Annotated in this window: 117 protein-coding genes and 1 pseudogene (2 of these 118 running past the window's edge); 48 read left to right on the forward strand and 70 right to left on the reverse strand. The window is 60.3% G+C overall.

What is annotated here, in order from left to right; all coding sequences use genetic code 11:
* From pyrC to TRM7615_RS03585, 9 genes and pseudogenes are all read left to right on the forward strand, one after another.
* Positions 1–339, forward strand: partial view of a dihydroorotase gene (gene pyrC, locus TRM7615_RS03545; protein ID WP_108785543.1) — the final stretch only. 699 nt of this gene lie to the left of the window's left edge; 339 of the gene's 1,038 nt are visible here — the last part of the coding sequence; its start codon lies off the left edge, out of view; it ends in the stop codon at positions 337–339.
* 73 nt (positions 340–412) lie between these two features.
* Positions 413–1,090: an orotate phosphoribosyltransferase gene (locus TRM7615_RS03550; RefSeq protein WP_108785544.1), complete on the forward strand. Its 678-nt coding sequence runs from the start codon at positions 413–415 to the stop codon at positions 1,088–1,090.
* Positions 1,091–1,289: 199 nt separating this feature from the next.
* Positions 1,290–2,780: a replicative DNA helicase gene (locus tag TRM7615_RS03555; protein ID WP_108785545.1), complete on the forward strand. Its 1,491-nt coding sequence runs from the start codon at positions 1,290–1,292 to the stop codon at positions 2,778–2,780.
* A 74-nt stretch (positions 2,781–2,854) separates the two neighbouring features.
* Entirely contained in the window at positions 2,855–3,853 is a 999-nt protein-coding gene (locus TRM7615_RS03560; protein ID WP_108785546.1) for an agmatine deiminase family protein, read from the forward strand.
* A 160-nt stretch (positions 3,854–4,013) separates the two neighbouring features.
* A complete protein-coding gene (locus TRM7615_RS03565; RefSeq protein WP_108785979.1) occupies positions 4,014–4,952 on the forward strand; it encodes an isopenicillin N synthase family dioxygenase in 939 nt (312 codons plus the stop codon).
* Between the two features lie 46 nt (positions 4,953–4,998).
* A pseudogene (gene alr, locus TRM7615_RS03570) lies at positions 4,999–6,027 on the forward strand (alanine racemase); the annotation flags it as partial.
* A gap of 104 nt (positions 6,028–6,131) precedes the next feature.
* Complete coding sequence (locus tag TRM7615_RS03575; RefSeq protein ID WP_108785548.1) at positions 6,132–6,914, forward strand: MlaE family ABC transporter permease; 783 nt, start codon at positions 6,132–6,134, stop codon at positions 6,912–6,914.
* Complete coding sequence (locus TRM7615_RS03580; RefSeq protein ID WP_108785549.1) at positions 6,911–7,351, forward strand: hypothetical protein; 441 nt, start codon at positions 6,911–6,913, stop codon at positions 7,349–7,351. Before TRM7615_RS03575 ends, TRM7615_RS03580 begins: the two co-directional genes overlap by 4 nt.
* Positions 7,344–8,090 carry an ABC transporter ATP-binding protein gene (locus tag TRM7615_RS03585; protein WP_108785550.1) on the forward strand — a complete coding sequence of 249 codons (747 nt, stop codon included), beginning with the start codon at positions 7,344–7,346 and terminating at the stop codon, positions 8,088–8,090. The genes TRM7615_RS03580 and TRM7615_RS03585 overlap by 8 nt, the downstream gene beginning before the upstream one ends.
* Before the next feature lie 2 nt (positions 8,091–8,092).
* On the opposite strand, the gene TRM7615_RS03590 is transcribed toward TRM7615_RS03585, so the two are convergent.
* Positions 8,093–8,515: an acyl-CoA thioesterase gene (locus tag TRM7615_RS03590; RefSeq protein WP_108785551.1), complete on the reverse strand. Its 423-nt coding sequence runs from the start codon at positions 8,513–8,515 to the stop codon at positions 8,093–8,095.
* A gap of 106 nt (positions 8,516–8,621) precedes the next feature.
* Here TRM7615_RS03590 and TRM7615_RS03595 point away from each other — a divergent pair, with 106 nt between their 5' ends.
* Together TRM7615_RS03595 and TRM7615_RS03600 are read left to right on the forward strand one after the other, a co-directional pair.
* Positions 8,622–9,074 carry a paraquat-inducible protein A gene (locus tag TRM7615_RS03595; protein WP_108785552.1) on the forward strand — a complete coding sequence of 151 codons (453 nt, stop codon included), beginning with the start codon at positions 8,622–8,624 and terminating at the stop codon, positions 9,072–9,074.
* A gap of 151 nt (positions 9,075–9,225) precedes the next feature.
* On the forward strand, positions 9,226–10,008 hold the full coding sequence (locus TRM7615_RS03600; protein ID WP_108785553.1) for a DNA repair protein: 783 nt from the start codon (positions 9,226–9,228) through the stop codon (positions 10,006–10,008).
* 2 nt (positions 10,009–10,010) lie between these two features.
* On the opposite strand, the gene TRM7615_RS03605 is transcribed toward TRM7615_RS03600, so the two are convergent.
* Positions 10,011–10,481, reverse strand: a complete 471-nt coding sequence (locus tag TRM7615_RS03605; protein ID WP_108785554.1) for a DUF2867 domain-containing protein — start codon at positions 10,479–10,481, stop codon at positions 10,011–10,013.
* Positions 10,482–10,696: 215 nt separating this feature from the next.
* On the opposite strand from TRM7615_RS03605, the gene radA reads away from it, so the two are divergent.
* The 6 genes from radA (at position 10,697) to purF (ending at position 17,409) form a co-directional block, all read left to right on the forward strand.
* Positions 10,697–12,058, forward strand: coding sequence for a DNA repair protein RadA (radA, locus tag TRM7615_RS03610; RefSeq protein ID WP_108785555.1), 1,362 nt, complete (start codon positions 10,697–10,699; stop codon positions 12,056–12,058).
* Between the two features lie 43 nt (positions 12,059–12,101).
* Entirely contained in the window at positions 12,102–12,656 is a 555-nt protein-coding gene (locus TRM7615_RS03615; protein ID WP_108785556.1) for a CvpA family protein, read from the forward strand.
* 149 nt (positions 12,657–12,805) lie between these two features.
* Positions 12,806–13,171, forward strand: a complete 366-nt coding sequence (locus TRM7615_RS03620) for an adenylate/guanylate cyclase domain-containing protein (protein ID WP_125133636.1) — start codon at positions 12,806–12,808, stop codon at positions 13,169–13,171.
* A 24-nt stretch (positions 13,172–13,195) separates the two neighbouring features.
* Positions 13,196–14,596: a tetratricopeptide repeat protein gene (locus TRM7615_RS03625; protein WP_125133637.1), complete on the forward strand. Its 1,401-nt coding sequence runs from the start codon at positions 13,196–13,198 to the stop codon at positions 14,594–14,596.
* 344 nt (positions 14,597–14,940) lie between these two features.
* Positions 14,941–15,498 carry a Hint domain-containing protein gene (locus TRM7615_RS03630; RefSeq protein WP_108785559.1) on the forward strand — a complete coding sequence of 186 codons (558 nt, stop codon included), beginning with the start codon at positions 14,941–14,943 and terminating at the stop codon, positions 15,496–15,498.
* Positions 15,499–15,888: 390 nt separating this feature from the next.
* Positions 15,889–17,409: an amidophosphoribosyltransferase gene (purF, locus tag TRM7615_RS03635; protein WP_108785560.1), complete on the forward strand. Its 1,521-nt coding sequence runs from the start codon at positions 15,889–15,891 to the stop codon at positions 17,407–17,409.
* Between the two features lie 202 nt (positions 17,410–17,611).
* Here purF and TRM7615_RS03640 read toward each other — a convergent pair whose 3' ends face one another.
* Positions 17,612–17,818: a cold-shock protein gene (locus TRM7615_RS03640; protein ID WP_085795173.1), complete on the reverse strand. Its 207-nt coding sequence runs from the start codon at positions 17,816–17,818 to the stop codon at positions 17,612–17,614.
* 390 nt (positions 17,819–18,208) lie between these two features.
* Here TRM7615_RS03640 and TRM7615_RS03645 point away from each other — a divergent pair, with 390 nt between their 5' ends.
* Together TRM7615_RS03645 and TRM7615_RS03650 are read left to right on the forward strand one after the other, a co-directional pair.
* Positions 18,209–18,457 carry a hypothetical protein gene (locus TRM7615_RS03645; protein WP_108785561.1) on the forward strand — a complete coding sequence of 83 codons (249 nt, stop codon included), beginning with the start codon at positions 18,209–18,211 and terminating at the stop codon, positions 18,455–18,457.
* A 42-nt stretch (positions 18,458–18,499) separates the two neighbouring features.
* Positions 18,500–19,144 carry an SDR family NAD(P)-dependent oxidoreductase gene (locus TRM7615_RS03650; protein WP_108785562.1) on the forward strand — a complete coding sequence of 215 codons (645 nt, stop codon included), beginning with the start codon at positions 18,500–18,502 and terminating at the stop codon, positions 19,142–19,144.
* A gap of 3 nt (positions 19,145–19,147) precedes the next feature.
* On the opposite strand, the gene TRM7615_RS03655 is transcribed toward TRM7615_RS03650, so the two are convergent.
* The 6 genes from TRM7615_RS03655 to TRM7615_RS03685 form a co-directional block, all read right to left on the reverse strand.
* Positions 19,148–20,269 (reverse strand): aromatic ring-hydroxylating oxygenase subunit alpha, encoded by a 1,122-nt coding sequence (locus TRM7615_RS03655; protein ID WP_108785563.1) that lies wholly within the window; start codon positions 20,267–20,269, stop codon positions 19,148–19,150.
* Between the two features lie 93 nt (positions 20,270–20,362).
* Complete coding sequence (locus TRM7615_RS03660; protein ID WP_108785564.1) at positions 20,363–21,205, reverse strand: ATP-binding protein; 843 nt, start codon at positions 21,203–21,205, stop codon at positions 20,363–20,365.
* 719 nt (positions 21,206–21,924) lie between these two features.
* Positions 21,925–23,190: a peptidase T gene (gene pepT / locus TRM7615_RS03670; protein ID WP_108785566.1), complete on the reverse strand. Its 1,266-nt coding sequence runs from the start codon at positions 23,188–23,190 to the stop codon at positions 21,925–21,927.
* A 62-nt stretch (positions 23,191–23,252) separates the two neighbouring features.
* Positions 23,253–24,125, reverse strand: a complete 873-nt coding sequence (gene tatC / locus TRM7615_RS03675; RefSeq protein WP_108785567.1) for a twin-arginine translocase subunit TatC — start codon at positions 24,123–24,125, stop codon at positions 23,253–23,255.
* On the reverse strand, positions 24,122–24,586 hold the full coding sequence (tatB, locus tag TRM7615_RS03680; RefSeq protein WP_108785568.1) for a Sec-independent protein translocase protein TatB: 465 nt from the start codon (positions 24,584–24,586) through the stop codon (positions 24,122–24,124). Before tatB ends, tatC begins: the two co-directional genes overlap by 4 nt.
* 6 nt (positions 24,587–24,592) lie before the next feature.
* A complete protein-coding gene (locus tag TRM7615_RS03685) occupies positions 24,593–24,808 on the reverse strand; it encodes a twin-arginine translocase TatA/TatE family subunit (protein ID WP_108785569.1) in 216 nt (71 codons plus the stop codon).
* A gap of 225 nt (positions 24,809–25,033) precedes the next feature.
* On the opposite strand from TRM7615_RS03685, the gene TRM7615_RS03690 reads away from it, so the two are divergent.
* The 3 genes from TRM7615_RS03690 (at position 25,034) to TRM7615_RS03700 (ending at position 26,675) form a co-directional block, all read left to right on the forward strand.
* A complete protein-coding gene (locus tag TRM7615_RS03690) occupies positions 25,034–25,339 on the forward strand; it encodes a hypothetical protein (RefSeq protein ID WP_108785570.1) in 306 nt (101 codons plus the stop codon).
* A 310-nt stretch (positions 25,340–25,649) separates the two neighbouring features.
* Entirely contained in the window at positions 25,650–25,895 is a 246-nt protein-coding gene (locus TRM7615_RS03695; protein WP_108785571.1) for a hypothetical protein, read from the forward strand.
* Between the two features lie 114 nt (positions 25,896–26,009).
* Positions 26,010–26,675: a helix-turn-helix transcriptional regulator gene (locus TRM7615_RS03700; protein ID WP_108785572.1), complete on the forward strand. Its 666-nt coding sequence runs from the start codon at positions 26,010–26,012 to the stop codon at positions 26,673–26,675.
* A 251-nt stretch (positions 26,676–26,926) separates the two neighbouring features.
* Here the strand turns inward: TRM7615_RS03700 and TRM7615_RS03705 are convergent, their stop codons facing one another.
* The 7 genes from TRM7615_RS03705 to TRM7615_RS03735 all read right to left on the reverse strand — a co-directional run bounded on the left by TRM7615_RS03705 (position 26,927) and on the right by TRM7615_RS03735 (position 33,969).
* On the reverse strand, positions 26,927–28,105 hold the full coding sequence (locus TRM7615_RS03705; protein ID WP_108785980.1) for a peptidoglycan DD-metalloendopeptidase family protein: 1,179 nt from the start codon (positions 28,103–28,105) through the stop codon (positions 26,927–26,929).
* Positions 28,106–28,174: 69 nt separating this feature from the next.
* Positions 28,175–28,822: a protein-L-isoaspartate(D-aspartate) O-methyltransferase gene (locus TRM7615_RS03710; RefSeq protein WP_108785573.1), complete on the reverse strand. Its 648-nt coding sequence runs from the start codon at positions 28,820–28,822 to the stop codon at positions 28,175–28,177.
* A complete protein-coding gene (surE, locus tag TRM7615_RS03715) occupies positions 28,819–29,601 on the reverse strand; it encodes a 5'/3'-nucleotidase SurE (protein WP_108785574.1) in 783 nt (260 codons plus the stop codon). The genes TRM7615_RS03710 and surE overlap by 4 nt, the downstream gene beginning before the upstream one ends.
* A 147-nt stretch (positions 29,602–29,748) precedes the next feature.
* Positions 29,749–30,792: an ABC transporter ATP-binding protein gene (locus TRM7615_RS03720; protein WP_235824027.1), complete on the reverse strand. Its 1,044-nt coding sequence runs from the start codon at positions 30,790–30,792 to the stop codon at positions 29,749–29,751.
* A gap of 130 nt (positions 30,793–30,922) precedes the next feature.
* Positions 30,923–31,966 (reverse strand): methyltransferase domain-containing protein, encoded by a 1,044-nt coding sequence (locus TRM7615_RS03725; protein WP_108785576.1) that lies wholly within the window; start codon positions 31,964–31,966, stop codon positions 30,923–30,925.
* 113 nt (positions 31,967–32,079) lie between these two features.
* Positions 32,080–33,186 carry a YhaZ family DNA alkylation repair protein gene (locus TRM7615_RS03730; RefSeq protein WP_108785577.1) on the reverse strand — a complete coding sequence of 369 codons (1,107 nt, stop codon included), beginning with the start codon at positions 33,184–33,186 and terminating at the stop codon, positions 32,080–32,082.
* A 3-nt stretch (positions 33,187–33,189) separates the two neighbouring features.
* Positions 33,190–33,969 (reverse strand): SDR family oxidoreductase, encoded by a 780-nt coding sequence (locus tag TRM7615_RS03735; RefSeq protein ID WP_108785578.1) that lies wholly within the window; start codon positions 33,967–33,969, stop codon positions 33,190–33,192.
* 186 nt (positions 33,970–34,155) lie between these two features.
* Here TRM7615_RS03735 and TRM7615_RS03740 point away from each other — a divergent pair, with 186 nt between their 5' ends.
* The 4 genes from TRM7615_RS03740 (at position 34,156) to TRM7615_RS03755 (ending at position 37,910) form a co-directional block, all read left to right on the forward strand.
* Positions 34,156–35,163: a Hint domain-containing protein gene (locus TRM7615_RS03740; protein WP_235824012.1), complete on the forward strand. Its 1,008-nt coding sequence runs from the start codon at positions 34,156–34,158 to the stop codon at positions 35,161–35,163.
* Positions 35,164–35,540: 377 nt separating this feature from the next.
* On the forward strand, positions 35,541–35,987 hold the full coding sequence (locus tag TRM7615_RS25435; protein ID WP_165821357.1) for a c-type cytochrome: 447 nt from the start codon (positions 35,541–35,543) through the stop codon (positions 35,985–35,987).
* Positions 35,988–36,041: 54 nt separating this feature from the next.
* Positions 36,042–36,857 (forward strand): amidohydrolase family protein, encoded by an 816-nt coding sequence (locus TRM7615_RS03750; RefSeq protein ID WP_108785580.1) that lies wholly within the window; start codon positions 36,042–36,044, stop codon positions 36,855–36,857.
* 18 nt (positions 36,858–36,875) lie between these two features.
* The gene (locus TRM7615_RS03755; protein ID WP_108785581.1) at positions 36,876–37,910 is read left to right on the forward strand and encodes an amidohydrolase family protein; all 1,035 of its coding nucleotides are present in this window, start codon (positions 36,876–36,878) and stop codon (positions 37,908–37,910) included.
* 40 nt (positions 37,911–37,950) lie between these two features.
* Here TRM7615_RS03755 and TRM7615_RS03760 read toward each other — a convergent pair whose 3' ends face one another.
* A complete protein-coding gene (locus tag TRM7615_RS03760; RefSeq protein WP_235824013.1) occupies positions 37,951–38,304 on the reverse strand; it encodes a BrnA antitoxin family protein in 354 nt (117 codons plus the stop codon).
* A gap of 159 nt (positions 38,305–38,463) precedes the next feature.
* Here TRM7615_RS03760 and TRM7615_RS03765 point away from each other — a divergent pair, with 159 nt between their 5' ends.
* The 5 genes from TRM7615_RS03765 to TRM7615_RS25440 all read left to right on the forward strand — a co-directional run bounded on the left by TRM7615_RS03765 (position 38,464) and on the right by TRM7615_RS25440 (position 43,684).
* Positions 38,464–40,071 (forward strand): peptide chain release factor 3, encoded by a 1,608-nt coding sequence (locus TRM7615_RS03765; protein ID WP_108785582.1) that lies wholly within the window; start codon positions 38,464–38,466, stop codon positions 40,069–40,071.
* 27 nt (positions 40,072–40,098) lie between these two features.
* A complete protein-coding gene (locus TRM7615_RS03770) occupies positions 40,099–40,851 on the forward strand; it encodes a hypothetical protein (protein ID WP_108785583.1) in 753 nt (250 codons plus the stop codon).
* Positions 40,838–41,782 (forward strand): glycosyltransferase family 2 protein, encoded by a 945-nt coding sequence (locus TRM7615_RS03775; protein ID WP_108785584.1) that lies wholly within the window; start codon positions 40,838–40,840, stop codon positions 41,780–41,782. The genes TRM7615_RS03770 and TRM7615_RS03775 overlap by 14 nt, the downstream gene beginning before the upstream one ends.
* A 183-nt stretch (positions 41,783–41,965) precedes the next feature.
* Complete coding sequence (locus TRM7615_RS03780) at positions 41,966–43,333, forward strand: DEAD/DEAH box helicase (RefSeq protein WP_108785585.1); 1,368 nt, start codon at positions 41,966–41,968, stop codon at positions 43,331–43,333.
* A 177-nt stretch (positions 43,334–43,510) separates the two neighbouring features.
* Positions 43,511–43,684 carry a hypothetical protein gene (locus tag TRM7615_RS25440; RefSeq protein WP_165821358.1) on the forward strand — a complete coding sequence of 58 codons (174 nt, stop codon included), beginning with the start codon at positions 43,511–43,513 and terminating at the stop codon, positions 43,682–43,684.
* An 82-nt stretch (positions 43,685–43,766) separates the two neighbouring features.
* On the opposite strand, the gene TRM7615_RS03790 is transcribed toward TRM7615_RS25440, so the two are convergent.
* The 37 genes from TRM7615_RS03790 to TRM7615_RS03960 all read right to left on the reverse strand — a co-directional run bounded on the left by TRM7615_RS03790 (position 43,767) and on the right by TRM7615_RS03960 (position 74,728).
* The gene (locus tag TRM7615_RS03790) at positions 43,767–45,434 is read right to left on the reverse strand and encodes a ribonuclease J (RefSeq protein WP_108785587.1); all 1,668 of its coding nucleotides are present in this window, start codon (positions 45,432–45,434) and stop codon (positions 43,767–43,769) included.
* A gap of 2 nt (positions 45,435–45,436) precedes the next feature.
* Positions 45,437–46,210, reverse strand: coding sequence for a type III pantothenate kinase (locus TRM7615_RS03795; protein ID WP_085795147.1), 774 nt, complete (start codon positions 46,208–46,210; stop codon positions 45,437–45,439).
* Positions 46,211–46,224: 14 nt separating this feature from the next.
* Positions 46,225–46,974 (reverse strand): biotin--[acetyl-CoA-carboxylase] ligase, encoded by a 750-nt coding sequence (locus tag TRM7615_RS03800; RefSeq protein WP_108785588.1) that lies wholly within the window; start codon positions 46,972–46,974, stop codon positions 46,225–46,227.
* Between the two features lie 54 nt (positions 46,975–47,028).
* The gene (gene nuoN, locus TRM7615_RS03805; RefSeq protein WP_108785589.1) at positions 47,029–48,471 is read right to left on the reverse strand and encodes an NADH-quinone oxidoreductase subunit NuoN; all 1,443 of its coding nucleotides are present in this window, start codon (positions 48,469–48,471) and stop codon (positions 47,029–47,031) included.
* 14 nt (positions 48,472–48,485) lie between these two features.
* Complete coding sequence (locus TRM7615_RS03810; RefSeq protein WP_108785590.1) at positions 48,486–50,030, reverse strand: NADH-quinone oxidoreductase subunit M; 1,545 nt, start codon at positions 50,028–50,030, stop codon at positions 48,486–48,488.
* The gene (gene nuoL / locus TRM7615_RS03815) at positions 50,030–52,165 is read right to left on the reverse strand and encodes an NADH-quinone oxidoreductase subunit L (protein WP_108785591.1); all 2,136 of its coding nucleotides are present in this window, start codon (positions 52,163–52,165) and stop codon (positions 50,030–50,032) included. Before nuoL ends, TRM7615_RS03810 begins: the two co-directional genes overlap by 1 nt.
* Before the next feature lie 6 nt (positions 52,166–52,171).
* Positions 52,172–52,477: an NADH-quinone oxidoreductase subunit NuoK gene (gene nuoK / locus TRM7615_RS03820; protein WP_005624625.1), complete on the reverse strand. Its 306-nt coding sequence runs from the start codon at positions 52,475–52,477 to the stop codon at positions 52,172–52,174.
* Positions 52,478–52,479: 2 nt separating this feature from the next.
* Entirely contained in the window at positions 52,480–53,082 is a 603-nt protein-coding gene (locus tag TRM7615_RS03825; protein WP_108785592.1) for an NADH-quinone oxidoreductase subunit J, read from the reverse strand.
* Complete coding sequence (locus TRM7615_RS03830) at positions 53,079–53,498, reverse strand: carboxymuconolactone decarboxylase family protein (RefSeq protein WP_108785593.1); 420 nt, start codon at positions 53,496–53,498, stop codon at positions 53,079–53,081. Before TRM7615_RS03830 ends, TRM7615_RS03825 begins: the two co-directional genes overlap by 4 nt.
* Complete coding sequence (gene nuoI, locus TRM7615_RS03835; protein ID WP_108785594.1) at positions 53,495–53,989, reverse strand: NADH-quinone oxidoreductase subunit NuoI; 495 nt, start codon at positions 53,987–53,989, stop codon at positions 53,495–53,497. Before nuoI ends, TRM7615_RS03830 begins: the two co-directional genes overlap by 4 nt.
* Positions 53,990–53,991: 2 nt before the next feature.
* Positions 53,992–55,029, reverse strand: a complete 1,038-nt coding sequence (nuoH, locus tag TRM7615_RS03840) for an NADH-quinone oxidoreductase subunit NuoH (RefSeq protein ID WP_108785595.1) — start codon at positions 55,027–55,029, stop codon at positions 53,992–53,994.
* A 6-nt stretch (positions 55,030–55,035) separates the two neighbouring features.
* A complete protein-coding gene (locus tag TRM7615_RS03845; protein ID WP_108785596.1) occupies positions 55,036–55,422 on the reverse strand; it encodes a YNQ4 family lipoprotein in 387 nt (128 codons plus the stop codon).
* A complete protein-coding gene (gene nuoG, locus TRM7615_RS03850) occupies positions 55,419–57,440 on the reverse strand; it encodes an NADH-quinone oxidoreductase subunit NuoG (RefSeq protein WP_108785597.1) in 2,022 nt (673 codons plus the stop codon). The genes TRM7615_RS03845 and nuoG overlap by 4 nt, the downstream gene beginning before the upstream one ends.
* A 3-nt stretch (positions 57,441–57,443) precedes the next feature.
* The gene (locus tag TRM7615_RS03855; RefSeq protein ID WP_108785598.1) at positions 57,444–57,860 is read right to left on the reverse strand and encodes a DUF5333 domain-containing protein; all 417 of its coding nucleotides are present in this window, start codon (positions 57,858–57,860) and stop codon (positions 57,444–57,446) included.
* 98 nt (positions 57,861–57,958) lie between these two features.
* The gene (locus tag TRM7615_RS03860) at positions 57,959–58,315 is read right to left on the reverse strand and encodes a hypothetical protein (protein ID WP_108785599.1); all 357 of its coding nucleotides are present in this window, start codon (positions 58,313–58,315) and stop codon (positions 57,959–57,961) included.
* Between the two features lie 70 nt (positions 58,316–58,385).
* Entirely contained in the window at positions 58,386–58,886 is a 501-nt protein-coding gene (locus TRM7615_RS03865) for a DUF3291 domain-containing protein (protein ID WP_108785600.1), read from the reverse strand.
* A complete protein-coding gene (locus tag TRM7615_RS03870; protein ID WP_108785601.1) occupies positions 58,886–59,302 on the reverse strand; it encodes an MAPEG family protein in 417 nt (138 codons plus the stop codon). Before TRM7615_RS03870 ends, TRM7615_RS03865 begins: the two co-directional genes overlap by 1 nt.
* Positions 59,303–59,313: 11 nt before the next feature.
* Positions 59,314–60,609, reverse strand: a complete 1,296-nt coding sequence (nuoF, locus tag TRM7615_RS03875; protein WP_108785602.1) for an NADH-quinone oxidoreductase subunit NuoF — start codon at positions 60,607–60,609, stop codon at positions 59,314–59,316.
* Positions 60,610–60,616: 7 nt separating this feature from the next.
* Positions 60,617–60,856, reverse strand: coding sequence for a DUF5337 domain-containing protein (locus tag TRM7615_RS03880; RefSeq protein ID WP_108785603.1), 240 nt, complete (start codon positions 60,854–60,856; stop codon positions 60,617–60,619).
* A 27-nt stretch (positions 60,857–60,883) separates the two neighbouring features.
* Entirely contained in the window at positions 60,884–61,342 is a 459-nt protein-coding gene (locus tag TRM7615_RS25445; protein ID WP_108785604.1) for a hypothetical protein, read from the reverse strand.
* Positions 61,343–61,363: 21 nt separating this feature from the next.
* Entirely contained in the window at positions 61,364–62,458 is a 1,095-nt protein-coding gene (gene nuoE / locus TRM7615_RS03890) for an NADH-quinone oxidoreductase subunit NuoE (RefSeq protein ID WP_108785605.1), read from the reverse strand.
* A 27-nt stretch (positions 62,459–62,485) separates the two neighbouring features.
* Positions 62,486–62,782, reverse strand: a complete 297-nt coding sequence (locus TRM7615_RS03895; RefSeq protein WP_108785606.1) for a hypothetical protein — start codon at positions 62,780–62,782, stop codon at positions 62,486–62,488.
* Positions 62,779–63,993 carry an NADH-quinone oxidoreductase subunit D gene (locus TRM7615_RS03900; protein ID WP_108785983.1) on the reverse strand — a complete coding sequence of 405 codons (1,215 nt, stop codon included), beginning with the start codon at positions 63,991–63,993 and terminating at the stop codon, positions 62,779–62,781. The genes TRM7615_RS03895 and TRM7615_RS03900 overlap by 4 nt, the downstream gene beginning before the upstream one ends.
* Positions 63,994–64,034: 41 nt before the next feature.
* Positions 64,035–64,409 (reverse strand): nuclear transport factor 2 family protein, encoded by a 375-nt coding sequence (locus tag TRM7615_RS03905; protein ID WP_165821360.1) that lies wholly within the window; start codon positions 64,407–64,409, stop codon positions 64,035–64,037.
* Positions 64,410–64,423: 14 nt separating this feature from the next.
* Positions 64,424–64,570, reverse strand: coding sequence for a hypothetical protein (locus TRM7615_RS25450; RefSeq protein ID WP_165821361.1), 147 nt, complete (start codon positions 64,568–64,570; stop codon positions 64,424–64,426).
* Positions 64,567–64,740 carry a hypothetical protein gene (locus TRM7615_RS25455; protein WP_165821362.1) on the reverse strand — a complete coding sequence of 58 codons (174 nt, stop codon included), beginning with the start codon at positions 64,738–64,740 and terminating at the stop codon, positions 64,567–64,569. The genes TRM7615_RS25450 and TRM7615_RS25455 overlap by 4 nt, the downstream gene beginning before the upstream one ends.
* Positions 64,740–65,345, reverse strand: a complete 606-nt coding sequence (locus TRM7615_RS03910; protein ID WP_108785608.1) for an NADH-quinone oxidoreductase subunit C — start codon at positions 65,343–65,345, stop codon at positions 64,740–64,742. The genes TRM7615_RS25455 and TRM7615_RS03910 overlap by 1 nt, the downstream gene beginning before the upstream one ends.
* Positions 65,342–65,875, reverse strand: coding sequence for a NuoB/complex I 20 kDa subunit family protein (locus TRM7615_RS03915; RefSeq protein WP_037307875.1), 534 nt, complete (start codon positions 65,873–65,875; stop codon positions 65,342–65,344). The genes TRM7615_RS03910 and TRM7615_RS03915 overlap by 4 nt, the downstream gene beginning before the upstream one ends.
* Entirely contained in the window at positions 65,866–66,231 is a 366-nt protein-coding gene (locus TRM7615_RS03920) for an NADH-quinone oxidoreductase subunit A (RefSeq protein ID WP_085795125.1), read from the reverse strand. Before TRM7615_RS03920 ends, TRM7615_RS03915 begins: the two co-directional genes overlap by 10 nt.
* Before the next feature lie 373 nt (positions 66,232–66,604).
* Positions 66,605–67,384, reverse strand: a complete 780-nt coding sequence (locus TRM7615_RS03925) for a crotonase/enoyl-CoA hydratase family protein (protein WP_108785609.1) — start codon at positions 67,382–67,384, stop codon at positions 66,605–66,607.
* Between the two features lie 2 nt (positions 67,385–67,386).
* Positions 67,387–67,908, reverse strand: a complete 522-nt coding sequence (locus tag TRM7615_RS03930; RefSeq protein WP_108785610.1) for a P-loop nucleotide/nucleoside kinase family protein — start codon at positions 67,906–67,908, stop codon at positions 67,387–67,389.
* Positions 67,909–68,763: a hydroxymethylglutaryl-CoA lyase gene (locus TRM7615_RS03935; RefSeq protein WP_108785611.1), complete on the reverse strand. Its 855-nt coding sequence runs from the start codon at positions 68,761–68,763 to the stop codon at positions 67,909–67,911. It lies immediately after the preceding gene.
* Between the two features lie 72 nt (positions 68,764–68,835).
* On the reverse strand, positions 68,836–70,785 hold the full coding sequence (locus TRM7615_RS03940) for an acetyl/propionyl/methylcrotonyl-CoA carboxylase subunit alpha (protein ID WP_108785612.1): 1,950 nt from the start codon (positions 70,783–70,785) through the stop codon (positions 68,836–68,838).
* A 5-nt stretch (positions 70,786–70,790) separates the two neighbouring features.
* On the reverse strand, positions 70,791–71,216 hold the full coding sequence (locus tag TRM7615_RS03945) for an ASCH domain-containing protein (protein WP_108785613.1): 426 nt from the start codon (positions 71,214–71,216) through the stop codon (positions 70,791–70,793).
* 1 nt (position 71,217) lies between these two features.
* Entirely contained in the window at positions 71,218–72,822 is a 1,605-nt protein-coding gene (locus TRM7615_RS03950) for a carboxyl transferase domain-containing protein (RefSeq protein ID WP_108785614.1), read from the reverse strand.
* The gene (locus tag TRM7615_RS03955) at positions 72,819–73,205 is read right to left on the reverse strand and encodes a hypothetical protein (protein WP_108785615.1); all 387 of its coding nucleotides are present in this window, start codon (positions 73,203–73,205) and stop codon (positions 72,819–72,821) included. Before TRM7615_RS03955 ends, TRM7615_RS03950 begins: the two co-directional genes overlap by 4 nt.
* Complete coding sequence (locus TRM7615_RS03960; protein WP_108785616.1) at positions 73,202–74,728, reverse strand: AMP-binding protein; 1,527 nt, start codon at positions 74,726–74,728, stop codon at positions 73,202–73,204. The genes TRM7615_RS03955 and TRM7615_RS03960 overlap by 4 nt, the downstream gene beginning before the upstream one ends.
* 182 nt (positions 74,729–74,910) lie before the next feature.
* Between TRM7615_RS03960 and TRM7615_RS03965 the strand changes: the two genes are divergently transcribed.
* The gene (locus TRM7615_RS03965) at positions 74,911–75,516 is read left to right on the forward strand and encodes an OmpW/AlkL family protein (protein WP_108785617.1); all 606 of its coding nucleotides are present in this window, start codon (positions 74,911–74,913) and stop codon (positions 75,514–75,516) included.
* Between the two features lie 86 nt (positions 75,517–75,602).
* On the opposite strand, the gene TRM7615_RS03970 is transcribed toward TRM7615_RS03965, so the two are convergent.
* The 3 genes from TRM7615_RS03970 to TRM7615_RS03980 all read right to left on the reverse strand — a co-directional run bounded on the left by TRM7615_RS03970 (position 75,603) and on the right by TRM7615_RS03980 (position 78,907).
* Complete coding sequence (locus TRM7615_RS03970; RefSeq protein WP_108785618.1) at positions 75,603–76,766, reverse strand: isovaleryl-CoA dehydrogenase; 1,164 nt, start codon at positions 76,764–76,766, stop codon at positions 75,603–75,605.
* 199 nt (positions 76,767–76,965) lie between these two features.
* On the reverse strand, positions 76,966–78,162 hold the full coding sequence (locus TRM7615_RS03975; RefSeq protein ID WP_108785619.1) for a DegT/DnrJ/EryC1/StrS family aminotransferase: 1,197 nt from the start codon (positions 78,160–78,162) through the stop codon (positions 76,966–76,968).
* A 46-nt stretch (positions 78,163–78,208) separates the two neighbouring features.
* Positions 78,209–78,907: an HAD-IA family hydrolase gene (locus tag TRM7615_RS03980; RefSeq protein WP_108785620.1), complete on the reverse strand. Its 699-nt coding sequence runs from the start codon at positions 78,905–78,907 to the stop codon at positions 78,209–78,211.
* 207 nt (positions 78,908–79,114) lie between these two features.
* On the opposite strand from TRM7615_RS03980, the gene TRM7615_RS03985 reads away from it, so the two are divergent.
* Positions 79,115–79,657 (forward strand): pyridoxamine 5'-phosphate oxidase family protein, encoded by a 543-nt coding sequence (locus TRM7615_RS03985; RefSeq protein WP_108785621.1) that lies wholly within the window; start codon positions 79,115–79,117, stop codon positions 79,655–79,657.
* Here TRM7615_RS03985 and TRM7615_RS03990 read toward each other — a convergent pair whose 3' ends face one another.
* Positions 79,658–80,377 carry an FkbM family methyltransferase gene (locus tag TRM7615_RS03990; protein ID WP_108785622.1) on the reverse strand — a complete coding sequence of 240 codons (720 nt, stop codon included), beginning with the start codon at positions 80,375–80,377 and terminating at the stop codon, positions 79,658–79,660.
* Positions 80,378–80,474: 97 nt separating this feature from the next.
* Here TRM7615_RS03990 and TRM7615_RS03995 point away from each other — a divergent pair, with 97 nt between their 5' ends.
* The gene (locus TRM7615_RS03995) at positions 80,475–81,161 is read left to right on the forward strand and encodes a DNA alkylation repair protein (RefSeq protein WP_108785623.1); all 687 of its coding nucleotides are present in this window, start codon (positions 80,475–80,477) and stop codon (positions 81,159–81,161) included.
* Here TRM7615_RS03995 and TRM7615_RS04000 read toward each other — a convergent pair.
* The gene (locus TRM7615_RS04000) at positions 81,149–81,610 is read right to left on the reverse strand and encodes a hypothetical protein (protein WP_108785624.1); all 462 of its coding nucleotides are present in this window, start codon (positions 81,608–81,610) and stop codon (positions 81,149–81,151) included. The genes TRM7615_RS03995 and TRM7615_RS04000 overlap by 13 nt on opposite strands.
* Positions 81,611–81,701: 91 nt before the next feature.
* On the opposite strand from TRM7615_RS04000, the gene moaA reads away from it, so the two are divergent.
* From moaA to TRM7615_RS04015, 3 genes are read left to right on the forward strand one after another with little or no spacing between them, the layout of a single operon-like run.
* Entirely contained in the window at positions 81,702–82,709 is a 1,008-nt protein-coding gene (moaA, locus tag TRM7615_RS04005) for a GTP 3',8-cyclase MoaA (RefSeq protein ID WP_108785625.1), read from the forward strand.
* The gene (locus TRM7615_RS04010; protein WP_108785626.1) at positions 82,709–84,007 is read left to right on the forward strand and encodes a 3-deoxy-D-manno-octulosonic acid transferase; all 1,299 of its coding nucleotides are present in this window, start codon (positions 82,709–82,711) and stop codon (positions 84,005–84,007) included. Before moaA ends, TRM7615_RS04010 begins: the two co-directional genes overlap by 1 nt.
* Entirely contained in the window at positions 84,004–85,050 is a 1,047-nt protein-coding gene (locus tag TRM7615_RS04015; protein WP_108785627.1) for a glycosyltransferase family 4 protein, read from the forward strand. The genes TRM7615_RS04010 and TRM7615_RS04015 overlap by 4 nt, the downstream gene beginning before the upstream one ends.
* A gap of 78 nt (positions 85,051–85,128) precedes the next feature.
* On the opposite strand, the gene TRM7615_RS04020 is transcribed toward TRM7615_RS04015, so the two are convergent.
* Genes TRM7615_RS04020 through TRM7615_RS04045 form a run of 6 tightly spaced genes read right to left on the reverse strand, consistent with a single transcriptional unit; the run spans position 85,129 to position 92,091 of the window.
* Positions 85,129–86,292 (reverse strand): M20 aminoacylase family protein, encoded by a 1,164-nt coding sequence (locus TRM7615_RS04020; protein WP_108785628.1) that lies wholly within the window; start codon positions 86,290–86,292, stop codon positions 85,129–85,131.
* Between the two features lie 28 nt (positions 86,293–86,320).
* Positions 86,321–87,484: a M20 aminoacylase family protein gene (locus TRM7615_RS04025; RefSeq protein ID WP_108785629.1), complete on the reverse strand. Its 1,164-nt coding sequence runs from the start codon at positions 87,482–87,484 to the stop codon at positions 86,321–86,323.
* 39 nt (positions 87,485–87,523) lie between these two features.
* Positions 87,524–88,690 carry a M20 aminoacylase family protein gene (locus TRM7615_RS04030; RefSeq protein WP_108785630.1) on the reverse strand — a complete coding sequence of 389 codons (1,167 nt, stop codon included), beginning with the start codon at positions 88,688–88,690 and terminating at the stop codon, positions 87,524–87,526.
* Between the two features lie 26 nt (positions 88,691–88,716).
* Positions 88,717–89,088 carry a nuclear transport factor 2 family protein gene (locus TRM7615_RS04035; RefSeq protein ID WP_108785631.1) on the reverse strand — a complete coding sequence of 124 codons (372 nt, stop codon included), beginning with the start codon at positions 89,086–89,088 and terminating at the stop codon, positions 88,717–88,719.
* Positions 89,089–89,094: 6 nt separating this feature from the next.
* Entirely contained in the window at positions 89,095–90,261 is a 1,167-nt protein-coding gene (gene argE / locus TRM7615_RS04040) for an acetylornithine deacetylase (RefSeq protein WP_108785632.1), read from the reverse strand.
* A 9-nt stretch (positions 90,262–90,270) separates the two neighbouring features.
* Positions 90,271–92,091, reverse strand: a complete 1,821-nt coding sequence (locus TRM7615_RS04045) for an ABC transporter ATP-binding protein (protein WP_108785633.1) — start codon at positions 92,089–92,091, stop codon at positions 90,271–90,273.
* A gap of 283 nt (positions 92,092–92,374) precedes the next feature.
* On the opposite strand from TRM7615_RS04045, the gene TRM7615_RS04050 reads away from it, so the two are divergent.
* The 4 genes from TRM7615_RS04050 to TRM7615_RS04065 all read left to right on the forward strand — a co-directional run bounded on the left by TRM7615_RS04050 (position 92,375) and on the right by TRM7615_RS04065 (position 97,407).
* Positions 92,375–94,081 (forward strand): peptide ABC transporter substrate-binding protein, encoded by a 1,707-nt coding sequence (locus TRM7615_RS04050; RefSeq protein ID WP_108785634.1) that lies wholly within the window; start codon positions 92,375–92,377, stop codon positions 94,079–94,081.
* Between the two features lie 110 nt (positions 94,082–94,191).
* A complete protein-coding gene (locus tag TRM7615_RS04055; protein WP_108785635.1) occupies positions 94,192–95,199 on the forward strand; it encodes an ABC transporter permease in 1,008 nt (335 codons plus the stop codon).
* A complete protein-coding gene (locus TRM7615_RS04060; protein ID WP_108785636.1) occupies positions 95,192–96,124 on the forward strand; it encodes an ABC transporter permease in 933 nt (310 codons plus the stop codon). Before TRM7615_RS04055 ends, TRM7615_RS04060 begins: the two co-directional genes overlap by 8 nt.
* A 212-nt stretch (positions 96,125–96,336) precedes the next feature.
* Complete coding sequence (locus tag TRM7615_RS04065) at positions 96,337–97,407, forward strand: YeeE/YedE family protein (RefSeq protein ID WP_108785637.1); 1,071 nt, start codon at positions 96,337–96,339, stop codon at positions 97,405–97,407.
* Here TRM7615_RS04065 and TRM7615_RS04070 read toward each other — a convergent pair.
* The 4 genes from TRM7615_RS04070 to TRM7615_RS04085 form a co-directional block, all read right to left on the reverse strand.
* The gene (locus TRM7615_RS04070; RefSeq protein WP_108785638.1) at positions 97,343–98,620 is read right to left on the reverse strand and encodes a DUF3422 family protein; all 1,278 of its coding nucleotides are present in this window, start codon (positions 98,618–98,620) and stop codon (positions 97,343–97,345) included. The genes TRM7615_RS04065 and TRM7615_RS04070 overlap by 65 nt on opposite strands.
* Before the next feature lie 239 nt (positions 98,621–98,859).
* On the reverse strand, positions 98,860–100,293 hold the full coding sequence (locus TRM7615_RS04075) for an NAD(P)(+) transhydrogenase (Re/Si-specific) subunit beta (RefSeq protein ID WP_108785639.1): 1,434 nt from the start codon (positions 100,291–100,293) through the stop codon (positions 98,860–98,862).
* A 13-nt stretch (positions 100,294–100,306) separates the two neighbouring features.
* A complete protein-coding gene (locus TRM7615_RS04080; protein WP_108785640.1) occupies positions 100,307–101,878 on the reverse strand; it encodes a Re/Si-specific NAD(P)(+) transhydrogenase subunit alpha in 1,572 nt (523 codons plus the stop codon).
* Between the two features lie 130 nt (positions 101,879–102,008).
* The gene (locus TRM7615_RS04085) at positions 102,009–102,464 is read right to left on the reverse strand and encodes a methyltransferase family protein (RefSeq protein WP_108785641.1); all 456 of its coding nucleotides are present in this window, start codon (positions 102,462–102,464) and stop codon (positions 102,009–102,011) included.
* Between the two features lie 263 nt (positions 102,465–102,727).
* Here TRM7615_RS04085 and TRM7615_RS04090 point away from each other — a divergent pair, with 263 nt between their 5' ends.
* The 4 genes from TRM7615_RS04090 to kynU all read left to right on the forward strand — a co-directional run bounded on the left by TRM7615_RS04090 (position 102,728) and on the right by kynU (position 106,757).
* Positions 102,728–103,480, forward strand: coding sequence for an SDR family NAD(P)-dependent oxidoreductase (locus tag TRM7615_RS04090; protein ID WP_108785642.1), 753 nt, complete (start codon positions 102,728–102,730; stop codon positions 103,478–103,480).
* An 89-nt stretch (positions 103,481–103,569) separates the two neighbouring features.
* Complete coding sequence (locus TRM7615_RS04095; RefSeq protein WP_108785643.1) at positions 103,570–104,865, forward strand: SDR family oxidoreductase; 1,296 nt, start codon at positions 103,570–103,572, stop codon at positions 104,863–104,865.
* Positions 104,862–105,329 carry a DUF2269 family protein gene (locus TRM7615_RS04100; protein ID WP_108785644.1) on the forward strand — a complete coding sequence of 156 codons (468 nt, stop codon included), beginning with the start codon at positions 104,862–104,864 and terminating at the stop codon, positions 105,327–105,329. The genes TRM7615_RS04095 and TRM7615_RS04100 overlap by 4 nt, the downstream gene beginning before the upstream one ends.
* Positions 105,330–105,563: 234 nt before the next feature.
* Positions 105,564–106,757: a kynureninase gene (gene kynU / locus TRM7615_RS04105; RefSeq protein WP_108785645.1), complete on the forward strand. Its 1,194-nt coding sequence runs from the start codon at positions 105,564–105,566 to the stop codon at positions 106,755–106,757.
* On the opposite strand, the gene TRM7615_RS04110 is transcribed toward kynU, so the two are convergent.
* Positions 106,750–107,328, reverse strand: a complete 579-nt coding sequence (locus TRM7615_RS04110) for a TetR/AcrR family transcriptional regulator (protein WP_108785646.1) — start codon at positions 107,326–107,328, stop codon at positions 106,750–106,752. The two genes, kynU and TRM7615_RS04110, sit on opposite strands and share 8 nt — an antisense overlap.
* A gap of 101 nt (positions 107,329–107,429) precedes the next feature.
* On the opposite strand from TRM7615_RS04110, the gene TRM7615_RS04115 reads away from it, so the two are divergent.
* From TRM7615_RS04115 to TRM7615_RS04125, 3 genes are all read left to right on the forward strand, one after another.
* Complete coding sequence (locus TRM7615_RS04115; RefSeq protein WP_108785647.1) at positions 107,430–107,894, forward strand: (2Fe-2S)-binding protein; 465 nt, start codon at positions 107,430–107,432, stop codon at positions 107,892–107,894.
* A gap of 3 nt (positions 107,895–107,897) precedes the next feature.
* The gene (locus tag TRM7615_RS04120; RefSeq protein WP_108785648.1) at positions 107,898–110,135 is read left to right on the forward strand and encodes a xanthine dehydrogenase family protein molybdopterin-binding subunit; all 2,238 of its coding nucleotides are present in this window, start codon (positions 107,898–107,900) and stop codon (positions 110,133–110,135) included.
* Between the two features lie 449 nt (positions 110,136–110,584).
* Positions 110,585–111,543 carry the 5' end (the start) of a Hint domain-containing protein gene (locus TRM7615_RS04125; RefSeq protein WP_108785649.1) on the forward strand. It continues 1,129 nt past the right edge of the window, so the window shows 959 of its 2,088 coding nt (coding positions 1–959); the start codon lies at positions 110,585–110,587; its stop codon lies beyond the right edge, outside the window.

The raw sequence follows: 111,543 nt of genomic DNA on the forward strand, positions 1-111,543 counted from the left end.
AACGCCGCCACATCCGGCGACGCACGCTTCTTCCTCGGCACCGACTCGGCGCCCCACACAGACGCCAACAAGGAAATGGCCTGCGGCTGCGCGGGTTGCTTCACGGCGACCAACACCATGTCCCTGCTGGCCGAGGTGTTCGAAAAAGCCGAAGCGCTCGACAAGCTCGAAGCCTTCACCTCGCGCAACGGCCCCGGATTCTACCGCCTGCCGGTAAACGAGGATACGATCACGATCACCAAAGGCGATGTCGTAACGTACCCTGACAAGATCGAAAGCGGCGATGGTCCCGTCACCGTCTTTGATGCCGGTTTCCCACTGCATTGGCACGTCTCCTGACGTCACCCTTCGAACTCCACTTTCGCCAGAGGCCCCTGCTCGCGCCTCTGGCATCTGCCCCAAGGATGTCACGATGATCCCAACCTCTTACCCCCCCTCCGAAGAGATCGCCCGCCTGACCGCCCGCATGCTGCTGGAAATCAAGGCCGTGCACTTCAACTCGCGCGAGCCCTTCACGCTGGCCTCGGGCTTGCCCAGCCCGACCTATATCGACTGCCGCAAGCTGATCTCTTACCCGCGCATCCGCTCGACGCTGATGGACTTCCTGACCGTCACCGTCATGCGCAATGCCGGATTTGAGGCGTTTGACAACATCGCCGGCGGCGAAACTGCTGGCATCCCCTTTGCCGCCTTTGTGGCTGAGCGGATGGCCCTGCCGATGACCTATGTGCGTAAAAAGCCCAAAGGTTACGGTCGCAACGCCCGCATCGAAGGCGCGATGAGCGAAGGCGAACGTGTTCTGCTGGTCGAGGATCTGACCACTGACGGCGGCTCGAAACTGTCGTTTGTTGATGCCATCCGCGACACGGGTGCCACCTGCGGGCACACGGCGGTGATCTTCTACTACGGCATCTTCCCCGAGACCGAAAAGACCCTTGGCGATCACGGCGTGCAGTTGCATTCGCTGTGTACCTGGTGGGATGTCCTGGCCGAGGCCAAGTCGCAAAACGCCTTTGACGTGGAAACGCTGACAGAGGTCGAATCCTTCCTGAACGACCCCCGCGCCTGGCAGGAAGCCAACAAATCCTGACCTGAGGTCAGATTTGGCATTGGCGGGTTTCCGCAGCGCGGTTTCCTGCCCCTCACCACAAAATGTTGGATTTTTGCCCTGATCCCCGTCAATATGATGGGGGTCAGGATATTCACATCTTATCCACACAAACATACAATTTGCTAGGAATCCCGTGCCTCGGCTATGACCTTGTGCTCAAGGGGATGCACACACCAAAATGAACGAGATCAGCAACATCGAGCAGGTACCGGCGCAGGTCCAGAATGCCGATACGATGCCACATTCGGTCGAAGCAGAACAGCAACTGCTGGGCGCGATTCTGACCAACAATGACGTCTACGACCGGGTGGCATCGGTCATCGGACCGCAGCATTTCTACGACCCCGTGCACGCGCGCATCTATGAGATCGCCGCCGCACGGATCGCCAAGAACGCACTGGCCTCGCCGGTCACCCTCAAGGCCTTCATGGAAGACGACGAGGGGCTCAAGGAACTGGGCGGTCCCGCCTATCTGGTCAATCTGGCTGCCGCCTCGATCTCGGCCTTTGCCGTGCGCGATTATGCGCAGATGATCTATGATCTGGCGATCCGGCGCGAGCTGATTGGATTGGGTCGCGATATCTCGGACAAGGCCGCCAAGGTCGATGTCGCCTCGGAACCGCGTGAACAGATCGTCGAGGCCGAACAGAAGCTCTACAAGCTGTCCGAGCAGGGCCAGACCGAAAGCGGGTTCGTGTCGTTCCTCAAGGCCGTGACCGAAGCGGTCAACACCGCCAACGCCGCCTATCAGCGCGACGGCGGTTTGGCCGGTGTCTCGACCGGGCTGATCGACCTGGACAAGAAACTCGGTGGCCTGCACCCGTCTGACCTGTTGATTCTGGCCGGTCGTCCCTCGATGGGAAAAACTTCGCTTGCAACCAACATCGCCTTCAACGTCGCCAAAGCGTACAAGAAGGGCATTCGCCCCGACGGCACCGAGGGCACCGTTCAGGGCGGCGTTGTGGGCTTCTACTCGCTGGAAATGAGCTCGGAACAGCTTGCCGCGCGTATCCTATCCGAGGCGGCCGAAGTGCCATCCGAGCAGATCCGCCGTGGTGACATGACCGAGATCGAGTTCCGCCGCTTTGTCGACGCCGCCAAATCGCTTGAGGCCTGCCCGCTCTTCATCGACGACACGCCAGCCTTGCCGATCAGCCAGCTGGCCGCCCGCGCCCGGCGCCTGAAGCGGACCCACGGGCTGGATCTGTTGATCATCGACTATTTGCAGCTCTGCCGCGGTACGGCGGACAACAGGGTGCAGGAAATTGGCGAGATCTCGATGGGCATGAAGGCCATCGCGAAGGAGCTCAACATCCCTGTCATCGCCTTGTCCCAGCTTAGCCGGACAGTGGAAAGCCGCGACGACAAACGCCCGCAGCTGTCGGACCTTCGTGAATCCGGCTCGATCGAGCAGGATGCCGATGTGGTGATGTTCGTGTTCCGCGAAGAATACTATGTGGAACGGGAAAAGCCGTCGGATGACCGGCTCGAGGAAATGGCTGCCTGGCAGGAACGTATGGAACGCCTGCACGCCCGGGCCGAGGTGATCATCGGCAAGCAGCGGCACGGTCCCATCGGCTCGGTGGACCTGTCGTTTGAAGGTCAGTTCACCCGCTTTGGCAACCTCGCCAAACCTTGGCAACAGGACGGCGAAGAAGGCGGCTATTGAGCCCCCTCCCGATCACACGACGTCATGCCCTGGCGCAGATCGCCGGGGCGTCTCTGTATGTCGGAGGAGCCAGGATGGCGCTTGCAGATGGCTTTCGCGTTCCCACAGAAGAGCAACGCCATCAGCGCACCTTCATGCAATGGCCCGTCTTTGCGCCCGTCTACGGCAAGGGCCGTTTTCTGCGTCAAACGCAGGCCACCATCGCCGAGATTGCCAATACAATTGCCGCGTTCGAACCTGTCACCTTGCTGGCCCATCCCGATCAACACGTGAAGGCACGCAAGCTGCTTTCGGGTCAGGTCGAGCTTTGGGACATTCCCACGGATGACCTCTGGTGTCGCGATGCCGGGCCGCTTTTTGCCCAAAACAGCGCCGGTCAGCTGTCTGTGCGTGGGGTGAACTTCAACGGCTGGGGGCGACGTTTTCATCTGCGCCACGACGAGCAGATCGCACGTCGTGTTACCGAGAGATTGAGTTTGCCCTTTGTTGACAGCGGCTTGCACGGCGAAGCTGGCGGGGTCGAGGCCAGCGGGCATGGCCTGCTGATGGGCAATGAAAGCAGTTGGGTGAACCCGAACCGCAACCCCGGCCTGAACCGTGATCAGATCGAACAACGCTTGTTGGCCGCCTATGGTGCTGCGCAAATGATCTGGGGCAAAGGGGTCATGGGCCAGGACGTCACCGACGATCACATCGACGGTTTTGCGCGCTTCACCGGGTCAAAAACGGTGCTGATGATGCTCGACCCCGATCCCGATCCGGATGACGCCTATGCCCGTTCGGCCTATGTCCTGCGTGACCGATTGCAAAACGTGGGCCTCAAGGTCGACACCATCCCACCGGGTTATGACGGACGCGTGCGCAACCTCGATCACCTCAGCAGCTATGCCAACTACTACGTCTGCAACAGCGCCGTCATTGCGTCGAACACCGGGGACCGCACCGCCGATGCACAGGCCAAGGCGGCCCTTGCCCGGCATTACCCCGGACGCGAGGTGATCATGTTGAATACAGACATCCTGGGCGAGCTTGGGGGTGGCATACATTGCGCCACCCAGCAGATGCCCGCTTGACTTGGAATGTCTCTTTCCGCCAGATGCGCTCATGACCCGCAAGTTCGCACATCTCGTGGTGCTGGAACGCCACTACGGCCACCGCCGTAAACGTTTCGCCGGATAGACCGGGGGCGGATTGCCCCTGTTCCCATCCAACGAAACGTACAAAGGGTTCATCATGACCGAATTCACTGAAATCCCCGTCATTCGACTGGGGAACCGCCCCGATGCCGACATCGCAGCCGAGTTTCGTGCTGTTTATGGCACAACCGGCTTTGGCTATATCCAAGACCACGGCATCGACCCGCAACTGATCGAGGATCTCTTCGACGCCTCCGCCCGCTTCCACGCCCTGCCGCTGGACCAGAAAATGGCCGTGGCCGTCGACAACACCCATCGCGGCTATATCCCGATCAACAGCTCCACGGACGTCAACTCAACACTCGCAGACGTCACCAAACCGAACCAATCCGCCAGCTTCATGATGATGCGCGAGGATGCGCATGCCGACGCGGACATCTATTTAAGCGGCCCCAACCGCTGGCCCGAGGTGGCAGGCTTCCGCGAAGCGCTCGAAGCTTATGACACCGCCATGCGCCAGCTTGGCCATCTGTTGATGAGTATTGCCTTGCAAGCTGTTGAAATCACGGATCATTCGATCTTGTTGGCTTTCGAAACGCCGACCACCTGGCTGCGCCTACTACACTACCCGCCGCAACCTGAACGCAGCCCCGAAGACCTTTATGGCTCGGCGCCTCATACGGATTTCGGCTGTCTGACACTGCTGGTGCAAGACGATGTCGGCGGGTTGCAGGTCAAGACGCCTGCGGGCAACTGGGTCGATGTTCCCCGACGCGAAGGCACCTTTGTGGTGAATGTCGGCGACATGCTGCACCGGATGTCAAACGGAAAGCTGCTGTCCACCCCGCACCGCGTGATCAACCGATCTGGCCGCGAACGCTACAGTTGCCCGTTCTTCTACGATCCCCATGTGAACACGGTCATTGAACCGCTTCCGGGAACCGGCACGCCGAAATTCCCGCCGCTCAAATTCGCCGATTTCCTGCGATCCGAGCTTGAAGCAGCCTATGATGCGCATAAACCCGCCGCCAATTAGGGTATTTCCCCCTTGACCTATGGCCCGTGCCTGTCAAGAACGAGCCATGAGCACTGCAAGACTGACAATTGATCTGGGTGCGCTCGCCGACAACTGGCGGGCGCTGGATGCAAAAACCTCTGTCGAGACCGCCGCGGTGGTCAAGGCAGACGGCTATGGGCTGGACGCGGGACGCGTGTCGCGGGCCCTCGCCGATGCAGGCGCGCGTCATTTCTTTGTCGCCGCCGCCGAAGAAGGCATCGCCGTGCGCCGCGCCGTGGGTCCCGGCCCCCGGGTGTCGGTCTTTTCCGGCCACATGGCAGGCGACCGTGACATGCTGCGCGACAACAACCTGACACCGATGATCAACTCGGTCGATCAGATGCTGCGCCATGTCGAAGAGCTGCCAGACCACGCCTTTGGCATCCAGCTTGATACCGGCATGAATCGGCTGGGGATGGAGCCCGACGAATGGGCCGCCCTGCGTGAGATCGCGCTGCAACAGAACCCGGTTCTGATCATGTCCCACTTGGCCTGCGCCGATGAACCCGGCCATGAGATGAACCGAAAACAGCTGCGCATTTTCAGAGAGATGACAGACGAACTTGATGTTCCAAGATCGCTCGCAGCCACGGGTGGCCTGCTGATGGGGCCGGATTATCATTTCGACCTGTGCCGTCCGGGCGTAGGCCTTTACGGCGGAGAACCTTACGACGAGGCCAAGGCCGTTGTTACCGTCGACATCCCCGTGATCCAGGTCCGCGACGTCGCCGTAGGTGAAACCGTCGGCTATTCTAACAAATGGACCGCCAAGCGACCCTCGCGCATCGCCACGATTGCAGCGGGTTACGCCGACGGGTTGATCCGCGCCATCGGCAACGGCATCGACGTCTATGTGGGCGACACCGCCTGCCCGGTTGTGGGACGCGTCTCGATGGACATGATCACCATCGACATCACCGACATCGAGGGCACGCCAGACGCCGTGCAGATCCTGAACCGCCGCCAGACCGTCGATGACCTGGCCGAGGCTGCCGAAACCATCGGCTATGAAATCCTGACCTCGATGGGTCGCCGCTATGCCCGCCACTACACCGGCGCCGACAAGCTGGCTGCACAAGCCAGTTCGGATGCGTTGGAGAGCATTCAGCAAAAGCTGCAACGCAAACGCCCGCAACTACTGCGCGAAGGGCGCGCCGGATGAACCCCATTTCGATGTTGGGACAACTCGGTCGGGCCGTCCTGACCGTCATGGCGGCCTTTGGCCGGGTGGCGATCTTTGCGCTTGATGCATTGTCGCACATGCTGCGCCCGCCGTTCTACCCGCGTGAATTTGGCGTGGCGCTCCTGAACATCGGCTGGCTGTCCCTGCCCGTTGTGGGCCTGACCGCGATCTTTACCGGCGGCGCCCTGGCGCTGCAGATCTACGCCGGCGGCGCGCGCTTCAACGCCGAGGCCGTCGTGCCCCAGATCGTCGCCATCGGCATGGTGCGCGAACTCGGCCCCGTCCTTGTGGGCCTGATGATCGCCGCCCGCGTCACCTCCTCTATCGCTGCGGAAATCGCGACGATGAAAGTAACCGAGCAGATCGACGCGCTTGTGACCCTCTCGACCCACCCGATGAAATACCTCGTCGCGCCGCGTGTGCTGGCCGCCCTGCTCACCGTGCCTGCACTGGTGGCCGTGGGTGACATCATCGGCATCGCCGGGGGCTACACGGTCGCGGTGCAGAACCTGGGCTTCAACTCTGCCGCCTATCTGCGCAACACCGTCGATTTCCTCGAAATGCGCGACATCGTTTCCTCTCTTGTCAAAGGCGCCGCCTTTGGCACCATCGCCGCCATCATGGGCTGTTACTACGGCATGAACTCGGGCCGTGGTGCCCAAGGCGTGGGCCGCGCCACCAAAGGCTCGGTCGAGGCCGCCGCCGTGCTCATCCTGGCCGCCAACTTCGTCCTGACCGGAGTGTTTTTCTCGCTATGACCCGTCTGATCCTGTCCGCCGTCACCGCAATCGCCCTGTCGCTGCCCCTGACGGCCAGCGCGCAAAGCCAGCTGCTTGGAGAGTTCAACACCCAGCGGCTGGAACAGACCATGGGTTTCGATGCCGAATTGCGCCAAATCGCCTTTGGCTTCCTGCAAGGCAAGAGCCGGGCCGAGGCGCATGACTTTCTGGTCGCCGAACGGTTCCGCTGCCTCGAAGGGGTCTGTGAACGGGTGATCGTGGACAAGGAGAGCTCGAACGAGGCAGGCAGCGTCTTTAGCAAACGCCGCACCACCCGCGCCACCTTTGCCATCACGCTGCTGTCAGACGTCATTCGCTCGCCCCAGGATGTTCAGGCCAACTTCCGCTATGAAACCGGCGAAGTTCCCTGGCACAGGCGCCCCAAGGACAGCGATTTCACGGTGCTCTATGATTAAGCTCGGCAACGTCAAAAAGTCGTTTGGCGACAACCATGTACTGCAAGGTTTGAACCTTGAGATCCCAAAGGGGTCGTCCATGGTGATCATCGGCGGTTCGGGTACCGGCAAATCGGTCGCCTTGAAATGCATCCTTGGCCTGATCACACCCGACAGCGGCACCATCACGGTCGACGGTCAGGATGCCCGCAAGGGCGACCGCGACGCGTTCCTCGCCAAGTTCGGGATGCTGTTTCAGGGCGGCGCGCTGTTTGACTCGCTGCCGGTCTGGCAAAACGTGGCCTTCCGCCTGCTGCGCGGCTCTCTCAAACGCCCTGCGGACGAGGCGCGCGAGATCGCCATCGAAAAGCTGCGCCGCGTGGGCCTGAAACCAGATGTGGCCGACCGCCTGCCCGCCGAACTCTCAGGCGGCATGCAAAAACGCGTCGGCCTGGCCCGCGCCATCGCCGCCGAGCCAGAGATCATCTTTTTTGACGAGCCCACCACCGGCCTTGATCCGATCATGTCCGGCGTCATCAACGACCTGATCCGCGAGATCGTGGTCGAAATGGGCGCCACGGCGATGACCATCACCCACGACATGTCCTCGGTCCGCGCCATCGCCGACAACGTGGCCATGCTCCACAACGGCGTCATCCAATGGACCGGTCCTGTGGCGGACATGGACGCCAGCGGCGATCCCCATCTTGATCAATTCATCCACGGCCGAGCCGAGGGGCCGATCGAGGCGGTGCGCTGACTTCATTCCTTGGCAAGCCACGCCTTTGCGCTGTTCACGATGTCCTTGGGAATAACCGCTGCCCGCCGCGCCGTAAGGTCAAGCAGCACACACTTGAACACTGTGCAAAAAACAATCTTGTCATCAAACGACCGTTTAAGAGCATGACGAAAGGTCATTGATTTTTCACCGATCGCCGTGACTTCGCTCTCCATGTGGATTGCTTCGCCCGCAGAAACTTCGGCCAGAAAATCGCTTTCAGCATGAACCACTGCAAAAGACAGCCTGCGACCCGACCGCATGTCTTCAGCAGTCAATCCCATTGCTGCCTGAAGCGCAAAAACCGCATCTGAACAGGCAGAGAAGTATTTGGATACATTCATATGCCCCAGAAAATCACAGTCCGATGGGTCGACGACTGATTTGAAGGCCAAAAATCCTGTCATTGAAACATCTCCCTTTGATGAATTTTTCTAACACGCGTTGTTTTTGTTCAGTTATTGCATAGCTGCATGAGACCGCCTTAAGAAAAACTCAGGTAGCCGAGAAGTCATGATCCTACGCCTAGCCACACTCTCGCTCCTGATACTTTATCCAATTGCGTGGTTTGCCCCGTTGATGCGGGCGGGTCTGCTGCCGATTTTTGGCCTCAGCGAGATCAGCGTGCTGACTGGTCTTCAAGCCCTCTGGGCCAGCGACATCTTCCTGGCACTACTTGTTACCTTCTTTGCGATCTTCGCCCCCTACCTGAAAACCATCGGCCTGGCGCTAGTGCAATGGAACCTGCTTGATCAGCGCACTTTCCCCGTTCTGCACGTGCTTGGCAAACTTGCGATGGCCGACATATTCCTGGCCGCGATCTACATCACGGTTGTCAAGAGTATTGGTGTCGGAACCATCGAACCGGCCTGGGGTCTCTACCTCTTTACCGCCTGCATCCTGGCGTCGATGTTGCTGGGACACCTCAGTGAACGCGGCCTTAAACGCGGCAATGAAACCTCGTAATTGCTTGAAAAGCTGTATTTGTGTATCATCATAGAAGTTCGAGCAGCAAAGTGATTGATTGGCCGGGTCCGCCGGGGGGCGCTCCACATTCCATGTGAGCATGATTCCGCTGATTCCGGTGCCGCATTGGTTTCGGTCGGAAAGGTTGCCCATGTCCACCATTCGTCAGCTTGTGTTTCGTATCCAAGCTCTTTTTATTCGTCTCGCCTTCTTTCTCATCTGCATCGCTGCCTTTGCCGGGGTTCTGGCCACGCTTTTGTCCGCCACCGGCGTCTGGCCGTGGTTGTCACTGCAGGCGGGGATCGACGGGCAAATGCACCCGCAGGCGGGCATGATTGCCCAGATCAGTCTGACCTGTCTTGCGGTGATGCTGGCCTTCTACCTGCCCGCCAATGGCCGCATCCTCGCGCTGGAACGCTCGCACCGCGACTTTCACATCCAGATGGAGGACGTGGCCCGCGCCTATCACGCAGCCCATGCCGCCGACCGGGCAGACACGTTCCAACTCGCGTCCGAGTTCGACGCGGTCAAGGACCGGTTGGCGTTCCTGCGCGAACACCCCGAACTGGGCGATCTGGAGCCCGAGGTGTTAGAGCTTGCCGCCCAGATGAGCCAGGTCAGCCACGAACTGGCGGACATCTATTCCAACGCCAAGGTCGACCGCGCGCGCACTTTCCTGCGGCAACGGCAGGAAGAGATGGAGCAATTCAACACCCGGCTCGATGAGGCCAAGATCATCATGCACGAGCTGCGGCAATGGACGCGCGACGTCGAGATCGATGAATCCGTTGCCAAATCCCAGCTCTCTCGCCTGCGCGAGGAACTGTTCGAGCTGCTGCCCGAACTGTCGGCGCAACTGCAAAGCCCCCCCGATGGCACCGACCCGGACGAGGGCTCAGTGGTGCCGCTACAGTCGTCACGGTCCAAAGAGTAGGATCACGCGACCGAGGCTTGCAGGGCTTTCAAGTTCCTGGCCACAATCCGTTTGTGCACCGGACGCACCGGGATCATGTAAAGGCGCCCAAACCAGTTGTGCGTCTTGACCGATGAGGTGATCGAGATGTCCCGGCCGTCAACGGATATACAGGTCATCACGTCCAGATGCCGGTCCCGTTCGGTCAACACCAACGCCTGTGGGCTGACCTCTTCCACCAGAAAGAAATCCAGCTTCTGCCCAACTTCCACTTGCTCGGGAACGCGACCTGAAAACCCGCCAACCCGTTTGACACCAAACTTCGACGCCACCGCATCGCGGATCCGAAACGCCAATTGCATCAGCGGCATCGGCTGCGTCATGATCATGCCCCAGGCTTCCAACGCACTCAGCGACCGCGCCAGCGTGACCGACTGCCGATCCAGAAAATCCAGCTCATTCTCTGCTCCAACCAACCTGGGCCCAGACTGCATCGCACTACACATCCTGTATCCTGTTTCACCGCCTCTTACCTGTGCCCCAAACCTCCCCGGACCAACCTGTCATTTCGCCACAGCCCGCGCCTGCAATCTGCCCCCAAGGCCGCGCCGATGGCCCCACCGGGGCATGAGGCGCGGCCTCCGCCACCGGCAGTGACAAAAGCCCTTCAGGGCTTGAGGAGCTGCCACACCTCAGGCATCAAGGCGCCATGGCAAAGACATCCTTCTCCTGCTCCGCCTGTGGGGCCTCCTTCTCCAAATGGTCCGGCCGCTGCGAAAGCTGCGGCGAATGGAACACCATCTCTCAGGACAAGGGCCTCTCGACCGGCCCTGCCTCAAAATCTCTGGGCGCCAAACGCGGGCAATCCATCATCCTCACCGACCTCTCGACCGAAGAAACGCCCCCGCCCCGCACCCTGAGCGGGATGGGAGAGCTCGACCGGGTTCTGGGTGGCGGCCTTGTGCCTGCCTCGGCCATCCTGGTCGGCGGCGATCCAGGCATCGGTAAATCCACACTGCTGTTGCAAGCGGCGGCGCAGTTCGCCCGCTCCGGCCTGAAGACCCTCTATGTTTCGGGCGAAGAGGCGTCGGCCCAGGTCCGCATGCGCGCGAAACGCCTGGGCCTCAGCGACGCTCCGGTGCAATTGGCGGCCGAAACCAACCTGCGCGACATTCTCACCACGCTTGAGGCCGAAAAGCCCCAGCTTGCCATCATCGATTCGATTCAGACCATGTGGGCCGACAATGTCGACAGCGCACCCGGATCGGTCTCCCAGGTGCGCGCTGCCGCACACGAGCTGACGACATTCGCCAAACGCAACGGCGTTTCGATCATCATGGTTGGCCACGTTACCAAGGACGGGCAGATCGCCGGCCCCCGCGTGGTCGAACACATGGTCGACACCGTGCTGTATTTCGAAGGCGAACGGGGCCACCAATTCCGCATCCTGCGCGCGGTCAAGAACCGCTTTGGCCCCGCAGACGAGATCGGCGTCTTTGAAATGACCGGCGGCGGACTGGCCGAGGTGCTCAACCCCTCGGCTCTCTTTCTGTCCGAGCGCGGCGAACCCAGCCCCGGTTCGGTGGTCTTTGCGGGCATCGAAGGCACACGCCCCGTTCTGGTCGAGATGCAGGCGCTGGTCGCCCCCTCGCCCCACTCCCAACCCCGCCGCACCGTGGTGGGCTGGGACGGTGGGCGGCTGGCGATGATCCTCGCCGTGCTCGAGGCCCGCTGTGGCATTCCCTTTGCCGGGCTCGACGTTTATCTGAACGTCGCCGGCGGCATGAAGATTTCCGAACCCGCTGCCGACCTTGCGGTCGCCGCCGCCCTGCTCAGCGCGCGCGAAGACGCCGCGCTCCCTGCAGATACTGTGGTTTTCGGCGAGATTTCCCTCTCTGGCGCCCTCAGACCGGCGCCGCAGACGGAAAACAGGTTGAAAGAAGCGCAAAAACTTGGTTTCACGTCAGCCATTGCTCCGGCAGGTGGCAAAACGGGCACAGGCGGCGGGCTGACACTCAAACGTCCCGCAGATCTGACCGGTTTTGTTGGCGAAACTTTCGGAGCAGGCTAAGGTCGCCCACACGGGCGGGCAGACGAGAAAACAGGCGAGGGCCATGGAAGGTTTTACCATTATCGACGGGGTTGTGGCCCTGATCATCGTTGTGTCGGCGCTGCTGGCCTATTCGCGCGGCGTCGTGCGCGAGGCCATGGCGATCGCCGGTTGGGTCGCTGCCGCTGTGCTGGCCTTCATATTTGCGCCCAAGGCCATGCCATTGATCAAGGAATTGCCCGTGGTGGGTGAATTCCTCACGGGGAGCTGTGAGCTGTCGATCATCGCAGCCTTTGCCGCCGTCTTTGCGCTGGCACTGATCATCGTCAGTTTCTTTACCCCGCTCTTTTCCTCACTGGTGCAGCGTTCCGCGCTTGGCGGTCTGGATCAGGGGCTTGGGTTCTTCTTTGGCGTGGCGCGCGGCATCCTGCTGGTGGCTGTGGCCTTCTTTGTCTACGACACCGTCATGACCGGCCAGAACTTTACCATCGTGGACGAAAGCCGTTCGGCCCAGGTCTTCGCCCGCATGACCGGCCAGATCGAAGCTCAGAACCCCGAAGCCGCACTGGGTTGGGTCACACAACAATACGAAAACCTGGTTGGCGCCTGCTCGCAGTGATCTGCTGAGCCTTACACTTTCTTTACAGATCGCCCCCCGGCCACAGATGGTCGGGGGGTTTTTGTTTTGCATCGCGCCAAAGCCCCCTTACTTGACTCGCAGGGCCGAACCCTCTTTCCTGATGACAGCGTTGACCAAGGAACGAGGTCGTGACCAGGCGATTGGCGACCATACTGGCAGCGGATGCGGTCGGATTCTCCACGCGGATGGAGCAGGACGAAGAAGATACCTTTGATCTTCTCAAAGCCTCACGCCAAAAAATTGACGCCCATATCGAAGCCCATGGTGGACGCGTATTCGGCAGTGCAGGTGACAGCGTCATCGCCGAATTCGCCAGCCCGGTTGAAGCCGTCCGCTGCGCGTTGCGCATCCAAGCCACGCTGACCGTCGATGATTTGCCGTTCAGGATCGGGATTCACCTCGGCGATGTCCTTGCCGACGCCGACAACCTGTTGGGCGATGGGGTGAATGTTGCTGCGCGTCTTGAACAGATGGCTCCCCCAGGCGGCATTTGAATCTCAAGAGCCTTGGCGGACTTGGTGACAGGCAAAGTCGATGCGGAATTTGCCGATGCAGGCGAACACAGGCTGAAGAACATCAAGAAGAAAACCGGCGTCTTGGTTTGGCCAGATCAAGCGGCCAAAACCCTGGCCACTCAAACGCGCCCCAATCGGACAGGCGCGTGGATGCTGACAGCGGTATTGGTGTTGGCGGCAGTTGCCACCTATCTCTTTGCACCTTGGTCCCAGGAAACAGCCGGATCAGGTGACCCCACACTTGCGGTCATGGCGTTCGACGACCAAAGCCCTGGCCCCGACCGCGGTTATCTGAGTGACGCAATCAGCGACGGCATCCTCAACAGCCTTTCGCGCTACACCACCTTCAAGACACTCGCCCGGAATTCAACCTTCAAATTCAAAGGCCAGGACGCCAGTGTCGAAACGATACGCACGGCTCTGGGGACTGATCTGATCCTGAGCGGCAGCCAGCAGAAGGTCGGTGAAAACCTGATCATTTCGGTCCAATTGATCGACGCAAACACCGGCGATCACCTCTGGTCGGAACGGTTCGAGGGACAAGTTGAGCAGTTGTTCGAATTTCAGGACGAAATAATCCGCTCCGTCGCCGCAACCGTCGGCGGGCGCCTGTCTCATTACACCGCACCAAAGGGGACGCGCAAAACGGTCACTGCCATGCATCTGGCCGCCGAAGGGTTCAGCCACTTTCGCAAACCGGGGCGAGAGGCAAACGCGCGGGCCACCCCCTATTACAAAGCCGCCATCGCCGCAGATCCCGACGCCTCGATCGGGTATTTGTCGATGGGATTTGTTCATTGGAGCGACTCCCACTACGCTAGCACCAATGGAGAACGACAGGCAGAGCTGGACAAGGCTCAGGAATACGCCGACAAGGCTATCGCGCTGGACGCCGACAACTACCTGAACCTCTATTTGCTGGGCCGGTTGCAAGAATCCCAGGGCAACCTGCAAGCTGCACTACAGATCTATGGCAAGGTCAAACTGCTCAACCCCAGCTACTCGAACGTCTACCGTGCCAGCGGCTCCACCAAGATATTGGTGGGGGACATCGACGGCGCCATCGCTGACATCCGGCATGCGATCGCAATCGACCCGCTACACGATTGGTCCTACAAGACCGAGCTTGCCCTGGCGCTTTGGGCCAACGAGCAATGCGACACGGCCTTGGAAACCATCCAGCAGGTGGCGAACCTGCCATCACGAGCCCTGCCCAAACGCATCGTGATCCAGGTTTGCGCAGGCAAGGTCGAGGCCGCGCGGACCTCTATGGCAGAGCTTCTAAAGGCCATTCCAAACCGAACGCTGCAGTTCGAGATCGACCGCTATGCGGACGTATGGACCGCGCCCAGCGGGCTGGAGCGTTGGCTGAGTGACCTCAGAACCGCAGGAATGCCGGAATAGTCATCCTTGGCCCATATCCAACACATCGGTTCACCCAGCATGTATTTTGATCCACCCGCTCAGGTTGCCTCAATTTCTCCCGAATCCCGCCCCGGTTCGACCCTCCGCATGTCGCCGAATCGCCCTGCCGAGCATGTAGGTTCAAGTGAATAACCCTTTGCATTGGTTAACCATTCCTTACTCCGCGTTCCCGCAATCACCTGAATCCATACCCAGCAACCGGGTCTGTCGCGCAATCAGAAACAGTTCGCGAATTCGGCCTTAATCATGTCGAAAATTTGGCAAACTTCCCTCGCTTCTCTGGGTGCAGTCCAGAACAGACAGCAACCCCGGAGGAACCCGCCATGCATCTCAAGCACCAAACCGCCTTTGCCCAGTTCACCGCAGCCCCCAAACTCCAGCCCGGCCTGATCGCTGGCACGCTTGTGGAAACACCCAACGGCTGGACCCGTGTCGAAGACGTGAGCATCGGGACACAAGTGGCCACCTTCGACGGCGACTTTCGCCCGGTGACACAGGTGACCCGGCAACCGGATGCCGACGCACTCTGGTGCGTCCCGGGTGGCACCCTGGGCGCCTGCTCGGACCTGCTGGTGGAGGCAGATCAGCACCTGGCCCTGACCCACCCTGCCTGCCGTCGCCTTTTTGGCCTACCAGTTGTTCTCGCCACGGTCTCGGCGCTCACGGGTCACGGCGGCATTCACCGCGTTCCAGGCAAATCCGCCCCCGTCCACCGGCTGCACTTTGCCGAAGACGAAATCCTCTGGACCCAAACCGGTGCGCTGATCCACGCGGGCTTGGACGGGCATGACAGCCCCTATCGCAAGCTCGGCTATGGCGAGACCCGCGCGCTGCTGTTGATGATGCCGGATCACACCTACGCGCCCGATCTGGCGGCGTGAAACCCTGCGTTTCCACCTGCGGCAAAAAAGATATGTGATCCTTTCGTGACAGAACGGGCTTAAGGCATTATGTGGGGGCCGAACACTCGCAACGGAATCGGAGCTGCCTGCCTTGCCTAGCCCGCAGATGCCCCCCGCCGCCCGCACCGGCCCCTCACTCAGGGTCGTGCCAAAACAGACATTCGACGCACCAAAACTGTCCCCGGACAGGTAACCGCACAACAGGTCCGCCCCGGTGCTGTCGAGTTGATGCTGCAATCGACGCTCCTCTTGGGCCGATCTTGACCTATACTGCCGCCACACGCGCCTAAACAGGCCGTCACGGCATCAAGAACAAGCAACTGCAGCAAAACCTCACGCGGATTGATCCGCAGATTTTGGAGCCCTTACATGTGCGGGATTTTGGGGATCGCAAGCCGGACAGACGAAGTCTTTGCCGAGATCTATGACGGTCTGCTGATGTTGCAGCATCGCGGTCAGGACGCGTCGGGCATCGTGACTTATACCGGCGAGAACTTTCGCGAGCGCAAGGCCAACGGTCTGGTCAAGGATGTGTTCAAGGCCGAAGACGCCGAAACCCTGCGGGGCAAGATCGGCATGGGCCACGTGCGCTACCCCACCGCCGGATCGTTGTCGGCGGCCGAGGCGCAGCCGTTTTTTGTGAACGCGCCCTACGGCATCTACCTTGTCCACAACGGCAACATCACCAATACCGAAGAGCAGCGCGAAAAGGTCACCGCGAAATACAGCCGCCACCTGCGCACCACATCGGATTCCGAAATCCTGCTGAACGTGCTGGCCGACAAGGTCGCCGACGCGATCAAGGTCAACGGCAACGCCGACCCGATCCGCAACCTGTTCGCGGGCGTGAAAATGACCATGGAGCGTATCCAGGGTGCCTATTCCGTCATCTGCCTGATCGCAGGCGTTGGCATGCTGGCCTTCCGCGACCCCCACGGCATCCGCCCGCTGTCGGTGGCCAAGCGTGACGCGGACGGAGACGGTGATGATTACGCCTTTGCGTCCGAGGACGTGGCCTTTGGTATCAACGGCTTCACCAAACTGCGCGACCTGAAACCCGGCGAGGCGATGCTGGTCGATCTCGATGGCAACCTGCACGAGTTCCAAGCGGTCGAAGGCAACCTGACGCCGTGCATCTTTGAATACGTGTACCTCGCCCGTCCGGATTCGCTGCTGGACGGGATCTCGGTCTACAAGACCCAGATGCGCATGGGCCAGACGCTGGCCAAACAGATCGAGGACAGCGGCTTGGATATCGACCGCATCATCCCCGTCCCCGACAGCGCGCGTCCTGTGGCGCTCGAAGTCGCCAAGGCCACCGGCATCCCCTATCGCGAGGGTCTGGTGAAGAACCGCTATGTCGGCCGCACCTTCATCATGCCCGGTCAGGCCGAGCGCCAGAAATCGGTGCGCCGCAAGCTGAACGCCATCCCGCTGGAATTCGACGGCCACAACGTACTGCTGATCGACGATTCCATCGTGCGCGGCAACACCATCAAGAAGATCGTCCAGATGTGCCGCGAGGCCGGAGCCAAAAAGGTCTACATCGCCTCTGCCTCACCTCCTGTGATCTACCCCAATGTGTACGGCATCGACATGCCCACCAAACACGAGTTGGTCGCCAACGGCAAAGAGATCGAGGAGATCCGCGAAGAATTGGGCGCGGACGCCCTGTTCTACCAAAACCTCGACGACTTGATCTGGGCCGCGCAAGAGGGCAACCCTGAAATCAAACAGTTCGACTGCTCCTGCTTTGACGGCAACTACATCACCGGCCTCGGTGACAGCTATCTGGAGACCCTGGAATCCAGCAGTCGCGTGAGCCAGAAGATCGAAGACATGCCCGGCACCGGTTCCTCCTGGAACGCGGCCAAATTGGCTTCGGGCTGACATTCATTGCCACAGCGTTGAACCGGTTTGGGATTGACCAAGCTTCAGACAGGTCTCTCTGTCTGAAGCCTCGGCACGCACCAATCAAATCCGCTGGCGTTGACGAGGACTAGCACCAAAGCAGTCTACGCAAGGTGCCTTTAAACGCAAAACGCGGCCCACAAACGGGGCCGCGTTTCCAAAGCTCTACGATTGTAGAGACTTATGCCAGTGCGATGTTCGACGCGGACTCGCGGCCATCACGGCCCGGCTCGATGTCGAAAGTAACTTTCTGGTTGTCGGCGAGGCCGGTCAAGCCCGCCCGCTCGATAGCAGAGATGTGTACAAACACGTCTTTGCTGCCGCCGTCGGGCGCGATGAAGCCGAAGCCTTTAGTTGCGTTGAACCATTTTACGGTGCCAGTGGCCATATCCGTAGTCTCCTATTGGTGCTGCCCGCGTTGGTGCGTCAGCTTGGCGTTGTCGGTCTGGATCGAAAGACTGAACGCCGTGAACGGGAGACAGTTGGTCGAAAAAGAAAAACGTTAGCGATCCAGCATATGGGGCGCATCGACGCGGATCGCAAGGGGTGATTTGCATTATTTCAAAAAAATGGTCGCCTTGCTGTTTCCGCACGTTCAACGTCGGTGGCAATCTGTGACGACCTGCGTTCACCTCAAGGTTGGCGCACTCTGGCGGTTCACCGTGCAGTTGCAGCGAAACCTCGCGCACCGGATATCCCCCCCCTCTTTAACCTCCCACACAGGCCTGATAGGCCCCCTTTTCGGTAAACCAGTTCCGAGCTTTTTGGGGAAACGCTCATGTCCAATTCCACCGTCAACAAGGCGGCCACTCAGCCGGGTTCGCTCAAACGCAACAGCACCTCCGTTTTGGGTGTCTTTGGCGCCCAAGACGACATGCGCGCGCTGGTGCGCACCTCTTCGGGTCGTGTGAAACAGATCAAGCCCGGCGCGCGGATCAATTCCGCCAAGGTCGTCGGCATCGACAAAGACGGGGTGATCCTGCAAAAAAACGGCCGGACAGAGCGGCTGAACATCGCGGGCAGTTGATCTGCCCTTGACGGGTCACGCAACTGGGTTCAAACCGCGCCCATGACCGATGCACCTAAACTTGCCCTGATCACTGGCGCCTCGCGCGGCCTTGGCGCCGCTTTGGCCGAAGCGCTTGCGCCAACCCATCACATCATCGCCGTGGCCCGCACCACTGGTGCGCTCGAAGAGCTGGATGACCGCATTCAGGCAGCGGGCGGAACCGCAACGCTGGCGCCCATGGACATCACCGATCCCAACGCCATGGCAACGCTCTGCCGGGGCATTCATGACCGCTGGGGCAAGCTGGACCTGTGGCTGCACACCGCCATCCACGCCGCGCCGCTGACGCCTGCAAACTTTGTCGATCCCAAGGATTGGAACAAATCGCTGGCGATCAACACCACTGCAACCTCGGTCCTGATCCCCTATGTCGCGCCGTTGCTGGGCCACGAGGGGCATGCTGTCTTCTTTGACGATCCAAAGGCGGGCGAGAAGTTTTTCGGCACCTACGGCGCCACCAAAGGCGCGCAGATGGCACTTGCCCGCAGTTGGGCGGCCGAGACGGTCAACACTGGCCCGCGTGTCACAATTGTCGAACCTGCTCCTATGCCGACCGCTCTGCGCGCGCGCTTCCACCCGGGCGAGGACCGCGAAGCGTTGGCCTCGGTCTCGGATGAGGCCGCAAAGATCGTCGCCAGCCTCTAACCCTCAGATCGCGCTGCTGTACCAGCGCGCGAAACTGGCCACATTCGGCTCCAGATCCGGCTGAAACCGCCCCGGCACCGCGTCGGGGCATTCCATCCCGCGTTGCTGGTTGACCAGAGCGGGCACATCTTCGGCCAAGGCCGCATCCAGCCGCTCCAGATAGGCCGCCACGCGGGTGTCAAACCCCGGCAGCGCGCAGGTCTCAGGGTGGAAACAGGCCGTCTGCACCACCTTGCAGCGGTTTGGGCTCTGCGGGTAAGCCTCGTAACACCATAGCGCATCCTTGTTGGCCGCAAACGTCATGTTCGGAAACACCCAGGTATAGCGCGCGCCTTGCATCGCTTGCCCCATCAGCCCCGGCATATCGGGCAGCGCATTGTCCTGCGCACTCTCCAACAGCGCCCCGGTGCCCTCGGTCCGCCCAAACTGCGTGGCAAAGGCCCCAGCCACCTGATCCGCCGGATCGGGTGTAGCGTAGATGCTGTCGATGGAATCCGGGTGCACAAACGGCAGGTGGTAGTATTCGTTGAAGACTTCCAAAAACATCTTCCAATTGCAATCGACCTCCAACTCGCGCCGCCGCACGGTTTGCAGCTTGGCCAATGGCCAGGGCGCGTGGATGTCCAGAAAATCCCCAAGATGATCATCCAGCGGACCCGCCGTTTGATCCAGGCAGACAAAGACAAACCCAGCCCGCTCTTCGGCGCGATAGGCGATCAACCCGTTGTCAGCGCGATCAAACCCCTTGGCCGCCTCCATCTGAGGTGCCGAAACCAGCCGCCCGTCAAGCGCATAGAACCAGGAATGAAACGGGCAACGGATACCCTTGCAGGTCCCTTCACCGTCTACCAGCCGCGCGCCCCGATGACGGCAAGAGTTGGCAAAAGCGCGTAAGCCTCCATCCTTGTCGCGCAGCAACAAAACGGTCTGGCCCGCAAAATCCAACGTGATGTAATCCCCGGTACCCGCCACCATGTCCGAGCGCCCGACGCCAACCCAGCCACGGCGGAAAAACCTTTCTACCTCAGCGTGTTGCGCACCGTCTGTAACGTAGCACTGCGGCGGCAGGCTTGATGCCTCTTCCGCCGTTCTGCGGCAGTTCTCAAACGCCAACTCGTCCCGCATGGCTGATGTCCTCCCTGACTGGCTGCAACCATGTCGCGTCAGAGGTTTCAGCCTGTCTGTTCAGAAAACGTCATGGTCGACGGTTTCGGATGCCTATCCCAAGGCGACGCCGTTCCGTCCTGCCAGATCGCAGAAAAACTGCCAGGCGACCCGGCCCGAGCGCGCCCCGCGCGTGGCCTGCCATTCGATCGCTTCGGCCCGCAGGGTGACCGCGTCGATGCTGAGACCATAGGCCTCGCAATAGCCGTTGATCATCGCCAGGTATTCGTCCTGATCACAGGGGTGAAAGCCCAACCACAACCCAAACCGATCCGACAGCGAGACCTTCTCCTCGACCGCCTCGGAGGGGTTGATTGCGCTCTGACGCTCGTTTTCGATCATGTCACGCGGCATCAGATGGCGGCGGTTCGACGTGGCGTAGAACAGCACATTCTCGGGCCGCCCCTCGATCCCCCCATCCAGCACCGCCTTGAGGCTTTTGTAATGCTGGTCATCGTGGCTGAACGACAGGTCGTCACAGAACAGGATGAACCGATGTTGCGCCCCCCGCAGATGGTTCAGCAAGCGACCGACGGACGGCAGATCCTCGCGCTGCAACTCGACCAGTTTCAAATCCGGGAAATCTGCATGAACCGCGCCATGCACGGCCTTGACAAGGCTGGACTTTCCCATGCCTCGCGCACCCCACAAAAGCGCATTGTTGGCGCCATATCCGGCCGCAAAACGACGGGTGTTGTCAAGCAGCGTGTCACGCGACCGGTTGATCCCGACCAACAGTTCCAGCGCCACCCGGTTGACCTGAGGCACCGGCGTCAGACGGTCCGGCTCCACATGCCAGACAAAGGCGCTAGCGCTGTCGAAATCAGGGGCCGCCAAGGGGGCTGGCGACATCCGCTCCAAAGCTTCGGCGATGCGGGTAAATTCTGATTGATCCATTGGGCCGCCTCCTCCTTGCCTTTTAGGCAGACAAAGCACGAACATAGTACAGGGGCAAGCACCATATGGGGATCTTTTAGCCTCTGATCCTTATTTTAACTTTTGCATTGAGCTACCGGTGAAATGCCTTGTTACCCTCTTTGTTAAATGGCACGGTTGCCCGAACATAACGCCCAATAGTGGCTAGAAACTCGAACTTATCAAAATGACAACAAAAGAGCGCTTCATGATCTTTGCCAGATTGCGAATGACATCTCTATTGGTCGCGGCATGTGCTGCGATCGTAGTTATGGTACAACCTGCCAAAGGCGAGACCGCCAAAGACACGGCATGCCAAATTAGGGACGCGCTCCTAGTTAGCAGATCGAAGGGAATAGACGCCTTTAAATCCGCCATGAGAACAGCCGACACGACTCAACTCTCAGCTTTGGAAGGATCACTTGGTGCGCTCCCCCAAAGATTCGACCAGGGCAAAATCCTTGAGATTGCCCGAGTAGACGACCTCGTGGCCGAGTATATGATCGTTATGTATTCGAAAGACGTTTCTAATATTTTTTTCAGGGTCATCTTTCAAAAGATCCAGGGTGCGCACGCGCTGACTTTCGTACATTTCACCGGAAAATTTCGAACGTCACTGGCAGAATGGCCCATATTTGCTTCACCAAAACCAGTGACCTGTTAGGGGTGAAACTCGAAATCTCTGCAAATCCAACTTCGGGCTAAGTGGCCAATGCTTCCGCCTTGGCCGCCCGCTCGACCAAGCTCAAACAAACCTGGGTCGCCAGCGCCATGTCCTGAACCGAAATCCACTCCTTGGGCCCGTGGATGCACTGCATACCGGTAAAGATGTTGGGCGTCGGTATTCCCATCTCGGTCAGGCGTGATCCGTCCGTGCCCCCCCGGATCGGCACCGACAGAACCTCGACCCCGTTGTCGGTGCAGGCCGCACGGGCCAGTTCGACCGGGGTCATGTCATTTTCCAGCCAATAGCGCATGTTGCGATATTGCGGTGTGATCTCGCAGGTGATCTTTGCCCGCGGCTCGGACGCTTGCACCGCCGCGCAGATCTGCCGCAGCAGATCGCCCTTGGCCGCCAGCCCCTCCAACTCGAAATCGCGCAGGATGAATTTCAGCTCCATCTCGGACGAGCCACCATTCATGTCGGTGACATGGATAAATCCCTGATCCCCTTCGGTGGTCTCCGGCTGCATCGTGGCCTGCGGCAGGGTCTGGATGATCTTGGACGCCAGATGCGCCGCGTTGACCATCTTGTCCTTGGCATAGCCGGGATGGATCGACACGCCGGTGACGGTCACCACAGCACCATCCGCCGAAAAGCTTTCATAGACAATCTCACCCACAACACCGCCATCCAGCGTATAGGCGAAATCAACCTTCAGATCTTCGGCCAGCCGGTTGTCGAACCCACAGCCGATCTCTTCGTCAGGCGTGAACGCAATCCGCAGCGTCGGATGCTTTGAACCTTGGGCGTTCAGCAGATGCCGCGCCATGGTCATGATGATTGCAACCCCGGCCTTGTCATCACCTCCCAACAACGTCGTGCCAGACGCCGTAATGATGTCATGCCCCACTTTGGTGCCCAAATAGGGGTGATCCTTGGGCGAAAGCACCAGATCGACATCATCGGGATAGGTGATATCGCCACCATTGTAGCCGTCGATCACACGCGGTTTGACACCGGCAGCATTGAATTGTGGCGCCGTGTCCACATGTGCCAGAAACCCGATCGTCGGCCCCTCTGCCGTTCCCGGCACGGTGGCCAGCACCACGCCATAGTCCGTCAGTTCCACATCCGCAGCACCAATTTCGGTCAATTCCTGCTCAAGCAACCGCAGCATGTCCCACTGGCATTCCGTGCTGGGGGTGACGCCGGTTGTTGCATCGCTCTGGCTGTCGATGGCCGCATAGCGCATCAGGCGGTCCTGCAGTTCGGCGTCAAACTCGGTTCTGGGCGTATCGGTCATGCTTTCTCCACACAAAAAAAGGCGGGCCCAGCGAGGGGCCCGTCCTTGATACTGTTTGTCAGTTACTTCAGATCATCGCCGTGTTCGGCCAGATCCTCGTCCATTTCATCGTCATAGTAGCCATCAGCGCGCAACTGCTCCTCGCGCTTCTTCTCGACGCGAGCCACCAAAAAGATCGACACCTCATAGAGGCCATAGACCACAACAAACAGGATGACCTGAGTGATCACATCCGGCGGCGTCACCAACGCGGCCAGCACCAGAATGGCCACAACCGCGTATTTGCGCACATTTCCCAGACCCTCGGCGCTCACCAACCCGGCCTTGCCCATCAGCGTCAGCAGAACAGGCAGCTGAAAACACATGCCAAAGGCCACGATGAACTTGATGGTCAGGTTTAGGTATTCCTGGGCCGAGCCCTGGAACACCACGCTCAGCGGCGCGGCTGTTGCCGTATCGGTCACGGCCTCGCCCTCGGCGCCAAACTGCTGGAAGCCCAGGAAGAAGTCATAGGCCAGCGGCGTGACAACGTAGAAGGCAAAAGACGCGCCCAGAATGAACATGAAGGGCGACGCAACCAGGAACGGCAGAAACGCGCCCTTCTCGCTTTTGTACAGGCCCGGCGCCACAAAGCGCCACATCTGCATCCCGATATAGGGAAACGCCAGCATGAACCCGCCAAGCAGCGAGACCTTGATGGCGACAAAGAAGCCCTCTTGCGGCGAGATGAAGATCAGCCCGCAGTCTTGGCCGCGTTCATTCAGCACTTCGCACAAGGGCGCCGTCAGAAAGTTGAAGATCGGCGTTGCGACCGTGAAACACGCGATCATGCCCACCAGAAAGGCCACCACACAGTGGATCAGCCGCGTGCGCAGCTCGGCCAGGTGTTCGATCAGCGGGGCAGAGCTGTCGTCGATCTCGTCGGAATGGCTCATGTTTTGGTCTCGGTATCTTGGTTCAGCGCCGCCTCGGCAGCCTCGGCCTTGGCCATCGCCTCTTCTGCCTCGCGCGCCTTGCGTTCAGCTGCTGCACGCGCGGTCGAGGCCTGAATTTTCTTCGCCGCCTCGGCGCGTTCTGCTGCCAACTTGCCAGTCTCGCTTTCGGGGTCGAACTTGGTGGGATCAATGGCGCTGGTCATCTCGCGCGCGGCATCCTTGACGCCATCCATTGCCGCCCCCATCGGGTTCGACGCTGTTTTCAACCCCTTGGTGATGTCATTGACACCAGCCTGATCGGCCGCCTCGTTCATGGCGCTGGAAAACTCGCGCGCCATACCACGGGCCTTGCCGACCCAGCGGCCGACATTGCGAAACAACACCGGCAGATCCTTGGGGCCAACAACGATCAGCGCCACGATGCCGATCACCAAGAGCTCGGTCCAGCCCAGATCGAACATGCGCGATTAGGCCTTGTCTTTGTCGGCTTCGGGGGTGACGTCCTTGGCCTCTTCTGCCGCTTCCTGCTCCAGCTCGGCAGTGCCTTCGTTGATGCCTTTCTTGAACGAGGTGATGCCTTTGCCCACTTCGCCCATCAGCGAGCTGATCTTGCCCCGTCCAAACAGGACCAGAACCACAACCGCGATCAGAAGGATGCCGGGAAGGCCGATATTGTTCAACATGTGATGTCTCCTCAACTTGGGTCCGCGCAATTTGGCGCGGGGAATATCTTGGGCTCAGGTCTAGCGCGGCGTCTTGATCCGGGGAAAGACGCATGGGTCCAGAATTCTTGGCTCCCGCTGGTAAAAGTGAAGATTTCCGCCACCGCCTGAACTCAACTGACAGGTTTATGTCAGTTGCCCAGCGATAGGTCCACCCCATCGAAGGTCAAAAACAGGAGCATCCAAATGACCCAAGTCGCCGAAATCGTCACTTTCACCCTCGCCCCCAGTGTCAGCGATGCCGAATTCGTCGCCCTCTCTCAAGCGTCCGAAGCTTTTGTCCGCAGCACGCCAGGTTTTCTGCACCGCCAGCTGAGCAAAGGAGCCGATGGGCGCTGGACCGACTATGTGATCTGGCAGGACATTGAGACTGCACAAAAGGTGGCGGCCTCATTCCCAAATCAGGATTTTGCCCCTGCCTTGATGGCAGCGATCGCTAAGGGCAGTGAACAAATGCGCCATGAAGAGGTCCATTGGCAGATGAAAGCCTGATCCAAAAGGAAAGCGCATGCCGTCCCAGGGGGACCAGAGTCTTTCGAAACTTCGGACAATCCAACTGTGAAAGACCGATGTCGGCATGCGCACATGCCAACCAACAGCTTTTCAACCATTTCCAGGAAAACTGGCAAATCCGGAAACCAATCCGTCTGAACATCCCGGAACTCCAACAAACAATTTATTTGAGCAGAATTATAAAACCTGTTAAACACAAAAATGGACCACAAAGTCGGGCCACTATTTGAATTTGGCACATTTTTTATTTTTAATTCTCTTTTGCGGTCCTGTTTTTTTGGAGGACATTATGAATACGATTGAAATTAGCAACGCCGATGTCGACGCCTTTTTAGACACCCTTGATCTGTCCGGCAGCGAATCCATGCAAGAAAGCTTTGGCGCCGCTGCCCTGGGGGTGGATTTTTGTAGCGCCTGGCCCGTGGTCAAGACAGTCTTGGAGACGATAGCCGCCCAGGTTGGTTTTCCCGCAAATTTGGCAATCAAGACCGTCATCACAATCGGCGACGGAATCCATGCCCGAAAATGCGGCTGAACATCGGCGCTTTGCCCCCCCTTCGGACCGCAATTGAAAGGAGGCTGTGAAAATCTGAGCGGCCGATCCCAGGCCGCTTGACGATCGGTGGTCGGACGCGGCAAGTGTGATCATATGCGCCGCACCGACCGCCTTTTTGACATCATCCAGATCCTGCGCGACGGCAAACTGCACCGCGCGCAGGACATCGCCGACCGGCTCGAGGTGTCGGTGCGCACGATTTATCGCGACATGGACACGCTGGTGGCATCTGGTGTGCCGGTCGAGGGCGAGCGCGGCGTAGGGTACATGGTGCGCGAGGCGATCACCCTGCCCCCGCTGACACTGACCACCGAAGAGCTCGAGGCGCTGAACCTTGGAATGGCCATCGTGTCCGAGGCCGCCGATCCGGGGCTCAAAGCTGCGGCGCAATCCCTTGTGGACAAGATCGACGCTGTACTGCCCACACAGACGGTGGCCGAGGCGGATGCGTGGAAATTCGCCGTCTACCCCTTTGCCGATGCCGCACGCGGGTTCACCCATATGGCGCCGCTCAGAGCGGCGATCAAATCCCGCCAGAAACTGGCCCTCAAGTATCGCCGCATTGACGGCACACTGACCGAACGCATCATAAGACCGTTGCACATGGAATACTGGGGCCGCGTCTGGACCCTGACAGCCTGGTGCGAGACCCGTGACGATTTCCGCGTTTTCCGCGTCGACCTCATTGAAGAGGTCACCCCCCTGCCCGAGTTGTTCACTGACGAACCCGGCAAACGACTTGAGGATTACGCGCCTTGACCTGAGGTCCCGGTCAAAACCGGGGCTGCTCCCACCCGTCGTACGGGCATCAAAGATGCCCTCCTCTCGTTGGGCCGGGCGCCTCGCCTGCGGCTCGGCGCGGGTGGGACAAATTGAGAGGCCATTCCCCAATCCAGTTGGCGCGCCTGTGCACCAACCGCCGAGCGTAGCGAGGCCCGGCCCAAGGCCGTTAGCGGGGCTGACGCAGTCAGGTCTGCTCGGGCGCGGAAGCTTCCCCGCCCACAAACAAATTATTGCAGGTAGGGCGTGGGATCGACGCTGTCGAAGCCTTTGCGGACTTCGAAATGCACGTAAGCGTTGTCACCCGACCGCAGCTGCGCCAGCTTCTGCCCGCGTTTCACCCGGTCACCCTTGTTGACCTCGATGTTTTCGACATTGGCATAAACCGTCAGCAGGTTGTCCTTGTGGCGCACGACGATGATCGGCACCTGATCCGCATCCGCCGTGATCGCCGCGACGGTGCCTTTGTCGGCCGCCACAACGGCTGATCCAGCGGCCGCCGCAATGTCGATCCCGTCGTTCTTGCCCTTCTTGTACGGGCGGACAATCTTACCGCTGACCGGCATCGTCATCGCCGCGCCGCTGGCCTGGGTCGGCTTGGCGACCTCCACCGGTTCCGGGTCAGGCGTCTTGGCCGCCACCTTCTCGTCTGGCAAGGGGGCCGTGGCGCTTGGGGGTGTCGGCGTCGGGCTGCCGGATCCCGGCTTGGTCACGGCCGCTGCACTGGCCGCCGCCGCCGCCGCGCCGCTGGGGGCGGACTGATCCTTGACAGGGATGATCAGATACTGACCTTCGCGCACGCCGAAATCCGAGCCCAGCCCGTTCCACTCGGCCAGCGCCTTGACCGGCACCTGATAGAGCCGCGAAATAGTATAGGCCGTCTCGCCGCGCGCCACCTTGTGGCGCACCGGCTCGGGACCTGTCGGCTTGGGAGCCGGTTTCGCAGAACTTGCGGGCGCCAGGGTGGTGGTTTCCACCGGCGTCGTGTCAGGCGCCTGATCGATGGCGCTGCCTGCCAGCGCAGCAATGTCGACCGATCCACCCGAGCTGCTTTCCGCCACACGCGACGGCAAGGCCAGAACCTCGCCCTTGCGCAATGGGGTGTCCGGGTTCAACCCGTTGAACCGCGCCACCTCGCCCGCGGGCAGGCCGATGCGGTTCGACAACTCGGCGACGCTATCGCCCGAGCGGGCCACAGCCACCTGATAGTTGGGATAGGAAATCACGCCGCGCGCGTCCGGTTTGGGCCGGGGCGCGGTCTTGACCGATTGCGCCGCCTCGGTCGTGTTGAAGGCGCCGATCTGACCGCGCAGGTCATAATCCAGCGGCCCCTCGCAGCCCGCCACCAAAGCCACCACAGCACCAGCAACCAGCAACCGGGCAGAACATTTCCGGGGGATCAAATTCATCTCGCTATCCTCAAACACGCGCCCCCTGTTGACCGAGGGCTTGGCGATCATCGCAACTAAAATAGGTCTTTAACCATCCTTGCCCAACCCCTCAAGCAGAGGGACAAAGCGGACGGGCCGGATTTCATCATAGTCGAACCCGCTTTCGCTGCGCCGCACCCGGATCAGGGTCTGCACCGCGTCGGACTGGCCTACCGGCACCACCATGATACCGCCGATTTTCAATTGCGCCAAGAGCGGCCCCGGCGGGTCCTCGGCCGCAGCCGTCACAATGATGCGGTCAAAGGGCGCCTGATCGGGCAATCCGAAAGAGCCATCTGCGATCATCGTGGTGATATTCACCAGTTGCAGCGCCTGAAAAATCTCCTGCGCCTCGCGCACCAATCGGGCGTGGCGTTCCACCGTATAGACCCGGCGCGCCAGCTTGCTCAGGATCGCCGCCTGATAGCCCGAGCCTGTGCCAACCTCGAGCACCTTGTCGCGCGGGCTGACCTGCAAGGCCTGCGTCATGATCCCCACGACCGAGGGCTGGCTGATCGTCTGACCGCAGGCAATCGGCAGCGGCATGTCCTCATAGGCGCGATCGGCAAAGATCCCGCGCACAAACGGCCCGCGATCGATCTCTTCCATCGCGTTCAACACCCGTGCATCCGTCACCCCCTTGGAGCGCAGAGCAAACAGGAATTGCATCTTGGTTTGTGCGTCAGGCCCGCTCATTCGATGTCCGCCAGGGCCTCCATCGCGTCATGCGCTGTCAGATCCGCCCGCATCGGCGTGACCGAAATATACCCTTCCAGGTTCACTGCTGCATCCGTTCCCGGCGCAGTCATCACCTGCTGATTGCCGCCCTTGATCCACAAAAACTGCTTGCCAGAGGGGGAGTTATGCGGCTCGACACTGAAACACGATCCCCGTCGGAACCCTTGAGGCACCACGCGGATACCCTTGACATCGCCCACGCGAACAGGCGGCAGGTTGACGTTGTAGAACAGGCGATAGTCCTGATCCTGAGCGGGCGTCTTGGCCAGGATCTTGCGAACAACCTCAGCGCCGTGGGTGCGCACCAATTCAAAAGGCTCGTCGATGCCATAGTTCTGCGGGCCATAATATTGCGACATTGCAATCGCGGGCAGGCCTTGCAATGCGGCCTCCATCGCGCCGCCCAATGTGCCGGAATAAAGCGCGTTCTCGGCTGAATTGTTGCCTCGATTCACGCCTGACAAGACCAAGTCGGGACGCGCATCTTTCATGACGTGATGCAAGGCCGCCAGCACACAGTCGGCGGGGCTGCCTTCGGTCGCGTAGCGCCGCTCGCCCATCTTGGCGATCAGCATCGGGTGGGTGTAGCTGATGCAATGGCCAACGCCCGATTGCTCGAACGCAGGGGCCACGACCCAGACCTCACCGTCTGGTCCCGCCAACTCTGCCGCGATCTCTTCCAACGCCGCCAATCCTGGCGCGTTGATGCCATCGTCGTTTGTCAAAAGAATGCGCATGAAACCGCCGCCCCATCTGGTTTTTGCCGATTTCGCCCTTGATAGACGCGCCCCCGGCAGGCGGCAAGCACACTCACGCGTCCGGCAGGAAATTCAGACAACCGAGTCGTTCAGGTCACAATCAGGCCCACCACGACACCGACCCGTTCAGGCAGGGAACACGAAACAGCGATCCCGCCGCACCGTCAGCCACATCACCCGACCCGCCTCGGGAACAAAGACATTGGGCACCGTGGCGCGCAGGACAGATCCGTCGAAATCCATCCGAAACTCGACCAGGGATTCATTGCCCAGAAACCGCGCGCGTTCCACAACCCCCCTAGCAGCCACCCCAGCCGCCGGTGTCGGCAGCGGTCCCTTACCGCCCCGGTCAAAGTCCAGCTTCACATGCTGCGGGCGAAAGACGATCTCGACATCGGTGCCATCCGGCACGCCCGGTGCCAGGAACTGACCAAAGGGCGTGTCAGCCAAAGCGCCTTCAACTCTTGCCTCCAAGATGTTGATATCACTAAAAAATGCAACTGCTGCCTTGTCCCTTGGCCGGGTATAAACATTGTAGGGTGCGCCGCGTTGAACGATCTTGCCATCGCGCATCAGCGCAATCTCGTCGGCCATCCGCATCGCCTCTTCCGGCTCATGCGTGACCAGCAGAACGGCGGTGTCTTCTTCCTTCAAAAGCGCCAGCGTCTCGTCCCGGATGCCATCGCGCAAACGGTTGTCGAGGCCGGAAAACGGCTCGTCCATCAGCATGATCCGCGGCCGCGGCGCCAAGGCCCGCGCCAGCGCCACGCGCTGTTGCTCGCCCCCCGACAGTTGGTGTGGAAACTCGTCGATATAGCGGATCAGATCAACCTTGCGCAGCAGCTCTTCAACCCGCGCGCGCTTCTCGGCCTTGGGCCCTTTCAGACCAAAGGCTACGTTGTCGGCCACGCTTAAGTGAGGGAACAGGGCAAAGTCCTGAAACATCAATCCGATCTCGCGACGTTCAGGCGGCACCCGGAACACCGTGTCACAGATCAGCTTGCCATCGACATAGATCTCGCCCGAATCCTGCATCTCGACGCCTGCGATCATCCGCAGTGTCGTGGACTTACCGCAGCCCGAAGGCCCCAGCAGGCAAGTCACCTGCCCCGCCTGGATCGTCATCGAGACGTCATCCACCACTGTGCGCCCATCAAACTGGCGCACCATGTTGCGGATCTCTAGCCGGGGAACCGCCGGGACCTGTGTGTCAAAGCTCAAAACACGCCTCATCGCCTTACCCGAGCACTTTCATCGGGCTTGGGACGGGATAGCAACCCACCCCAACCGGCGCAAGGGATCAGCAGCAGCTGACGGTTGTTCCTGGTTCCTGATTGAACGGGCTGTCCCCGCCGCAGCCCTCAAAGATGCCGTAATGCGTGTCAAAATTGCCGATGAACTCGAAATGACGAGCAAACCGCGTGTCATGCAGCATCATCCAGGTGTTGCCACAGACCGGAAACACCTTGCCCACTTCGATCACATGATGATCGTCCAGCACAAATTCATGCGGCGCATGTTCAACCGTGCCCTTGTAGATCACCGCCTGGCCATAATCCTCGCAGGCCGGTTCCAACTCGGACAGCTTGAACAGACGATAGGTCGCCGACAGGAACTTGAGCGGCGCCACCCGGGACTCCAGCTCTGGGTTCTCGATGGTCAGCGGGCGATGCGTCACCAGGCGCGGATCAGCAAACCCGGAGGCCTTGGCGATCGACAGAAAATCGTTCCAATACAAGGCCCCCGACAGGCATTCGCCATAAAGCACCTCGTCCTCGGCCATCGTCTTGGGCACCCGGCGGTCCGCATAGACGTCCGAGAAATACATCTCGCCACCCGGTTTCAGCAGATGATGCGCCCCGCGCAGCACCGCGCCCTTGTCGGTCGCCAGGTTGACCACACAGTTCGACACGATGATATCGAAAGACGCCGACTCCAGGTCCAGCTCATCCAGTTTTTCGATGAACCCGTGGTGAAACTCCACATTGCTCGCCGAATGCCCAAAGGCTTTGGCGTGAAAGTCCTGATGCGCCTTGGCCACGTCCAACTGCGCCGGTGTCATGTCCACGCCGACCACGCGCCCCGTCTCTCCCACCATGGCAGACAAAGCATAGACATCGCGCCCCGCACCACAGCCCAGATCCAGAATGCGCATACCGGTCAGATCCAGCGGAGCAATCAACCCGCAGCCATAATATCGCGTCAGAACCTCGTCATGCACCTGCGACAGGATCTTTTTCAGGTGATCGGGCATCTCGTCGGGCGTGCAGCACGCGTTGGTCTGCAGATCCGAACTCCCCTGCAACACCTCGCCATAATAGTTCTGCACAGACTCATGCTTCATCAGAGCGCCCTTTCGATGACCTTTCCTATGCAGCTACCCGCCCCGGCACGGCCCCGCAATCGGGCGCACCGCCACCTGACGCAACCGTGAAGGATCGTGCGCGGCCACGCCATTCAGCCCAGCAGATCGAACTCTGTTTCTGCCCTCACACGCCCATTCACCTGCACCTGCAAAAGATGCGCGCCGGGCACCAGCTTGAACGTGGTGGCATCCCCTTTGAGCTTGTGACGCTTGCGCAGGGTCAGACCGCCCTCTTTGACCACGGCCTGTTTCAACTTGTGCACCTTGGCCGAGGTTTTGCCGCCGGGTCGTTGAAAATGAATGATATAATCAACCAGAACCGGTGCCTCACCAGCACCAGCAATCCCAACCTCGAACTCCAGCGCGCCACCAATGCGCGCCGCACCGTCGATGCCCACCGTCACCGAAATATCCGCATCCGGATCAAACCCCAGCATCGCCATGGCACCGGGATGCCCCGCCTTGACCAACCCGCGCAGGGCATGAGAGGTCATCCACCCAAGCTCTGGTGTCTCCTGCGCGCCCAGCGCCTGCCACTGCGCCAATCGCGCCAACACCAGATCGGGGTCCTTCTTGGCAATGTCGTTCAGATGGTTCGCCACCGACCGGGTGACATAGCGGGTCTGGTCCCCATGCAATTGGTCCAGCAGCGGCAAGGGATCGTCCAGCGACAAGCCCACGGCCATGCCCCAGGGCAAACGGGGCCGCGTCCCCTCGCTCACCAACCGCCGCACGTGATAGCTGTCATGCGACGCCCAGAGCGTCATGCGGGCCAGAACAACCTGCGGATGGCGGTTCAGAAACGGCCGGATCGCCCATTCCATTGAAAACCGCTGTGTCAGTTCCGCCAACACATCCAGCGCCAGATCGGGGTGGTCGATCCCCACCTCGGCAACCCACTCTCCCAAAGGGGCAAAGATGAAGTCGCCAAAGTCATCATCGTTCAAATTCGGGTCCAGCGGTGGTGGCAAGGCGGCCAGGATCGCCGGGGCCACATCCGGCAGCTGCCCCGGAATTGCCTCGGCCAGACAATCCGCGATCCAGCTCATCCGGCCTTTCAACTCCAGTTCCAGAAGCCGCGACATCACGCGGGCCTGAAACGCATCCTCGTCAAAACTGTCCGACGCAAAAAGGCCCGCCAGATAGCGGACCTTTTCGGCATTGAACAACTGATCCTTCATCGAAAAACCAGAGGCCATGAATCACATCGTCATGTTGGTGGCGCCGCCATCCAGCAGAATGTTCTGCCCTACGATGAACCCGGCATGCTGCGAGCACAGGAACGCACAAGCCGCCCCAAATTCCTGACGCGTCCCATAGCGGCGCGCCGGAATGGTGGCCTCGCGCGCGGCTTTGGCCTCATCCAGCGAAATCCCCTGCTGACCAGCAACACCGCTGTCCAGCGAAACCGCGCGGTCGGTGGAGTGAATGCCCGGCAACAGGTTGTTGATCGTCACCCCATTCGGCGCCACCTGCCGCGCGGTGCCCGCTACATAACCGGTCAACCCGGTGCGCGCCGCATTTGACAGCCCCAGCACGGCAATCGGCGCCCGCACGGACTGCGAGGTGATATTGACCACCCGGCCCCAGCCCTTGTCCATCATCCCCGGCAGCAGCGCCTTCATGAAAGCGATCGGGGTCAGCATGTTGGCATCCAGCGCCTTGATGAAATCATCCCGCTCCCAATCCGACCACATGCCGGGGGGCGGACCACCCGCGTTGGTCACCAGGATATCGACACCCTGCGCGGCCTCAAGAACGCGCGCCTGCCCCTCTTCGGTGGTGACATCTGCCGCCACGGTTTGCACGCTCACGCCATGCGCCGCGCGAATCGCCTCGGCCGAGGCCTCCAGCGCGTCAGTGCCACGCGCCGTCATGATCAGGTCAACACCGGCCTCTGCCAGCGCCTCGGCGCAGCCCAGGCCCAACCCCTTGCTGCTGGCCGACACCAACGCGCGTTTTCCTGCAATTCCCAGATCCATCTTTCATCTCCCTTTTGTCGCGCCACAGGGGCGGCTTTGTGCCAGAGTTAGCACCAGCTTGTCTGCAAATGCCAGCCATTCACCAAAGGTCTGACCGATATCCGCCACATTCTGGCGCTATCGTGACTTGTCACCGCGCGCGTGACCCGCCAAATTCTAGAGCCGAGCAACAAAGAGCCAAACCCCGTGACCGCAACCAGCCCCGTGCAATCCATCCCCGTCTACCGCGCACAGCACTTCACCGTGATCAATGGCGCCAACATGGGCGACGCGATCTCGTATATGGACGAGCTGATGCTGGACGACATCTATGCGCTTGGTCACGGTGCCATGCTGGACCGGCTGGCCTTGCAAGCGGATGCCGAAGGACTTTTCGAAGTGGCCGCAGACACCGATTGTGGCACCCCGGGCGCTTTGATCCACCTCGACTGCGCGCTCAGCCTGATGTCACCCGACGGGCAGACCACCGATGCGCTGGTCCTGGTCGAGGTTGATGACACCGGCCACATCGCCGAGCTCTATCTTCTGCCGCTTTCACCGCTTGAAGCCAAGGTCGAGTATTCCCTGGTCGGGATGGACCGTGACAGCGCCCGCCAAAAGTTCGCGCAGGTTGCTTGCGTCTCGTTCACCCGAGGCACCCACATCACGCTCGCCTCAGGCGCGCAGGTGCGGATCGAAGACCTGAATGTCGGCGACCGCATCCTGACCCGAGATGATGGCGTGCAACAGGTCCGCTGGATCGGACAGTCCACCGTGCGCGCAGTCGGAGAGCTTGCCCCGATCATGATCAAGGCGGGCGCGCTCAACAACGAGAACGATTTGCTGGTCAGCCCCGACCACCGGCTTTTCGTGTATCAGCGTTCCGACCAGATCGGCGCAGGCCAGCCCGAACTGCTGGTCAAGGCCCGCCACCTAGTGAACGGTGACACGGTGTTTGTGCAGGACGGCGGCTTTGTGGACTACTTCCAGCTGCTCTTTGACCACCACCACATCATCTACGCCGAAGGCATCGCCGCCGAAAGCATGCTGCTTGACCCGCGCACCAAACCCGCGCTGCCACAAGAGCTCATCGACCGCATTTCCCCCTTGCTGGACCAACACGGCGCCGGCGGTGAACATGGCCTCGACGTTGCCAAGGCGCTGCTGGATCGCCCCGACGCCATCGCCCTGCTGAAACGCGCCTCGCGACACTAACCAATCCGGTCACTCAAACGCCGGGCGGGCTCCCGCGCCCGCGCCAACCTGACTGCGTCAGCCCGGCGAACGGCCTTGGGCCGGGCGCCTCGCCTATGGCTCGGCGCGGTCCCGCCCGTGGCCAACGTTCCGCCAAAATCGTGGCGGCGCCGATCACTGCTGCACATCCGGCTCAATCCCGCCCCAACCACCGAGCGAAGCGAGGCCCGGCCCAACGGGAGGAGATGTTTCGTCAGGAACATCGACGACGGGTGGGAGCCCCCCGTCCCCACAAGCCCCGCATGCCGGATCACGGTCCGGTCAATACAATCGTATCTGACTTCAACATGGTGCCACAACGCTCTAGGGTGTGGGCAAAGACTGACAACGGATACTCCATGATCAAGCGCCCTCTCGCAACCGCGACCTTCCTTCTTGCCGCCGCCGCCGCCTTCGCTCACCAAGGTGTCCAGAACGAGGCGGTCAAGGCCCGCATGCATTCGATGACGCTGCTCGACAAGGACCTCAAGATGCTGATCTCGATGGCCAAGGGCGAACTCCCCATGGACGCCCCTGCCGCGCAAGAGGCCACCTACCGCATCGAAACCGGCACGCCCGACATCACCGTCCTGTTCAAAGCCCCCGAAAACGACCCCAAGTCCGAGGCCCTGCCCGCAATCTGGGACGAATTCGATCGGTTCGCCGCCTTAACCCGCGATCTGGAGCAAGCTGCCGCCACAGCCGCCCCCACGATCCAGGATCGCCCCACGCTGGCCCAAGCCATCGCCAACATTGGTGGCGCTTGCCGGGCATGTCATAAGCGGTACCGCGAACAATCCAAATAAATCATTGATATGAATGTGTTCCTGTTTATCCTCACCTATAGAAGAGGACTTTAGATGCGCATTCTATTTCTGGCAGGCACCTTGTCTGCAATCTCCACACTGGCTCTGGCTCAATCCTACGACGTGGTCATCCTGAACGGACGGGTGATGGACCCCGAAACCGGCTTTGACCAGGTCGCAAACGTGGGCATCAACAACGGCTGGATCACCGCGATCACCGCCGACACCATCCAAGGGGTCGAGAGCATCGATGCCACAAACCACGTGGTCGCCCCGGGTTTCATCGACCTGGAACAGCACGGGATCGACCCTTGGGGGATCAAGGTGAACCTGCGCGACGGCGTCACCACCCAGATGGATTTCGAAATTGGTGCGCTCAACATCGACGAATGGTACGCCAAGCGCACAGACACCACCCAGGTCAATTTCGGTACCGTGATCGGACAGGAATACGCCCGCATGCGCATCCATGACGGCATGTCGCTTGAGGGTCCGGATGTCTCGATGCCGCTCTCGCTTTCGGTCCACCGCGCGCAATCCGCCGAAGACGGCGTAGAAGGCTGGTCCGTCACCCCAAGCACCCGCGAGCAGATGAATGAGATCACCGCCATACTGGACGAGGGCCTGCGCCTGGGCGCCCTGGGCATCGGCTCGACGATCGGCTACGCCCGCGCAGGCATCACCACATACGAGATGTTCGAAGCGCAAAAAGCCGCCGCCCGCTATGGCCGCGTCACCTCGGCCCACCACCGGTTTCACCCCAGCGCCTCGACCCCGACCGAAACCCAGACCGGCGTGAACGAACTTCTGGCCAACGCCATGGTGCTGGACGCGCCTTTGCACATCCACCACGACAACGACTATGGCTGATGGGAAAATCAGGAGAAAATGCAGCTCGCCCGCGAGCGAGGCTTTAATGTCTGGGCCAGCTACTACCCTTGGACCGCAGGCTCGGGCAACTATGGTGCATCGATCATCGCCCCCGAAAACTGGGAAGGTGGTATGGGCTACAAATACGAAGAAACAATCTTTGACCCCCAACTCGACCGCTATGTCAGCAAGGACGAATTCCTGGAGTTCGCAGCGAATGAACCAGGACGCACCGCCATCGTCTTCAGCCCCCCGCGCGAGGAATGGCTCAAGGACTGGATCACCATTGGCGGCTACGCGGTCTCAGGCGACGGCATGCCTAGCCTCGACAAAGACGGCAACGCGCTCACTTGGGATTCACCTTACGAGGACTACGCAGGCCACCCCAGATCCGCAGGCACCCACGCCACGGTTCTGCGCCTCGCACGCGAGGCAAACGTGCCCTTGATGCTGACCCTGTCACAGCTCAGCTACACCCATGCCAAACGCCTAGGCGACACCGGCCTGCGCGCCATGCAACTGCGTGGCCGTATGCAAGAGGGGATGATCGCCGACATCACCATCTTTGACCCCAAGACTGTCACCGAAAACGCCACCTACAGCCGAGGCAGTAACGGCCTGCCTTCGACCGGCATTCCTTTCGTGCTGGTCAACGGCACCATCGTGGTCAAGGACAGCAAGGTTCTGAAAGATGTCAATCCAGGACAGGCCATCCGCTTTCCCGTCGAAGAGGTGGGCCGCTTCGTCCCCGCAGGGCGCGAACAGATCATGGGCATCCTGACCCCCGACACCTCCACCATGCGCCCCTCGCTGATCGACGACATCACCGATGACGAGGCCGCCCTGCAAAGCCCCGCCAGCCCCACCCAACTCGCCACTCTGACCCACAGAAGACAGCAGGACTGGTTCACCCCCTCGGGCGGCTTTGACGACAGCGCCTTGTTCTTCTGCCAGGTCCACGGCCGCATGGAAAACCGCGAAACCACCACCCTGGACTGGGCCCAGGCGATGGCTGCAAAACTTGGCGTTGCAACACCCCTGCCTCAGAACTGATGGGGCTCGAAAGTGCAAGAAGGGTCGGCGCTTAGAGCGGCTATGATTCCGACCCTGACACCTCTCGCTGAATTCTCTTCGCTTCCAGTATCAACCTCGGCAGCGTGTTGTCGTACTGATGCGCCTGAATGTGCCCGCTCAGCAGCGCTGTCCAGTAAATCCGCAGCACCTGATTGATCCGCGCCTGATAGCCCGGCCCCAGCTTGCGAAACCACCGCACCATGTCCGCGTCCAGCCGCAGGGTTACGCGGGTCTTGTCGCGCACCGTCCCGTGCCAGGTGTCCATCCCATGCCAATCGTCGGGCAGACTCTTGTCCAGCCATTCGCTCGCCAACCCATCTTGCAGCGCTTCCAGTTCATGCAGCATCTCGGTCCGTGCCTGTTTCCGGCTCACCATCGCGTTACCTTTCGTTAACCTGCCGGCAACTTTGCAGCACAAAGGTTAACGCCCGATCTGGTCACCGACCGGTGTACGGGCTGTGCACGCTTGGTGCACGCACATCACACCGCGTTTTTCTTGCGTTGCCCGCGTTCCTTACCTATACGCGCGCTCATGCTTGATACCGCCACAAACCGCCCCGAATTGCCGCCCGAGATCGCGCGCCGCCGCACATTCGCGATCATCTCACACCCGGATGCCGGCAAGACGACCCTGACGGAAAAATTCCTCCTGTATGGGGGCGCCATCCAGATGGCGGGACAGGTGCGCGCCAAGGGCGAGGCACGGCGGACGCGCTCGGACTTCATGCAGATGGAAAAGGACCGCGGCATCTCGGTTTCAGCATCGGCAATGTCGTTTGATTACAACAATTTCCGGTTCAATCTTGTGGACACGCCCGGCCACTCGGACTTCTCGGAAGACACCTATCGCACGCTCACGGCGGTGGACGCGGCGGTGATGGTGATCGACGGGGCCAAGGGTGTCGAAAGCCAGACGCAAAAGCTGTTCGAGGTCTGCCGCCTGCGCGACCTCCCGATCCTGACGTTTTGTAACAAGATGGACCGCGAAAGCCGGGATGTCTTTGAAATCATTGACGAGATTCAGGAAAACCTGGCCATCGACGTGACCCCGGCCAGCTGGCCCATCGGGGTTGGCCGCGACTTTGTCGGGTGCTACGACATCCTGCGCGACCGGCTGGAACTGATGGACCGCGCCGACCGCAACAAGGTTGCGGAAAGCATTGAAATCAACGGCTTGGACGATCCCAAACTGGCTGAACACGTGCCTGCGCATCTGCTGGAACAGCTGCAGGAAGAGCTGGAAATGGCGCGCGAGCTGCTGCCCCCGCTCGACCCGCAGGCGCTTTTGGATGGCACGCTGACCCCCATTTGGTTCGGCTCAGCAATCAACTCTTTCGGCGTCAAGGAACTGATGGACGGCATCGGCAACTACGGGCCAGAGCCGCAGATTCAATCGGCACAGCCGCGCGAGATTTCGCCAGAAGAAACAAAGGTTTCCGGCTTTGTGTTCAAGGTTCAGGCCAACATGGACCCCAAGCACCGCGACCGCGTGGCCTTTGTCCGCATGGCATCCGGTCACTTCAAACGCGGCATGAAACTGACCCATGTGCGCTCGAAGAAACCGATGGCAATCTCAAACCCGGTGCTCTTCCTCGCATCCGACCGGGAACTGGCAGAAGAGGCCTGGGCCGGAGACATCATCGGCATCCCGAACCACGGACAGCTCAGAATCGGCGACACGTTAACCGAAGGTGAAGCTTTGCGTGTTAAGGGTATTCCCAGCTTTGCGCCCGAACTGCTTCAGGGCGTGCGGGCTGGTGACCCGATGAAGGCCAAGCATCTGGAAAAGGCGCTGATGCAGTTCGCCGAAGAAGGCGCGGCGAAGGTGTTCAAGCCCTCTATCGGCTCGGGCTTTATCGTGGGCGTTGTCGGCCAGCTTCAATTTGAGGTTCTGGCCAGCCGGATCGAAATGGAATACGGCCTGCCAGTGCGGTTCGAACAGTCGCAGTTCACGTCGGCCCGTTGGGTCAGCGGTGACAAACAGGCGGTGGACAAGTTCATCAATGCCAACAAGCAGCACATCAGCCACGATCATGATGGCGATGTGGTCTATCTGACGCGCCTGCAATGGGACATCGATCGGGTCGAACGCGACTACCCGGACGTGCGCCTGACCGCGACAAAAGAGATGATGACCTGAACCTCGGGCTGGCCTAAAGTCAGCCCGATGGACATCGAAAACCCTGTATATCCCGGCGGTTACTACAGCTTGATGCGCAATCTGGAGCAGGCCGAACGGCCGTTCCAGAACGCTCATCTGGTGCTGCCTCCAACCGATGTGGACCTTTCGGCCCTGGCGACGCAAACAGTCACCACCGATCCGGGTCGTCCCCTGCCAGAGAACAAGACCGACGCACGCCGCAAGCTCCACGCGCTTGAACTGGAGTTTGACGGCGGCAATGCCCTTCATCTGCTCCACGCGTTCTCAATCGCCTTGCTGCGCCGCCGCGACGCCTCGGAAGAGGCCCGTCAGCTCTACCTGCGGATCTGGCGGGAACAAGGGCAGTTTCTCGCTGATTCCCTGTCGGTACGCTGGATGATTTCGGCTGCCACCACCTTTGGCGACCACGGCGATACCATCGAACAGCGTTTGGGCGGCCAAGGTCTGTCGATGCTTTTCGATCTTGTCAAACTACACGACAGCGAACGCCGTCTTTCAGGGCGTGGAAACGACAGTGGGTTCCCAAGGGTCCGGGGAGCAAAGCCCCGTGATTCCCTGGCCTTTGGCATGGACGCCTACTCTCTCGAACACGGGGATCTGGACATGAACATGCTGGCCCGCCTCTGGCGCCTGGCCGAAACCGATCCCGTTCTGCGGCCCCTGGGGTTCAAGATGCTGCGAATGATCATGTCCGACCGCAAAACCATCTTCGCCCGCCTGCGGCGTTACAAACCAAAGAAACCAGATGCCAAAGCCTGACACCACATGGGGCATCGTTGCCACCATCAAAGCCCCCACCCAGGACACGTTGAAATTCGCGGCCCATCATCTGGAATTGGGCGCGCATCGGGTCCACATCTATCTGGATGCCCCGGACGAGCTCGCTTTTGCCCACTTGAAAGCCCACCCCAAAGTACGCGTCACCACCTGTGACGATGCCTATTGGATCAAATGGGGCAAAGAGCGCCCCGACATGCACCAACCGCGCCAGAGCCTCAATGCCACCCGCACCTATCGCCGCAATCCACAGGTCGATTGGCTGGCTCATATCGACGTGGACGAGTTCCTGTGGCCTGCGCAACCCCTGGATCAGATCCTGGCCGCCGTAACGCCCGAGACCCTTTGCTTGCGCGCCCGCCCGCGCGAACAGCTGGCTGGCCCCGGAGACTGGTTCAAGGGGTTCATCCCCCCGGGCCCTGACCGCTCACGGCTGATCTCTGATCTCTTCCCTCTCTACGGACGCTTTGTCAAAGGTGGTTTTCTCAGCCACGTTGCCGGAAAAGTCATTGTGCGCACAGGATTGGACAAAATCGGCATCCGCATTCACAACGCCTTTCAAGGCGGGAAAACCCAGGTGCCGTCGGCTGATCTGACCGACGTGCCTCTGCTCCATTGCCACGCCAAAGACTGGGAGGACTGGCGGCGCAGCCTGGCCTTCCGCCGCAGCAAAGGCGCCTATCGTGCCAGCCTTGCCCCCAACATCGCGCGCGACAAGGGTGGGTTGTCGATGCACGAACTGCTCGCCGAGATCGAGGATCAGGAGGGGGAAGCAGGACTTCGTGCTTTCTATGACGAGTTGAATGCCATCTCGCCCGAGGGCCGCCAACGGCTCGCGGATCAAGATCTTCTGTACCAATGCCCGCTCGACCTAGACCGGAAACTCAGGAAACAGTTCCCCGATTTCGGATAAGTTGTCGCCGGAAAACAAGTTTCGTCACGTTTCATCCTTATCCAAACCCTCTGCATTTGACCGCAGCCGGGTATTTTGCTATGCCCCGACCGAGCCGTGATGCGCAATCAGCGCAGGGTCGAACGGACCCGGCTCACACCAGACGTGCGGGCCGTGAAATGTGTCCGCAAACCGCGGAAACACATGACGAAATTTACCGACCTCAACCTGAATCCCAAGGTTCTCAAGGCTATTGCTGAGGCGGGGTACGAATCCCCCACTCCAATTCAGGCCGGCGCCATCCCCCCCGCCCTGGAAGGGCGTGATGTTCTGGGGATCGCTCAGACCGGCACCGGCAAAACCGCCAGCTTCACGCTGCCGATGATCACGCTTCTGGCCCGCGGCCGGGCACGGGCGCGCATGCCGCGCAGCCTGGTGTTGTGCCCCACGCGCGAGTTGGCCGCTCAGGTGGCCGAGAATTTTGACACTTACACCAAACACATGAAGCTGACCAAAGCGCTGCTCATCGGCGGCGTCAGCTTCAAGGAGCAGGAAGCGATCATCGACAAGGGTGTCGACGTTCTGATCGCGACACCCGGCCGCCTGCTGGACCACTTTGAACGCGGCAAGCTGATCCTGTCGGACGTCAAGGTCATGGTCGTGGACGAGGCTGACCGTATGCTTGATATGGGGTTCATCCCCGATATCGAACGCATCTTTGGGTTGACCCCGTTTACCCGCCAAACGTTATTCTTCTCGGCCACGATGGCGCCCGAGATCGAGCGGATCACCAACACCTTCCTGTCGGCCCCCGAGCGGGTCGAGGTCGCACGCCAAGCCACGGCGTCCGAGACCATCGAACAAGGCGTGGTCCAGTTCAAGCCTTCTCGCCGCGACCGAGAAGGCAGTGAAAAACGCAAGGTTCTGCGCGCGCTGATCGACGGCGAAGGTGACAAGTGCACCAACGCCATCATCTTCTGCAACCGCAAGACAGATGTGGATATCTGCGCGAAATCGCTGAAGAAATACGGCTATGATGCTGCGGCCATCCACGGTGATCTGGATCAGTCGCAACGCACCAGAACGCTGGATGGGTTCCGCGACGGCTCCCTACGCCTGCTGGTCGCATCGGACGTGGCCGCGCGTGGTCTGGATGTTCCCAGCGTCAGCCATGTAATCAACTTTGACGTCCCTGGCCACCCCGAGGATTACGTCCACCGCATCGGTCGCACGGGCCGGGCCGGACGCGCGGGCAAGGCGATCACCATCTGCGGACCCCGCGATGAAAAGGCGCTGACTGCGGTTGAACAGTTGATCCAAAAAGAAATCCCGCGCCTGGAAAACCCGGTCAAATCGAAACCGGTCGAGGTCAAGGAAAAGCCCAAGGACGAAGCCAAGGAACCGCGCGAGAAGAAAAGCGCTGCCAAACCGCGCAAATCGGACAAACCGACCGAGAACAAGCAAAAGCCCCGCGGGCGTGACCGTCATGACCGGGACAACAAGGTGGTTGGCATGGGCGATCACCTGCCCAGCTTCATCGCTTTGAGCTTCGCAGAACGCCGCGCCGGCTAAGGGTTCAGAAAATCAAATCACGAAAGCGCCCCATGTACCCACATGTGGGCGCTTTTTTCATGTCTGTGCACCTTGAGCCGTGCAATGGGAACATGGCGGGTTTGCGTTAACATCCGATGTGTTGGCGTCGGGTGAACCTTATGTGACAGCCTCAACAAGATGATCCGAGATACGAAGATGAATACCAACAACATGCACTTTCCGTGCGCCGCCGAAATCGAATCCATCCGCCTGCAGGCCGAAATGGCCCGCAGCCGTGCTGTGGCTGACGGCGTAACCTCTGCGGTCAAAGCAATTTTCGCCCTGCCCCGCAAGTTCAGCCTGCTCTTTGCCCGCAAACACCCGGCGTAACCGCCAAGCAAAACCACCACTCACAAAAAAAACCGCCCACCAGATCACTCTGGTGGGCGGTTTTCCTTTTTATTTATACGACTTAGCGCATCCGGCTGGTGACGACAGTGACCTCGGGCTTCTTGCCGATCTCGGCCTGCGCGGTCTGCCGTACGATCCGACGCAGCGCCTCTTCGAGCTTGTCGTCGTCTTTCAGCGTTTTAGCTCCGGCGCGCATCAGGAACTGGTTGAGATCCTCTTCCATCACATCCACCAGCGAAGCCTTGGAGCTGCCCATGTCCGGCAAACCCATGGTCTCGCACCAGGGTTCACCCAACGGTTCATCCTCTTCGTCCAGAATGACCGTGACCAGCACATGCCCGTTGAGCGCCATGCGGATGCGATCGCGGACCACACCGTCCAATGCGCCAACCATCACCGAGCCGTCCAGATAACTGCGCCCGGTCTCGACGTATTCGGCCACCGTCGGCGCGTTGCCCGACAAGTCGAGCATCATGCCATTCACAGCCACGATACCGGGACGGCCATGGCTTTCGGCCAGTTTGGCATGGGCACGCAGGTGGCGATGTTCACCGTGCATCGGGATCACCATTTGCGGATCGACAATTCCATGCAACCGCTCCAGATCCGGACCGTTGGCATGGCCGGAGACGTGATACAGACCCGAGCTGTCATCAACCACATCCACGCCCTTTTCGCTGAGCTGGTTGATGATGCGAATGACACCTTTTTCGTTGCCCGGAATGGTTTTGGACGAGAACAGGAACAGGTCGCCTTCTTTCAGCTCAAGACCGCGATACTTGCCACGCGCCAGCTGCGCGCTTGCTGCGCGGCGCTCACCCTGGCTGCCCGTAACCAAAAGCATCAGATGATCCCGCGGCACATCGCGTGCCTCTTCGGCGCTGATCACTTTGGGGAAATCAGTCAGAACGCCGGTTTCAATCGCTGCCTCGATCATACGACGCATGGCCCGGCCCAACAGCACCACCGAGCGCCCGGCCCGGTCCGCCGCCTCGGCCAAGGTTTTCACCCGTGCGACGTTGCTGGCAAATGTTGTCGCCACCACCATGCCGGTGGCTTCACTCACCAAGCGCACGATTTCAGGCCCAACCTCGGATTCCGAGCGACCAGGATGGGCCGAAAACACGTTGGTGCTGTCACAGACCAGCGCACGTACGCCGGGCTTGGCGATCTCGGCCCACATGTCGGGGTCAAATGCCTCACCCACCACCGGGTTCGGGTCCAGTTTGAAATCGCCGGTGTGCACGACGCGACCCGCCGGGCTGTCGATGACCAGACCTGCGCTTTCAGGGATGGAATGCGACATGGGCGCAAAACCCACCGTGAACGGGCCCGCTTTGACCGTCTCGGGCCAAGTTGACGCCGTGCGCACTGCCTCTGCCGGGTGGCCGTGTTCATCTAGCTTGCGGCGCGCGATGTTGGCGGTAAAGGCGCGGGCATAGACCGGCGCACCAAGCTGGGCATAGAAATGCGCCACTCCGCCCACGTGATCCTCATGCGCGTGGGTGATGAAAATTGCGTCCAACCGGTCCGCGCGCTCCATCAGCCAAGCCATGTCGGGCATGATCAGGTCCACGCCCGGCGTGGTGTCCATATCGGGAAAGGCGACGCCCAGATCGACCAGGATAAAGCGTTCCTTGTCCGCTGCTCCATAGCCGTACACATAGGCATTCATGCCAATTTCGCCCGCCCCACCGAGGGGCAGGTAAATCAATCTCTCGCTGCTCATTGTCAGCCATTTTCCTTGTTATAGCGATGTATCACGGTCAGCCCGTGCATCGTCAAATCTTCTTCCATGGCATCAAACAGATCAGCGTTTTGCTGAAACAGCGGGGCCAGCCCGCCTGTCGCCACGATCTTCATTGGTCGGTCGCGCTCCTCACGGATGCGCGTACAAATTTCTCGCACCAAGCCGACATAGCCCCAGAACACGCCGGATTGCATACAGGCCACGGTGTTGGTGCCTACTACACGCTGTGGCTTGGCAATGTCCACATGTGGCAGCGCCGCGGCCGCCATATGCAGCGCCTCAAGGCTCAGGTTCACGCCCGGCGCAATTGCGCCGCCCACATAGGCGCCATCGTGATCCACCACGTCAAAGGTGGTTGCAGTGCCAAAATCCACCACAATCAGATCGCCGCCATGACGATCAAAGGCCCCAGCCGAGTTCACCAGACGGTCTGGCCCCACCTGCGTGCCCTCATCGACGCGCGGTTGATGCGGCAACAGGCACTCGGGCTTGCCCACGACGATGGGGCGCGCGCCAAAGAAGCGATCCGCAAAGACGCGCAGGTTGAACACTACGCGCGGCACGGTGGACGAAATGATGACCTCGGTGATGTCCACATCCAGCCCATAGTGCTTCACCAGCGTCGAATACCAGGTGAAATAGGCGTCCGCCGTCCGCGAATGATGCGTCGAGGTGCGCAGGGTGCATAGGAACTCGGTCCCGTCCCAGATCGAAAAGACGGTGTTGGTGTTGCCGCAATCGATGGCCAAGAGCATGCTCTGCCCCTTTCTCAGAAATAGACGTCGGCCGCCGGGATACTGACGCGCCCTTTGGCGGTGTTTAGGACAAGGTTGCCGTCTGCGTCCACCGTTTCAAAGGTGCCCACGGTTTCGGACGTTGCGGTACGAGCGGTAATGACCTCTCCCAACTTGGCGGCGCGGGCCAGCCAGGCGGTGCGAATGGGTTCGAACCCATAGGTCCGCAGTTGGGTTTCGTATTTGTCGAACGAAAGCGCCAGTTCCAGCAGGAAGTCCTCGGGCTCGATCTTGAGACCGGTTTCGCCGAGCAGTGAAACTGGCCGCGTGGCGCGCTGTTCCAGGATGTCCTCGGGGGGGCCAGCGATCAGATTTACGCCGATGCCAATCGCCAGATGGGTGACACCGCCTCCATTGCCCGCGCTTTCCAACAGAATGCCCGCGATCTTGCCGCCGTTCAGCAGCACATCGTTGGGCCATTTCAGCGACAGGCCGTCTGCCCGGCCCGTCACGGCCACAAACGCATCAAAGAGCGCCAGAGCCGCCACAAAGCTGCGCAGCGCCGCCTGTTCGGGCGGGCCTTCGGGGCGCAGCACCAGCGTGGACGAGAAGTTGCCACGCGGGTTCTTCCACACGCGGCCACGCCGACCGCGGCCCGCGGTCTGGTGATAGGCCATGATCCATTCCGGACCAGCCAGTGTTGGCGCGATCCGGGCGGCTTCGTTCAGGGTGCTGTCGATCTCTTCGAACACCCGGCGGCCGTATCCAAGCGGCCAGGCCTTCATGACAAAAGGCCCGGTCGTGTGACCAGGCCCCCTTGTTCGTAGCGCTGCTTCAGATCAGTTGACAAGAGTTGCCGCCGCAGCAGCTGCTGCGCCCTCAATCCCGAACTGATAGACCACACCGACCAGCATCAACGCCGCCGATCCCATCAACGCCGCCCACAGGATGGGCGAGGAATGGGTGTCGAGTGCTTCTTCGGTCTCTTCCCCGAAGTACATGTAGAACACGATCCGCAGGTAGTAGAACGCACCAATGACCGAAGCCACAGCCGAGGCAATCACAAGCCCGGTCAGATCCGCCTGCACGCCCGCCTGCCAGACGCCATACTTGGCAAAGAAGCCAAGCATCGGTGGCACACCAGCCAGCGAGAACATCAGGATCAGAACGGCCAGAGCTTTGCCCGGCTCGCGGCGACCATATTGACGCAACGCCTCAATATCGGTGACGGGCTGGCCGTCACGTTCCATCATCAGGATAAAGGCAAAGGTGCCCACGTTCATGGTTACATAGATCGCCAGGTACATCAGCATCGACTTGACGCCCAGTTCCGTGCCTGCCGCCAGACCGATCAGGGCATACCCCATATGCGCAATCGAGGAAAACGCCATCAGACGCTTGATGTCACGCTGCCCGATGGCCGCAATCGCGCCCAGGAACATCGAAAGCACCGACAGCAGGACGATGACTTGTTGCCAGTCCTTGACCGCGGCACCAAAGGCGTCGTGCATCAGACGCGCAAATAGAGCCATCGCCGCAACCTTGGGAGCGGTGGCAAAGAAGGCGGTGATCGGCGTGGGCGAGCCCTCGTAGACGTCCGGGGTCCACATGTGGAACGGCACAGCCGAAACCTTGAACGCCAGACCCGAGATCAGGAAGATCAGGCCAAACAGCATGCCCACCGACAGCTCACCATGCTTGGCGGTCTGAACGATGCCCGAGAACAGAGTGGTGCCCGAGAAGCCGTAAACCAGCGAGGCGCCATAGAGCAGCAGACCAGAGCTGAGCGCGCCCAGGACAAAGTATTTCAGACCCGCTTCGGTCGATTTCACACTGTCGCGACGCAGTGCGGCCACGACATAGAGCGCCAGCGATTGCAGCTCGAGCCCCATGTACAGCGCCATTAGATCGCCTGCTGAGACCATCATCATCATGCCGACAGCAGCCAAGGCCACCAGCAGCGGGTATTCGAACCTCAGCAGCCCGCGACGGTTCATGTAGTCCTGGCTCATCACCAGAACCGCCGCCGCACTCAGCAGGATCGCCACTTTGGAAAAGCGGGAAAAGCCGTCGTCGACGAACATGCCGTTGAACGCCACATTGGTGCCATGGCCGCCGGTTGCGATCCAGATGGCCAGCACAGCCATCAACCCGCTGGTCGTCCAGACCAGCAACGGGGCCATGCCGTCCTTGGTGGTGTAAACCGCCCCCAAGAGCGCCATCATGGCGTACACGGCCAGAACAATCTCTGGCAGGATTACGGTCAGATCAGCCTGGATCATGTCCCGGGGCCCCCTTAGTGCGTCTCGGCAACCTGAGTCGCGGCCTCTGCCGCGGCCAGGGCCGTGTCATAGTTCGAAATCAGCGCGGCAGTCGACGGGCCGATGATGTCAGTGACCAGCGAGGGGTAGACCCCCAGCAGAATGGTCATCACGATCAGCGGTGTGAACACTGCACGCTCGCGCGAGCTCATGTCGGTGATGGACTTGAGGCTTTCCTTGATCAGGTCGCCAAAGACCACCCGGCGATACAGCCATAGAGCGTACCCAGCCGAGAAGATCACGCCAGAGGTCGCAACAGCCGCCACCCAGGTGTTGACCTGGAAGATGCCCATGAGGGTCAGGAATTCGCCGACAAAGCCTGAGGTACCCGGCAGGCCAACGTTGGCCATGGTGAACAGCATGAACACCAGCGCATAGGCAGGCATCCGGTTCACCAGACCACCATAGGCGTCGATGTCGCGGGTGTGCATCCGGTCATAGATCACGCCTACACACAAGAACAGCGCCGCCGAGATGAAGCCGTGGCTGATCATCTGGAAAATCGCGCCGTCAACCCCCTGCTGATTGGCCGCAAAGATGCCCATGGTCACAAAGCCCATGTGCGCAACCGACGAATAGGCGATCAGCTTCTTCATGTCCTCCTGCACCATCGCCACCAGCGAGGTGTAGACAATCGCAATCGCCGACATCCACAACACCAGCGGCGTCAGAACCTCTGCCCCAACCGGGAACATCGGCAGACTGAAGCGCAAGAAGCCATAGCCGCCCATCTTCAGCAGGATCGCGGCCAGCACGACCGAACCAGCGGTCGGCGCCTGCACGTGCGCATCCGGCAACCAGGTGTGCACCGGCCACATCGGCATCTTGACCGCGAAGCTGGCAAAGAAGGCCAGGAACATCAGCGTCTGCATGCCGCCCACGACGTAGATTCCCAGCACGCTGAAGCTCTGCGAAGCGAACTGATGGCTCATCAGCGCCTCTATGTCTGTGGTGCCTGCATCCACATACATCGCCACCATCGCAACCAGCATCAGCACCGAGCCAAGGAAGGTGTAGAGGAAGAACTTGAAGCTGGCATAGATGCGTTCCTTGCCGCCCCAGATGCCGATGATCAGGAACATCGGGATCAGGCCCGCCTCGAAGAACAGGTAGAACAGGATCAGATCCAGCGCCATGAACACGCCCAGCATGAGCGTTTCCAAGAGCAGGAAGGCGATCATGTATTCCTTGACCCGCGTTTCCACGTTCCAGCTGGCCAGGATGGTCAGCGGCATGATGAAGGTGGTCAGCAGGACAAACAGAACGCTGATGCCGTCAACGCCCATCTTGTACTTCAGCCCCATGAACCATTCGGCCTCTTCCACGAACTGAAAGCCCGTGTTGGCCGGATCAAAGCCCGTGTAGATGCCGATGGACACCAGGAAGGTCACGGTCGTTGCAAACAACGCCCCCCATTTGGCGTTGCGCTGCGCGGCTGCATCTTCGCCGCGCAGGAACACGGCCAGGATGAGCGCGGCAATCGCCGGGACAAAGGTGACGATGGAGAGGATATTATCCATTAGTGTGCGCCTCCGCCGATCGACATCCAGGTGACCAGAGCAGCAATGCCCAGAACCATCCAGAAGGCATAGGTAAAGATGTAGCCCGACTGCGCCTTGCCTGCGAGGCGGGTAAAGAAGGGAACAACGCCCATGGCCACCCCGTTCAGGAAGCCATCAATGGTGTTGCCGTCGCCTCGTTTCCACAGGAAGCGGCCAATCGCCAGGGCGGGTTTGACAAAGATCGCGTCATAGAGTTCGTCAAAATACCACTTGTTCTTGAGGAACCTGTAGAGCGGGTTGAAGTTCTCGACCATGCGGCCGGGCATCGCCGGGTTCCAGACATAGAACCAAAGCGCCACGATCAAACCCAAGGCCATCGCGATGAAGGGCGAAACCTTGACCCATTTGGGTGCGGCATGCGCGTCATCAAGAACGGTGTTGTCCGGTGCCATGTACAAAGCACCCTCACCCAGTTCACCTGCAAAGACATAGTGATGCTCGCCTGAAGATGCCTTGCCATGTTCGTCATCTGCGTGACCCGCTTCATCGCTGTGGCCATCCGACGACACAGTGTCGGAACCGGATGCGCCGTGCGAGGTGTCATGACCTTCGGCTGCGGCCTCGGCAACCGGGATGCCGTAGAACTTGGCAACCTGATCGGTGTGACCAAAGAAGCTGTTGTACCAGATCATACCGGCAAAGACGGCACCAGCAGACAGAACACCAAGCGGCACCAGCATGACCATAGGGCTTTCATGCGCGTGCTCGTGGGTGTGCTTGTCGCCACGCTCTTCACCATAGAAGGTGAGCAGGATCAAACGCCAGCTGTAGAACGATGTCATCGCAGCGGCCACAACCAGCAGCCAGAAACCATAAGACGACCCGCCTGCATAAGCGCTTTCGATGATCGCGTCCTTTGACAGGAAGCCCGCAAATCCAAAGTGCGTCAGCGGAATGCCCACACCGGTGATGGCCAGCGTACCAATCATCATCGCCGCAAAGGTATAGGGGATCTTCTTACGCAGGTTGCCATAGTTCATCATGTCCTGCTCGTGGTGCATCGCGTGGATGACCGAACCGGCCCCAAGGAACAACAGCGCCTTGAAGAAAGCGTGCGTGAACAGGTGGAACATCGCCGCCGAATACATGCCCACACCCGCGGCCACGAACATGTAGCCAAGCTGCGAACAGGTCGAATAGGCGATGACGCGCTTGATGTCGGTCTGAACCAGACCCACGGTCGCGGCAAAGAATGCGGTTGTGGCACCAAGGACGGTGATGAACCCGGTCGCGCCCGGCGCAAATTCCATCAGCGGCGACATGCGGCAGACCAGGAAGACACCGGCGGTGACCATGGTTGCGGCGTGGATCAGCGCCGACACAGGCGTCGGGCCCTCCATCGCGTCCGGCAGCCAGGTGTGCAGGATCAACTGCGCCGATTTACCCATGGCGCCGATGAAGAGCAGCACACAGACAACCTCGATCGCGGACCATTCGGCCCACAGGAACGTCAGCTGCGTCTCGGCCAGAGTGGGCGCGGCAGCAAAGATGTCGTCAAAGTTGATGCTGTCGACCAAAAAGAACAGCGCGAAGATGCCAAGCGCAAAACCGAAGTCACCCACACGGTTGACGATGAACGCTTTCATCGCCGCCGCATTGGCCGACGGCTTGCGATAGTAGAAGCCGATCAGAAGGTAGGATGCGACGCCCACGCCTTCCCAGCCAAAGAACATCTGCACCAGGTTGTCGGCGGTCACCAGCATCAGCATGGCGAAGGTAAAGAACGACAGATAGGCAAAGAAGCGCGGCTTATAGCTCTCACCTTCGCGCCACTGCGGATCGTGATCCATGTAGCCAAAGGAATAAAGGTGCACGAGCGCCGAAACCGTGGTGACAACGATCAGCATGATCGCGGTCATCCGGTCCAGACGGATCGCCCAGTCGGTGCTCAGCGCGCCGCTTTCGATCCAGCGCAGGATCTCGATCTGCTGGGTGACACCGTCAAAGGTGAAAAAGACGATCCAGCTGAGCAGGCAGCTCAGGAACAGCAGGCCAGTGGCGGTCCACATGGCGGCTTTTTCGCCCAGGAATTTCCAGCCGAACCCGCACAGGATCGCGCCGACCAGAGGGGCAAAGAGGATAGTGGTTTCCATAATCTCTTAACCCTTCATCACGTTGATGTCTTCGACGGCGATGGTGCCGCGGTTGCGGAAGAAGCAGACCAGGATGGCCAGACCAATCGCGGCCTCGGCGGCGGCAACGGTCAGCACAAATAGCGTGAAGACCTGACCGACCAGATCGCCAAGGAAACTGGAGAACGCCACAAGGTTGATGTTCACCGCGAGCAGCATCAGTTCGATGCTCATCAGCAGGATGATCACGTTCTTGCGGTTCAGGAAGAGACCGAAGATGCCAATGACAAACAGCGTCGCCGCGACCGTCAGATAGTGTTCAAGTCCGATCATGGTTACAGCCCCTGCCCCGGTTTGACGTCCTTGAGTTCCATCGCGGTTGCCGGGTCGCGCATCATCTGGGCAACGATGTCCTGACGCTTGATGTCGGTCCGATGGCGCAGTGTCAGCACGATGGCGCCGATCATTGCCACCAGCAGGATCAGACCTGCCAGCTGGAACAGAAGGAAATATTGGTCGTAAAGAATGACGCCGAGCGCCTCGGTGTTGTGGCGATCAGCGGGCACCGGCTGCGCCAGATGATTTGCGGCACCCGGAGCACTTTCCCATGCGCCAAAGGCCATCACGAACTGCATCAGGATGACCAGGCCGATCAGCAAGGCCAGCGGCATATAGCGCGCCATCTCGGCCTTCAACTCGGCAAAGTCCACATCCAGCATCATCACCACAAACAGGAACAGCACCGCGACCGCGCCCACGTAGACGATGATCAGCAGCATCGCCACGAATTCCGCCCCCAGCAGAACAAACAGCCCCGCTGATGAGATGAACGACAAGATCAACCACAGCACCGAATGCACCGGCTGGCGGCTGATCACGGTGAACAGCCCCCCGGTGATCGCGCTGATCGCGAATAGGTAAAAGGCAAATACACTCATGTTTCGCTGTCCCCTTCTTCGCCCATGACCTCTTGCGCCAACTCCAGTGCGCGGGTCATGGCCGGAATGCCGGCAAACACCGACATCTGTCCGATCGTTTCAACGATCTCTTGTTTCTTGGCGCCCGCCTCGACCGCGTGGCGCACCGTTTGGCGCACAGCTGAATCCGCCTGCGCGCCCTGCATGGTCAACCCTGCCAACGTAATCAACAGACGTGTCTTGGCATCCAGCCCGTCCTTGTTGACGGTGTTGCCAAACATCATCTCCATCACCTCTTTGGGCATGGTCGGCCACATGGCTTCGAACCCTTTGAAGGCGTCGGTGGGCGAGAAGTTTTCAAGCGCGGGGTTCATGGCCTTGGCCATGTCCTGCGCCTGCTTCATCATCATCTCGAACGGGTTTTTCGGGTCGGTCATCGGTAGGGCGCATCCATTTCCAGGTTGCGGGCAATTTCGGCTTCCCACCGCTCGCCGTTCGCCAACAGCTTGTCCTTGTCATAGAACAACTCTTCGCGGGTCTCAGTAGCGAATTCGAAATTCGGCCCCTCGACGATGGCATCCACCGGGCAAGCCTCTTGGCAGAAGCCGCAGTAGATGCATTTGGTCATGTCGATGTCATAGCGCGTCGTGCGGCGGCTACCGTCTTCGCGCGGTTCCGCGTCGATGGTGATCGCCTGTGCCGGGCAGACCGCCTCGCACAGTTTGCAGGCGATACAGCGTTCTTCGCCGTTGGGATAGCGGCGCAGCGCGTGTTCACCCCGGAAGCGGGGCGACAGAGGCCCCTTTTCATGCGGGTAGTTGATCGTTGCCTTGGGCGCGAAGAAATACTTCAGCCCCAGTTTCATGCCGACCCAGAAATCCTGTAGCAGGAAATATTTGGCGGCGCGGGTGTAGTCGATGTTTGCCATGATCAGCCCCCTACACTCCAGCGGGCGAATGCCCCCCAGAACCAGTCGAATTTTGCCGCAAAGGCCACGAAAACCACCCAACCCAGCGAGAACGGCAGGAACACTTTCCAGCCCAGGCGCATCAGCTGGTCATAGCGGTAGCGTGGCGTGATCGCCTTGACCATCGCGAAGAGGAAGAAGAAGAACGCCATCTTGGCGACCATCCACAGCACGCCATCGGGCAATCCGGGGATCGGCGACAGCCAGCCCCCAAAGAACAAGAGCGTGGTCAGCGCACACATCAGGAAGATCGCGATGTATTCACCTGCCATGAACAACAGGAATGGGGTTGCCGAATATTCCACCTGATACCCGGCCACCAGTTCGGATTCCGCTTCAGGCAGGTCGAATGGGGGTCGGTTGGTCTCGGCCAGTGCCGAGATGAAGAACAGGAAGACCATCGGGAAATGCGGCAGCCAGTACCAGTTGAACAGGCCCAGATTGCCGTCTTGCGCGCGCACGATGTCGCCAAAGTTCATCGAACCGGTCGACAGGATCACGCCGATGATGATCAGACCGATGGACACCTCGTACGAGATCATCTGCGCGGCTGACCGCAGCGATCCCAGGAACGGGTATTTCGAGTTCGAGGCCCAACCGCCCATGATCACGCCATAAACCTCAAGCGAGGAGACAGCGAAGACATAGAGGATCGCGACGTTGATGTCCGACAGAACCCAACCATCGTTGAACGGGATCACCGCCCAGGCAATCATTGCCAGAACGAACGAGGTCAGCGGTGCCAGGATAAACACGGTGCGGTCGGCACCGGCGGGGATCACCACCTCTTTGACCACATATTTCAGCGCGTCCGCCACCGATTGCAGCAGGCCATAGACGCCCACGACGTTGGGGCCCCGACGCATCTGAACCGCTGCCCAGATCTTGCGGTCGCCGTAAACCAGAAAGAGCAGCGAGATCATCACAAAGGCAACAACTGCAAGCACTTGCGCCAGGATAATCACGGCGATGCCGCCTGGGGTGTTAAAGAATTCAGCCATAGGTCCTCACACCGTGGGTATTCCGTTTTCCGCGCAATTGGCGACCACGACTTCGGCGTCGATGGTATCCAACCCACGGGGTAATGATGACGAGATGGTGTAAACAGCATCCGCCGACCACACGCCACCTTTTTCATTCATGTTTGTGCGCAAATGCCGCGCAAAGCCGTAGCCACGGATCAGCGCATACTGCGCCGCCGCACATTCGGCATAGGCGTCCACATCCCGTTCGTTGCGGGCGCCTGTCATTGTCACATCGAATTGCACCAGATCCCCGTCCAGGAGCGAGGTTTCAACGCCCTGATAGTCAGGCGAGAACCGTGTCACCGTATCACCGGCCTGCTCGTCACAAGCCGCCAATGCGATCAGGGATATGAGTGCGATCCGGATCATTCTGCCGCAATCTGCTCCGCGGAGCGCGCCTTGGCCCCGGCCGACAGTTCAGCCATCAGCTCGGATGCGCGGGCAATCGGGTTGGTCAGGTAGAAATCCTTGACCGCAGTGCGGAAGGTCGCCTTGCCAAGCGGGCCCGCGTTCAGTGCCTGCACTTCATTTTCGACGACCTCGTCGATCCGGGCCAGATGCGGGACAGCCGCAACCAGTGCCTGGCGAAGTTGTGCGAGGCTGTCGTACGGCAGTGCTTCACCGGTTTCCGCGCTCAATGCGCGCAGGATAGCCCAGTTCTCCTTGGCCTCACCTGGCGCAAATCCGGCGCGCAGGGCCAACTGCGGGCGGCCTTCGGTGTTCACAAACAGGCCGTTCTCTTCGGTATAGGCCGCACCGGGCAGGATCACGTCGGCGCGATGCGCGCCACGGTCGCCATGGCTGCCCTGATAGATAACAAAGGCACCGTCTCCGATTTCGACCTCGTCGGCACCAAGGTTATAGATCACGTCCGCTTCGCTGATCGCGTCCATACCACCTTCGTTGGTCGCATCTACATCCATGGCACCGACGCGGGATGCAGCAGTGTGCAGGATCAACAAACCGCTTTCGGTGTTGGTCGCAACCGCCTGGGCCGCGGCCAGAACAGCCGCGCCGTCCGCCTCTTGCAGGGCGCCCTGCCCCACGATCACCAGCGAGCGCTTGGCCTTGATTTCGTCATCTCCGCCCATGTCGACAACCTTTTGCAGCGCGGCGCGGTCCTCACCCATATGGGCATAGTCATAGGTCAGATCGACAGCCTGACCGACCAGCGCGACCTCGGCCCCGTGGATCCAGGCTTTGCGAATACGCGCGTTCAGCACCGGCGCCTCGTTACGAGGGTCAGTGCCGATCAGCAGGATGCGCTCGGCGCTGTCGATGTCCTCGATGGCCGCGGTCCCGGCATAGGCGCCACGGTTGCCCGCTGGCAGCTTTGCACCGTCGGTGCGGCATTCCACAACGCCGCCTTTACCCTCGACCAGTTGCTTCAGCGCAAATGTCGCCTCGACCGAAGCCAGATCGCCAACCAGACCGGCCAGTTTTTCGGCTCCGTTGATCGCCTTGGCCGCAGCGGCCAGAGCCTCGGGCCAGCTTGCAGGCTTCAGCTTGCCGTCAACGCGCACGTAAGGGCGGTCCAGACGCTGTCGGCGCAACCCGTCCCAGACAAAGCGGGTCTTGTCGCTGATCCATTCCTCGTTCACGCCGTCATGGTTGCGCGGCAGGAAACGCATCACTTCACGGCCCTTGGTATCGACGCGGATGTTCGAACCCAGGGCGTCCATGACATCGATGCTTTCGGTCTTGGTCAGCTCCCACGGGCGCGCGGTAAAGGCGTATGGTTTCGACGTCAGCGCGCCAACCGGGCACAGGTCGATGATGTTGCCCTGCAGGTTCGAGACCAGCGTTTCGTTCAGATAGCTGGTGATCTCGGCATCTTCACCGCGACCGGTTTGGCCCATCTGGGTGATGCCCGCGACCTCGGTCGTGAAGCGCACACAGCGGGTGCAGCTGATGCAGCGGGTCATCGCGGTGGACACCAGCGGGCCGAGGTCCAGATCGTCGACCGCACGCTTGGCTTCTTTGAAACGGGTCGCCGAGATGCCATAGGCCATCGCCTGATCCTGCAGATCACACTCGCCGCCCTGATCGCAGATCGGGCAATCCAGCGGGTGGTTTATGAGCATGAACTCCATCACCCCTTCGCGGGCCTTCTTGACCATGGGCGAGTTTGTCTTGACCACCGGCGCCTGACCTTCGGGGCCAGGACGCAGATCGCGCACCTGCATCGCACATGAGGCGGCAGGCTTGGGCGGACCGCCCACAACCTCGACCAGGCACATGCGGCAGTTGCCCGCGATGGACAGACGCTCGTGATAACAGAACCGCGGCACCTCGACCCCGGCCTGCTCACAGGCCTGGATCAGGGTCATCGCGCCGTCCACTTCGAGCTCTTGCCCATCGATATTGATCTTGCGGAGGTCAGACATGGTCTATTTCGCCCTCAAATACACGCCGATCGCGCTGTTTTTATTGATCTCTGCGCGACCAAGCGCACAGAAGGTTTCAGGTTGTCCGTATTTCGCACCGTTGGCGGCCAGATAGCTCTCGCCCTTGGCGCGCATACGGTCCTTTTCAGTATCGGATTCCACATAGGCCCGGATTTCATCGTCCGAATAGCCCAGCTTGTTGGCCTTGGACCGCAGTCCCCACATCACGCCGATCGCTTTCATCCGGCGGCCACTGATGCCGTTGCAAATCTCGGCGATTTCGTTGGCGATGGCGATGTAGTAGAGTTCGTTGTCGATCTCGCTCACCTCGCGCAGAGGCGGTTTGGCCTGGGCCGCAGCGGGGACCGAGGCAGGCAGAGCGACCAGGGTCGCAAAAACGGCATACTTGATAACGGACATGACATTCCCTTTCGTTTTGGATGATCCAAAACGACCCGCATCCGGGCTGCTATTCAATAACAGCCCCTCAGATGAGCAAGGATATGCCAATGCGCGGATCATGGTCGGCCACAGGTCCCGCGGAAGGTCAGCGCCCCATCAACCAACTGCAGCTGCGCCGGATCGGCGTCCGGACCGACGGCCCACTCGATGTCCGAGGTGCCATAGTTCTCGATACAATAGCGGTACGCACGGTCTCGACCGGCCTTGCGCGCCGAGTCCACCGAGATCGCTGCACCTTCGACGCGAACATAGAAGTCGGCCAGAGAGGCTTTCTTGTCGACCGGCTGTGCATCGGTACGGAACTCGATGCCATCATAAGTGATCAAGTTAACTGCGTTTTTCTTGCGGTTGCATCCGGCAACCGCCACAGCCGCGCACAATATGCCCAGCAGGGCAAGACGGGTGGTCTTCATGTCAGTGTCCTCCTATGGGCTGTGCCCAGATCCCTGGGTTGGCTGGTGAATATGTGTTTCATCGTTTTGGTCACTCCGCCGCCACATGGGAGCAGCCGTGGGTTTGCCACATGTTGGCGTCCGTAAGGGTGGACCAGTCAAAGGCATGTTCGGTCGCGCCGTGCGTGCGCAAATGCTCAAGCCGTTCCATGGCCTCGTCCAACGTCGGCTCATGCCCCTCGGGCACCCACCACATGACGAAATGCATGGCGCCCAGAACCTCGAACCATTCCTGGCGGCGCTCATAGAATTGCTTGTGGATTGTGCCCCAGACGAATTTTTCCAGGCTGGGTGCATCCTTCCAAACCGTCAGGTTGGCCACGAACTGCGGATCATCGCCGATGCTGTTTTCGGTGTTTCCGGTGCCGGGCTCGCCCGAGCCTTCCATCATCCAGACAAATCCGGGCATCCGCTTGCCCAGACCGTTCACACGATCCAGGTTCGCCATGAACTCGGCCACGCGCGGATCATCCGTCGGTGCCAGCAGGCGGCCGACGTTCAGCTCGGCCAGTTGATATCCGTCAGGTTGCATCAAAACACCGCCACCAATGCCATAATCCCAAGCGCCACCATGCAGGCCCACCCCAGGACGTAGAAGACCGAACGCGGACCGTTGTTGGGCTGTCCAATTCCGCGCAGATGGATCACCAGCATGATGATCCGCGAGACCAGAACAACCGATGCCAGTAGGTTGACCCAGAACGGGCTTGCCCCGGCCAGCATTGCTGCGACCGTCACGGCCACAAACGCGGGCAGCGTTTCGGTGCCGTTCAGATACGCCCGGTTCAGACGATAGGCGTTGTCGGAATAGTCCTGTTCGGGCGTGGCACCCGGTGCCAGCCCCTTGCCCGCTTTGGCAAGCGCCGAAAACGGCGAGAGTGCCAGCACGACCAGCGTGAACAGCACCAACGACGCAATCGCGTGGGAATATTCTGCAAAACCTTCCATCGTCTCCTCCTTTACTCGGCCGCCATCGCCCCCATGCGACCAGTGCGCTTGGCCTTGATCCGGTCTTCGATTTCCTCGCGGAAGTTCTTGATCAGACCCTGGATCGGCCAAGCCGCCGCATCGCCAAGGGCACAGATGGTGTGGCCCTCGACCTGTTTGGTCACGCTCAGGAGCATGTCGATCTCTTCGACCTCGGCCTCTCCTTTGACCAGACGATCCATCACCCGCATCATCCAGCCGGTGCCTTCACGGCAAGGTGTGCACTGACCGCAGCTTTCGTGTTTGTAGAACTTGGACAAACGCCAGATCGCCTTGATGATGTCGGTCTGCTTGTCCATCACGATGACCGCAGCGGTCCCCAGCGACGAGCCTTTTTCCTTGAGCGCGTCGAAATCCATGATCGCGTCGCGCATGTTCTCGCCGGTCACGCAAGGCACCGACGAGCCGCCCGGGATCACGGCCTTGAGGTTGTCCCAGCCGCCGCGAATGCCACCGCAATGTTTGTCGATCAGTTCCTCGAAGGAAATCGACATCGCCTCTTCAACCACGCAAGGATTGTTGACGTGCCCCGAGATGCCAAAGAGCTTTGTGCCCGCATTGTTCGGACGCCCGAAGGAGCTGAACCAATCCGCGCCACGACGCAAGATCGTCGGCACGACAGCAATGGATTCCACGTTATTCACGGTGGTCGGGCAGCCATACAGACCCGCGCCGGCCGGGAACGGCGGCTTCATGCGGGGCATGCCCTTCTTGCCTTCAAGACTTTCGATCAGCGCAGTTTCCTCGCCGCAGATATAGGCGCCCGCCCCATGGTGCAGGAACAGATCAAAGTCCCAGCCCGAACCGGCGGCGTTCTTGCCCAACAGGCCCGCGTCATAAGCCTCGTCAATCGCGGCCTGCAACGCCTCGCGTTCACGGATGTATTCGCCGCGAATGTAGATGTAACAGGCGTGTGCGTTCATTGCGAAGGACGCGATCAAGCAGCCTTCGATCAAAGTATGCGGATCATGGCGCATGATCTCGCGGTCTTTACAGGTCCCTGGCTCAGATTCATCCGCGTTCACAACCAGGTAAGCTGGACGACCATCGCTTTCCTTGGGCATGAAGGACCATTTCAAACCCGTGGGAAAACCCGCTCCGCCGCGTCCACGCAGACCGGAATCCTTCATATTCTGGACGATCCAGTCACGCCCCTTTTCGATGATACCGGCGGTACCATCCCAATGGCCACGCATCTGCGCGCCCTTGAGCGTACGGTCATGCATCCCGTAGAGGTTGGTAAAGATCCGGTCCTGATCCTTCAGCATCGCGTGCCTACCTTTGCCTGTCTTGTTCACTGGCCTGACGCATCCGCCAGAGTTGAATGATGTTGATCACTGCATAGACAAACCCCGCCAAGGCGGCGAAATCGAAAAGCAGCGCATAGCGCCCGGCCAATCCAATGGCCGGACCGACAAACAGGGTCATGACAACCCACAGCACCATCGTTCCGGCGATAACCAGTCCGATGTGGCGGCCCTTTTGGGCGATGGCTTTGTCCTGTTCCGTGTTCATCTTCTTCGTATCGTTGATCCCTGCGGATTAAGCAGAGGCGTTTCCTTTGTATGTCCAGCTGCCCTTGCGGTTGGCCAATTCAACCTGGCCTGGCAGCTCTTTTGACGGTTTCACCAGCGAGCTGGCCGAAACGGGTGTCGGATCCGGGGTGGCCTCGGTCGCGGCCACTGGCTCCGGCTCGGGTGTTGCCTCCGGCTCAGGCTCTGGCTCGGGCGCAGGCTCTGGTGCCGCTTCTACCACGGGCTCTGCCGCGGGTTCCGGTGTCGGAGCAGGTGCTGCAGACGCCATATCCTGCTGACCCTCGGGGCACAGAAAGCGTGTCAGCACAAAGCCCAACACGACAAATCCGACAACGCCCCCAATGGCTGCTGATACGATCCCGGCGTTCCCCACAAGCATGAACAAAACTGCCAACACTACGCCGCCATAGGCGGATAACCTCCAGCTGCGTGCCTTGCAGCCTGCCTCGTCTGTCGCTTTCGTCATGATGTGGGTCTCCCTTCCCGTTTATGTGTCTTCTTCGTAAGTCCCGTCTTCTTTGGCCCGCTTTGCGAACTCTGTTTCCTCTCCGGTGGCGAGCAGTTTGGCCTGTGCCACCCAATCATCACGGCTGACGCGGCCTTTGAAGCCGACCAGGTTCTGGTCCGCCCAAGCCACTTCAGCCTCTGTCCATGCAGCAATCTGGTCGTAGTGGAAAATACCGATGCCGTTCAGCGCACCTTCCAGCTTGGGACCAACGCCCTTGATCATCTTCAGGTCATCGGCCTTACCATCGCGGGCCGCGTCCAGAGTCGCAGGCTTGTCGCCCGCCTCCGCTTCTGCCTCAACCTCGGGCGCGGCAGCCTTTTGAGGTGCAGGCTTGGCCTTTGGCTTTTTAGTCGCGGGTGCCTTGGCATCGTTGAGCCAAGGTGTCAGCAGCGGCACTTCGGTGCCGTCGATGCGCTTGACCGTATCGCCAATGTCCGCCGCCAATTGCACGGATGCGTTATACTGCGTGCGGCCGCTGTCGTAGTCCGTCAGGCTGGTCAAACCGCTCAGCGGCTCGGCGCCATAGCGACCGTTCTGGGGACCGGGTGTGGGCACTTTGCCCGCCGCCAGTTCGTCGATGAGCTGGCCGAACTTCTCGGCTGTCAGGTCTTCGTAGTAGTCTTTGCCGATCTGGGCCATGGGCGCGTTGGTGCACGAGCCCAGGCACTCCACCTCTTCCCAGCTGAACTTGCCATCGGCCGAGACCACATGTGGCTTGGCCGCGATCTTTTCCTGGCAGACGGCGATCAGATCCTCGGCCCCGCAGATCATGCACGAGGTCGTGCCACAGATCTGAATATGCGCAACGGAACCAACCGGTTGCAGCTGAAACATGAAGTAGAACGAAGCCACTTCGAGCGCGCGGATATAGGCCATGTCCAGCATGTCGGCGACGGCTTCGATGGCGGGCCGGGTCAGCCAGCCCTCTTGCTCTTGCGCGCGCCACAACAGCGGAATGATCGCGCTGGCCTGGCGGCCTTCGGGGTATTTGGTGATCTGCCCTTCGGCCCAGGCCTGATTGGCCGGGGTGAAAGCAAAGCTTTCGGGTTGTTCGGGATGCAGACGGCGTAGCATGGTGTTTCGTAGTCCTTCTTGTTCCCGTCAGGCCGCGCAAGGTCCGGTGGTGATACGGATAGAGTTGCCATCATCGACCCGTTGGGCCTTGCCGCGTGCGACATAGTCCGAGGTGATTGCAACCGTTTGCTCGCGGGTCAGGCCCGCCTGGAAATCGATAGCGCCATATTGGCGTTCGTCGCGCAGAACGCAGCCCACGGTTGCCACCGCAACCAGATAGTCCTGGCGCATCTCTGGTGTGATCGTGCCCCCGCCCGATGTCGTGGTTTCGCAGCCTGCAAGGACCGCGACCAGACCAAGGGAGGCCAGAGCGCCCCGGATCATCGGTCGATCTCCCCGAACACGACGTCCATGGTGCCGATGATTGCGGCCACATCGGCAAGCTGATGCCCCTTGGCCACGTGATCCATCGCCTGCAGGTGCAGGAAGCCCGGCGCGCGCAGCTTGGCGCGATACGGCTTGTTGGTGCCATCGGCGACCAGATAGACGCCGAATTCGCCCTTGGGGGCCTCGACAGCGGCATAGACCTCGCCCGCAGGCACGTGGAACCCTTCGGTGTATAGCTTGAAGTGGTGGATCAGGCTTTCCATCGAGGTTTTCATGTCCGAGCGTTTCGGCGGGGTGATCTTGCCGCGCGCCAGAACATCGCCCGGGCAATCGCGCAGCTTGGCGATGGCCTGCCGGATGATGTGCAGCGACTGGCGCATCTCTTCCATCCGCACCAGGTAACGGTCATAGCAGTCGCCGTTCTTGCCCACGGGCACCTGGAATTCAAACTCGTTGTAGCATTCATAGGGCTGCGCGCGGCGCAAATCCCAAGCTAGGCCCGAACCGCGCACCATCACACCCGAGAAGCCATACTTCTGGATGTCTTCCTCGGTCACGACGCCGATATCGGCGTTGCGCTGTTTGAAAATGCGGTTTTCGGTCAGCAGACCGTCGATGTCGTCCATAACGGCCGGGAACTCGTGGCTCCAGGCCTCGATATCGTCTAGCAGGTCGTCCGGCAGGTCCTGATGCACGCCACCGGGGCGGAAATAGGCTGCGTGCAAACGTGCACCACAGGCACGTTCATAGAACACCATCAGTTTTTCACGCTCTTCAAACCCCCAGAGCGGCGGCGTCAGCGCGCCCACGTCCATCGCCTGAGTGGTCACGTTCAGCAGGTGGTTCAGGATGCGGCCGATCTCGGAATAGAGCACCCGGATCAGCGAGGCACGGCGCGGCACCTCGACCCCGGTCAGTTTTTCGATGGCCAGACACCAGGCGTGTTCCTGGTTCATCGGTGCCACGTAATCCAGACGGTCGAAATACGGCAGGTTCTGCAGATAGGTGCGGCTTTCCATCAGCTTTTCGGTGCCACGGTGCAGCAAACCGATGTGCGGGTCGCAGCGTTCCACGATCTCGCCGTCCAGTTCCAGAACCAACCGCAGCACGCCGTGCGCCGCCGGGTGCTGGGGACCAAAGTTGATGTTGAAGTTGCGGATCTTCTGCTCGCCCGTCAGAGCGTCGTCGAAGCCCTTGCTGCCGTCCATCATCCGTGTCTCTCCTGTCCGGGGTGACCCCGGCGTTTCCTTTACAGTTCGGGGCCTTCGGCCACGCGGAACAGTTTTGTAATCAGGCGCCATTCGCCTTCGACCCGGAAAAAGCCCAGGTAATCCAGATACCGCCGGGGCGGCATGTCGACCCACAGTTTGACGTGGGCCATGTCAGGGCCTTCGACATCGACCGAGATCACCTCGAACAAGGGCGCGTCCTTGTCGGCATCCAATGTGTGGATACCACCCACGAACTTTTCCTTGTTCAGGAAGCGTGGGGTGCCATCGTCCTTGACCCAGGTCATCAGGAACCGGTCATGACACAGCGCATCCAACGCATCGCCGTCCGCCTTGTTCAGCGCCTCGCAGTAGGCCTCGGCCGCCGCGTTCACCTGTTCCAGGGCTGTTGTCATGTCCAACGCCATCGTCACCCTTTCCGCCGCGCGTTGCGCGATTTGGCCTTTGCCTTGACCCGAACCCGGGCCTTTTCTGCTTGGGCCGCCTTGGCTGCGGCGCCTGCCAGCAGGACACCCAGAACACCAAGAGCCGCCAACTCACCAAGAAACGCCATCATCTGCGGTCAAGCTCCTGCAACTTCATCGCCATGACCCAAAGCAGCACCAGCACCCCCAATGGGACCACACAGGCCGCCGCCCAGTATTTGTTGATGCCGAAATGGGGCAGCAACTTGAGCATCGGTATGACCGTCGCAATGACAAAGATGATCCAGACGATGGTTCCCATCACTTGGCCTCCTGTTTTTCGTCCCCCGGCAAAATGTATTCCGCACCTTCCCAAGGGCTCATGAAGTCAAACTGACGATATTCCTGCACCAGGCTGACGGGTTCATAGACAACGCGTTTTTGCGCCTCGTCATAGCGGACCTCGGTATAGCCGGTTGTGGGGAAATCCTTGCGCAGCGGATAGCCGCGAAAGCCATAGTCGGTCAGGATGCGACGCAGATCGGGGTGCCCGGTGAACAGGATGCCGAACATGTCGAACACCTCGCGCTCGAACCAGTTGGCCGACGGGTGAACATCGATGATCGAGGGAACCATGTCGTCCTCGCGGATCGACACCCGCAGGCGGATGCGCTGGTTCTGGTACATCGACAGCAGGTGATAGACGACATCAAAACGCTTGGCGCGCTCGGGGTAATCCACACCGGTGATATCCACCAGCGTCGAGAACTTGCAGGTCGGGTCGGATTTCAGAAACTCGATCAGCCCAACGATGTTCGACGGTGTAACGTCCACATTCAGCTCGTCATGGGTCACATCCCATGCCAGCACACAGTCACTCCGCTTGAGCTCGATATGCGTGCCCAGTTCTTTCAAGGCTTCACTCATCGTACGATCGTCCCCGTGCGGCGGATTTTGCGTTGCAGCTGCATCAGGCCATAAAGCAGGGCCTCGGCCGTCGGCGGGCAACCGGGAACGTAGATGTCCACGGGGACGATGCGGTCACAGCCACGCACCACCGAGTAGGAGTAGTGATAGTACCCGCCCCCATTGGCACAGGATCCCATCGAGATCACGTAACGCGGCTCGGGCATCTGGTCGTAGACCTTGCGCAGCGCCGGGGCCATCTTGTTGGTCAAGGTGCCGGCAACGATCATCACGTCCGACTGACGCGGGGACGCACGGGGTGCAATGCCAAAGCGTTCGGCATCGTACCGCGGCATCGAGGTGTGCATCATCTCAACCGCGCAGCAGGCCAGACCGAACGTCATCCAGTGCAGCGAGCCCGTGCGGGCCCAGTTGATGATGTCCTCGGTCGAGGTCAGCAGGAACCCTTTGTCCTGCAGCTCGGCATTCAGGGCCTGGGTGGCGACTTCCTTGTCGACGCCTGCCGTGTTGGCTCCGGTCATCACTCCCATTCCAGGGCCCCCTTCTTCCACTCATAGGCAAAACCGATGGTCAGAACGCCCAGGAACACCATCATCGACCAGAATCCCACGTCGCTGATGTCCTTGAAGCCGACGGCCCAAGGGAACAGGAACGCGATTTCCAGATCAAAGATGATGAAAAGGATCGAGACGAGGTAGAACCGGACGTCAAATTTCATGCGCGCGTCGTCGAAGGCGTTGAAACCGCATTCGTAGGCACTTACCTTTTCGGGGTCCGGGTTGCGCACGGCCAGGATGACCGCGGCCAGAATCAGAACGATGCCAAGGCCGACAGCGACGGCCAGAAACACCAGGATCGGGAGGTACTCCCGCAACAGCTCTTCCACGAGTGGCTCCTTTCCTGCGCACCACGTGTTGGCGCGCCGTCAATTGGCGTGTTGACTGGTCATTCTCTACCCGTGCCACACCAGAGCGTCAACCAATGGGAGGGCGCGAAACCCTGTCGAATTGCCGCAAAGGAAAAATGGGGGAATGGAGGGTATCCCCTCGATTCACCGCCGGAACGTATGCAACTTGGCCTTTCCGGCAAGGAAGAGAGGAAAAGCGGCAGTCTTTCGACAGATTGCCGCGATCAGAAGGGTTTAGCGAATTTTGCTGCCGCGTCCCGTGGCATGGCACCTTTGGTCCGGTCACGGCAGCAAAACTTTATGTGATTCCCCCAGCCTGCTTAAAAAGAGTAGGGCCAGATTCACCTTTACCTCAAACCCAGTTGGGTTTGCGTTTGTCGAAAAACGCTCCGATCCCCTCGGCCGCCTCGTCGGTTTCCCATCGGTCAACAAGGGCCTGGATCGTGGTGTCGATCACCGCATCATCGATACGCGGTCCCAGCTCTCGGGTCAGCTGTTTGGCCGCTGCCACAGCCCCCGGCGCACAGCTGAGGTACGGCGTCACCTCCGCCTCGACCGCCGCTGCCAGATCCTCGGTCGGAACTGTCTTTGCCAAAAGACCCAGCTCAACCGCCTCGGCCGCGCCAAAAATGCGACCGGACATGAACACACGCCGCGCCCGTGCCTCGCCCATGCGCGAGATGACATAGGGCCCGATTGTGGCCGGGATGATCCCCAAGCGGGTTTCGGTGAGCCCCATTTTGAGCGTATCGACCCCGATGGCGATGTCACAGACCGAAGCCATGCCCACACCCCCGCCAAAGGCATTGCCCTGCAAGGCGCCGATCAGCGGTTTCGGCAGGGTGTTGAGCGCCTGCAGCATCTCGGCCAGCTTGCGCGCCTCGACAAAGCGGGTTTGGGAATCTGCCGCCATCTGAGCCTGCATCCAGGCCAGATCGCCGCCCGCGCAGAACGACTTGCCCGCCCCCGTCAGCACAACAACCCGCACGGCATCATCTGCCGCCAGCTGTCCTGCCGCCTGCGTCAACTCGGCCAGCATCTGCGCCGACATCGCATTGTGCTTGTCCACCCGGTTCAGGGTCAGCGTCGCAACGCCGCGTGCGTCGGTCGAAAGGTCGATGGTCTCAAACATGCTCAAGTCTCCTGTTTCGCCGCCTCAAGGGCCCGGCTCAATCTTTCAACGGCGGCCTCGACCGAGGTCAGGCCTGTGTCCAATGTCACATCCGCATCCGGCATCGGCTCATACGCGCGGTCTTGCACCGCCTGCCAGTCGGGACCAACCCAGCCCGGCAGATCGACCTGCCGCGTTTCGATCCTGCGGCGATGCACGTCCTGATCCGAGCACGTGAGCTCAACAGTGACCAAAAGGGCGCCCGTATCATCCGCCACCGCCCGCCAGGCTGCATGCGTCAGCGCGATCGGGTTCACACAGTCCGCGATGACGTCAAACCCTTGGCGCAAGGCCCCTTTGGCCACGGCCTGTGCCGCAGCATATCCCCCATCGGCCAGATCATCCGTCACCATGCGAGAGGCCTTCATCGCCACCTCGATCTGATCAATCCACAGCCACAGCGCGCCAGTGCCGTCGGCCACCTGTTTGGCAATCGTGGATTTGCCCACGCCCGGTAAACCCATGAGAGACATCAGGACCGGCATTCACCCTGTCCGCATCATGCGGGCCATCTGTGCCGCCTCATCCAGAACCGCCATGTCCAAACCGGTTTCATAGCCTTGGTCGGTCAGGTGTTTCACAACGGCCTCGGTCGCCACATTGCCCGCCGCGCCCGGCGCGTAGGGGCAGCCGCCCAAACCACCAACGGCCGCATCAAAGACACGCACTCCCAACTCCAGCGAAGCATCGATGTTGATCAGCGCCCGGCCAGCGGTATCGTGGTAATGCCCAGCCAGCTTATCTGCGGGCACCCGATCCAGAACCGCACCCAGCATCGCTGTGATGCTCTCGGGCGTGCCCTGCCCGATGGTATCCCCCAACGAGACCTCATAGCAGCCCAGATCCAACAGCCGCCCAGCAACCTCGGCCACCTGCCCCGGCGGGGTTGGCCCGTCAAAGGGGCAGTCGGTCACGCAAGAGACATAGCCCCGCACCGGCAAGCCGATTTCTCGCGCGGCCTCAAGGATCGGCACAAACCGCTCGATGCTCTCGGCGATGGTGGCGTTGATGTTGGCCTTGGAGAACCCTTCAGACGCACTGGCAAAAACCGCGATCTCGTCCGCTTTGGCCGCCACGGCATCCTGATAACCGCGCATATTCGGTGTCAGCGCTGCATAACTCACGCCCTCGGCTCGGGTTATGCCGCCCAAAACCTCGCCCGAGCCTGCCATCTGCGGCACCCATTTGGGAGAGACAAAACTGGCCACCTCGATCCGGCGAAAGCCCGCGCGGCTGAGGCAATCAACCAGCGCGATCTTCTCGGCCACCGGAATCTCACGCTTTTCGTTCTGCAGCCCATCCCGCGGACCCATCTCGAATATCTCGACCCGGTCACCCATGACGCATGCCCCCTGCTTCTTTTTGTTCCAAATACGGAAGAACCACCGCCCGCCCGGGGCGATGGTCCCACCTTATTCCTCTTCCAACCGTACCAGAGCAGCCCCGGCTTCAACCTGAGCCCCCGCCTCGGTTAAAACTTCGGCCACGACCCCGTCACGCGCTGCCAGCAGCGAATGTTCCATCTTCATCGCTTCCAGAATGGCCAAACGATCACCTTCGCTCACGGTTTGACCCGCTTCAGCAAAGACCGCCTTGACCAGACCGGGCATTGGCGCCTCGATCACGTTGCCGTCGCCGCCCGCACTGGCATCACGGTCCAGCGGGTCTGGCACCGTGAAGCGATAGCCATTGCCCCAGAACACCGTGATCTCATCGCCAACGTGCGACACGCGCGCCTGCACCTTGGTGGCATCCACCCACCAGGTGCCATCGCGGCGGCTGACGTGATGGGTCACATCCGGCAGCGCCACTGTGAAACTCTCGGGCCCATCTGCCAGAACGCGGGCCTCGAATGTCTCGTCATGATGGGTCAGCGTCACGTCCCAACCAAGCGGACCCCAGAGGGTGAAGCCACCCTCGTCGCCCGCCCCATCGGTCAGCCCCAAAGCCGCCAATGCCGCAATCGAGCGCGCCTTGGTGCACGCCACCGGCGCAGGCGTCAACGTCTCCAACTCGCGGTCGATCAGACCGGTGTCCATGTTGCCAGCCACAAAGTCAGGCTGCGCCGACAGCACACTCAGGAACGAGACATTGGTCACCGTCCCGCCCACATCGGTCCAGCGCAAGGCACGTTCCAACTTGCGCAGGGCGGCACCACGGGTGGGGCCGTACACCGTCACCTTGGCGATCATCGGATCATACCAGGGGCTGATCGCATCGCCCGCACGCACACCGCTGTCGACGCGCGCATCTTCGGGGAACTCCAGATGGGTCAGTGTACCGGTTGCAGGGAGGAACCCCTTTGGCACATCTTCGGCATAGATCCGCGCCTCAAACGCGTGGCCCTTGAAGCTCAAGTCCGATTGTTGAGCAGGCAAGGACTCGCCCGAGGCGACCCGCAACTGCCATTCCACAAGATCCACGCCGGTGATTTCCTCGGTCACAGGATGTTCAACCTGCAAGCGCGTGTTCATTTCCATGAACCAGAAGTGATCCGGGTGCAGCCCGCCCGTTCCCCCGCCCGAGCCATCGACGATGAACTCAACCGTGCCTGCCCCGGAATACCCGATGGCCTCGGCGGCAAGAACCCCTGCCTGCCCCATCGCCTCACGCATCTCGGCGGTCATACCAGGCGCGGGCGCTTCTTCGATCACCTTTTGATGGCGCCGTTGCAGCGAGCAGTCGCGTTCGAACAGATGCACCGCATGGGTGCCGTCGCCAAAGACCTGCACCTCGATATGGCGCGGCTTTTGCACGAACTTTTCGATCAGCACATCGGGGTTGCCAAAGGCCGTGGTTGCCTCTCCCTGGGCACTCTCAAGTGCCGCAGTGAAGTCAGCGGGGTCTTCGACCAGGCGCATCCCCTTGCCACCGCCGCCCGCAACGGCCTTGATCAGAACCGGATAACCGATTTGCGCCGCCTGTTCTGCCAGGAATGCGGGCTCCTGATTGGCGCCATGATAACCGGGGACAACCGGAACGCCCGCCTCTTCCATCAACGCCTTGGCCGCGTCCTTGAGCCCCATAGCCCGGATCGCCTTGGCAGACGGACCGATAAAGGTCAGCCCTGCCGCCTCGACCGCGTCAACGAAATCAGGGTTCTCGGACAGAAAGCCATAGCCGGGATGGATTGCCTGCGCGCCTGTTTCCAGCGCGGCCTGAATAATCACATCGCCGCGCAGGTAGCTGTCGGCGGGCGCAGGCCCGCCGATGTGGACGGCACGATCCGCCTTTTCAACATGTTTCGCGGCAGCATCCGCATCGGAATAGACGGCCACGGTTTTGACACCCATGGAGCGGGCTGTGTCCATCACACGGCAGGCAATCTCGCCACGATTTGCGATCAGAATTGTATCAAACATATCTCTTACCCCTTGGCTGCCAAATCTTCGACCAGACGAAACCGCTCGCAGACCAGTTCCATGGCCGGATCAAACCCGCCATTGCGTTCAAAGTACCGGCGATGCCCGTCGCGCCACCCATCCAATGTGTCATCTTCGCCCTCGGCCAGAGCAAAACTCTCGGTTACATCGCAAAACCTGTGGATGGACACGTCCAAGGTTTCAATGACCAAAGCAGGACGGTCAGCCCAATCCAAGGCAATGTCACGGCGCCCCGGTTTGGGCATGTCAGCGCTTCCCTCCGGATAATCCCGGAGCGCACCACAGGTTGCGGTCTTTACACCAGCCCGAACCAGGGCCAGCAATTCGTCGCTCAGGGCCTGATTGTCGCCAAACTTGAACGTTTGGGCCTCTGGATAGCGCGCTTTGACCTGTTCCAATTCCACGCTCATCTTACATCCGGAACACGCCGAAACGTGTCTCCTCGATCGGGGCGTTCAACGCGGCGCTGAGAGAGAGCGCCAGCACATCACGCGATTTGCGCGGGTCGATGATGCCGTCATCCCACAGACGCGCCGAGGCATAGAGCGGGTGACTTTGTTCCTCGAACATCTCAATCGTGGGCCTCTTGAATTCGGCTTCTTCCTCGGCCGACCACGCGCCGCCCTGCCGCTCGATGGCATCGCGTTTGACGGTGGCCAGTACGCCTGCAGCCTGTTCGCCGCCCATGACCGAGATGCGGCTGTTGGGCCAGGTCCACAGGAAGCGCGGCTGATAGGCGCGCCCCGCCATGCCGTAGTTGCCCGCGCCGAACGATCCACCCACCAGCATGGTGATCTTGGGCACATTGGTCGAGGCCACGGCGGTCACCATCTTGGCCCCATGCCGCGCGATGCCTTCGTTTTCGTATTTGCGGCCCACCATGAAGCCGGTGATGTTTTGCAGGAACACCAGCGGGATCTTGCGCTGCGAGCAGAGCTCGACAAAATGCGCGCCCTTTTGGGCGGCCTCGGAAAACAGAACGCCGTTGTTGGCGATGATGCCGATGGGGCAGCCTTTGAGGTGGGCAAAGCCCGTCACCAGTGTCTCGCCAAACCGTGGCTTGAACTCGTCGAAACGCGAGCCATCGACCAGACGCGCGATCACCTCGCGGATGTCATAAGGCGTGCGCAGATCACCCGGCACCACGCCCAGGATCTCTTCGGGGTCATAGGCAGGCTCTTCGGGGTTGGCCCAGTTCACCGTCAGCGGCTTGGTGATATTGAGCGACTGCACCGCGCGTCGGGCCAAGGCCAGTGCGTGCGCGTCATCCTCGGCCAGGTAATCCGCCACACCGGACAGGCGCGTGTGGACATCACCGCCACCTAGATCCTCGGCGCTCACCACCTCTCCAGTCGCGGCCTTCACCAATGGCGGACCCGCAAGGAAGATGGTGCCCTGTTCCTTGACGATGATGGTGACGTCTGACATCGCAGGCACATAAGCGCCACCCGCCGTACATGACCCCATGACCACCGCGATCTGCGGGATGCCTTTGGACGACATCCGCGCCTGATTGTAAAAGATGCGGCCAAAGTGGTCGCGGTCGGGGAACACCTCATCCTGTTGCGGTAGGTTCGCACCGCCGCTGTCGACCAGATAGATACACGGCAGACGGTTTTCCTCGGCGATCTCCTGCGCGCGCAGGTGTTTCTTGACCGTCATCGGATAGTAAGTGCCACCCTTCACGGTGGCGTCGTTGCAGACCACCATGACCTCTTGCCCATGCACCCGGCCAATACCGGCCACAACACCCGCCGCCGGGGCTGCATTGTCGTACATGTTGTGGGCCGCTGTCGCGCCGACCTCGAGAAACGGAGAGCCAGGATCAAGCAGGTTCGCCACCCTGCGTCGCGGCAACATCTTGCCCCGGCTTTCGTGACGGGCACGGGAATTCTCGCCTCCGCCAAGGCGCGCAGCCTCGGCCGCCTCGCTGATCTGCGAGAGCGCATCCAGATGCGCCACGCGGTTCTGTTTGAAGCCGTCCGAGGAAGGCATGGCTTTGGATGTGAGTTTCATTCAACAATCTCCAACTTGAAAAGCCGGCGAAGCAATTGCGCAGGCAAGTAGATCCCGGCGAAACAAAGCAGAACTCCGCCAGCGAATGTGAGTTCAGTAGTCCCGCTGTCGTCCACATACGTGAAACTGCTGGTGCCGAGCAGCATCCAGAGCGCAGTGAAGCTCGAAAAAATAGCGGTCGGCAAAAGCAGGCAACCGACCACCCATCTTTTTTCATTCGACAATTTCAGATGCACTTGGCACGTCCGGCAAACGTGGAACTCAAGTTGCGGAAACAGAAGCGGCCCTCTCCAGGGATTGGTTCGCCACATCTGAAAGGACGGCTGGAAGGTACCGCAATTCGGGCAGCGAAAGTTGCTCAGGATACTTCCGGGGCCGATCATTCGCCCACCTCATTTTTCGCCCGCGCCTTCAACTCTTTCCGTACAACCTTCCCCGTCACCGTCATCGGCAGCGCGTCCAGAAAGGCGATCTCGCGCGGATAGGAATACTGCGCGAGCCGGTCCTTGACCCAGGCCTGTAGATCCTCAGCATTGACCTCAGCCCCCTCTTTACGCACCACATAGGCTTTGACGATCTCGGTGCGCAGCGGATCGGGTTTGCCGACCACACCCACGGTCGCCACGCCCGGATGGGTCAGCAGGCAATCCTCGATCTCGGCGGGGCCAATGCGATAGCCGGCCGAAGTGATCACATCGTCATCACGGCCAACAAAGCGCAGATAGTCGCCCTCCCACACACCGCGATCGCCGGTGATCAGCCAATCCCCCCGAAACTTCTCGGCCGTTTCCTGGGGCCGTTTCCAGTATTCCAGCAGCATCGACGCCGAGCCACGCCGGACCGCCACATCGCCCTCTTCACGCGTGGGGTTGCCATCTTCATCGATCACCGCAACCTCATGCCCCGGCACCGGCTTACCGATGCAGCCGGGCTGAACCGGAAAATCCAGACCACAAGACGACACCACCATGTTGCATTCGGTCTGGCCATAGAATTCGTTGAACGTCAGCCCAAAGGAGCGTTCGCCCCAAGCGAGCATCTCTGCGCCCAGGGGCTCTCCACCGGAGGCAACCGAGCGCAGACCGTCGAGCCCCTGCCCCGCCGCCTTGAGCATGCGCAGGGCTGTAGGGGGAAAGAACACGTTGCGCACATCGCCGCGCGCCACGATGTCGGCGCAGGCCTCGGGTGTGAACTTATCCAGACGTGCCGCGACCACAGGAATGCCAAGCGCCAGCCCTGGCATCAATACGTCGAACAAACCCCCGATCCAGGCCCAATCGGCGGGCGTCCACAAGCAATCGCCCGAACGCAGGTGGTTGTGACTGATCGAAACACCCGGCAGATGGCCGGTCAAAACTCGGTGGCCGTGCAAGGCGCCCTTGGGCGTGCCAGTGGTGCCGCTGGTATAGATCAGAACTGCCGGGTCTTCGGGACCGGTGTCGACAAAATCAACGTGTCTGCCTTGCTGCCCGATCTCGGCCACCATCAGCGGCGTTGCAAGATCGCCCAGCAGGTTGGCCCCTTCGACATCGGTTAGCACCAGCGTGGCACCCGCGTCGCCGATGCGGGAGGCCAAAGCGTCTCGCTTGAACAGTTTGAACAGCGGCACCGAGATCGCGCCAATCTTCCAGATCGCCAGATGAGCCGCCGCACACCAGGGCGACTGGCTGAGCAGTACACCAACCCGGTCCCCGGGGTGAACCTGTGCCGTCAAGGCACGTGCCAGACCATCGACCATATCCGCCAATTCGCCAAAGCTCACATCGCGGCGGTCCGTGCCAGTCAGGTCTATGATCGCCACCTGATCCGCGTCCTGTGACAGGCATTGGCGTGCCATGTTCACACGCTCGGGGATGTCCCAGCTACCCGCCTTGGTCAAACCGGGAATGTGCTCAGCGAAAGTCATGACGCGACCCCACCAGAAACGCTTGAAGTCGCAACGTCACTTTGGTGTTTTTTGATGTAAATCAAATCACTTGCCGGGCGATCTGAATGCAAGACTTGATCCAGATCAGAGCACTCGGTCCACCGCTGTTTCAAAACCGGGATGTCTCGCAAAGACCCACAATAGAAAGAGTAGGCATTCTGATGAAATCCCTGACAGCTGCCGCAGTCTGTGCTGCCGCGCTTGCCACCGTATCCGCCCCAGCTCTGGCCCAATCCCAAGGCGACTGGACCGTCGGCGTCGGTGTGGCCAACGTCAATCCCAAATCTTCGAACGGCACGCTGGCAGGCGCCGCGGCCTCGATCGGGGATGACACCCGCCCGACCCTGACATTCGAATACTTCGTGCGCGACAACATCGGGATCGAGCTGTTGCTGGCGACCCCATTCGAACATGATGTCTCGCTGGCAGGACCTGGAAAAATTGGCTCGGTCAAACACCTGCCGCCCACCCTGTCGGTCAACTACCATTTTCCGACCAAATCGGCGATCAAGCCCTTTGTCGGCATCGGTCTGAACTACACCACCTTCTTCGAGGAAACCTCGCCGCTCGGCAACCTGAGCCTCGACGACAGCGTTGGCGTCGCACTGAACGCCGGTGCCGACTACCAGATCTCCGACAACGGCGCGCTGCGACTGAACGTGCGCTGGATGCAGATCCGCTCGGATGCCAGCCTGAACGGCGCGAGCATCGGCGAAGCAAAGATCGATCCTGTTGTGGTTGGCCTGGCTTACGTGCACCGGTTCTGATCCTTCCCTCCCATGCGTGACGTCCTCACTCAGGTCGTCGCGCAACGCCCCCAATGCGGCCCGAACCGCATGGGGGCATTTTTATCTCAGAGCATCGAGCTCATCAGCTCACGCCCAACCAACATGCGCCGGATTTCAGACGTACCGGCCCCGATCTCCATCAGCTTGGCATCGCGGAAAATGCGCCCCACCGGGTTGTCGGACAAATAACCGGCACCGCCAAAGGCTTGCACCGCCTGATGCGCCTGTACCATCGCCTGTTCCGAGGCATAGAGGCAGCAGGCCGCCGCATCCTGACGCGTGACATCACCGCGATCACAGGCCTTGGCCACCTCGTACACATAGGCCCGCGACGAGTTCATCGCGGTGTACATGTCGGCAATCTTGCCCTGCATCAGCTGGAAGTTCCCGATCGGCTGCCCGAACTGCTTGCGCTCGGCCATATAGGGCATGACTTCGTCCATACAGCCCGCCATGATGCCCAGGCCGATGCCTGCCAGCACCACGCGCTCGTAATCCAGACCGGACATCAGGACCGCCACGCCCTTGCCCTCTTCGCCCAGAACGTTTTCGAATGGCACTTCGACATCTTCAAAGATCAACTCGGCGGTGTTTGATCCACGCATACCCAGCTTGTCGAAATGCGGCGAGGTCGAAAACCCCTTGAACTCTTTTTCGATCAGAAACGCGGTGATCCCTTTGGATCCTCCCTCTGGGTCTGTTTTGGCATAAACCACCAGCGTGTCTGCATCAGGACCGTTTGTGATCCAGTATTTGTTGCCGTTCAGCCGGTAGTAGCCATTGCGCTTCTCAGCACGCAGCTTCATCGACACCACGTCCGAGCCGGCGCTCGGTTCAGACATCGCAAGCGCCCCTACGTGCTCACCAGAAACCAGACGCGTCAGGTACTTTTCCTTCTGCTCCTGGGTGCCGTTCAGCTTGATCTGGTTCACGCACAGGTTCGAATGCGCACCATAAGACAGCGAAACGGATGCACTGGCGCGCGCGATCTCTTCGACCACGATGGTATGCGCCAAATAGGACATGCCCGCGCCGCCGAACTCTTCGGGGACCGTCACACCCAGCAGACCCAGATCACCCATTTCCTTCCACAGCTCGGCCGGAAATTCGTTCGTCTGATCAATCTCGGCGGCCATCGGCTTGACCCGTTCCTGAGCCCAACGGTGAACCATATCGCGCAGGGCATCCACGTCTTCGCCATGATCAAACTTCATTGTTGCGGTAAACATCGCCTCTCCCATCGACTCTAAGAACAACCGTTTATGAACAAGTGTTCAATAAAGGGATAGCAGCGATTCCAATATGCGTCAACGATTGCGTATTGCGCTGCGACGTCGCGGCCCGAGGCGACAAAAGAAAACCGCCCCACCGGGTGCGACGGGGCGGCAATCAAACACTCGAGCGTGCGCGCAAGCGCACTCAATTTAGCTATAGCTGCGACTGGTGAACCGCGCTCACTTCGGCCCTGATGATGCGCGCAATCACCACGCAGTCGTCCAGACTGAACGTCAGTGGCACCCGCATGTCGACAATACCGGTCAAGACTCGATCACTTGCAGGCATCCGCTCGCTCTGCGCATAGCGCCAACTGTCATAGCGCGACGTGAAGCCCGCAGGCTCATCCGCGCCAAACCATTTGAGCTCTACCCCACGTGCCGCGCAGCGGGCAATCGCCTCCTGCACAGCCCTTGGCGTCCAATCCAGCAGCAAAAACTGGATCGATGACCCGACATAGCTTTCTTCCGCAGGCCGTTCAATCACCGTCAGCCCGGGGATGTCGCGCAACCCCGCCTCCAGTGCCTGATACCGCTCATTCCAGCGCGCAACCTGACGGTCCAGATCTTTCAACTGCGGGCGCAGGATCGAAGCCCGCAAGTTGTCCATCCGGCCCGATACATTGGGCGTATGGTACTTGATGCGCTCGAACACGTCTGGCCCCGGCGCTGCCAGATGCCGCTCATAAAGCATGTAAGACCCCGACAGCATCACCGCCTTGGCCGCCAGCTCTTCATCATCGGTGATCAACAGACCACCCTCACCCGAATTCACATGCTTGTAGGTCTGACAGGAATAACAGCCAAAGGCCCCCTGTCGCCCCGAAGGCACCCCGCGCCAGGCTGCCCCCATGGTATGGGCGCAATCCTCGATCACGGTGATCCCGGCGTTGTCGCAAATCTCCATCAACCGGTCCATGTCGCACAGATGCCCGCGCATGTGGCTGAGCAGCAGCACCTTGGCCTGATCCGCCTTGGCGGCCAGATCGTCCAGATCAATGGTCAACTCTTCGGTCACGCCGACAAACACAGGCCGTGCGTTGACCGACGCAATTGCGCCGGGCACCGGGGCCAGCGTGAACGCATTGGTCAGCACCGCATCGCCCGGCTGCACGCCAACCGCACGCATGGCCGTTGCCATAGCATAACCGCCCGAGGCTACGGCCAGGCAATACTTCGCACCGGTTTGTGCTGCAAATTCCTGTTCCAGCAGAGCGGTTTCACCCAACTCTCCGTCTGCCACATTGTAGCGGTGCAAACGCCCGTGCCGCAAAACGGCCAAAGCAGCCTCGATGGCCTCATCCGGGATGGGTTCCTGCTGCGTAAAGCTGCCTGTAAATCTCTCAGTCATGCGAGGTTTGTCCGTTTGCTGTCCGGGGCCGTCAAGCGCCCAAAGGTCAATTCACATTTCCCAAAGCCGCGTTTTTGCTCTTTGCACTCAGGACGCGCCCCACCAGATCGGGCAGATCGGCGTAATCCTCCAAAAGCGCTTCGGGCTCCAACGCGGCCATATCCGCGCCTGACGGACCAAAAGTCACCAGGATCGACGGCACACCCGCCGCGCGTGAAGTGTTGCGGTCCGTGTCGGAATCCCCGATCAGCACGCAGTGATCGGGATGCCCACCCGCCTGCCGCGCGGCCTCGCGCAGGGGTTCGGGATCAGGTTTGCGCACTGGCAAGGTGTCCGCCCCAATGAGCGACGCGAATGCATCGCGGGCGCCCAATCGCTGCATCAACAGCTCGGCCAGGCCTTCGGGTTTGTTGGTGCAGATGCCGACACCGTATCCCAACGTCTTGAGCTGCTCGACCGCATCCATCGCCCCCGGGTACAGGAACGTATGGGTGTCGATCGCCTCGGCATAGGCCTCAAGCAGGACCGGGTAATAGCGATCAACGGTTGACTGTTCCAACGCGCCCACGCGTTCCAGCCCACGGGTCAGCATCATCCGGCCCCCGCGCAGGGCGATCCCGGCATCCTGACCCGGGATCAACACATCCCCGTGCCCCATGTCTCGAAAGCAATGGTTCGCAGCCGCTAGCAGATCGCCTGACGTATCCGCCAGAGTTCCGTCCAGATCAAAGATTACTGTCTGCATCCTGTCCCCATTCGCCCCTGCGCGCTCTGCGGTCTTTCGCGACGCACAATCTCCTTAACTCGCGAATAATCTGCGGCAGCGTGAAATTAAAGTGAATTCGCGCCCGAACACCGGCTTTTGAGCGCCAAAAGGCTTGCACAGGCGCGCGGGCGCCGCGCTAGGATGACCCTATATGCCCACAGGAAACAACAACCGGACGGAGAGGCCATGGCCAAGCAGTTTGACCGTATCGAAGACCAGCACCGCAGCTTTATCGAGGAACAACATATGTTCTTCACCGGGTCTGCCGGGCCCGAGGGGCGGGTGAATATCTCGCCCAAGGGAATGGATTCGCTGCGGGTGTTGGGACCAAACCGCATCTCGTGGATGAACCTGACCGGCAGCGGCAATGAAACGGCCGGGCATTTGCGTGAAAACCCGCGCATGACGATGATGTGGTGTTCCTTCACCACCAGACCGATGATCCTGCGCACCTTTGGTACCGCGCGAGCCACCCATGTAAACGACCCCGAGTGGGATGAGCTTGCACAGCATTTTCCGGCACACCGCAGTGCTCGCCAGATCTTTGATCTGGACATCGACCTGGTCCAAACCTCTTGCGGGTATGCCGTGCCGTTCATGGAATTCCAGTCAGACCGCGACACCATGCAAAAATGGGTCGACGGCAAGACCGACGAGGAACTGCGCGCCTATTGGCAGAACAGAAATACCGAAACCATCGACGGAAAACCCACTGGCGTTCCTGTCTGATCAGTCGCGAACATAGAGCACATCACCATGGCGTGGCACCTGTACGTAACGGTGGGATGCCAGCCTGAACCCCATGGAAGTCATATGTGCGTCGATGTCCTTGAACTGCGTGCCGCCCTCGTACATCGGCACGCGTGACACTTCGCATTTGCATTGCGAGAACTGCCTGAGCCCGTCCCCCAGCCCCTTGAGAACTGGCAACTCGTGCCCCTGGACGTCGACCACCAGCATGGGCCGCGCCGCGGCCGAGACATCCACATCATGACGGGCCAGAATCTCTGGCAGTGAACGGGTTGTCATGGCGATCACTTCGCCAGTTTCGTGGCTGTGGGGAAAACGCTCGCGGTAGGTGCCCGTCGACCCATGAACCGATGATGAGCTGCCATCCCCATTGAAACGGTTGAAAGACAGCTCTTCGCCATCACTGGCGGACACAAGCGCGTTTTCTGCCACGTGGTGCGTAGATTTCGGTCTCTCTGCCAAGACCTTGGTCAGCTTCGAAAAAGTGTCGGGGTCTGCCTCAACCCACAGAACTGTCCGGGCCCCACACCGTTCATAAAACTCTGCATCCTCGGCCCAATGGGCCCCAACGTGCACGATCAGATCAATCGGCGCGCGCCGCTCCATCAACAGCTCATACTTCGATGCCCGAAAGTACTTTCTCCATCCCTGCGGCACCAGTTTCTTGGCTGATCGCTCTACCCCCTTGAGAAATCTCATTCCGTTCCCTTTGTATCTTCCGGCTCTGGATGCATAACAGCCCTCTTGATCCCGGAAAAGTGGTCCATATGCTGCAGATCAAAATAAGGATCTGAACATGCTTGCTGCTTATCTGGATGAAATCAAATCGCATGCCGACGCCGCGCGCGCGCCCGGCATGGCGTCTTATCACAAGATAGAGCGCGAATATCTGGGGGTAGCAAACCCGATTTTGAACGATCTGACAAAGACTTGGCGCCAGAACCTCACCGTTGAGGAGCGTGTTCATCTGGCGACTGAGCTGTGGCAGACCAATATCTATGAGGCGCGGCTTGCCGCCTCGAAACTGCTGACCCAGGCGCGCATCCGTCCTGATGAGGCCGCGTGGGAGTTGCTGCAAAGTTGGTTGCCGGATTTTGACAGCTGGGCGATTGCCGATCACGCCTGTATGGCGGCGCAGAAGCGGCTGACCGCCGATCCCCAACGCCTGGATCAGGTCGAGGAATGGACCCGATCAGATCACATGTGGACCCGGCGCGCCGCCTTGGTCGCGACCCTGCCCTGGACCAAACAGAACCACCCCAAGCCCGACGACCTGCTCCGCCGTGACCGCATCCTTGGATGGGCCGCGGGCTATGTTCCGGACCGCGATTGGTTCATCCAAAAGGCCATCGCCTGGTGGCTGCGCGAGCTGTCCAAACACGATGTCGAGCGCACCCGCGCGTTTCTGGCCACCCATGGCGATGACATGAAACCCTTTGCCCGCAAAGAAGCAGGCCGGTTCCTGAAAGCTCAGCTGGAGTAAACGTCCAGTTCGACCAGCTGCTCCAACGGAGCAAGCAGTTTGCGCATCGCCTCAAGCGACAGATGGCTGCCCGCGCCCGGATCACCGGGAATCGGGATCAAGGTCACCGTTGCGGATGCACCTGTTTTGCGCACAACGACACGACCTGTTCGCTCGATCCGGACCAAGGGCGTTTCCATCCAGATCCCACCCTTGGTCGGATCACCCAATCCCGCGACTGTCTGTTTGGCACCTTCCCAGGTTTCCAATTGCTGCGCTTCAGAGGTCTGGGCTGGCTCGGATGTCTCTGTTTCAACAGCCTCAGAAGCTTCAGCTACAGCCTCTTCTTCTGCAACAGTTTCAACAGGTTCCGGGTCAGAACTGAACCACCCCCCAACCCGATCCGTGGTGGAACGCACCTGGTCGCATCCCGCGACCGCGACAACGGCAATCAACAACGCATATTTCATGCCCTGACCCTAGTCGCGCACCACGTCGCGCACCACCCCAATTCTCACATTGCCCTTGCCGGGGTGTGGGCCACGCTTTACCTATGCTCACATGACCGCACCGCTGATCGATCCATTCGCCCGCGCCATCACCTACCTGCGTGTTTCCGTTACGGACCGCTGCGATTTCCGCTGTGTGTATTGCATGTCGGAAAACATGACCTTTTTGCCAAAGAAAGAGCTGCTGACGCTCGAAGAGCTGGACCGCATGTGCTCGACCTTTGTGGGCTTGGGCGTTGAAAAGCTGCGGATCACGGGCGGAGAGCCGCTGGTGCGGCGAGATATCATGACCTTCTTCCAGTCGATGACCCGGCATCTGGACAGCGGCGCGCTCAAAGAACTGACGCTGACCACCAACGGTTCGCAGCTGGAACGCTTTGCCGATCAGCTCTATGCCGCTGGCGTGCGGCGGGTGAACATCTCGCTCGATACGCTGGACGAGAAGAAGTTTGCCAATGTCACCCGCTGGGGCCGCCTGCCGCAAGTGCTGCGCGGCATCGATGCAGCGCAAAAGGCCGGCCTGCGGGTCAAGATCAACGCAGTGGCGCTCAAGGGCTTCAACGAACCCGAACTGCCCGCGATCACCGAATGGTGCGCCGAACGCGACATGGACCTGACCTGGATCGAGGTCATGCCGATGGGTGATCTGGGCAACGAGGACCGGTTGGATCAATATTGGTCGCTCAAGGATGTGCGGGCGGAATATGCCCAGCATTACACAGTCACCGACCTGGCCGAGCGTACGGGTGGTCCGGCACGCTATGTGCGGCTGGAAGAGACCGGGCAGAAAATCGGCTTCATCACCCCGCTCAGCCACAACTTCTGTGAAAGCTGCAACCGCGTGCGCCTGACCTGCACCGGCGAGCTGTACATGTGCCTGGGCCAAGAAGACATGGCCGATCTCCGCGCGCCGCTCAGAGCGCATCCCGATGACCCCGCAGCACTTGAGGCCGCGATCCGCGATGCGATCTCGCACAAGCCCAAGGGCCACGATTTCGATTACTCCCGCCAACGCGCCGACGGCCAGATGAGCCGCCACATGAGCCACACAGGCGGTTGATGTCTGCCCCAGCCGGGAAACCGACACCGCTTTATCACCTGTATCGGGGTGTGACAGCGGCGATTGCTCCATTTGCCTGGGCCTCTGTTGCGCGCAAGTTGCGCAAGGCCGGGGTGCCAACCGAGCGCCAACAGGAACGTCTGGGCGTGGCCAGCCTGCCCCGCCCACCCGGACAACTGGTGTGGTTTCATGGTGCAAGCGTGGGTGAAAGCCTGTCGGTCCTGACCCTGATCACCCGCATGGGCGAGCGCCTGCCCGGGACCGAGTTTCTGATCACCTCGGGCACGCCCACCTCGGCCGAACTGATCGCCAAACGCCTGCCCCCGCGCGCACGGCACCAGTTTGCACCGTTGGATGTGCATGGTCCTGTGGGACGGTTCTACAACCATTGGCGACCCGACGCCGGGATTTTTGTCGAAAGCGAGATTTGGCCGCAGATGCTGGTCAAGGGACGCGAACGCGGCACCCGATTGGCCCTGCTGAACGCACGGTTGTCGCAAAAGTCGGTCGAAGGCTGGAAGAAACGCCCCAAGACCGCGCGCTTCCTGCTGGATCAGTTCCGCCTGATGCTGACACAGAACGAACAAACCGCGCGGAACCTGCGGGACATGGGCGCCGATCCGGTCCGTGTGAAGCCGGGCACCAACCTCAAGGCGACCTCGGCACCGCTGCCGGTGGACGAACTGGCCTTGGCGCGCATTCGGGCTGAGATCGGCGACCGTCCGGTCTGGATCGCCAGTTCGACCCATGCGGGTGAAGAGGAAACGGTGCTGGCTGCACACAAGGAGCTGCTCAAGAGCGATCCGGATCTTCTGCTGCTACTCATCCCCCGCCATCCGGATCGCGGGGAAGAGATCAAGCGCCTGGTCGGGCAAGCGGGGCTGACGTGCGCACAACGCGCGGCCGGACAATCGTTGGCCCCGGATACGCAAGTCTATATGGCGGATACACTGGGCGAGACCGGCACCTGGTATGCGCTCTGCCCGCTGGTGTTCATGGGTGGCTCGCTGCTCGAAATCGGCGGCCACAATCCGTTCGAACCAGCACAGGCCGGAGCCGCCGTCATCACCGGACCAGGATACTACAATTTCCGCGAAACCTTTGAGCCGCTGATCGCCCAAGGCGGCGCGGCGCAGATCACCGATGCCGCCAGCCTGGCTGCCGCCGTCTCACATTGGCTTACCAACCCGCAGGCACTGGAAGCGGCCTGCGCCGCCGCCCGCACCTGCGTCCAGGATCAAGCCAACGCTTTGGACGATGTCGTGGAAACCCTGATAAAGGCGTTGGAGCTGGAATGACGCCCGAGCTTTTTGTCACCAACTTCAACAAGAACTTCACCGGGGTGTCGGCTACGGCGGCCAATGTCGTCCGTCAGCAAATCAAACACCACGACCTACGCTTGGTTGGCCACTCCCTGCCCGGCTGTCCTGCCCCCATCACGACCAGCGATGCCAAACGGTTGAGCCGCCATGCACCCAAGGGGCGCCCGTTTGCGATCTGGCATGTGCGCCGCAACCCGGAAATGCGCGTTGCCATCTGGGCGCGTGATGTGCTGCAACTGCCCATTCGCATTGTCTTCACCTCGGCCGCGCAGCGCCTGCATTCGGCCTATCCCCGCTGGTTGATCAGCCGCATGGACGCGGTGGTGGCCACAACCGAGCGCGCGGCCGAGTTTGTTCCACATGTACGCGCCGTAGTTCCGCATGGCGTCGATACGGACCTTTTCACCCCTGCGGGTGAGCGCGCCGCAGCCTGGGCCGCGACCGGATACGGCGGCAAGATAGGCATCGCCACCATCGGGCGCATCCGACCTGAAAAAGGCACCGATCTGTTTGTCGAAGCGATGCTGCGCTTGCTGCCAGATATGCCAGGGGCAACCGCCTTGGTCATCGGGCGCGCAGGTGGCAAACATGATGCGTTTCAGCAAAAGCTTCAGGACCAGATCGCCGCCGCAGGTCTGAACGACCGCTTCCTCTTTCCCGGCGAAGTGCCCGCCGCCGAGTTGCCCGCGCTAATGCAAGGCCTGTCGCTGGTGATGCAACTGCCCCGCTATGAGGGGTATGGCATGGCCCCGCTCGAAGGGATGGCCAGCGGCGTGCCGTTTGTGGGCAGCGAAGCTGGCTATTACCAGGCCTTCTCGGCCCAAGGGCGCACTGGAGCCATCGTGCCGCTAGAGGCCGCCGCAGAGGCTGCTAAAGCCGCCAGAGCGATCCTGTCGGACACAGAGAAACATGCCGCCATGTCCCGCGCGGCGCGCGAGGTCGCGGAACACAGCTTCAGCGCCGCACGCGAGGCCGCAGGCATAGGCGCTGTGTATGAAGGGCTCTGGTCAAGCCGCTGACCCGTCTTCATCTTTCCGAAATACTTCGGGAAAAGCCCCGCAGGGGTCGGGGGCAAGAGCCCCCTTCCCAACTTTCTATCAGGCAGCAGGCATCCGCTGCTCGACGATCTCAGCCCACCAGCTGCAGCCAGCCGGGATCGCGTCATCATTAAAGTTGTACTCGGGATGGTGCACCATTGCCGTGTCGCCATTGCCAACCAGAATGTAGGCACCGGGGCGTTCTTCGAGCATGAAGGCAAAGTCTTCGCCCCCCATCACCAGCGGTGCGTCATCACATGCGCCTGACACAGACGCCGCCACCTTGGCCGCAAACTCGGTCTGCTCTTCGGTGTTCACCATAACTGGATAGCCGCGCATGTAGTTTATGTCGGCGGTGCCGCCAAAGGTGGCAGCGATGCCGTTGCAGATCGCCTTGATCCGGGTTTCGGCCAGATCGCGCATCTCTGTCGACATGGTGCGCACGGTGCCTTTGATCTGTACCGTCTGCGGGATCACGTTGAATGCCTTGGACGAAGTTTCGAACGAGGTGACGGACACCACGATCTGATCCACTGGATCCGCGTTGCGCGACGCAATCGTCTGCAGCGCCAGCACGGTCTGCGCGGCCATCACGGTGGTGTCGACGGTATCATGCGGTTTTGCCGCGTGACCGCCGCGTCCTTCAAGCGTGATGTCGAACGTATCCGTTGCCGCAAAAAACGCACCGGGGCGGATCGCAAAGGAGCCAACCGGACGGCCCGGCCAGTTGTGCATGCCATACACTTCCTGGATGTTCCAACGCTCCATCATGCCGTCGTCGCACATCTCTTTGCCGCCGCCGCCGCCTTCTTCGGCGGGCTGGAAGATCACCACGACGGTGCCGTCAAAATTGCGCGTCTCGGACAGGTACTTGGCCGCCCCCAGCAACATCGCGGTGTGACCATCGTGACCACAGGCATGCATCGCACCATCGGTCTTTGAAGCATACTCCAACCCGGTCGCCTCGTGGATCGGCAGCGCGTCCATGTCGGCGCGCAGGCCGATGACCTTTCCGGCAGTGTCGGACTTGCCCTTGATCACGCCCACAACGCCGGTGCGACCGATGCCGGTGACAATCTCATCACAGCCAAACTCTTGCAATTTTTCCGCAACCATCGCGCTGGTGCGGTGCGTTTCGAACAGAATTTCGGGGTTTTCGTGAATGTCTCGTCGCCATTCGGTGATTTCATTTTGCAATTCCGCAAAGCGGTTCTTGACTGGCATGTCTCTTCTCTCTCTTGGTTTATCTCATTTACGCGGCGGGCATGCGCCGCTCGACCATCTCGGCAAACCAGCTGCAGCCGATTGGGATGATCTCGTCGTTGAAGTTGTATTCGGGGTGGTGCAGCCCGGCGCTGTCGCCATTGCCCAGGATGATGAAGGCGCCAGGGCGGGCCTCCAACATGAACGAAAAGTCCTCGCCGCCCATGACCATTGGTGCCTCGCCGCAGGAGCCACCCACGATGCGTGCAGCCTCGGCCGCAAATTCAGTGTTTTCCTCGGCGTTGCTGGTGACGGGCACACCATGTTCATAGGTCACCTCAGCCGAGCCGCCAAAGGTCGCTGCGATCCCTTGGGTAACTTCATGCACGCGCTGTTCGATCAGAGCGCGCATGTCGTTTGAATGGGTCCGTACGGTGCCTTTGATCCGCGCGCTTTGCGGGATGACGTTGAAGGCGTTCGATGAAGTTTCCACGGAAGTGACGGAAACCACGGCCTGCAGCACCGGATCTGTATTGCGTGACACGATGGTCTGCAACGCCACGATGAGTTGCGAGGCCATCACGGTTGTATCAATCGTCTCCTGCGGTTTGGCCGCATGGCCCCCGTGCCCCTCAAGCGCGATGTCGAACGTGTCGGCAGCCGCCAGCATCGGGCCGGACCGGATCGCAAACTGACCGGTCGGCAGGCCCGGCACGTTGTGCATGCCGTAAACCTCTTGAATGCCAAAACGGTCCATCATCCCGTCCTTGACCATCGCCTCGGCCCCGTTACCGCCCTCTTCGGCGGGCTGAAAGATGACCACGGCGATGCCATCGAAATTGCGGGTCTCGGCCAGGTATTTCGCCGCCCCCAGCACCATGGCCGTATGCCCGTCATGACCGCAGGCATGCATCGCGCCATCGGTTTTCGAGGCATACTCCAGCCCGGTCTGTTCCTGCATCGGCAGCGCGTCCATGTCTGCCCGCAGGCCGATCACCGCGCCCTTGGTGTCAGTCTTGCCCTTGATGACGCCGACAACTCCGGTACGCCCGATGCCAGTCACGATCTCATCGCAGCCGAACTCTTTCAGCCGCTCGGCGACCAAAGCGCTGGTGCGGTGGGTGTCGTACAGGATCTCGGGGTTCTCGTGGATGTCTCGCCGCCACGCCGTAATCTCGGCGTGCATTTCGGCCAGGCGGTTCTTGATCGGCATGTCACTCTCCCCTTTGTCATACCGTGGGATTCACCGCGCTTAGGCGGCAGGCATTCGTCGTTCGATGACCTCGGCATACCAGCTGCAACCAGCCGGGATCGCCTCGTCGTCAAAATTGTATTCCGGGTGATGGCACATGGCCGTGTCCCCGTTACCGATAAAGATGTAGGCGCCCGGACGCTCTTCCAGCATGTAAGCGAAGTCTTCACTCGGCATGATCGGATCGGTGGCGTCGTTGATCGCCCCCGACACCGCCTTGGCGGCCTCAGCCGCGAACGCGGTCTCATCCGGCGTGTTGACCGTCGCGGGATAGCCCGGCGTCCAGGTCATCTCGGCCTTGGCGCCAAAGGCTGAAGCCGTGTCTTCGGCGATCCGGCGCACGCGCTCTTCGGCGATGGCGCGGTATTCGGGATCAAGTGTGCGAACGGTGCCCCGAAGGCGCGCGGTATGGGCGATCACGTTCGAGGCGACACTGTCGGTTTCAAAGGTGCCCACGGTCAGGACCACGCGTTTGATCGGATCAACTGTGCGCGCCACAACCGATTGCAATGTCACAACAATCTGCGATGCAACCAGAGTGGTGTCGACCGAATCATGAGGCGCCGCGGCATGGCCGCCCTTGCCAGTCACCGTGATTTCGAACTCGTCAGACGAAGCCAGCAGGGCGCCGGGGCGGATCGCAAATTCCCCAACCGGCATGCCCGGCATATTGTGCATGCCATAGACCTCTTGAATGCCCCACCGGTCCATCATGCCGTCCTGGCACATCTCAAGACCACCGGCGCCGCCCTCTTCGGCCGGTTGGAAAATCAGCACGGCGGTGCCGTCAAAATTCCGCGTCTCGGCCAGGTATTTCGCAGCCCCTAGCAGCATCGACGTATGTCCGTCGTGCCCGCAAGCGTGCATCTTGCCCTCAACAGTCGAGGCATAGTCCAGCCCCGTTGCCTCGTGGATCGGCAGCGCGTCCATGTCGGCACGCAGGCCAATCACGCGGCCCTTGGTGTCGGTCCGACCCTTGATGGTGGCAACGATACCAGTGCGCCCGATGCCAGGGGTGATCGTATCAACACCAATCTCTTTCAGCCGCTCGCCGACAAATGCTGCGGTCTCTTCGACGTCAAAGAGCAATTCGGGATGCGCATGCAGGTGCCGACGCCAGCCGGTGATTTCGTCATGCATTTCCGCCAGGCGGTTCTTGATTGGCATTTCTCTTCTCCCCTCACTGCTACGCCTCAGGCGTATTTGTCGCCCACATCCTCGCGGACGGGGTGCGTGTCATAGTAGATGCGCATCGCGGTAAAGCGGTCGTCGGGTCCAAAGGTGAAATGATCCACGCCCTCGAACACGATGTTGTCGCCCGATTTCAGCGTCCAGTCATATCGGAACCTTGCCGCGCCGCTGTCCCTGCCCATCAGCAGGTCCAGCACCGTCAACTCGCTGTTGGCCGAGGCGCTGTCGAGACGGGCATAGAAATCCGAGACATTGAGCACACCCAAGAACGGCGAGTGGATCTCTGCCTCGGGTGTGAAAAGCGCCAGGATTGCCGGGATATCTCCGGCGGTCAGGGCCTCAAAATAAGCTTCGATCCGCTCAGTGCGCGTCATGTGGCGTTACTCCGATAATCGGTCCAGCAGGCGTTCCATGAACGCATGGCCAGCGTTGAACTGCTCCACCTTAATAAACTCGTTCGGCTGGTGGGCTTGGGCGATGTCGCCCGGCCCGCAGACCACGGCGGAATAGCCCGCCTCTTGAAACTGTCCGGCCTCGGTGCCGTAGCTGACAACATGGCTGGCATTATCACCGGTGATCTTGCGCACCAATCCCTCGGCCTCGCCATTCTCTTCGGGTTTCAGGCCCGGCACACCAAAGCGCTGATGCACCTCGATCCGCGCCTCGGGATGAATGGCTTGCATCCCCTCTTCGACTTCGCGGATCTTGTCCCTGACCATCGCGGTCAAGGCGTCCTTGTCGGCGTCTGGCACGGCCCGGTAGCCAATATCGAATTGGCAGTGTTTCGCCGTGATATTGGCAGCTGTGCCCCCTTCGATGACGCCGGTGTGCAACGTCGTCCAGGGCGGTTCGAACATCGCCGCGACGGGGGTGGGTTCCTTGGACCGTTCGGCTTCGTTCACCTCATTCGACCACGCGATGATCTTGGCCGCTTCCATGATGGCGTTGACGCCGGTGTGCATGATCGAACTGTGGACCTCGAACCCCCAGACATCGACCCAAAACCCCTGCCCGCCCTTGTGGCCGGTTACAGCCTTCATCATCGATGGCTCGCCAACGATGACGGCTGATCCTTTGGGCAACACCGGCTGCATCGCTTTGATCATCGGCGGCGCGCCGGTGCAGCCGACTTCCTCGTCAAAGCTGAGTGCCAATTGCAACGGGCGCTTAGGGTCGCGGTACTTGGCCTCGACCAGCGCCCAAATGGCGAGCGCGTCAAAGCCTTTCATGTCACAGGTGCCGCGCCCGAAGTATTTGCCGTCGCGCTCAACAACGGTGAACGGGTCACTGTCCCAAGGCTGCCCATCGACCGGCACCACATCCGTGTGCCCCGACAGAACGACGGCCCCTTCTTCCCAGGGGCCGACGTGGGCAAACAAGGCCGCCTTGTGGGGTTGTTCCGGGTCGGGCCATCGGTGGCTTTCGATGCCGTGCTCGTCCAGATACCCCTCGACCCAGTCGATCAATGGCAGGTTGGTGTCCCGGCTGATCGTCGGAAATGAGATCAGCTTGGTCATGATCTCCAGCGGCGATAATCGCTCGGCCATGATGTCCCCTTAGTACCCGCTGTCGGTGGTCAGAACATAATGCCCCGGCTCGACCTCGTTGTATTTCGAAGGTTCGGGGGTGTAATCCAACCCGTGGATAGGCGACGGGATCGGTTTGAAGTTCAGGTCCTTCTCGGACTTGCGCTTGTTCGGATCGGCGATCGGAACGGCCTTCATCAGCGCCTGTGTATAGGGGTGCTGCGGGTTTTCGAACACGCGGTTGCGCGGTCCCAGCTCGACAATCCGGCCCAGATACATCACGCCGACCTGATGGCTGACGCGCTCGACCACGGCCATGTCGTGAGAAATGAACAGATAGCTCAGCCCCAATTCGGCCTGCAACTCCATCATCAGGTTCAGCACCTGCGCCTGCACCGACACGTCAAGCGCCGAGACCGCCTCGTCCGCGATGATCAGCTTTGGGTTCAGGGCCAAGGCACGGGCAATTGCGATTCGCTGACGCTGACCGCCGGACATCTCGTGCGGATAGCGGCGCATGAAGCTGCGCGGTAGTTGTACACGGTCGAACAGGTTCGCCACCCGATCCGTCAGCTCAGACCCGCTGGCAACGCCATAGTTGCGCATCGGCTCGGCCACCTGCTCGAGCAGCTGCATCTGCGGGTTGAGCGAGGCAAACGGGTCTTGGAAAATCATCTGCATATCCAGACGCGCCTTGCGCAGGCCGCCCTGGTCCAGCTTCATGATATCGACGCCATCCAGGTCGATCTCGCCCGCCATGGGTTCGACCAAACGCAGAATAGAGCGGCCTGCAGATGATTTACCGCACCCCGATTCGCCCACCAGGCTCAGGGTCTGGCCCCGGTTGATGGTAAACGACACATCCTCGACCGCGTGCACGTTGGAAATGGTGCGACGGAAAAAACCGCCCTTGACCGGGAACCGTGTGGTCAGGCCCTTGACCCGAAGCAGCACGTCGTTGGTGCCGGGAATGGGATCAAGGTTCTGACCCTCTACCCCCATCAGCTTCATGGGGCTGGGTTCCTTGGTGCCGCGCATCTCTCCCAATTTGGGAACCGCCGCCAGCAGCGCCTTGGTGTAGTCGTGCTGCGGGTTCTCGAAAATTTCCTGAACCGTGCCCTCTTCGACCTTGTTGCCGCGGAACATGACGACAACCCTGTCTGCCATCTGCGCCACAACGGCCATGTCGTGAGTGATGAACATCACCGCCGTACCGGTTTCGCGCTTCAAGCGATCCATCAGCGCCAGAATTTCGGCCTGAATGGTCACATCCAGCGCGGTTGTGGGTTCGTCAGCGATCAGCAGGCGCGGCTCACACGCCATCGCCATGGCAATAACCACACGCTGGCGCATACCACCGGACAACTCGTGCGGGTATTGTTTGAGGCGGCGCTCGGGCTCGGGGATTCGCACCTGGCGCAGCAACTCAAGCGCGCGCGCCTCGGCCTCTTTTTGCGTCATCCCCTTGTGAACGCGCAGCCCCTCGGTCAGCTGACGACCTACGGTAAAGACCGGGTTCAGGGCGGTCATCGGCTCCTGAAAGATCATTCCAATCTCGTTGCCGCGAATCTGTTTCATCAACTCCTGATCGGCATCGGCAAGGTCCATCTCACCGCCATCGCGCCGATCAAACAGCAGTTTTCCACCCGCGATCTCGCCGCCGCCAAACTCGACCAGACGCATCAGCGAGAGGGAAGAGACCGATTTTCCGGACCCGGATTCGCCAACGATACAAACGGTTTCGCCCGGTTTTACTTCGAACGAGACATCCTCGACACCGACAACCGGACCGTCTTTGGTCTGAAATTCGACCCGAAGACCTTTGATCTGTGCAATAGGCTGATCCAGCACGCGCGCGCTCCCCTTTGGTCGCCTTTGGAATTGAGAGCCAAACGCTAAGACCCTGCGAGGGGGAAAGTCAAACGCATAGATTTTCCCGCCACGAAGGCTTGCAATTTTTTGAAACTCTGTTTCGATACGCCTCGTAACCGTTCTCGGGGGGAGAATGGCACTGACGTAACGTGAACTCGTTTCCCGTTTAGTTCCAACCCCTTAACAAAAGAGCGGCACACGCTGAATCCGCGGGCATCGCGGAGATAATCGAGGCACGAATGTGTCCAACATGGAGTGTATAATGAAAGTCAAAGCCCTTTTACTTGGTGCGATCGCAAGCACGGCAATGGCCCCGATGGCCATGGCCGAGCGTGGTTCGGACGGCAACGTCAGCATCATTTACTGGCAGGCGCCTTCCATCCTGAATCCGTTCCTTTCCGGCGGTACGAAGGACGTAGAATCGGCCTCGCTGGTTATTGAACCTCTGGCACGCTACAATCAGGACGGCGTTATGGTGCCATTTCTGGCGTCCGATATTCCGACAGTCAGCAACGGCGGTGTCAGCGAAGACCTGACCCAGATCACATGGAAGATCGCCCCCGGCATCACCTGGTCGGACGGAACGCCCTTTACGTCGGCAGACGTCAAATTCACAGCAGACTACTGCATGCATCCCGAAGGCGGCTGCGCCCAGCTAACCAAATTCGATGGTGTTACGTCAGTCGAAACGCCTGATGACATGACCGTTGTCGTCACTTTCGACAAACCGACCCCTTTCCCGTATGGCCCCTTTGTTGGTGGTGAAAGCCCCATCATCCAAAAGGCTCAGTTTGAAAACTGCATGGGTGCAAAAGCGCCAGAATGCACGACGGAAAACTTTGGCCCGATCGGAACTGGCCCGTTTGTTGTAACCGAGTTCAAACCGAACGACGTGATCACCATGGCGGCGAACGAGAACTATCGTGATCCGGCCAAGCCCGCATTTGCCACTTTGACCTTCAAAGGTGGCGGCGATGCAACTGCGGCTGGTCGCGCGGTTATGGAAACGGGCGAGTTTGACTATGCCTGGAACCTGCAGCTGGCACCCGAAGTGATCGCGCAGATGGAAGCTGGAGGCAAAGGTACGCCTGTTGCAGGTTTCGGCCCGCTGGTCGAGCGTATCATGCTGAACCAAACCAACGCGTCGCCCGACCTGCCTGAAGGCGAGCGTTCGACTGCCAAGCATCCGCACCCGTTCCTGCAGGATCCTGCCGTCTACAAAGCCATGTCCATGGCAATTGACCGCCCGCTGCTGGTGGAAATCGGCTATGGCAAAGCAGGTCAGGTCACCTGTAACTGGGTTCCGGCTCCTGCCGCTGTCAACTCATCGACTTTCTCGTGCGACACCCAAGACATCGCTGGCGCCAACAAGCTGCTGGATGATGCAGGCATCGTTGACACCAACGGTGATGGCGTACGTGAAAAAGACGGTGTGCCGCTCAAAGTTGTCTATCAGACTTCGACAAACGCCGTTCGTCAGGACTTCCAGGCTCTGATCAAAGAGTGGTGGAGCCAGATTGGTATCGAAACCGAGCTGCGTAACCTCAACGCATCGGTCTTCTTCGGTGGTGATCCGGGTTCGCCTGACACCTTCCAGAAGTTCTATGCAGACGTTGAAATGTATGCGAACACCTTCAATGGCACCGACCCGCAGTCCTATCTGGGCAACGGCCTGTGCGACAAAGCACCCAAGCCGGAAAGCCAGTGGCAGGGTGAGAACATCAGCCGCTTCTGCAACGAAGAGTTCGACAAGCTGCACGGTGAACTGACCCAGACAGCTGATGCAGACAAACGTGCCGAAATCGCACGGCGCCTGAACGACATCATGGTTGAAAACGGCGGCATGATCCCGCTGGTTCACCGTGGTCGTCTGTCGGCCCACGCCAACACCCTTGGCGGCGTTGTTCTGAACGTTTGGGACAGCGAACTGTGGAACGCAGCAGACTGGTATCGTAAGACCGGTTCCTAAGCGTTAGCCCTTGCAAAGCCGCGCTCCGATGATTATCGGGGCGCGGCCTCTGGCACCTCGACCCTCAGGTCGCACCCAAGAAAAAGACTCATAAACAAAGGCGCACACGAATGCTGACCTTCACTATCCGACGTTTGGTTCTGGCTGTACCGACGCTTTTGTTCATCAGTCTAGTGATCTTTCTGCTGCTTGAAATGGCACCTGGAGATCCAATGGCGCAGGTTCCTCTGACGGTTCCCCCCGAAGTCAAAGAAAAGATGCGCGAGGCCCTTGGCCTGGGTGAGCCGATGCCCATCCGGTTCTGGAAATGGATCGTACAGTTCTTCTGGATCGAACCGCAGGTGCTGATCGACTATTACCTTGGCACCACTTTCTCCGAAGGCAAGCTGCGCGTGATTTCCTGGCAGACTCGTTCGCCCGTCATGGACATCGTGGTTCAGCGTATCCCGCAGACCCTGTGGGTTGTTGGTACCGCTTACGTTGTTGCCATCATCATCGCCTTGCCCATCGGCATCTACTCTGCCTACCGCCAGTACAGCTGGTTCGACCAGTTGGGCACGTTTGTATCGATGGTCGGCTTCTCGGTTCCGCCCTTCTTCTCGGGCGTTCTGGTGATCGTGATCTTCTCGGTTCAGTTGGGGTGGTTCCCGTCGATTTATGACACCACGCTGGTCGTCGACAGTTGGGACAGTTTCGTAAAGCAGCTGCAACAGATGATCATGCCGGTCATGGTTCTGGCGTTGCAGATCACCGCGCAGCTCAGCCGGTTCATGCGCGCCTCAATGTTGGACAACCTCAACCAGGATTACGTCCGTACCGCACGCGCCAAGGGCCTGAGCGAATATGTCGTGGTCATGGTCCACGTCCTGCGCAACTCGATGATCCCGGTTGTCACCGTGATCGCCCTGGGTATCCCGGCCATCTTCGGCGGCGCCATCATTACCGAGCAGGTGTTCAAGGTGAACGGCATCGGCCAGTTGCTGATCGGTGCCATACAGGCCAACGACCTGCCCATGGTACAGACCCTCACATTTATTTTTGCCGTGCTCATCGTGCTGTTCAACCTGATCGCCGATGTCCTGTATGGCATCCTTGACCCACGGATCCGCTATGACTGAACTAAGCAAAACTCAGACTGAGCTGAACCAACCAGAGCCAACGAAACCGCCGCGCAGCCAATGGCTGGACGTGTGGGATCAGTTCAAGACCCACAAGGGCGCGATGATGGGCGGCGTCTTGTTCTTCCTGATCGTGGCGGGTGTCTACCTTGGGCCGTTTTTCTGGGACATCGATGCAACTCAGATCGACATCCGGTCCCGCAACCAGGGCCCCAGCTGGGCGCACCCCTTTGGCACCGACCAGTTGGGCCGCGACTTGCTGGCGCGCATGATGGCCGGTGGCTCGACATCCGTATCAGTTGGCATCACCGCGATGCTGCTGGCGCTGTTCCTTGGCTCGTTCGTGGGCGTTCTCGCCGGGTTCTTCAAACGGTTGGACGGCCCGCTGATGCGCCTGACCGACCTGTTCCTGGCCCTGCCCCTGCTGCCGCTCTTGCTGGTCATGATGCTGCTGTTCCGCGAACCGCTGAATGCTGCCTTCGGACTTGAGCAAGGCATCTTCATCCTGATCGTGTCGGCCATTGGCATCACCTCGTGGATGCCAACAGCCCGGATCGTGCGCGGTGACGTGCTGGCCCTGAAGGAACGCGAGTTCGTTCTGGCGGCCCGCTCCATCGGAACCACCAACTCCAAGCTGATCACACGGCACATCCTGCCCAACGTACTGTCGCCGATCATGGTCTCGGCCACCTTGGGCATCGCGACCGCGATCATCACCGAAAGTGCCTTGTCGTTCCTGGGCCTGGGCTTCCCGCCCGACTTCCCAACCTGGGGCCGCCTGCTGTTTGATGGCGTCGACTACCTGCAGCAATACCCCGAGCGCGTGATCTGGCCGGGCCTGGCGATCTCGCTGACCGTGCTGAGCGTCAACTATCTGGGTGACGGCCTACGCGATGCTCTGGACCCGCGTATCCGCGGTCGCTGAGCACAGCAAAAAAGAACATTAATCAACGGCCGCCCCGCAACGGGCGGCCGTTTTTCTGCCAGGGGTCTTGGAAACGCAACATCCTCCGCCTTCCCCATTCAGGATCAAGAAACTGTCCCCCTTCACGACGCACCAACATATTCACATAGCCTTGATTGTTGATGAGTGGTGCGCCTAGTGGAGCTGAGAACCCACCCTGGCTGGAGACCCCCATGTTCGAGACATTCGGCTTTGAAGAGACAACCGCAAAACAAGCCAGCGTCGTATTGGCGCTGATCCTTGGCGCGATCTTTGGCTTCCTCGCCGAGCGCACCGGATTTTGCTTTCGTCGCGCCGTGGTAGGAGAGGACCGCCGCTCTGCCGCAGGGGTCTGGATGATGGCTCTCGCTGTGGCCGTGATTGGAACACAATGGGCTGTGTCTGCCGAACTGATCACCTTCGACGAGCACCGTTTCATGGCGTCCGACTTCCCAGTTGTGGCGATCGTTCTGGGTGGCGTGATGTTTGGTATTGGCATGGTGTTGACCCGAGGCTGCGTCTCACGCCTGACTGTATTGGGGGGCACCGGAAACCTGCGCGCCCTGCTGGTCCTGTTGGTGTTTGCCGTGGTGGCCCACGCCATGCTCAAGGGCGTCTTGGCCCCGCTGCGGGTGGCTGTTGGTTCGCTCACTCTTGATCTTGGTCCCAACGTCTCGCTCGCAACCTTGCCCGGTGGCGCCTGGCTCTATGCCGGAGCGTTGGCCGGAGCCGCTCTGATCACGGTCCTACGGTCCGGGAACCGTCCGCTGGTCTTGCTTGGGGCAGCCCTCATCGGTGCATTGGTTCCTTTGGGTTGGGTCGGCACCGGCTACGTCCTGCTGGATGAGTTTGACCCAATCGCCCTGGAAAGCCTGTCCTTCACCTCTCCGGCCGCAGACAGCCTGTTCTACACCGTTGCGTCAACTTCGATCTCTCCGGGCTTTGGCGTGGGCTTGATGGGTGGCGTCCTGACGGGCGCCTTCGTCGCGGCCCTGCTGTTTGGCAGCTTCCGTTGGCAGAGTTTCGAAAGCCCGCGCCAAACCGGGCGCTACCTGGCTGGTGCAGCGCTCATGGGAATGGGCGGGGTTCTTGCCGGTGGCTGCACTGTTGGCGCTGGTTTGTCGGGTGTTCCCACCTTAAGCGTCGCCGCCATTACTGCCCTTCTGTCGATTGCACTCGGCGGCAAATTGGCAGATCACGCTATTCGATCCGCTTCCGGATCCGGCGCACCATCCACCACACCAACCCAACAACCGGCAGAGTAACCAGCGCGGTAATCATCCCCTTGCTCAACCCCGTGGCCGTCAGCGGGTAGAGCAGGTAGGCCGCCAGAGAGACCGCATAATAGCTGATCGCCACCACTGACAACCCCTCGACCGTATGCTGTAACCGCAGGGCCAGATCGGCCCGGCGGTCCATGCTTTCCAGCAAGGCTTGGTTCTGCGCGCTGCGTTCCACATCGACCCGCGTTCGCAGCAGCTCACCTGCCCGGATCGCCCGGTCCGACAGCATCTGCAATCGGTTCTCGGTGGACTTCACGGTGCGCATCGCAGGCTCGTAGCGGCGCATCATGAAGTCCGCAAAGCTCTGCCGTCCTTCAAAGCGTTCCTCACGAAGGGATTGGATACGCTGGTTCACGATGGCCTCGTAAGCCCCCGTTGCGCCAAAGCGGAACGACGACCGCGCTGCCATGGTTTCCAACTGCGTCGACGTCGACAAAAGCTGCGGCAGCATCTCGTCGGCCGGGGCCTCCCCCTCGGTCATTTCCACCATCAATTGCGTGAGACGGACATCCATCTCTCCTAGCCGTTCGTTCAGCGATTTGACGCGCGCAAAGCCCAACATCGACATCGCCTTGTAGGTCTCGACCTCGCACAGGCGTTGCACGATCCGCCCCACCCGCCGCTTTCCGGTGGTCTTGGAGACAAAGACGGCAAAGCGCATGTGCCCGGCTGGATCAATCCGAAAATCCCCCGCCGCAATGGCCGCATCATCCAACATATGCGACACCGCCAGGCTTTCCGGAACAAACCAATCCGCCAAGTGCCGCTTGACCTGCGCCTTGTCAGGGCGATCCAGAACACGCACCATGGCCGAGGTGACCCGTTGCCCCGGCGCCTGCTTCAACCAATCCGCGGGGAAGACTTCAAAATCCGTGGGGTTGAACTCTCGCTCGCTCACCCCGTCCGAAAAGGCTGTATAAGTCACGAACTCGGTGTGCTGCTCCCACTTCAGCCAATGCCGACCGATCTGTCCAGCGTAGTGGGTGGCGTCCGGTTGCGGGTGTGGCGCGCCGTGTCGGTCCAGCAGATCGAGTAGGTGCGCCCTGTCCATGGTCCGGTCACGACCCGCTGCCTGATCCGGCTTCTTGATGGCCAGGAACACCACCGTGCAAGGCGCCTGGGACACCGGGAACGGGCGCGCGTGCAACTCGTTGGCAAGCGCATAGCGCAAGGGATGGTCCTGAATGGGTGGCATGGGGCGTCTCCGGGCTTTGCGCCACTATAACGCCGCCCCTGCAGACATCAATTATCTTTTCAAATCAATAGCTTACCTGAATACAAAGGCATACAAACCCGTCAACACCTTGAAAGGTGGCGGTTTTTCACGCCCCTCCTGCCCTATTTTTCTCGAATGCTTCCCTACACGTGGCAGTGACCCGCAAGAAAAAAGGGCGCTCTGATGAGCGCCCTTTCGCATTACGTGCAAACCTGAGATCAGTTGATCATGGTCAGCAGCGTGTCCAGCGAGGCCTTGGCGTCGCCATAGAACATGCGGGTGTTCTCTTTGTAGAAGAGCGGGTTTTCGATGCCCGAGTAACCCGTGCCCTGACCACGCTTGGACACGAACACCTGCTTGGCCTTCCAGCACTCCAGAACCGGCATGCCGGCGATCGGCGAGTTCGGGTCTTCCTGAGCGGCCGGGTTCACGATGTCGTTCGAGCCGATGACGATGGCCACATCCGTATCCGGGAAGTCATCATTGATCTCGTCCATCTCCATCACGATGTCATATGGCACCTTGGCTTCGGCCAAGAGCACGTTCATGTGCCCCGGCAGACGGCCCGCAACCGGATGGATCGCAAAGCGTACCTCTTTGCCCTTGGCGCGCAGACGACGGGTCAGTTCCGCCACATTCTGCTGTGCCTGTGCAACGGCCATGCCGTAGCCCGGGATGATGATGACGCTGTCAGCTTCGTCCAGAGCCGTTGCCACGCCCTCGGCGTCGATTGCGATCTGCTCGCCTTCGACTTCCATGGCCGGACCAGCAGTGCCGCCAAAGCCGCCCAGGATCACGCTGACGAACGAACGGTTCATCGCCTTACACATGATGTAGGACAGGATCGCACCCGACGAACCGACCAACGCACCAACGACGATCAGCAGATCGTTGCCAAGCGAGAAGCCGATGGCCGCAGCGGCCCACCCCGAGTAGGAGTTCAGCATCGACACAACCACCGGCATGTCGGCACCGCCGATGCCCATGATCAGGTGATAGCCGATAAACAGCGCCGCGATGGTCAGGATCAGAAGCGGGAAGAAACCGCCCGAGTTCAGGTACCAGATCAGGCAGATCAGCGACAGCGCAGCTGCACTGGCGTTCAGCAAGTGACCGCCCGGCAGTTTGGTCGCCGCCGACGTCACCTTGCCCGAAAGCTTGCCATAAGCGATGACCGAACCGGTAAAGGTCACGGCACCGATCCAGATGCCCAGGGCGGCTTCAACACGCAGGATGTTGATCTCGACGCCGTCTTTCTTGGCCAGCAGAGCAGCAAACCCTTCAAGGGTTTTCTTGGTCGCCTCGTCCATGGCCATGACATTGCCAAGTTCGAAATGAGCGTTGAAGCCCACGAACACAGCCGCCAGACCGACAAGCGCGTGCATGCCTGCCACCAATTCCGGCATCTGGGTCATTTCGACCTTAGACGCCAGCTGATAGCCGATCATGCCACCAAGCGCGATCAGGATGATCGACAGCCACCACAGACCGGCACCGGGGCCGATCAGGGTCGCAAAGACCGCAATCGCCATACCGACGATACCATACCAGACGGCGCGCTTGGCGCTTTCCTGACCCGACAGACCGCCGAGCGACAGGATGAAGAGAACAGCCGCAACAACATAGGCGGCAGTCGTAAATCCAAAGTCCATTGTCCTCTACTCCTTAGGATTTCTGGAACATGGCAAGCATGCGCCGTGTCACGAGGAAGCCACCAAAGATGTTGATCCCGGCAAAGAAGACCGAAATCGCAGCGAGCAGGATCACCAGGAACGAACCCGATCCGATCTGCATCACAGCACCCAGAATGATGATCGACGAAATGGCGTTGGTTACAGCCATCAGTGGTGTATGCAAAGAATGCGAGACGTTCCAGATCACCTGGAAGCCCACAAACACGGCCAGAACAAACACGATGAAGTGCTGCATGAAGCTCGCCGGTGCCACCAAACCAACACCCAGCAAAAGAACCGCGCCAACAACCAACAGAGTCACCTGCTGCTTGGTCTGCGCCTTGAACTCTGCAACCTCTTGCTCGCGCTTCTCTTCCGGGGTCAGTTCCTTGACCTCGGGTTTCTTCTGCGCGGCAATCGCAGCCACTTTGGGCGGCGGCGGCGGGAAGGTGATCTCACCCTGATGGGTCACGGTTGCACCGCGGATCACGTCGTCTTCCATGTTGTGATTGATCTGACCGTCTTTCTCAGGGGTCAGGTCCGTCATCATGTGACGGATGTTGGTCGCATAAAGCGTCGAGGCCTGCGCTGCCATCCGGGATGGGAAGTCGGTGTAGCCGATGATGGTCACGCCATTTTCGGTCACGATCTTCTCGTCCATGACGGTCAGCTTGCAGTTGCCGCCTTTTTCAGCCGCAAGGTCGACGATGACCGAACCCGGCTTCATCGCCGCGACCATATCCTCGGTCCACAGCTCGGGCGCTTCGCGGTTGGGGATCAGGGCCGTGGTGATGACGATGTCGACCTCAGGGGCCAGTTCGCGGAATTTGGCCAACTGTGCTTCGCGGAACTCCGGCGAAGACACAGAGGCGTAACCGCCTGTGGCGGCGCCATCCTGTTGTTCTTCTTCGAAGTCCAGGTAGACGAACTCGGCACCCATGGATTCGACCTGTTCTGCCACTTCGGGACGAACGTCGAATGCCAGGGTGATCGCACCCAGCGAGGTCGAGGTGCCGATGGCAGCCAGACCGGCAACGCCCGCGCCCACAACCAGAACCTTGGCCGGGGGCACTTTGCCCGCGGCGGTGATCTGACCGGTGAAGAAACGACCAAAGTTGTTGCCCGCCTCGATCACGGCACGGTAGCCCGCGATGTTGGCCATCGACGACAGCGCGTCCATCTTCTGCGCGCGAGAGATACGCGGCACCATTTCCATGGCGATGACGTTCGCGCCCTTGGACTTGGCCAGCTCCATCCCCTCTTCGTTCCCGGCCGGGTTGAAGAACGAGATCAGCGTCTTGTCGCCGTTCAGGCGTTTCAGCTCGGTCTCGTTGGGTTGGCGCACCTTGGCGATGATGTCGACCTCTTTCCACAGGGCCGCGGCGGTCTTGATGACCTCGACGCCTGCTTCTTCGTACGTCGCATCCGAGAAACCGGCGGCAAGACCTGCCCCGCTTTCGATCGCGCAGTCATAACCAAGTTTCTGCAACTGCAGCGCAGACGCCGGGGTCATCGCGACACGCGCTTCCCCCTCAAATATTTCCTTTGGTGTGCCTATTTTCACCCGTCAGGTCCCCCTTTTTCGCCCAAATTTGGACGCGGTTTGGTTCGGTTCGCAAAGCCATGCCATAAATTGCGCAAGATTATTTCGCAAGCGCAGCATAAAGAACGTTAGGTCCAGTGTCACAAAACTCCTACACCCAACGGCGCGTTTTGCCTTGATATCGGGCAAAATCCGCGCGAAATGCCCGTCTTAGCCGGTTTTCTTCTGGGATGACAAAGCGTCGCTCCAGCAACCAGACGAAAATCGGTACAAGTGGTAGCGCCAACACCGCGTCGAACCGCAGAATCAGCCCAGCCAAGATCAGCACGTCCCCCAGATAAATCGGGTTGCGCGTGCGTTTGAAGATGCCGGTTTGCACCAGCGATTGCGCTGTTTCATGTGGCCAGAGCGTGGTTTTATGCCTGCGCAATTCGGTCACGGCCAACACCATCAGCAAAAGCCCCGCACCGATCAGAATACCGCTCAGCAAGTCGGTGAGCGGCCCTTCCAGTGACATGCCCATGGGCAATACCTGCGCCTGCACCCATGCCAAAGCAGCAAAACCGAGCAGCCAGACCGGCGGCAGATCAAGTGACCGAAGTGTCATTTGCGACGCTCCATTGATGAAATACGCCCCTTGCTGAAATTTCACAGCCCCCCCCCTACCGCATGACGACAGGGTTTGTACAGGCCTTCGTGGGCGAACGCACAGAAAGGGACGGTATCCCTGCGCAGACAGCCGTGCCGGAACCAAATTCCGCCATGCTGCATTGCAGTCCGAAAGGCGCGATACCAACATGTGACGGAACGGCGCAGCTTGTCACATAAGGTCACCACGATAGGGTTATGGCGACAGCTGGAGGAGCGAATATGAGTTTGCAAGGAAAACATGCGCTGGTCACGGGCGGCGGCACGGGGATCGGACTGGCCATTGCACGCGCCCTGGCCGATGAGGGTGCCCATGTGACAATCACCGGACGCCGCCAAGAGGTGCTGGAAGAGGTCGCAACCGACAATATGACCGCCATGGCCATGGATGTTCGAGACGAGGACGACGTGACCACCAAAATCGCGGCTGCTGTCGCAAAGAATGGTCCGATCCAGATCTCGGTTCCAAATGCGGGGATTGCCGAGGGCAAGATGCTGCAAAAGACCGACATGGAGTTTTGGCGCAACATCATGGCCACCAATCTGGACGGCGCGTTCCTGACGATCCGCGAAAGCCTGCGTTCAATGCTGGACACCGACTGGGGCCGCGTGATCCCGGTGGCCTCGATCGCGGGCCTGCGCGGTGCGCCAGGGGCCGGTGCCTATGCGGCATCCAAACACGGGCTGGTGGGATTGACCCGCACCTATTCCGAAGAGTTCATCGGCACGCCCTATACGTTCAACGCGCTCTGCCCCGGCTATGTGGACACGCCAATCGTGGACCGCAACACCGTTTCGATTTCCGAGCGCGCGGGCGTGAGCAAAGAAGACGCGCTCAAGATGATGGTCAGTTCCAACCGCCACAAACGCCTGATCGCGCCGGAAGAAGTCGCCGCCGCCGCGCTCTGGCTTGTGCGCCCCGGATCGGAGAGCATGAACGGCCAGTGCATCGAAATTTCAGGCGGCAAGATCTGACGCGACTGCGACAACGGGCCTGTTGAGTTTCAACACCTTGCCCTCTCAACTGATGAACGAAGAATATCGGAACGAGGAAGGGAACAGGTGTGCCCAAGGCGGTTGTTCTGGGTGGTTATGGCCTGATCGGATCGGCCTGCATGCGCGCCTTGGCGCAATCCGGCTTTGACGTCGTCGGATTGGGCCGCTCTCACAAGGCCGCCGAGATTGCAGATGCCACGGCCCAATGGATCATCCGCGACATCTCGACGATCTCTGTCGCCGAATGGCGCGAAATACTTGTTAATGTGGATGTGGTCGTAAATGCAGCCGGGGCGTTGCAGGACGGGCTGCTCGATGATCTAGAGGCCATTCACGTCACCGCCATAGCGCAATTGGCCCAAGCAGCAGCGGACCTGCCCGTGCGGGTCATCCAGATTTCGGCCGCGGGTGTGACCGAGCAATCCTCTACCGCCTTCTTTCGCACCAAGGCGCGCGGGGATGCGGCTCTGATGAGCAGTTTACAGAATTGCGTTATCCTGCGCCCCACCCTGTTGCTGGCCCCTCAGGCCTATGGCGGCACGGCCGTGTTGCGCGCGGCGGCTGCGATCCCTTTCGTCCATCCAGTTGTCCTGCCCGATGCGCAAATCCAGACCGTGCACATCGACGACGTGACCGCTGCCGTTGTCCTGGCCGCCAATGGCAAAATCCCGGCAGGCACAATCGCTGATCTGACAGAACCCGAGGCGCAGAGCTTGCCTGACTTGATCGCGCGGATACGCGCCTGGCAAGGGTGGCCAACCCCACGTGTTTCACTTCGCCTGCCTGGGGTCAGTCTCTCTGCTACGGGACGGATTGCTGACCTGCTGGGACTTCTCGGCTGGCGCTCACCGCTCAGAACCACCGCCCTGCGGGTTCTGTCCGACGGGGTACGCGGTGATCCGAAAGCCTGGGACGCCGCTGGCGGGCCACCCTGCCGGGCTCTGGAGGACACATTGCGCGCCCTGCCCTCGACGCGGCAAGAGCGGCTCTATGCGCGGGCCTACCTCGCCCTGCCCATCGCCATCGGTGTTTTGGCGCTGTTCTGGCTGTTGTCCGGGGTGATCGCGCTGCTTGATCTGCAGCGAACGATGGCCGTGCTGGTCGATCAAAACGCACCCCGTTGGATGATCGCCCCGAGTGTCATCGGGGGTGCTGTAGCCGACGTCCTGCTTGGCCTCGCCATCCTCTATCGTCCGTGGACCAAACGGGCCGCCTTGGGCATGATGGCTCTGTCGGGGGCCTATCTGCTGGGCGGGTTGGCGCTAGCCCCCGCCCTTTGGTCCGACCCTCTTGGGCCGATGATCAAAGTGTTCCCGGGCATCGTCCTGGCGTTGATGGTTTGGCTGATGGTGGAGGACAGATGACCTATGAGGTGCTCCTTTTTGTGCATGTCATCGGCGCCATGGTTCTCTTGGGCACCGGCGCCGGTATCGCCTTTTTCATGGTCATGTCGAACCGTAGCAAGGACCCGTACCTGATCGCCCATGTGGCGGGCGTCGTTGTGCTGGCAGATACGCTCTTTACCGCGACGGCCGCCATCTTTCAGCCGGTTACCGGCTACCTTCTGGCCCGAGAGGTCGGCTGGCCGCTGCTCGAAGGCTGGGTCGCCCTCTCACTTTTGCTTTACGTCTTTGTTGGCGCCGTCTGGCTTCCTGTGGTGTGGATACAAATCAGGATGCGCGATCTTGCAATCAACGCACGCGACAGTGGGCAGGATTTACCGCCTGCGTATCACCGCCTTTATCGCATCTGGTTCGCCTGCGGTTTTCCGGCGTTTGCCGCAGTGTTGGCAATTGTCTGGCTAATGCTGACCAAGCCCGCCCTCTAGAACTGCCCCAAAACCAAGTCGGTATCCAAAAAATCGCGATCCAGTTCAGAAGAGTGAATACCAGCCCTCAAGATATTGAAAACATGTCAGTATCTCCAGTTTCCCCCTTAGATCGATCTCCGGGCCCCCTTGCTTTTTCCCAGGTACTACACACAAAAGCTGGACAGATACCTGAGTTGTGCGATACCCACGACGCAAGATACTTCAAGCTTAAAATATATCTGAGAGGCCATCATGACCGACTTCGCTGCCACCAAGGCCATGTTCGAGTTGCCCGAGGGCGTGATCTATCTGGACGGCAATTCGCTGGGGCCCCTTCCCAAGGCCGCAGGCGCGCGCGTTCAGTCCATGATGACCGACGAATGGGGCCAGATGCTGATCACCGGCTGGAACAAGGCCGGGTGGATGGCAAAACCCACCGATCTGGGGGATCGCATCGGCCGCCTGATCGGGGCAGAACCAGGCAGTATCGTCACCGGCGACACCCTGTCGATCAAGGTCTACCAAGCGGTCGCCTCGGCGCTGGAGCTGAACCCCGGCCGTAAGGTTGTCCTATCCGACAACGGCAACTTCCCCACCGACCTTTACATGGCCGATGGGCTAATGCGTTCGCTTGGGGATGATTACGAACTGCGTGTGGTCGACCCCAACGCGGTAGGTGACAACCTGACTGACGACGTCGCAGTGCTGATGATCACCGAGGTCGACTATCGGAGCGGGCGCAAACACGACATGAAGGCGCTGACCGAAAAGGCTCACGCCAACGGGATCGTCACCGTCTGGGATCTGGCGCATTCGGCCGGAGCGTTGCCGGTAGATCTGGCGGGCTGCAAGGCCGATTTCGCGGTTGGCTGCACCTACAAATACCTCAACGGTGGGCCTGGCGCGCCCGCGTTCATCTATGTGGCACCGCGCCATGCCGATCAGGTGCGCCCGGCGCTGTCCGGCTGGCTGGGTCATCAAGCGCCCTTTGCCTTTGATCTGGATTACCGCCCAGGTTCCGGGATCGAGCGCATGCGCGTTGGCACCCCGCCCGTCATTCAAATGACCGCTCTTGAAACGGCAATGGACGTCTGGGACTTGGCCGACATCCATGAGGTGCGCGCCAAGTCCATCGAATTGACCGAATTGTTCATTGCCGAGGTCGAAGCAAACTGCCCCATGCTCGCGTTGGCCAGCCCGCGCGATGCAGAGGTCCGAGGTAGCCAGGTGTCGTTCAGCTTTGAAGATGGCTATGCCGCAATGCAGGCGATCATCGAGCGTGGTGTCATTGGTGATTTCCGCGCCCCCGACATCATGCGGTTTGGCTTCACCCCGCTCTACATCGACGAGGGCGACGTGCATGCCGCCGTGGCAATCATTTCAGATGTGATGAACAACAAACTGTGGGACCGGCCGGAATACAAAGTCCGCAACCGCGTTACTTGATGGACAGCCCAGCCCCTGCGATGGCCGCCAGCAGGCTGACGCGGGCGGTATAGACCTCAAAATCAGGGGCGTGGAGTTTCACGCCCTTGAGCGCCGTGGTCAGCGTTGCCGCGATCTCGGACGCGCCGCCCGGCAGATGCACCCGGCCTTTGGCGGCCTCTTGGCTCATCCACTCGGCATAAAGCGCCTGCAATGCGCCCTCACCTGCATCGACAAGATCAGAGGCCATGCTAGAGCTGGCATCTAGCAATTCCATGCCATGCGGAGAAGCCAGCAACACTGCAATGCCTTCGCCCTGCTTGAGCATTGCGGCGCTCAGCAATTCCGTCACAGACCCGCGCGCACACAAAGCCTCGGACACGGCCGTTGTGGCTTTGTCATAGTGATGCTGAACAAGGCTGCGGCAGATGTCTTCCTTGTTGCGATAGTGCTGATACAGCGCCGGCCGCGACATGCCTGCACCGCGCGCGATGTCGTCCATCGACGTCTTGCGGAACCCATAGGTCGCAAAGGCCTGAAACGCCGAGCCAAGGATTGCCTGCTGCTTTGGATCAGTGCTGATGTCTTTCATGCTTCATGCTCTGACAGTTTTTGTTCAAACTGTCAATTGACACCCTGACACTTTACATTAAATATGTCAGGAACCCTAGCTAAAGCGGAGACCAACGCGCCATGGCCACCACACTCACCATCAACGGCAAGACCCATCAGGTCGACCTGCCCGACGACGTGCCCCTGCTTTGGGTGCTGCGGGACGAAGTTGGATTGACCGGAACCAAGTTTGGCTGCGGCGTTGCCGCGTGCGGCGCGTGTACCGTACACATCAACGGCGAGGCGGTGCGCAGCTGCCAGACGTCGCTGTCAGATGTCGACGGCCCCGTTACCACGATCGAAGGGATCGGCACGCCTGACAGCCTGGCCGCCATTCAAAAAGCCTGGGTCGAAAATCAGGTCGCACAGTGTGGTTATTGCCAGTCAGGTCAGATCATGCAAGCGGCCTCGCTATTGGCCGAGAACCCCTCGCCCACGGATGCCGACATCGATGATGCGATGCAAGGCAACCTGTGCCGCTGTGGCACCTACCCCCGTATCCGTGCCGCGATCCATGAAGCGGCCAGCAAGATCAAGGAGGCCTGATCCATGGGTATCGGAAAAATCCTGCGCCGCACCTTCCTGATCGGCTCGGCTGCCATCGTTGGCGGTGTGGCCTTTGGTGCCTATCGCGTCACACGTGCCGCCCCCAATCCGCTGGACCCCAGCGAAGGTCAGGCCGCACTCAACCCCTTTGTCCTCATCGACCAGAATGGCGTGACGCTCTTTGCGCCGCGCGCCGAGATGGGCCAAGGCGTCAAAACCTCTTGGGCGGCGCTGATCGCTGAAGAGCTGGATGTCGAGCTGGAGCAGGTCAACGTTCTGCACGGACCTGCGGCTGCGGCGTACTACAACTCGGCTTTCCTGTCTGACGGTCTGCCCGGCAAGGGATATGACAAGAGCGATTTCCAGCACAATCTGGGCGAGGCTCTGGGTGTCATCGGCAAATCGCTGTCCTTGCATGGCACCGGCGGCTCGACCTCGATGAAGGACGGGTTCATCCGCATGCGCGAGGCCGGCGCCAGTGCGCGCGAGACCATCAAGCAGGCCGCAGCCGAACAGTTGGGCGTGGATCGCAGCCAGCTGAAAACCGAGGCCGGACAGGTGATTGCACCCGACGGCACCGCGATCCCTTATGCCGAGCTGGCCGAGGCCACAGCCGGGCTTGAACCGGTCGAGGCTGAGCTGCGCGATCCGGCCGAATGGCGCTATCTGGGCCGCAGCCAACCGCGGGTGGACATGGTGGGTAAATCCACCGGCACGGCCGAATTTGCCATCGATGTGCGCCTGCCGGGGATGAAATTCGCCACCGTGCGCCGTAACCCCAAGCTGGGTAGTGGGATGAAGGCGTTCGAAGATCGCGATGCCAAGTCCATGCCGGGTGTCGAAAAGATTATCGACATCGGCGACGGCATCGCTGTGATCGGCACCAACACTTGGCTGGTCATTCAAGCCGCCGAAGCGGTCGAGATCGAATGGGAAGATGCCACATATCCGCCCACAACGGACGCGATTTTCGATCAGATCGCCAAGGCCTTTGACGGCTCACCAAACTCGACAATGCGCGACGACGGTGACGTGGATACGCCGGTCGAAGGCGCGACAGAGATCACAGCCGATTACACAGCCCCCTATCTGGCCCATTCAACCATGGAACCAATGACAGCTGCCGCTCAGCTGGACGGCAACGGGTTGCAGGTCTGGACCGGCACGCAGATGCCGCTCTTTGCGCAAATGCGGGCCGCCAGTGTCGCCGGGCTGGAAAGCGAACAGGTCGAGATCAACACCACCTATCTGGGTGGTGGTTTTGGACGCCGGTTGGAGCTGGACTTTGTCGAAGTCGCGGTCAAGGTCGCCATGGCGGTCCCCGGCACGCCCGTCCTCACCACCTGGTCGCGTGAGGAAGACATGCGCCACGACTATTTCCGCCCTGGTGCGATGGCCCGACTGCGCGGCGCGGTCAAGGACGGCAAAGCGGTTCTGATCGACGGTCATGTTGCGGCACAATCGCCTGTTCAGCAGGCGATGGAGCGGATCACCGGAATCGCCGGTGGCGGCCCCGACAAGATCCTGGTAGAAGGGTTCTTCAATCAGCCCTATGCCGTTCCCAATTATCGCATGAGCGGCTACGTGGCGGACGTACAGGTTCCGGTAGGCTTCTGGCGCTCGGTCGGCAACAGCTACAACGGTTTCTTCCATGAGACGTTCATGGATGAGCTGGCCCATGCCGCTGGTCGTGATCCGCTTGAGTTCAGACTGGAGCATGCCCGCAACGAATGGGATGTGGCGGCCCGGTGCCTTGAGAAAGTGCGCGACATGTCCGGCTGGACCGGCAAGACACCCGATGGTGTGGGACGCGGTGTTGCCATGACCTACAGCTTTGGCACACCCGTTGCGCAGGTGATCGAGGTGGTGGATGAGGATGGCACCATTCGCATCAACAAGGCTTGGATTGCCTGTGACATGGGGCTGGCGATTGATCCGCATGTGGTCAAAGCGCAGATGTTCGGTGGCATGATGTACGGCCTGTCGGCGGCGTGCTTTGGTGAGATCACCTTTGACGAAGGCGAAGTGGAACAGTGGAACTTCCCCGACTACGATGCCTTGCGGATGCACTCTGCCCCCGAGGTTGAGGTTGAGGTGCTGGAAACCAACCGCTTCATGGGCGGCGCAGGAGAACCAGGCACACCACCGTCGATGCCCGCGCTTGGCAATGCGCTCTTTGATCTGACGGGGACACGCGCGCGCAGTCTGCCCCTGAGCCACACCTTCGATCTGTTGATCTGAGACCGGCAAAACGCGACCGGCAACGCCCCTGCAAGACGGGGCGCTCCCGCACCCGGGCAATCCTGGCTTCGCCAGCACCGCCACGGCCTTGGGCCGCGCGCCGCGCTGCGCGCGGCGCGGTTTCGCCTCGTGTCCAGCGTTTCGTGCCAACCGCCGAGCGAAGCGAGGCCCGGCCCAACGGGAGGCTATGCCCTGGCAGGGGCGTGGCCGACGGGCGGGAGCCCCCCGCTTGTTGCACCATCATCGTCCACTCTTTGGAAACAATTGTGGCAAGTTTTCCGAAAAACACCCCGATTTCGTCAGAATGCCTCCGTCCTTTTGCCTTTGACGCTCCTTAACCCGTTAAATGGGACGGAAGGACTATCGTTGAATCCATGAAGGCCCGTTTTGCAGAATATCGCGCGGGCGTTTCCTGATTTGGACACGCAAGCCAAGTCAGGACCAGTATCATGCCGTTCGGTTACCTTGTCTCGTTGGGAGCAGACAACACGCTCAACGCTGCTGATGTCATCAGTGGCGCTTGGACCTTTTTCAATGATCAAACAGCGCTTGGCGCCGGACAATGGGTGTTCACCGGTGTCGACAACGGCGTCACCTTCACCAACGAACAGGAACCCGGCCAGTTCTTTGTTGCCGAGGATGGCAACGTCTACTTTGTTCCGGACTTCGGCGAGGTTGATACGCTCACCAGCGCCTCAACAATTTCGGCGCCTGCTTACACCCCCCCTTCCCCGTTTGATGTCCCGACCGACCTTCCCGACAATGTCGTCCTTGGTACCCTTGGCAACGACACCATTGACGCCGCATACACGGATGCCTTTGGCAGCAGCCTGAATGATTCCGCTGACAATGCCGATTTGGTTCTGGGATTCTCCGGCGACGACGACATGCGCGGATTGTCTGGCGACGACTGGTTGCTTGGCGGCGCCGGTGACGACATCCTGCGCGGCAACCAGGGCGACGACGTTCTTTACGGCGACCGCTCGATCGAAGCTCTGAACTGGGACGCCCAGGCCGCGGATGAAACCGATGTTTCGGGTGGATTTACCCAGAACACAGGCGACATCGATGTGGCCGTCAGCTTCAGCAACGACGGAAACAACGCGCCGCAGTTTTCGATCGAAAGCTCTGATGCGCTTTATGTCGGCACAGACGAACCTTTCAACACACAATCCTCGCTGTATCTGTTCGGCAATGGCGATGGCGCCACGTCGACAACCACCCTGGATTTCTCGGCCGCCACAGGTGCGGATGTTCAGGATGAGGTCGAAAACGTCTCTTTCCGGATCAACGATGTCGACTTTGCCTCGGGCAACCACCGGGATGTCATCACCATCAACGCCGTCGATGCGAATGGGAACCCGGTCTCGGTCACGATTACGCCGGATTCAACAGCCGCGAACCCGGA

It is taken from the genome of Falsiruegeria mediterranea M17, assembly GCF_900302455.1.
In the GTDB taxonomy this organism is placed as follows: domain Bacteria; phylum Pseudomonadota; class Alphaproteobacteria; order Rhodobacterales; family Rhodobacteraceae; genus Falsiruegeria; species Falsiruegeria mediterranea.

What these genes read in the sequence shown, in the direction of transcription:
- TRM7615_RS03550 (WP_108785544.1), top strand. Translation starts at nt 413, where the DNA reads ATGATCCCAACCTCTTACCCCCCCTCCGAAGAGATCGCCCGCCTGACC.
- TRM7615_RS03555 (WP_108785545.1), top strand. Translation starts at nt 1,290, where the DNA reads ATGAACGAGATCAGCAACATCGAGCAGGTACCGGCGCAGGTCCAGAAT.
- TRM7615_RS03560 (WP_108785546.1), top strand. Translation starts at nt 2,855, where the DNA reads ATGGCGCTTGCAGATGGCTTTCGCGTTCCCACAGAAGAGCAACGCCAT.
- TRM7615_RS03565 (WP_108785979.1), top strand. Translation starts at nt 4,014, where the DNA reads ATGACCGAATTCACTGAAATCCCCGTCATTCGACTGGGGAACCGCCCC.
- TRM7615_RS03575 (WP_108785548.1), top strand. Translation starts at nt 6,132, where the DNA reads ATGAACCCCATTTCGATGTTGGGACAACTCGGTCGGGCCGTCCTGACC.
- TRM7615_RS03580 (WP_108785549.1), top strand. Translation starts at nt 6,911, where the DNA reads ATGACCCGTCTGATCCTGTCCGCCGTCACCGCAATCGCCCTGTCGCTG.
- TRM7615_RS03585 (WP_108785550.1), top strand. Translation starts at nt 7,344, where the DNA reads ATGATTAAGCTCGGCAACGTCAAAAAGTCGTTTGGCGACAACCATGTA.
- TRM7615_RS03590 (WP_108785551.1), bottom strand. Translation starts at nt 8,515, where the DNA reads ATGACAGGATTTTTGGCCTTCAAATCAGTCGTCGACCCATCGGACTGT.
- TRM7615_RS03595 (WP_108785552.1), top strand. Translation starts at nt 8,622, where the DNA reads ATGATCCTACGCCTAGCCACACTCTCGCTCCTGATACTTTATCCAATT.
- TRM7615_RS03600 (WP_108785553.1), top strand. Translation starts at nt 9,226, where the DNA reads ATGTCCACCATTCGTCAGCTTGTGTTTCGTATCCAAGCTCTTTTTATT.
- TRM7615_RS03605 (WP_108785554.1), bottom strand. Translation starts at nt 10,481, where the DNA reads ATGCAGTCTGGGCCCAGGTTGGTTGGAGCAGAGAATGAGCTGGATTTT.
- radA (WP_108785555.1), top strand. Translation starts at nt 10,697, where the DNA reads ATGGCAAAGACATCCTTCTCCTGCTCCGCCTGTGGGGCCTCCTTCTCC.
- TRM7615_RS03615 (WP_108785556.1), top strand. Translation starts at nt 12,102, where the DNA reads ATGGAAGGTTTTACCATTATCGACGGGGTTGTGGCCCTGATCATCGTT.
- TRM7615_RS03630 (WP_108785559.1), top strand. Translation starts at nt 14,941, where the DNA reads ATGCATCTCAAGCACCAAACCGCCTTTGCCCAGTTCACCGCAGCCCCC.
- purF (WP_108785560.1), top strand. Translation starts at nt 15,889, where the DNA reads ATGTGCGGGATTTTGGGGATCGCAAGCCGGACAGACGAAGTCTTTGCC.
- TRM7615_RS03640 (WP_085795173.1), bottom strand. Translation starts at nt 17,818, where the DNA reads ATGGCCACTGGCACCGTAAAATGGTTCAACGCAACTAAAGGCTTCGGC.
- TRM7615_RS03645 (WP_108785561.1), top strand. Translation starts at nt 18,209, where the DNA reads ATGTCCAATTCCACCGTCAACAAGGCGGCCACTCAGCCGGGTTCGCTC.
- TRM7615_RS03650 (WP_108785562.1), top strand. Translation starts at nt 18,500, where the DNA reads ATGACCGATGCACCTAAACTTGCCCTGATCACTGGCGCCTCGCGCGGC.
- TRM7615_RS03655 (WP_108785563.1), bottom strand. Translation starts at nt 20,269, where the DNA reads ATGCGGGACGAGTTGGCGTTTGAGAACTGCCGCAGAACGGCGGAAGAG.
- TRM7615_RS03660 (WP_108785564.1), bottom strand. Translation starts at nt 21,205, where the DNA reads ATGGATCAATCAGAATTTACCCGCATCGCCGAAGCTTTGGAGCGGATG.
- pepT (WP_108785566.1), bottom strand. Translation starts at nt 23,190, where the DNA reads ATGACCGATACGCCCAGAACCGAGTTTGACGCCGAACTGCAGGACCGC.
- tatC (WP_108785567.1), bottom strand. Translation starts at nt 24,125, where the DNA reads ATGAGCCATTCCGACGAGATCGACGACAGCTCTGCCCCGCTGATCGAA.
- tatB (WP_108785568.1), bottom strand. Translation starts at nt 24,586, where the DNA reads ATGTTCGATCTGGGCTGGACCGAGCTCTTGGTGATCGGCATCGTGGCG.
- TRM7615_RS03685 (WP_108785569.1), bottom strand. Translation starts at nt 24,808, where the DNA reads ATGTTGAACAATATCGGCCTTCCCGGCATCCTTCTGATCGCGGTTGTG.
- TRM7615_RS03690 (WP_108785570.1), top strand. Translation starts at nt 25,034, where the DNA reads ATGACCCAAGTCGCCGAAATCGTCACTTTCACCCTCGCCCCCAGTGTC.
- TRM7615_RS03695 (WP_108785571.1), top strand. Translation starts at nt 25,650, where the DNA reads ATGAATACGATTGAAATTAGCAACGCCGATGTCGACGCCTTTTTAGAC.
- TRM7615_RS03700 (WP_108785572.1), top strand. Translation starts at nt 26,010, where the DNA reads ATGCGCCGCACCGACCGCCTTTTTGACATCATCCAGATCCTGCGCGAC.
- TRM7615_RS03705 (WP_108785980.1), bottom strand. Translation starts at nt 28,105, where the DNA reads ATGAATTTGATCCCCCGGAAATGTTCTGCCCGGTTGCTGGTTGCTGGT.
- TRM7615_RS03710 (WP_108785573.1), bottom strand. Translation starts at nt 28,822, where the DNA reads ATGAGCGGGCCTGACGCACAAACCAAGATGCAATTCCTGTTTGCTCTG.
- surE (WP_108785574.1), bottom strand. Translation starts at nt 29,601, where the DNA reads ATGCGCATTCTTTTGACAAACGACGATGGCATCAACGCGCCAGGATTG.
- TRM7615_RS03720 (WP_235824027.1), bottom strand. Translation starts at nt 30,792, where the DNA reads ATGGTGCGCCAGTTTGATGGGCGCACAGTGGTGGATGACGTCTCGATG.
- TRM7615_RS03725 (WP_108785576.1), bottom strand. Translation starts at nt 31,966, where the DNA reads ATGAAGCATGAGTCTGTGCAGAACTATTATGGCGAGGTGTTGCAGGGG.
- TRM7615_RS03730 (WP_108785577.1), bottom strand. Translation starts at nt 33,186, where the DNA reads ATGGCCTCTGGTTTTTCGATGAAGGATCAGTTGTTCAATGCCGAAAAG.
- TRM7615_RS03735 (WP_108785578.1), bottom strand. Translation starts at nt 33,969, where the DNA reads ATGGATCTGGGAATTGCAGGAAAACGCGCGTTGGTGTCGGCCAGCAGC.
- TRM7615_RS25435 (WP_165821357.1), top strand. Translation starts at nt 35,541, where the DNA reads ATGATCAAGCGCCCTCTCGCAACCGCGACCTTCCTTCTTGCCGCCGCC.
- TRM7615_RS03750 (WP_108785580.1), top strand. Translation starts at nt 36,042, where the DNA reads ATGCGCATTCTATTTCTGGCAGGCACCTTGTCTGCAATCTCCACACTG.
- TRM7615_RS03755 (WP_108785581.1), top strand. Translation starts at nt 36,876, where the DNA reads ATGCAGCTCGCCCGCGAGCGAGGCTTTAATGTCTGGGCCAGCTACTAC.
- TRM7615_RS03765 (WP_108785582.1), top strand. Translation starts at nt 38,464, where the DNA reads ATGCTTGATACCGCCACAAACCGCCCCGAATTGCCGCCCGAGATCGCG.
- TRM7615_RS03770 (WP_108785583.1), top strand. Translation starts at nt 40,099, where the DNA reads ATGGACATCGAAAACCCTGTATATCCCGGCGGTTACTACAGCTTGATG.
- TRM7615_RS03775 (WP_108785584.1), top strand. Translation starts at nt 40,838, where the DNA reads ATGCCAAAGCCTGACACCACATGGGGCATCGTTGCCACCATCAAAGCC.
- TRM7615_RS03780 (WP_108785585.1), top strand. Translation starts at nt 41,966, where the DNA reads ATGACGAAATTTACCGACCTCAACCTGAATCCCAAGGTTCTCAAGGCT.
- TRM7615_RS25440 (WP_165821358.1), top strand. Translation starts at nt 43,511, where the DNA reads ATGAATACCAACAACATGCACTTTCCGTGCGCCGCCGAAATCGAATCC.
- TRM7615_RS03790 (WP_108785587.1), bottom strand. Translation starts at nt 45,434, where the DNA reads ATGAGCAGCGAGAGATTGATTTACCTGCCCCTCGGTGGGGCGGGCGAA.
- TRM7615_RS03795 (WP_085795147.1), bottom strand. Translation starts at nt 46,210, where the DNA reads ATGCTCTTGGCCATCGATTGCGGCAACACCAACACCGTCTTTTCGATC.
- TRM7615_RS03800 (WP_108785588.1), bottom strand. Translation starts at nt 46,974, where the DNA reads ATGAAGGCCTGGCCGCTTGGATACGGCCGCCGGGTGTTCGAAGAGATC.
- nuoN (WP_108785589.1), bottom strand. Translation starts at nt 48,471, where the DNA reads ATGATCCAGGCTGATCTGACCGTAATCCTGCCAGAGATTGTTCTGGCC.
- TRM7615_RS03810 (WP_108785590.1), bottom strand. Translation starts at nt 50,030, where the DNA reads ATGGATAATATCCTCTCCATCGTCACCTTTGTCCCGGCGATTGCCGCG.
- nuoL (WP_108785591.1), bottom strand. Translation starts at nt 52,165, where the DNA reads ATGGAAACCACTATCCTCTTTGCCCCTCTGGTCGGCGCGATCCTGTGC.
- nuoK (WP_005624625.1), bottom strand. Translation starts at nt 52,477, where the DNA reads ATGATCGGACTTGAACACTATCTGACGGTCGCGGCGACGCTGTTTGTC.
- TRM7615_RS03825 (WP_108785592.1), bottom strand. Translation starts at nt 53,082, where the DNA reads ATGAGTGTATTTGCCTTTTACCTATTCGCGATCAGCGCGATCACCGGG.
- TRM7615_RS03830 (WP_108785593.1), bottom strand. Translation starts at nt 53,498, where the DNA reads ATGACCGACCCGAAAAACCCGTTCGAGATGATGATGAAGCAGGCGCAG.
- nuoI (WP_108785594.1), bottom strand. Translation starts at nt 53,989, where the DNA reads ATGGCAAACATCGACTACACCCGCGCCGCCAAATATTTCCTGCTACAG.
- nuoH (WP_108785595.1), bottom strand. Translation starts at nt 55,029, where the DNA reads ATGGCTGAATTCTTTAACACCCCAGGCGGCATCGCCGTGATTATCCTG.
- TRM7615_RS03845 (WP_108785596.1), bottom strand. Translation starts at nt 55,422, where the DNA reads ATGATCCGGATCGCACTCATATCCCTGATCGCATTGGCGGCTTGTGAC.
- nuoG (WP_108785597.1), bottom strand. Translation starts at nt 57,440, where the DNA reads ATGTCTGACCTCCGCAAGATCAATATCGATGGGCAAGAGCTCGAAGTG.
- TRM7615_RS03855 (WP_108785598.1), bottom strand. Translation starts at nt 57,860, where the DNA reads ATGTCCGTTATCAAGTATGCCGTTTTTGCGACCCTGGTCGCTCTGCCT.
- TRM7615_RS03860 (WP_108785599.1), bottom strand. Translation starts at nt 58,315, where the DNA reads ATGAAGACCACCCGTCTTGCCCTGCTGGGCATATTGTGCGCGGCTGTG.
- TRM7615_RS03865 (WP_108785600.1), bottom strand. Translation starts at nt 58,886, where the DNA reads ATGCAACCTGACGGATATCAACTGGCCGAGCTGAACGTCGGCCGCCTG.
- TRM7615_RS03870 (WP_108785601.1), bottom strand. Translation starts at nt 59,302, where the DNA reads ATGGAAGGTTTTGCAGAATATTCCCACGCGATTGCGTCGTTGGTGCTG.
- nuoF (WP_108785602.1), bottom strand. Translation starts at nt 60,609, where the DNA reads ATGCTGAAGGATCAGGACCGGATCTTTACCAACCTCTACGGGATGCAT.
- TRM7615_RS03880 (WP_108785603.1), bottom strand. Translation starts at nt 60,856, where the DNA reads ATGAACACGGAACAGGACAAAGCCATCGCCCAAAAGGGCCGCCACATC.
- TRM7615_RS25445 (WP_108785604.1), bottom strand. Translation starts at nt 61,342, where the DNA reads ATGACGAAAGCGACAGACGAGGCAGGCTGCAAGGCACGCAGCTGGAGG.
- nuoE (WP_108785605.1), bottom strand. Translation starts at nt 62,458, where the DNA reads ATGCTACGCCGTCTGCATCCCGAACAACCCGAAAGCTTTGCTTTCACC.
- TRM7615_RS03895 (WP_108785606.1), bottom strand. Translation starts at nt 62,782, where the DNA reads ATGATCCGGGGCGCTCTGGCCTCCCTTGGTCTGGTCGCGGTCCTTGCA.
- TRM7615_RS03900 (WP_108785983.1), bottom strand. Translation starts at nt 63,993, where the DNA reads ATGGACGGCAGCAAGGGCTTCGACGACGCTCTGACGGGCGAGCAGAAG.
- TRM7615_RS03905 (WP_165821360.1), bottom strand. Translation starts at nt 64,409, where the DNA reads ATGACAACAGCCCTGGAACAGGTGAACGCGGCGGCCGAGGCCTACTGC.
- TRM7615_RS25450 (WP_165821361.1), bottom strand. Translation starts at nt 64,570, where the DNA reads ATGATGGCGTTTCTTGGTGAGTTGGCGGCTCTTGGTGTTCTGGGTGTC.
- TRM7615_RS25455 (WP_165821362.1), bottom strand. Translation starts at nt 64,740, where the DNA reads ATGGGAACCATCGTCTGGATCATCTTTGTCATTGCGACGGTCATACCG.
- TRM7615_RS03910 (WP_108785608.1), bottom strand. Translation starts at nt 65,345, where the DNA reads ATGAGTGAAGCCTTGAAAGAACTGGGCACGCATATCGAGCTCAAGCGG.
- TRM7615_RS03915 (WP_037307875.1), bottom strand. Translation starts at nt 65,875, where the DNA reads ATGGGAGTGATGACCGGAGCCAACACGGCAGGCGTCGACAAGGAAGTC.
- TRM7615_RS03925 (WP_108785609.1), bottom strand. Translation starts at nt 67,384, where the DNA reads ATGTTTGAGACCATCGACCTTTCGACCGACGCACGCGGCGTTGCGACG.
- TRM7615_RS03930 (WP_108785610.1), bottom strand. Translation starts at nt 67,908, where the DNA reads ATGCCGGTCCTGATGTCTCTCATGGGTTTACCGGGCGTGGGCAAATCC.
- TRM7615_RS03935 (WP_108785611.1), bottom strand. Translation starts at nt 68,763, where the DNA reads ATGGGTGACCGGGTCGAGATATTCGAGATGGGTCCGCGGGATGGGCTG.
- TRM7615_RS03940 (WP_108785612.1), bottom strand. Translation starts at nt 70,785, where the DNA reads ATGTTTGATACAATTCTGATCGCAAATCGTGGCGAGATTGCCTGCCGT.
- TRM7615_RS03945 (WP_108785613.1), bottom strand. Translation starts at nt 71,216, where the DNA reads ATGAGCGTGGAATTGGAACAGGTCAAAGCGCGCTATCCAGAGGCCCAA.
- TRM7615_RS03950 (WP_108785614.1), bottom strand. Translation starts at nt 72,822, where the DNA reads ATGAAACTCACATCCAAAGCCATGCCTTCCTCGGACGGCTTCAAACAG.
- TRM7615_RS03955 (WP_108785615.1), bottom strand. Translation starts at nt 73,205, where the DNA reads ATGATCGGCCCCGGAAGTATCCTGAGCAACTTTCGCTGCCCGAATTGC.
- TRM7615_RS03960 (WP_108785616.1), bottom strand. Translation starts at nt 74,728, where the DNA reads ATGACTTTCGCTGAGCACATTCCCGGTTTGACCAAGGCGGGTAGCTGG.
- TRM7615_RS03965 (WP_108785617.1), top strand. Translation starts at nt 74,911, where the DNA reads ATGAAATCCCTGACAGCTGCCGCAGTCTGTGCTGCCGCGCTTGCCACC.
- TRM7615_RS03970 (WP_108785618.1), bottom strand. Translation starts at nt 76,766, where the DNA reads ATGTTTACCGCAACAATGAAGTTTGATCATGGCGAAGACGTGGATGCC.
- TRM7615_RS03975 (WP_108785619.1), bottom strand. Translation starts at nt 78,162, where the DNA reads ATGACTGAGAGATTTACAGGCAGCTTTACGCAGCAGGAACCCATCCCG.
- TRM7615_RS03980 (WP_108785620.1), bottom strand. Translation starts at nt 78,907, where the DNA reads ATGCAGACAGTAATCTTTGATCTGGACGGAACTCTGGCGGATACGTCA.
- TRM7615_RS03985 (WP_108785621.1), top strand. Translation starts at nt 79,115, where the DNA reads ATGGCCAAGCAGTTTGACCGTATCGAAGACCAGCACCGCAGCTTTATC.
- TRM7615_RS03990 (WP_108785622.1), bottom strand. Translation starts at nt 80,377, where the DNA reads ATGAGATTTCTCAAGGGGGTAGAGCGATCAGCCAAGAAACTGGTGCCG.
- TRM7615_RS03995 (WP_108785623.1), top strand. Translation starts at nt 80,475, where the DNA reads ATGCTTGCTGCTTATCTGGATGAAATCAAATCGCATGCCGACGCCGCG.
- TRM7615_RS04000 (WP_108785624.1), bottom strand. Translation starts at nt 81,610, where the DNA reads ATGAAATATGCGTTGTTGATTGCCGTTGTCGCGGTCGCGGGATGCGAC.
- moaA (WP_108785625.1), top strand. Translation starts at nt 81,702, where the DNA reads ATGACCGCACCGCTGATCGATCCATTCGCCCGCGCCATCACCTACCTG.
- TRM7615_RS04010 (WP_108785626.1), top strand. Translation starts at nt 82,709, where the DNA reads ATGTCTGCCCCAGCCGGGAAACCGACACCGCTTTATCACCTGTATCGG.
- TRM7615_RS04015 (WP_108785627.1), top strand. Translation starts at nt 84,004, where the DNA reads ATGACGCCCGAGCTTTTTGTCACCAACTTCAACAAGAACTTCACCGGG.
- TRM7615_RS04020 (WP_108785628.1), bottom strand. Translation starts at nt 86,292, where the DNA reads ATGCCAGTCAAGAACCGCTTTGCGGAATTGCAAAATGAAATCACCGAA.
- TRM7615_RS04025 (WP_108785629.1), bottom strand. Translation starts at nt 87,484, where the DNA reads ATGCCGATCAAGAACCGCCTGGCCGAAATGCACGCCGAGATTACGGCG.
- TRM7615_RS04030 (WP_108785630.1), bottom strand. Translation starts at nt 88,690, where the DNA reads ATGCCAATCAAGAACCGCCTGGCGGAAATGCATGACGAAATCACCGGC.
- TRM7615_RS04035 (WP_108785631.1), bottom strand. Translation starts at nt 89,088, where the DNA reads ATGACGCGCACTGAGCGGATCGAAGCTTATTTTGAGGCCCTGACCGCC.
- argE (WP_108785632.1), bottom strand. Translation starts at nt 90,261, where the DNA reads ATGGCCGAGCGATTATCGCCGCTGGAGATCATGACCAAGCTGATCTCA.
- TRM7615_RS04050 (WP_108785634.1), top strand. Translation starts at nt 92,375, where the DNA reads ATGAAAGTCAAAGCCCTTTTACTTGGTGCGATCGCAAGCACGGCAATG.
- TRM7615_RS04055 (WP_108785635.1), top strand. Translation starts at nt 94,192, where the DNA reads ATGCTGACCTTCACTATCCGACGTTTGGTTCTGGCTGTACCGACGCTT.
- TRM7615_RS04060 (WP_108785636.1), top strand. Translation starts at nt 95,192, where the DNA reads ATGACTGAACTAAGCAAAACTCAGACTGAGCTGAACCAACCAGAGCCA.
- TRM7615_RS04065 (WP_108785637.1), top strand. Translation starts at nt 96,337, where the DNA reads ATGTTCGAGACATTCGGCTTTGAAGAGACAACCGCAAAACAAGCCAGC.
- TRM7615_RS04070 (WP_108785638.1), bottom strand. Translation starts at nt 98,620, where the DNA reads ATGCCACCCATTCAGGACCATCCCTTGCGCTATGCGCTTGCCAACGAG.
- TRM7615_RS04075 (WP_108785639.1), bottom strand. Translation starts at nt 100,293, where the DNA reads ATGGACTTTGGATTTACGACTGCCGCCTATGTTGTTGCGGCTGTTCTC.
- TRM7615_RS04085 (WP_108785641.1), bottom strand. Translation starts at nt 102,464, where the DNA reads ATGACACTTCGGTCACTTGATCTGCCGCCGGTCTGGCTGCTCGGTTTT.
- TRM7615_RS04090 (WP_108785642.1), top strand. Translation starts at nt 102,728, where the DNA reads ATGAGTTTGCAAGGAAAACATGCGCTGGTCACGGGCGGCGGCACGGGG.
- TRM7615_RS04100 (WP_108785644.1), top strand. Translation starts at nt 104,862, where the DNA reads ATGACCTATGAGGTGCTCCTTTTTGTGCATGTCATCGGCGCCATGGTT.
- kynU (WP_108785645.1), top strand. Translation starts at nt 105,564, where the DNA reads ATGACCGACTTCGCTGCCACCAAGGCCATGTTCGAGTTGCCCGAGGGC.
- TRM7615_RS04110 (WP_108785646.1), bottom strand. Translation starts at nt 107,328, where the DNA reads ATGAAAGACATCAGCACTGATCCAAAGCAGCAGGCAATCCTTGGCTCG.
- TRM7615_RS04115 (WP_108785647.1), top strand. Translation starts at nt 107,430, where the DNA reads ATGGCCACCACACTCACCATCAACGGCAAGACCCATCAGGTCGACCTG.
- TRM7615_RS04120 (WP_108785648.1), top strand. Translation starts at nt 107,898, where the DNA reads ATGGGTATCGGAAAAATCCTGCGCCGCACCTTCCTGATCGGCTCGGCT.